120 protein-coding genes and 1 pseudogene (1 of these 121 cut by a window edge) are annotated in these 109,069 nt (G+C 71.5%); 59 read left to right on the top strand and 62 right to left on the bottom strand.

The features are described 5' to 3' along the window. Together AB0M59_RS26300 and AB0M59_RS26295 are read left to right on the top strand one after the other, a co-directional pair. Positions 1 to 248, top strand: partial view of an FAD-dependent oxidoreductase gene (locus tag AB0M59_RS26300; RefSeq protein WP_364619678.1) — the 3' portion only. It extends 922 nt beyond the left edge of the window; the window shows 248 of its 1,170 coding nt (coding positions 923–1,170); its start codon lies beyond the left edge, outside the window; its stop codon occupies positions 246 to 248. A 75-nt stretch (positions 249 to 323) separates the two neighbouring features. After that, on the top strand, positions 324 to 1,733 hold the full coding sequence (locus AB0M59_RS26295) for a BNR repeat-containing protein (protein WP_364619675.1): 1,410 nt from the start codon (positions 324 to 326) through the stop codon (positions 1,731 to 1,733). 3 nt (positions 1,734 to 1,736) lie between these two features. Here AB0M59_RS26295 and glmS read toward each other — a convergent pair whose 3' ends face one another. Then, positions 1,737 to 3,560, bottom strand: a complete 1,824-nt coding sequence (gene glmS / locus AB0M59_RS26290; RefSeq protein ID WP_364619672.1) for a glutamine--fructose-6-phosphate transaminase (isomerizing) — start codon at positions 3,558 to 3,560, stop codon at positions 1,737 to 1,739. A 39-nt stretch (positions 3,561 to 3,599) separates the two neighbouring features. Continuing rightward, the gene (locus AB0M59_RS26285) at positions 3,600 to 3,872 is read right to left on the bottom strand and encodes a hypothetical protein (RefSeq protein WP_364619670.1); all 273 of its coding nucleotides are present in this window, start codon (positions 3,870 to 3,872) and stop codon (positions 3,600 to 3,602) included. A 157-nt stretch (positions 3,873 to 4,029) separates the two neighbouring features. Here AB0M59_RS26285 and AB0M59_RS26280 point away from each other — a divergent pair, with 157 nt between their 5' ends. Next, positions 4,030 to 4,698, top strand: coding sequence for a class I SAM-dependent methyltransferase (locus AB0M59_RS26280; protein ID WP_364619854.1), 669 nt, complete (start codon positions 4,030 to 4,032; stop codon positions 4,696 to 4,698). On the opposite strand, the gene dapA is transcribed toward AB0M59_RS26280, so the two are convergent. After that, complete coding sequence (gene dapA, locus AB0M59_RS26275) at positions 4,646 to 5,521, bottom strand: 4-hydroxy-tetrahydrodipicolinate synthase (protein ID WP_364619668.1); 876 nt, start codon at positions 5,519 to 5,521, stop codon at positions 4,646 to 4,648. The genes AB0M59_RS26280 and dapA overlap by 53 nt on opposite strands. A gap of 73 nt (positions 5,522 to 5,594) precedes the next feature. On the opposite strand from dapA, the gene AB0M59_RS26270 reads away from it, so the two are divergent. After that, positions 5,595 to 6,482 carry a LysR family transcriptional regulator gene (locus AB0M59_RS26270; protein ID WP_364619666.1) on the top strand — a complete coding sequence of 296 codons (888 nt, stop codon included), beginning with the start codon at positions 5,595 to 5,597 and terminating at the stop codon, positions 6,480 to 6,482. A 77-nt stretch (positions 6,483 to 6,559) separates the two neighbouring features. Further along, entirely contained in the window at positions 6,560 to 6,919 is a 360-nt protein-coding gene (locus AB0M59_RS26265) for a VOC family protein (protein ID WP_364619664.1), read from the top strand. Here the strand turns inward: AB0M59_RS26265 and AB0M59_RS26260 are convergent. The 4 genes from AB0M59_RS26260 to AB0M59_RS26245 all read right to left on the bottom strand — a co-directional run bounded on the left by AB0M59_RS26260 (position 6,885) and on the right by AB0M59_RS26245 (position 11,147). Then, positions 6,885 to 7,478, bottom strand: a complete 594-nt coding sequence (locus AB0M59_RS26260; RefSeq protein WP_364619661.1) for a UbiX family flavin prenyltransferase — start codon at positions 7,476 to 7,478, stop codon at positions 6,885 to 6,887. The genes AB0M59_RS26265 and AB0M59_RS26260 overlap by 35 nt on opposite strands. Further along, positions 7,475 to 8,785 carry an MFS transporter gene (locus AB0M59_RS26255; RefSeq protein ID WP_364619658.1) on the bottom strand — a complete coding sequence of 437 codons (1,311 nt, stop codon included), beginning with the start codon at positions 8,783 to 8,785 and terminating at the stop codon, positions 7,475 to 7,477. Before AB0M59_RS26255 ends, AB0M59_RS26260 begins: the two co-directional genes overlap by 4 nt. A gap of 21 nt (positions 8,786 to 8,806) precedes the next feature. Then, a complete protein-coding gene (locus tag AB0M59_RS26250; RefSeq protein ID WP_364619655.1) occupies positions 8,807 to 10,132 on the bottom strand; it encodes an MFS transporter in 1,326 nt (441 codons plus the stop codon). A gap of 250 nt (positions 10,133 to 10,382) precedes the next feature. After that, complete coding sequence (locus tag AB0M59_RS26245) at positions 10,383 to 11,147, bottom strand: IclR family transcriptional regulator (protein WP_364619652.1); 765 nt, start codon at positions 11,145 to 11,147, stop codon at positions 10,383 to 10,385. A 127-nt stretch (positions 11,148 to 11,274) separates the two neighbouring features. Between AB0M59_RS26245 and AB0M59_RS26240 the strand changes: the two genes are divergently transcribed. The 6 genes from AB0M59_RS26240 to AB0M59_RS26215 are packed head-to-tail and all read left to right on the top strand — an operon-like array spanning position 11,275 to position 17,703. Continuing rightward, positions 11,275 to 11,856: an SRPBCC domain-containing protein gene (locus AB0M59_RS26240; protein ID WP_364619649.1), complete on the top strand. Its 582-nt coding sequence runs from the start codon at positions 11,275 to 11,277 to the stop codon at positions 11,854 to 11,856. Beyond that, positions 11,856 to 12,740, top strand: coding sequence for an FAD binding domain-containing protein (locus AB0M59_RS26235; RefSeq protein ID WP_364619647.1), 885 nt, complete (start codon positions 11,856 to 11,858; stop codon positions 12,738 to 12,740). The genes AB0M59_RS26240 and AB0M59_RS26235 overlap by 1 nt, the downstream gene beginning before the upstream one ends. Further along, the gene (locus AB0M59_RS26230) at positions 12,697 to 15,021 is read left to right on the top strand and encodes a xanthine dehydrogenase family protein molybdopterin-binding subunit (protein ID WP_364619644.1); all 2,325 of its coding nucleotides are present in this window, start codon (positions 12,697 to 12,699) and stop codon (positions 15,019 to 15,021) included. Before AB0M59_RS26235 ends, AB0M59_RS26230 begins: the two co-directional genes overlap by 44 nt. Next, positions 15,018 to 15,497, top strand: a complete 480-nt coding sequence (locus tag AB0M59_RS26225; RefSeq protein WP_364619641.1) for a (2Fe-2S)-binding protein — start codon at positions 15,018 to 15,020, stop codon at positions 15,495 to 15,497. The genes AB0M59_RS26230 and AB0M59_RS26225 overlap by 4 nt, the downstream gene beginning before the upstream one ends. Beyond that, complete coding sequence (locus AB0M59_RS26220) at positions 15,494 to 16,264, top strand: alpha/beta hydrolase (protein ID WP_364619638.1); 771 nt, start codon at positions 15,494 to 15,496, stop codon at positions 16,262 to 16,264. The genes AB0M59_RS26225 and AB0M59_RS26220 overlap by 4 nt, the downstream gene beginning before the upstream one ends. Then, a complete protein-coding gene (locus AB0M59_RS26215) occupies positions 16,261 to 17,703 on the top strand; it encodes a UbiD family decarboxylase (RefSeq protein ID WP_364619635.1) in 1,443 nt (480 codons plus the stop codon). Before AB0M59_RS26220 ends, AB0M59_RS26215 begins: the two co-directional genes overlap by 4 nt. Positions 17,704 to 17,762: 59 nt before the next feature. On the opposite strand, the gene infA is transcribed toward AB0M59_RS26215, so the two are convergent. From infA to AB0M59_RS26180, 7 genes are all read right to left on the bottom strand, one after another. Beyond that, positions 17,763 to 17,984 (bottom strand): translation initiation factor IF-1, encoded by a 222-nt coding sequence (gene infA / locus AB0M59_RS26210; RefSeq protein ID WP_284743821.1) that lies wholly within the window; start codon positions 17,982 to 17,984, stop codon positions 17,763 to 17,765. Continuing rightward, on the bottom strand, positions 17,977 to 18,750 hold the full coding sequence (locus AB0M59_RS26205) for a GNAT family N-acetyltransferase (protein ID WP_364619632.1): 774 nt from the start codon (positions 18,748 to 18,750) through the stop codon (positions 17,977 to 17,979). The genes infA and AB0M59_RS26205 overlap by 8 nt, the downstream gene beginning before the upstream one ends. A gap of 170 nt (positions 18,751 to 18,920) precedes the next feature. Continuing rightward, positions 18,921 to 19,523: a TMEM175 family protein gene (locus AB0M59_RS26200; RefSeq protein ID WP_364619630.1), complete on the bottom strand. Its 603-nt coding sequence runs from the start codon at positions 19,521 to 19,523 to the stop codon at positions 18,921 to 18,923. A gap of 24 nt (positions 19,524 to 19,547) precedes the next feature. Continuing rightward, positions 19,548 to 21,050, bottom strand: coding sequence for a phosphodiester glycosidase family protein (locus tag AB0M59_RS26195; protein ID WP_364619627.1), 1,503 nt, complete (start codon positions 21,048 to 21,050; stop codon positions 19,548 to 19,550). Between the two features lie 98 nt (positions 21,051 to 21,148). Beyond that, positions 21,149 to 21,790: a DUF3618 domain-containing protein gene (locus AB0M59_RS26190; RefSeq protein WP_364619625.1), complete on the bottom strand. Its 642-nt coding sequence runs from the start codon at positions 21,788 to 21,790 to the stop codon at positions 21,149 to 21,151. Further along, complete coding sequence (locus AB0M59_RS26185; protein ID WP_364619622.1) at positions 21,787 to 22,263, bottom strand: phage holin family protein; 477 nt, start codon at positions 22,261 to 22,263, stop codon at positions 21,787 to 21,789. The genes AB0M59_RS26190 and AB0M59_RS26185 overlap by 4 nt, the downstream gene beginning before the upstream one ends. Continuing rightward, positions 22,263 to 23,042: a hypothetical protein gene (locus tag AB0M59_RS26180; protein ID WP_364619620.1), complete on the bottom strand. Its 780-nt coding sequence runs from the start codon at positions 23,040 to 23,042 to the stop codon at positions 22,263 to 22,265. The genes AB0M59_RS26185 and AB0M59_RS26180 overlap by 1 nt, the downstream gene beginning before the upstream one ends. Before the next feature lie 136 nt (positions 23,043 to 23,178). On the opposite strand from AB0M59_RS26180, the gene AB0M59_RS26175 reads away from it, so the two are divergent. Next, positions 23,179 to 23,625, top strand: coding sequence for a DUF2243 domain-containing protein (locus AB0M59_RS26175; protein WP_364619617.1), 447 nt, complete (start codon positions 23,179 to 23,181; stop codon positions 23,623 to 23,625). After that, positions 23,622 to 24,455 (top strand): cytochrome c oxidase assembly protein, encoded by an 834-nt coding sequence (locus AB0M59_RS26170; protein WP_364619615.1) that lies wholly within the window; start codon positions 23,622 to 23,624, stop codon positions 24,453 to 24,455. Before AB0M59_RS26175 ends, AB0M59_RS26170 begins: the two co-directional genes overlap by 4 nt. Here AB0M59_RS26170 and AB0M59_RS26165 read toward each other — a convergent pair. The 3 genes from AB0M59_RS26165 to AB0M59_RS26155 all read right to left on the bottom strand — a co-directional run bounded on the left by AB0M59_RS26165 (position 24,350) and on the right by AB0M59_RS26155 (position 27,755). Further along, entirely contained in the window at positions 24,350 to 26,332 is a 1,983-nt protein-coding gene (locus AB0M59_RS26165; RefSeq protein WP_364619612.1) for an amino acid transporter, read from the bottom strand. The genes AB0M59_RS26170 and AB0M59_RS26165 overlap by 106 nt on opposite strands. A 115-nt stretch (positions 26,333 to 26,447) precedes the next feature. Beyond that, entirely contained in the window at positions 26,448 to 27,257 is an 810-nt protein-coding gene (locus AB0M59_RS26160) for a MerR family transcriptional regulator (RefSeq protein ID WP_364619609.1), read from the bottom strand. A gap of 33 nt (positions 27,258 to 27,290) precedes the next feature. Continuing rightward, positions 27,291 to 27,755, bottom strand: a complete 465-nt coding sequence (locus AB0M59_RS26155; protein ID WP_364619607.1) for an SRPBCC family protein — start codon at positions 27,753 to 27,755, stop codon at positions 27,291 to 27,293. A 104-nt stretch (positions 27,756 to 27,859) separates the two neighbouring features. Between AB0M59_RS26155 and AB0M59_RS26150 the strand changes: the two genes are divergently transcribed. After that, complete coding sequence (locus AB0M59_RS26150) at positions 27,860 to 28,228, top strand: STAS domain-containing protein (protein ID WP_364619604.1); 369 nt, start codon at positions 27,860 to 27,862, stop codon at positions 28,226 to 28,228. Between the two features lie 42 nt (positions 28,229 to 28,270). Here the strand turns inward: AB0M59_RS26150 and AB0M59_RS26145 are convergent, their stop codons facing one another. From AB0M59_RS26145 to AB0M59_RS26130, 4 genes are all read right to left on the bottom strand, one after another. After that, positions 28,271 to 28,555 carry a hypothetical protein gene (locus AB0M59_RS26145; RefSeq protein ID WP_364619601.1) on the bottom strand — a complete coding sequence of 95 codons (285 nt, stop codon included), beginning with the start codon at positions 28,553 to 28,555 and terminating at the stop codon, positions 28,271 to 28,273. A gap of 69 nt (positions 28,556 to 28,624) precedes the next feature. Further along, on the bottom strand, positions 28,625 to 29,062 hold the full coding sequence (locus tag AB0M59_RS26140) for an Hsp20/alpha crystallin family protein (RefSeq protein ID WP_364619598.1): 438 nt from the start codon (positions 29,060 to 29,062) through the stop codon (positions 28,625 to 28,627). A 102-nt stretch (positions 29,063 to 29,164) separates the two neighbouring features. Further along, positions 29,165 to 29,956, bottom strand: a complete 792-nt coding sequence (locus AB0M59_RS26135) for a GAF and ANTAR domain-containing protein (protein WP_364619595.1) — start codon at positions 29,954 to 29,956, stop codon at positions 29,165 to 29,167. Beyond that, positions 29,946 to 30,356: an STAS domain-containing protein gene (locus AB0M59_RS26130; protein WP_364619592.1), complete on the bottom strand. Its 411-nt coding sequence runs from the start codon at positions 30,354 to 30,356 to the stop codon at positions 29,946 to 29,948. The genes AB0M59_RS26135 and AB0M59_RS26130 overlap by 11 nt, the downstream gene beginning before the upstream one ends. A 171-nt stretch (positions 30,357 to 30,527) precedes the next feature. On the opposite strand from AB0M59_RS26130, the gene AB0M59_RS26125 reads away from it, so the two are divergent. Continuing rightward, positions 30,528 to 31,298, top strand: a complete 771-nt coding sequence (locus AB0M59_RS26125) for a methyltransferase (RefSeq protein WP_364619589.1) — start codon at positions 30,528 to 30,530, stop codon at positions 31,296 to 31,298. Here the strand turns inward: AB0M59_RS26125 and AB0M59_RS26120 are convergent. Continuing rightward, the gene (locus AB0M59_RS26120) at positions 31,274 to 31,861 is read right to left on the bottom strand and encodes a TetR/AcrR family transcriptional regulator (RefSeq protein ID WP_364619586.1); all 588 of its coding nucleotides are present in this window, start codon (positions 31,859 to 31,861) and stop codon (positions 31,274 to 31,276) included. The two genes, AB0M59_RS26125 and AB0M59_RS26120, sit on opposite strands and share 25 nt — an antisense overlap. 107 nt (positions 31,862 to 31,968) lie before the next feature. Here AB0M59_RS26120 and AB0M59_RS26115 point away from each other — a divergent pair, with 107 nt between their 5' ends. Further along, positions 31,969 to 32,865, top strand: a complete 897-nt coding sequence (locus tag AB0M59_RS26115) for an SDR family oxidoreductase (protein WP_364619584.1) — start codon at positions 31,969 to 31,971, stop codon at positions 32,863 to 32,865. Positions 32,866 to 32,921: 56 nt separating this feature from the next. Here AB0M59_RS26115 and AB0M59_RS26110 read toward each other — a convergent pair whose 3' ends face one another. The 3 genes from AB0M59_RS26110 to AB0M59_RS26100 form a co-directional block, all read right to left on the bottom strand. Beyond that, entirely contained in the window at positions 32,922 to 34,592 is a 1,671-nt protein-coding gene (locus AB0M59_RS26110) for an alpha/beta fold hydrolase (RefSeq protein ID WP_364619581.1), read from the bottom strand. Positions 34,593 to 34,703: 111 nt separating this feature from the next. Continuing rightward, positions 34,704 to 34,862 carry a hypothetical protein gene (locus AB0M59_RS26105; RefSeq protein ID WP_364619578.1) on the bottom strand — a complete coding sequence of 53 codons (159 nt, stop codon included), beginning with the start codon at positions 34,860 to 34,862 and terminating at the stop codon, positions 34,704 to 34,706. Between the two features lie 55 nt (positions 34,863 to 34,917). Continuing rightward, entirely contained in the window at positions 34,918 to 36,042 is a 1,125-nt protein-coding gene (locus AB0M59_RS26100) for a serine hydrolase domain-containing protein (protein WP_364619576.1), read from the bottom strand. 139 nt (positions 36,043 to 36,181) lie between these two features. On the opposite strand from AB0M59_RS26100, the gene AB0M59_RS26095 reads away from it, so the two are divergent. Together AB0M59_RS26095 and AB0M59_RS26090 are read left to right on the top strand one after the other, a co-directional pair. Beyond that, positions 36,182 to 36,799, top strand: coding sequence for a ScbR family autoregulator-binding transcription factor (locus AB0M59_RS26095; protein ID WP_364619575.1), 618 nt, complete (start codon positions 36,182 to 36,184; stop codon positions 36,797 to 36,799). Between the two features lie 52 nt (positions 36,800 to 36,851). Beyond that, the gene (locus AB0M59_RS26090; RefSeq protein ID WP_364619572.1) at positions 36,852 to 37,808 is read left to right on the top strand and encodes a zinc-binding dehydrogenase; all 957 of its coding nucleotides are present in this window, start codon (positions 36,852 to 36,854) and stop codon (positions 37,806 to 37,808) included. Between the two features lie 3 nt (positions 37,809 to 37,811). Here AB0M59_RS26090 and AB0M59_RS26085 read toward each other — a convergent pair whose 3' ends face one another. Together AB0M59_RS26085 and AB0M59_RS26080 are read right to left on the bottom strand one after the other, a co-directional pair. Beyond that, positions 37,812 to 38,756: a pentapeptide repeat-containing protein gene (locus AB0M59_RS26085; RefSeq protein WP_364619851.1), complete on the bottom strand. Its 945-nt coding sequence runs from the start codon at positions 38,754 to 38,756 to the stop codon at positions 37,812 to 37,814. 134 nt (positions 38,757 to 38,890) lie between these two features. Continuing rightward, positions 38,891 to 39,319: a cupin domain-containing protein gene (locus AB0M59_RS26080; RefSeq protein WP_364619569.1), complete on the bottom strand. Its 429-nt coding sequence runs from the start codon at positions 39,317 to 39,319 to the stop codon at positions 38,891 to 38,893. 70 nt (positions 39,320 to 39,389) lie between these two features. On the opposite strand from AB0M59_RS26080, the gene AB0M59_RS26075 reads away from it, so the two are divergent. From AB0M59_RS26075 to AB0M59_RS26065, 3 genes are all read left to right on the top strand, one after another. Then, positions 39,390 to 40,142 (top strand): IclR family transcriptional regulator, encoded by a 753-nt coding sequence (locus AB0M59_RS26075; protein ID WP_364619566.1) that lies wholly within the window; start codon positions 39,390 to 39,392, stop codon positions 40,140 to 40,142. A gap of 67 nt (positions 40,143 to 40,209) precedes the next feature. Next, entirely contained in the window at positions 40,210 to 41,142 is a 933-nt protein-coding gene (locus AB0M59_RS26070) for a PDR/VanB family oxidoreductase (protein ID WP_364619564.1), read from the top strand. A 15-nt stretch (positions 41,143 to 41,157) separates the two neighbouring features. Then, complete coding sequence (locus AB0M59_RS26065) at positions 41,158 to 42,363, top strand: cytochrome P450 (RefSeq protein WP_364619561.1); 1,206 nt, start codon at positions 41,158 to 41,160, stop codon at positions 42,361 to 42,363. Here the strand turns inward: AB0M59_RS26065 and AB0M59_RS26060 are convergent, their stop codons facing one another. The 5 genes from AB0M59_RS26060 to AB0M59_RS26040 form a co-directional block, all read right to left on the bottom strand. Then, the gene (locus AB0M59_RS26060; RefSeq protein ID WP_364619559.1) at positions 42,364 to 43,293 is read right to left on the bottom strand and encodes a PDR/VanB family oxidoreductase; all 930 of its coding nucleotides are present in this window, start codon (positions 43,291 to 43,293) and stop codon (positions 42,364 to 42,366) included. Continuing rightward, positions 43,290 to 43,454, bottom strand: coding sequence for a hypothetical protein (locus AB0M59_RS26055; RefSeq protein ID WP_364619556.1), 165 nt, complete (start codon positions 43,452 to 43,454; stop codon positions 43,290 to 43,292). Before AB0M59_RS26055 ends, AB0M59_RS26060 begins: the two co-directional genes overlap by 4 nt. Beyond that, positions 43,451 to 44,482 (bottom strand): aromatic ring-hydroxylating dioxygenase subunit alpha, encoded by a 1,032-nt coding sequence (locus tag AB0M59_RS26050; RefSeq protein ID WP_364619549.1) that lies wholly within the window; start codon positions 44,480 to 44,482, stop codon positions 43,451 to 43,453. Before AB0M59_RS26050 ends, AB0M59_RS26055 begins: the two co-directional genes overlap by 4 nt. Before the next feature lie 84 nt (positions 44,483 to 44,566). Beyond that, positions 44,567 to 45,325, bottom strand: a complete 759-nt coding sequence (locus AB0M59_RS26045) for an IclR family transcriptional regulator (protein ID WP_364619546.1) — start codon at positions 45,323 to 45,325, stop codon at positions 44,567 to 44,569. 96 nt (positions 45,326 to 45,421) lie between these two features. Next, positions 45,422 to 46,087: a DUF4097 family beta strand repeat-containing protein gene (locus tag AB0M59_RS26040; RefSeq protein ID WP_364619543.1), complete on the bottom strand. Its 666-nt coding sequence runs from the start codon at positions 46,085 to 46,087 to the stop codon at positions 45,422 to 45,424. A 450-nt stretch (positions 46,088 to 46,537) separates the two neighbouring features. Between AB0M59_RS26040 and AB0M59_RS26035 the strand changes: the two genes are divergently transcribed. After that, positions 46,538 to 47,098, top strand: coding sequence for a hypothetical protein (locus tag AB0M59_RS26035; protein WP_364619540.1), 561 nt, complete (start codon positions 46,538 to 46,540; stop codon positions 47,096 to 47,098). A gap of 723 nt (positions 47,099 to 47,821) precedes the next feature. On the opposite strand, the gene AB0M59_RS26030 is transcribed toward AB0M59_RS26035, so the two are convergent. Further along, on the bottom strand, positions 47,822 to 49,051 hold the full coding sequence (locus tag AB0M59_RS26030; RefSeq protein ID WP_364619538.1) for a DUF222 domain-containing protein: 1,230 nt from the start codon (positions 49,049 to 49,051) through the stop codon (positions 47,822 to 47,824). A 323-nt stretch (positions 49,052 to 49,374) separates the two neighbouring features. On the opposite strand from AB0M59_RS26030, the gene AB0M59_RS26025 reads away from it, so the two are divergent. Next, positions 49,375 to 50,421 (top strand): DUF2235 domain-containing protein, encoded by a 1,047-nt coding sequence (locus AB0M59_RS26025; protein WP_364619537.1) that lies wholly within the window; start codon positions 49,375 to 49,377, stop codon positions 50,419 to 50,421. A gap of 4 nt (positions 50,422 to 50,425) precedes the next feature. Here the strand turns inward: AB0M59_RS26025 and AB0M59_RS26020 are convergent, their stop codons facing one another. The 3 genes from AB0M59_RS26020 to AB0M59_RS26010 are packed head-to-tail and all read right to left on the bottom strand — an operon-like array spanning position 50,426 to position 52,336. After that, positions 50,426 to 51,040, bottom strand: coding sequence for a spore photoproduct lyase family protein (locus tag AB0M59_RS26020; RefSeq protein WP_364619849.1), 615 nt, complete (start codon positions 51,038 to 51,040; stop codon positions 50,426 to 50,428). Beyond that, complete coding sequence (locus AB0M59_RS26015) at positions 50,980 to 51,453, bottom strand: spore photoproduct lyase family protein (protein ID WP_364619535.1); 474 nt, start codon at positions 51,451 to 51,453, stop codon at positions 50,980 to 50,982. The genes AB0M59_RS26020 and AB0M59_RS26015 overlap by 61 nt, the downstream gene beginning before the upstream one ends. A 1-nt stretch (position 51,454) precedes the next feature. Further along, complete coding sequence (locus AB0M59_RS26010; protein ID WP_364619533.1) at positions 51,455 to 52,336, bottom strand: LysR family transcriptional regulator; 882 nt, start codon at positions 52,334 to 52,336, stop codon at positions 51,455 to 51,457. A gap of 96 nt (positions 52,337 to 52,432) precedes the next feature. Between AB0M59_RS26010 and AB0M59_RS26005 the strand changes: the two genes are divergently transcribed. Then, positions 52,433 to 53,065 (top strand): dihydrofolate reductase family protein, encoded by a 633-nt coding sequence (locus tag AB0M59_RS26005; protein ID WP_364619531.1) that lies wholly within the window; start codon positions 52,433 to 52,435, stop codon positions 53,063 to 53,065. Here AB0M59_RS26005 and AB0M59_RS26000 read toward each other — a convergent pair. Further along, positions 53,046 to 53,897 carry an alpha/beta fold hydrolase gene (locus AB0M59_RS26000; protein WP_364619529.1) on the bottom strand — a complete coding sequence of 284 codons (852 nt, stop codon included), beginning with the start codon at positions 53,895 to 53,897 and terminating at the stop codon, positions 53,046 to 53,048. The two genes, AB0M59_RS26005 and AB0M59_RS26000, sit on opposite strands and share 20 nt — an antisense overlap. A gap of 98 nt (positions 53,898 to 53,995) precedes the next feature. Here AB0M59_RS26000 and AB0M59_RS25995 point away from each other — a divergent pair, with 98 nt between their 5' ends. After that, positions 53,996 to 54,373, top strand: a complete 378-nt coding sequence (locus AB0M59_RS25995; RefSeq protein WP_364619527.1) for a helix-turn-helix domain-containing protein — start codon at positions 53,996 to 53,998, stop codon at positions 54,371 to 54,373. A gap of 75 nt (positions 54,374 to 54,448) precedes the next feature. After that, positions 54,449 to 54,748, top strand: a complete 300-nt coding sequence (locus tag AB0M59_RS25990) for an EthD family reductase (RefSeq protein WP_364619524.1) — start codon at positions 54,449 to 54,451, stop codon at positions 54,746 to 54,748. Between the two features lie 180 nt (positions 54,749 to 54,928). On the opposite strand, the gene AB0M59_RS25985 is transcribed toward AB0M59_RS25990, so the two are convergent. Continuing rightward, positions 54,929 to 55,609, bottom strand: coding sequence for a TetR/AcrR family transcriptional regulator C-terminal domain-containing protein (locus AB0M59_RS25985; protein WP_364619522.1), 681 nt, complete (start codon positions 55,607 to 55,609; stop codon positions 54,929 to 54,931). Between the two features lie 67 nt (positions 55,610 to 55,676). Here AB0M59_RS25985 and AB0M59_RS25980 point away from each other — a divergent pair, with 67 nt between their 5' ends. The 4 genes from AB0M59_RS25980 to AB0M59_RS25965 all read left to right on the top strand — a co-directional run bounded on the left by AB0M59_RS25980 (position 55,677) and on the right by AB0M59_RS25965 (position 60,094). Further along, positions 55,677 to 56,786, top strand: a complete 1,110-nt coding sequence (locus AB0M59_RS25980) for an FAD-dependent monooxygenase (RefSeq protein WP_364619520.1) — start codon at positions 55,677 to 55,679, stop codon at positions 56,784 to 56,786. Positions 56,787 to 56,921: 135 nt separating this feature from the next. Beyond that, positions 56,922 to 58,163 carry a cytochrome P450 gene (locus tag AB0M59_RS25975; RefSeq protein ID WP_364619518.1) on the top strand — a complete coding sequence of 414 codons (1,242 nt, stop codon included), beginning with the start codon at positions 56,922 to 56,924 and terminating at the stop codon, positions 58,161 to 58,163. 147 nt (positions 58,164 to 58,310) lie between these two features. After that, a complete protein-coding gene (locus AB0M59_RS25970) occupies positions 58,311 to 58,664 on the top strand; it encodes an STAS domain-containing protein (protein WP_364619516.1) in 354 nt (117 codons plus the stop codon). A gap of 65 nt (positions 58,665 to 58,729) precedes the next feature. Next, on the top strand, positions 58,730 to 60,094 hold the full coding sequence (locus tag AB0M59_RS25965) for an NAD-dependent succinate-semialdehyde dehydrogenase (protein WP_364619514.1): 1,365 nt from the start codon (positions 58,730 to 58,732) through the stop codon (positions 60,092 to 60,094). A gap of 12 nt (positions 60,095 to 60,106) precedes the next feature. On the opposite strand, the gene AB0M59_RS25960 is transcribed toward AB0M59_RS25965, so the two are convergent. Genes AB0M59_RS25960 through AB0M59_RS25935 form a run of 6 tightly spaced genes read right to left on the bottom strand, consistent with a single transcriptional unit; the run spans position 60,107 to position 66,043 of the window. Then, a complete protein-coding gene (locus AB0M59_RS25960; protein ID WP_364619511.1) occupies positions 60,107 to 61,657 on the bottom strand; it encodes a fused response regulator/phosphatase in 1,551 nt (516 codons plus the stop codon). Between the two features lies 1 nt (position 61,658). Then, positions 61,659 to 63,404, bottom strand: coding sequence for an ATP-binding protein (locus AB0M59_RS25955; RefSeq protein WP_364619508.1), 1,746 nt, complete (start codon positions 63,402 to 63,404; stop codon positions 61,659 to 61,661). Next, positions 63,401 to 64,435 (bottom strand): ATP-binding SpoIIE family protein phosphatase, encoded by a 1,035-nt coding sequence (locus tag AB0M59_RS25950; protein ID WP_364619505.1) that lies wholly within the window; start codon positions 64,433 to 64,435, stop codon positions 63,401 to 63,403. Before AB0M59_RS25950 ends, AB0M59_RS25955 begins: the two co-directional genes overlap by 4 nt. Continuing rightward, positions 64,423 to 64,833: an ATP-binding protein gene (locus AB0M59_RS25945; protein ID WP_364619504.1), complete on the bottom strand. Its 411-nt coding sequence runs from the start codon at positions 64,831 to 64,833 to the stop codon at positions 64,423 to 64,425. Before AB0M59_RS25945 ends, AB0M59_RS25950 begins: the two co-directional genes overlap by 13 nt. Next, the gene (locus AB0M59_RS25940; protein ID WP_364619501.1) at positions 64,830 to 65,195 is read right to left on the bottom strand and encodes an STAS domain-containing protein; all 366 of its coding nucleotides are present in this window, start codon (positions 65,193 to 65,195) and stop codon (positions 64,830 to 64,832) included. Before AB0M59_RS25940 ends, AB0M59_RS25945 begins: the two co-directional genes overlap by 4 nt. Further along, positions 65,195 to 66,043, bottom strand: a complete 849-nt coding sequence (locus AB0M59_RS25935; RefSeq protein WP_364619499.1) for an STAS domain-containing protein — start codon at positions 66,041 to 66,043, stop codon at positions 65,195 to 65,197. The genes AB0M59_RS25940 and AB0M59_RS25935 overlap by 1 nt, the downstream gene beginning before the upstream one ends. Positions 66,044 to 66,205: 162 nt before the next feature. Here AB0M59_RS25935 and AB0M59_RS25930 point away from each other — a divergent pair, with 162 nt between their 5' ends. Together AB0M59_RS25930 and AB0M59_RS25925 are read left to right on the top strand one after the other, a co-directional pair. Next, positions 66,206 to 66,568: an STAS domain-containing protein gene (locus AB0M59_RS25930; protein ID WP_364619496.1), complete on the top strand. Its 363-nt coding sequence runs from the start codon at positions 66,206 to 66,208 to the stop codon at positions 66,566 to 66,568. Beyond that, complete coding sequence (locus AB0M59_RS25925; protein WP_364619493.1) at positions 66,565 to 66,987, top strand: ATP-binding protein; 423 nt, start codon at positions 66,565 to 66,567, stop codon at positions 66,985 to 66,987. Before AB0M59_RS25930 ends, AB0M59_RS25925 begins: the two co-directional genes overlap by 4 nt. Before the next feature lie 103 nt (positions 66,988 to 67,090). Here AB0M59_RS25925 and AB0M59_RS25920 read toward each other — a convergent pair whose 3' ends face one another. From AB0M59_RS25920 to AB0M59_RS25910, 3 genes are read right to left on the bottom strand one after another with little or no spacing between them, the layout of a single operon-like run. Next, complete coding sequence (locus AB0M59_RS25920) at positions 67,091 to 67,438, bottom strand: putative quinol monooxygenase (RefSeq protein ID WP_364619490.1); 348 nt, start codon at positions 67,436 to 67,438, stop codon at positions 67,091 to 67,093. After that, positions 67,435 to 68,190, bottom strand: coding sequence for an MBL fold metallo-hydrolase (locus AB0M59_RS25915; protein ID WP_364619488.1), 756 nt, complete (start codon positions 68,188 to 68,190; stop codon positions 67,435 to 67,437). The genes AB0M59_RS25920 and AB0M59_RS25915 overlap by 4 nt, the downstream gene beginning before the upstream one ends. 16 nt (positions 68,191 to 68,206) lie before the next feature. After that, positions 68,207 to 68,995 carry an alpha/beta hydrolase gene (locus AB0M59_RS25910; RefSeq protein WP_364619485.1) on the bottom strand — a complete coding sequence of 263 codons (789 nt, stop codon included), beginning with the start codon at positions 68,993 to 68,995 and terminating at the stop codon, positions 68,207 to 68,209. A 92-nt stretch (positions 68,996 to 69,087) separates the two neighbouring features. Between AB0M59_RS25910 and AB0M59_RS25905 the strand changes: the two genes are divergently transcribed. After that, entirely contained in the window at positions 69,088 to 69,510 is a 423-nt protein-coding gene (locus tag AB0M59_RS25905) for a MarR family transcriptional regulator (RefSeq protein ID WP_364619482.1), read from the top strand. Positions 69,511 to 69,575: 65 nt separating this feature from the next. Here the strand turns inward: AB0M59_RS25905 and AB0M59_RS25900 are convergent, their stop codons facing one another. Both AB0M59_RS25900 and AB0M59_RS25895 read right to left on the bottom strand, forming a co-directional pair. Further along, positions 69,576 to 70,895 (bottom strand): glycoside hydrolase family 6 protein, encoded by a 1,320-nt coding sequence (locus tag AB0M59_RS25900; RefSeq protein ID WP_364619846.1) that lies wholly within the window; start codon positions 70,893 to 70,895, stop codon positions 69,576 to 69,578. 234 nt (positions 70,896 to 71,129) lie between these two features. Then, positions 71,130 to 71,654, bottom strand: a complete 525-nt coding sequence (locus tag AB0M59_RS25895; RefSeq protein WP_364619479.1) for a helix-turn-helix domain-containing protein — start codon at positions 71,652 to 71,654, stop codon at positions 71,130 to 71,132. Positions 71,655 to 71,713: 59 nt separating this feature from the next. Here AB0M59_RS25895 and AB0M59_RS25890 point away from each other — a divergent pair, with 59 nt between their 5' ends. From AB0M59_RS25890 to AB0M59_RS25860, 7 genes are all read left to right on the top strand, one after another. Next, positions 71,714 to 72,649, top strand: coding sequence for an alpha/beta fold hydrolase (locus tag AB0M59_RS25890; protein WP_364619843.1), 936 nt, complete (start codon positions 71,714 to 71,716; stop codon positions 72,647 to 72,649). Between the two features lie 242 nt (positions 72,650 to 72,891). Further along, on the top strand, positions 72,892 to 73,263 hold the full coding sequence (locus AB0M59_RS25885; RefSeq protein WP_364619477.1) for a hypothetical protein: 372 nt from the start codon (positions 72,892 to 72,894) through the stop codon (positions 73,261 to 73,263). Next, complete coding sequence (locus tag AB0M59_RS25880; RefSeq protein ID WP_364619474.1) at positions 73,263 to 74,204, top strand: LLM class flavin-dependent oxidoreductase; 942 nt, start codon at positions 73,263 to 73,265, stop codon at positions 74,202 to 74,204. The genes AB0M59_RS25885 and AB0M59_RS25880 overlap by 1 nt, the downstream gene beginning before the upstream one ends. A gap of 5 nt (positions 74,205 to 74,209) precedes the next feature. Next, positions 74,210 to 74,704, top strand: coding sequence for a SigE family RNA polymerase sigma factor (locus tag AB0M59_RS25875; protein WP_364619471.1), 495 nt, complete (start codon positions 74,210 to 74,212; stop codon positions 74,702 to 74,704). Further along, positions 74,704 to 75,591 carry a hypothetical protein gene (locus AB0M59_RS25870; protein ID WP_364619469.1) on the top strand — a complete coding sequence of 296 codons (888 nt, stop codon included), beginning with the start codon at positions 74,704 to 74,706 and terminating at the stop codon, positions 75,589 to 75,591. The genes AB0M59_RS25875 and AB0M59_RS25870 overlap by 1 nt, the downstream gene beginning before the upstream one ends. A 144-nt stretch (positions 75,592 to 75,735) precedes the next feature. Continuing rightward, positions 75,736 to 76,599, top strand: coding sequence for a serine hydrolase (locus tag AB0M59_RS25865; protein WP_364619467.1), 864 nt, complete (start codon positions 75,736 to 75,738; stop codon positions 76,597 to 76,599). 73 nt (positions 76,600 to 76,672) lie between these two features. After that, positions 76,673 to 77,137 carry a hypothetical protein gene (locus AB0M59_RS25860; protein WP_364619464.1) on the top strand — a complete coding sequence of 155 codons (465 nt, stop codon included), beginning with the start codon at positions 76,673 to 76,675 and terminating at the stop codon, positions 77,135 to 77,137. Between the two features lie 33 nt (positions 77,138 to 77,170). Here AB0M59_RS25860 and AB0M59_RS25855 read toward each other — a convergent pair whose 3' ends face one another. Next, entirely contained in the window at positions 77,171 to 78,430 is a 1,260-nt protein-coding gene (locus AB0M59_RS25855; protein WP_364619461.1) for a PP2C family protein-serine/threonine phosphatase, read from the bottom strand. A 237-nt stretch (positions 78,431 to 78,667) separates the two neighbouring features. Between AB0M59_RS25855 and AB0M59_RS25850 the strand changes: the two genes are divergently transcribed. Continuing rightward, on the top strand, positions 78,668 to 79,108 hold the full coding sequence (locus tag AB0M59_RS25850) for a hypothetical protein (RefSeq protein ID WP_364619458.1): 441 nt from the start codon (positions 78,668 to 78,670) through the stop codon (positions 79,106 to 79,108). Positions 79,109 to 79,676: 568 nt separating this feature from the next. On the opposite strand, the gene AB0M59_RS25845 is transcribed toward AB0M59_RS25850, so the two are convergent. Continuing rightward, on the bottom strand, positions 79,677 to 79,889 hold the full coding sequence (locus AB0M59_RS25845; protein WP_364619857.1) for a hypothetical protein: 213 nt from the start codon (positions 79,887 to 79,889) through the stop codon (positions 79,677 to 79,679). Between the two features lie 147 nt (positions 79,890 to 80,036). On the opposite strand from AB0M59_RS25845, the gene AB0M59_RS25840 reads away from it, so the two are divergent. Then, positions 80,037 to 80,405 (top strand): hypothetical protein, encoded by a 369-nt coding sequence (locus AB0M59_RS25840; RefSeq protein WP_364619455.1) that lies wholly within the window; start codon positions 80,037 to 80,039, stop codon positions 80,403 to 80,405. 284 nt (positions 80,406 to 80,689) lie between these two features. Here AB0M59_RS25840 and AB0M59_RS25835 read toward each other — a convergent pair whose 3' ends face one another. The 3 genes from AB0M59_RS25835 to AB0M59_RS25825 all read right to left on the bottom strand — a co-directional run bounded on the left by AB0M59_RS25835 (position 80,690) and on the right by AB0M59_RS25825 (position 83,093). Next, positions 80,690 to 81,469, bottom strand: a complete 780-nt coding sequence (locus AB0M59_RS25835) for an ANTAR domain-containing protein (RefSeq protein ID WP_364619452.1) — start codon at positions 81,467 to 81,469, stop codon at positions 80,690 to 80,692. A 153-nt stretch (positions 81,470 to 81,622) separates the two neighbouring features. Continuing rightward, complete coding sequence (locus AB0M59_RS25830) at positions 81,623 to 81,904, bottom strand: DUF6480 family protein (RefSeq protein WP_364619450.1); 282 nt, start codon at positions 81,902 to 81,904, stop codon at positions 81,623 to 81,625. After that, complete coding sequence (locus AB0M59_RS25825; RefSeq protein WP_364619447.1) at positions 81,894 to 83,093, bottom strand: zinc-dependent alcohol dehydrogenase; 1,200 nt, start codon at positions 83,091 to 83,093, stop codon at positions 81,894 to 81,896. Before AB0M59_RS25825 ends, AB0M59_RS25830 begins: the two co-directional genes overlap by 11 nt. A gap of 188 nt (positions 83,094 to 83,281) precedes the next feature. Between AB0M59_RS25825 and AB0M59_RS25820 the strand changes: the two genes are divergently transcribed. The 3 genes from AB0M59_RS25820 to AB0M59_RS25810 all read left to right on the top strand — a co-directional run bounded on the left by AB0M59_RS25820 (position 83,282) and on the right by AB0M59_RS25810 (position 85,831). Beyond that, positions 83,282 to 84,076 (top strand): GAF and ANTAR domain-containing protein, encoded by a 795-nt coding sequence (locus AB0M59_RS25820; RefSeq protein WP_364619444.1) that lies wholly within the window; start codon positions 83,282 to 83,284, stop codon positions 84,074 to 84,076. Between the two features lie 253 nt (positions 84,077 to 84,329). Beyond that, on the top strand, positions 84,330 to 84,998 hold the full coding sequence (locus tag AB0M59_RS25815) for an ANTAR domain-containing protein (protein WP_364619441.1): 669 nt from the start codon (positions 84,330 to 84,332) through the stop codon (positions 84,996 to 84,998). Positions 84,999 to 85,051: 53 nt separating this feature from the next. Continuing rightward, complete coding sequence (locus tag AB0M59_RS25810) at positions 85,052 to 85,831, top strand: GAF and ANTAR domain-containing protein (RefSeq protein ID WP_364619438.1); 780 nt, start codon at positions 85,052 to 85,054, stop codon at positions 85,829 to 85,831. A gap of 258 nt (positions 85,832 to 86,089) precedes the next feature. Here AB0M59_RS25810 and AB0M59_RS25805 read toward each other — a convergent pair whose 3' ends face one another. The 3 genes from AB0M59_RS25805 to AB0M59_RS25795 all read right to left on the bottom strand — a co-directional run bounded on the left by AB0M59_RS25805 (position 86,090) and on the right by AB0M59_RS25795 (position 87,412). Then, positions 86,090 to 86,317, bottom strand: a complete 228-nt coding sequence (locus AB0M59_RS25805; protein ID WP_364619435.1) for a hypothetical protein — start codon at positions 86,315 to 86,317, stop codon at positions 86,090 to 86,092. 331 nt (positions 86,318 to 86,648) lie between these two features. Continuing rightward, the gene (locus AB0M59_RS25800) at positions 86,649 to 87,227 is read right to left on the bottom strand and encodes a GAF and ANTAR domain-containing protein (RefSeq protein WP_364619432.1); all 579 of its coding nucleotides are present in this window, start codon (positions 87,225 to 87,227) and stop codon (positions 86,649 to 86,651) included. Continuing rightward, on the bottom strand, positions 87,224 to 87,412 hold the full coding sequence (locus tag AB0M59_RS25795) for a hypothetical protein (protein WP_364619430.1): 189 nt from the start codon (positions 87,410 to 87,412) through the stop codon (positions 87,224 to 87,226). The genes AB0M59_RS25800 and AB0M59_RS25795 overlap by 4 nt, the downstream gene beginning before the upstream one ends. Positions 87,413 to 87,569: 157 nt before the next feature. Here AB0M59_RS25795 and AB0M59_RS25790 point away from each other — a divergent pair, with 157 nt between their 5' ends. Further along, positions 87,570 to 87,986 carry a CBS domain-containing protein gene (locus tag AB0M59_RS25790; protein WP_364619427.1) on the top strand — a complete coding sequence of 139 codons (417 nt, stop codon included), beginning with the start codon at positions 87,570 to 87,572 and terminating at the stop codon, positions 87,984 to 87,986. A 95-nt stretch (positions 87,987 to 88,081) separates the two neighbouring features. Here AB0M59_RS25790 and AB0M59_RS25785 read toward each other — a convergent pair whose 3' ends face one another. The 3 genes from AB0M59_RS25785 to AB0M59_RS25775 form a co-directional block, all read right to left on the bottom strand. Beyond that, positions 88,082 to 90,028: an aconitate hydratase gene (locus tag AB0M59_RS25785; RefSeq protein WP_364619424.1), complete on the bottom strand. Its 1,947-nt coding sequence runs from the start codon at positions 90,026 to 90,028 to the stop codon at positions 88,082 to 88,084. A gap of 183 nt (positions 90,029 to 90,211) precedes the next feature. Then, positions 90,212 to 94,126 (bottom strand): glycoside hydrolase family 2 TIM barrel-domain containing protein, encoded by a 3,915-nt coding sequence (locus AB0M59_RS25780; protein ID WP_364619421.1) that lies wholly within the window; start codon positions 94,124 to 94,126, stop codon positions 90,212 to 90,214. Between the two features lie 255 nt (positions 94,127 to 94,381). Then, a complete protein-coding gene (locus AB0M59_RS25775) occupies positions 94,382 to 96,157 on the bottom strand; it encodes a DUF1996 domain-containing protein (protein WP_364619418.1) in 1,776 nt (591 codons plus the stop codon). Positions 96,158 to 96,619: 462 nt separating this feature from the next. Between AB0M59_RS25775 and AB0M59_RS25770 the strand changes: the two genes are divergently transcribed. Both AB0M59_RS25770 and AB0M59_RS25765 read left to right on the top strand, forming a co-directional pair. Next, entirely contained in the window at positions 96,620 to 97,096 is a 477-nt protein-coding gene (locus AB0M59_RS25770) for an SRPBCC family protein (protein ID WP_364619415.1), read from the top strand. Positions 97,097 to 97,372: 276 nt separating this feature from the next. After that, positions 97,373 to 97,633 carry a DUF3040 domain-containing protein gene (locus AB0M59_RS25765; protein WP_364619412.1) on the top strand — a complete coding sequence of 87 codons (261 nt, stop codon included), beginning with the start codon at positions 97,373 to 97,375 and terminating at the stop codon, positions 97,631 to 97,633. 3 nt (positions 97,634 to 97,636) lie between these two features. Here the strand turns inward: AB0M59_RS25765 and AB0M59_RS25760 are convergent. Continuing rightward, positions 97,637 to 98,584, bottom strand: a pseudogene (locus AB0M59_RS25760) (MFS transporter). Positions 98,585 to 99,117: 533 nt separating this feature from the next. Between AB0M59_RS25760 and ehuB the strand changes: the two are divergent. The 8 genes from ehuB (at position 99,118) to AB0M59_RS25720 (ending at position 104,201) form a co-directional block, all read left to right on the top strand. After that, positions 99,118 to 100,020: an ectoine/hydroxyectoine ABC transporter substrate-binding protein EhuB gene (gene ehuB, locus AB0M59_RS25755; RefSeq protein ID WP_364619408.1), complete on the top strand. Its 903-nt coding sequence runs from the start codon at positions 99,118 to 99,120 to the stop codon at positions 100,018 to 100,020. A gap of 12 nt (positions 100,021 to 100,032) precedes the next feature. Continuing rightward, positions 100,033 to 100,707: an ectoine/hydroxyectoine ABC transporter permease subunit EhuC gene (gene ehuC / locus AB0M59_RS25750; protein WP_364619405.1), complete on the top strand. Its 675-nt coding sequence runs from the start codon at positions 100,033 to 100,035 to the stop codon at positions 100,705 to 100,707. 1 nt (position 100,708) lies between these two features. Next, the gene (ehuD, locus tag AB0M59_RS25745) at positions 100,709 to 101,365 is read left to right on the top strand and encodes an ectoine/hydroxyectoine ABC transporter permease subunit EhuD (RefSeq protein ID WP_364619402.1); all 657 of its coding nucleotides are present in this window, start codon (positions 100,709 to 100,711) and stop codon (positions 101,363 to 101,365) included. A 1-nt stretch (position 101,366) separates the two neighbouring features. Further along, positions 101,367 to 102,131 (top strand): ectoine/hydroxyectoine ABC transporter ATP-binding protein EhuA, encoded by a 765-nt coding sequence (ehuA, locus tag AB0M59_RS25740; protein WP_364619840.1) that lies wholly within the window; start codon positions 101,367 to 101,369, stop codon positions 102,129 to 102,131. Between the two features lie 87 nt (positions 102,132 to 102,218). Then, positions 102,219 to 102,644 carry a hypothetical protein gene (locus AB0M59_RS25735; protein WP_364619399.1) on the top strand — a complete coding sequence of 142 codons (426 nt, stop codon included), beginning with the start codon at positions 102,219 to 102,221 and terminating at the stop codon, positions 102,642 to 102,644. Then, complete coding sequence (locus AB0M59_RS25730; protein ID WP_364619396.1) at positions 102,641 to 103,504, top strand: universal stress protein; 864 nt, start codon at positions 102,641 to 102,643, stop codon at positions 103,502 to 103,504. Before AB0M59_RS25735 ends, AB0M59_RS25730 begins: the two co-directional genes overlap by 4 nt. Positions 103,505 to 103,506: 2 nt before the next feature. Then, positions 103,507 to 103,932 carry a hypothetical protein gene (locus AB0M59_RS25725; protein ID WP_364619394.1) on the top strand — a complete coding sequence of 142 codons (426 nt, stop codon included), beginning with the start codon at positions 103,507 to 103,509 and terminating at the stop codon, positions 103,930 to 103,932. Further along, complete coding sequence (locus tag AB0M59_RS25720) at positions 103,929 to 104,201, top strand: hypothetical protein (protein ID WP_364619391.1); 273 nt, start codon at positions 103,929 to 103,931, stop codon at positions 104,199 to 104,201. The genes AB0M59_RS25725 and AB0M59_RS25720 overlap by 4 nt, the downstream gene beginning before the upstream one ends. A 56-nt stretch (positions 104,202 to 104,257) precedes the next feature. On the opposite strand, the gene AB0M59_RS25715 is transcribed toward AB0M59_RS25720, so the two are convergent. Beyond that, positions 104,258 to 105,628 carry an amino acid permease gene (locus AB0M59_RS25715; RefSeq protein ID WP_364619388.1) on the bottom strand — a complete coding sequence of 457 codons (1,371 nt, stop codon included), beginning with the start codon at positions 105,626 to 105,628 and terminating at the stop codon, positions 104,258 to 104,260. 203 nt (positions 105,629 to 105,831) lie between these two features. On the opposite strand from AB0M59_RS25715, the gene AB0M59_RS25710 reads away from it, so the two are divergent. From AB0M59_RS25710 to AB0M59_RS25700, 3 genes are read left to right on the top strand one after another with little or no spacing between them, the layout of a single operon-like run. Then, complete coding sequence (locus AB0M59_RS25710) at positions 105,832 to 107,037, top strand: cation:proton antiporter (RefSeq protein ID WP_364619385.1); 1,206 nt, start codon at positions 105,832 to 105,834, stop codon at positions 107,035 to 107,037. Positions 107,038 to 107,076: 39 nt separating this feature from the next. Next, on the top strand, positions 107,077 to 107,523 hold the full coding sequence (locus AB0M59_RS25705) for a CBS domain-containing protein (RefSeq protein WP_364619382.1): 447 nt from the start codon (positions 107,077 to 107,079) through the stop codon (positions 107,521 to 107,523). Between the two features lie 16 nt (positions 107,524 to 107,539). Then, entirely contained in the window at positions 107,540 to 108,832 is a 1,293-nt protein-coding gene (locus AB0M59_RS25700; protein ID WP_364619379.1) for an ArsB/NhaD family transporter, read from the top strand. Positions 108,833 to 109,069: the final 237 nt, after the last annotated feature.

Here is a 109,069-nt window from a genome sequence, read left to right as displayed (position 1 = left end):
AGGACCGGCCGTACACGCCGGTGCCGTACTTCTGGACCAACCAGTTCGACGCGCGGATCCACGTGCACGGGACGCTCTTCGCGGACGCCGAAGTGTCCATTGTGGAAGGCGACGTGCGCGCGGGCCGGTTCGTCGCGCAGTACCGCCGGGGCGGCGAGGTCACCGGCGTGCTCGGCTGGAACATGCCCAAGCAGGCCCGGCTGCGCCGGCCGGAGATCACCGGCACGGTCCTCGCCGGAAAACCCTGAAACCCCCATTCGTCGGTTGACGGAGGTCGGTCCGAGGGTGACTCTGTTCACGTTAACATCGTGGAAAGGGTGGTCATGGCGACGAAGAGAACGCTTTCCCGGATCCTCGGCGTGCTGGCGGTCGCCGCCCTCTCGCTGCTGCCCGCCGCACCGGCGGAAGCCACCGTCTCCGTGACGAAGATCGGGGACACGCAGCTGGACCCGGCCGCGCTGTACTTCGTGTCCTACGACGGGCTGGTGAACAACGACTCCTTCCAGCAGAGCGGCATCTTCAGCTACGCCGGCTACCAGTACGCGGCCTGGTACACCGCGGACCGCAGCGCGGTGCTCGCCCGGCGCGCCGGGACGGGCGCGTGGCAGACCCTCGTGCTGCCGCACAAGCTGACCGTCGACGATTCGCACAACGTGATCTCGATGGGCGTCTCCGCCGACGACGGCCGGCTGCACGTGGCCATGGACACCCACGGCAACCAGGTCTTCTACACCGAATCGGTTGCGGGCCTGCTGTCCGCGCCCGCGTCGCACGCCTGGACGCCGGCTGCCTTCGGCCCGGTGCAGCGTACGCTGAACGGTGTCGACCTCGGCGCGATCACCTATCCCCAGTTCGTGGTCACGCCGGAGCGGCGGCTGCAGCTGAGCTACCGGACCGGCGCCTCCGGCAACGGCGTCAACGAACTCGCCGAGTACAGCGCCGGGAGCTGGCACAAGCTCGGGAAGTGGACGTCGGCAACCGGCTCGTGGACGGCCGGGAACGGCGTGACCAGCACGACGCGCAACATGTACCTGCACGGCATCACCTACGGCCCCGGCGGCCGGCTGCACGCCGCGTTCACCTGGCGCGAGGGCAACACCGGCGTGCTGTGCGACGCCGGCGGGCTCGCCAACCACGACACCGGCTACGTCTACAGCGACGACCGCGGCCGCACCTGGCGGACCAACGCGGGCACGGTCGTCGCGACGACGGGTGGCACACCGGTCGCCGTGGGCTCGCCGGGCACGGTCGTCGACCCGCTCGGCGTCGACCACGGCCTCATGAACCAGGAGAGCCAGGCCGTCGACTCGGGCGGCAACCCGCACGTTGTGATCAGCTACGTGCCCGGCCGGTTCACCCAGTGCGTCACGAACTACTCCGCGCAGCGCAAGCAGTACGGCCGGACATTCTTCCTCAGCCGGGCCGCCGACGGCAGCTGGACCAAGCGCGAAGTGCCGGTGTCACCCGAGTCCACCCAGCGCACCAAGCTGGTGTTCGACCGCGGCGACAACGCCTACCTCGTGATGCCGTACGGGCGGATCGTGGCGGCGTCCAAGGCGAGCGGGTGGACCGACTGGAAGACGGTGTACAGCCCGGGCCTGCAAGCCTTCGGCGAGGTCGACGTCGACGACTCACGCCTCGCCAGCACGGGCGTGATTTCCGTTATGTACCAGCAGGTCTCCACCGGAACGACGCCGTCGCCGATCCGGGTGGCCGACTTCCGCCTCGGCTGAGGCTCACTCGACCGTGACGGACTTGGCGAGGTTGCGCGGCTTGTCGATGTCGTAGCCCAGGGTGAGCGCGGCGTGGTAGGCGAGCAGCTGCAGCGGGATGGTCAGGAGGATCGGGTCGAGCTCCGGCTCGGTTCGCGGCACCACGATCTTCGGGACGTCCAGCTCGCCGAAGTCGACGTCGTCGTGGGTGATCGCGAGGACCGCCCCGCCGCGGGCCCGGATCTGCTGCATCGCGGCCAGGTTGCGGTCGGCCAGCTCGTCGGCGGGCACGATCGCGACCGTCGGGAGCGACTCGTCGATCAGCGCGAGCGGGCCGTGCTTCAGCTCGGAGGTCTGGTACGCCTCGGCGTGGCGGTAGGAGATCTCCTTGAACTTCTGCGCGCCCTCGCGGGCCACCGGGAACCCGCGGACGCGCCCGATGAAGAACAGGCTGTTCGCGGCCGCCGCGGTCTTGGCGTGCTCGGCGATCTCCGCTTCCGCGGCCAGGACCGCCCGGATCTGGTCCGGCAGCGCGCGGATGGCCTCGATGATCCGCTGTCCGTCCGCATTGGACAGATCGCGCACGCGGCCGAGCGACAGCGCGATCAGCGCGAACCCGACGGCCATGTTCGTCAGCGCCTTCGTCGAGGCGACCGCGATCTCCGGGCCGGCGTGCAGGTAGACGCCGCCGTCGCAAGCACGGGCGATGGTCGAGCCGACGACGTTGACGAGACCGACGACCCGGCCGCCCTTGCGCTTGATCTCCTCGACGGCGAACGCGGTGTCGATCGTCTCCCCGGACTGGCTGACCGCGATGTAGAGCGTGTCGGCTTCGATGATCGGGTTGCGGTAGCGGAACTCCGACGCGGCTTCGGCGTCGGCCGGGATCCGCGCCAGCTCCTCGATCATCGTCGCGCCGATCTGCCCGACGTAGTACGCGGAGCCGCAGCCGAGGATCTTCACGCGACTGAACCCGCGCAGCTCCCGGGGCGTCAGGTTGAGCCCGTCGAGGCGGGCGACGCCGAAGCGGTGGTCCAGGCGGCCGCGGATCATCCGCTCGACGGACTCGGGCTGCTCCTGGATCTCCTTGGCCATGTAGTGCGGGAACCCGCCGAGGTCGAGGTCTTCGGCGGCGATGTCGATCTCGGTGGCGGGCTTGGTGGTGTCGCTCTCGTCGACGGTGAAGGTCCGGTAGCCGGTCGCGAAGACCGTCGCGAACTCGCCGTCGTCGAGGTGCGCGACCTGCGAGGTGTGCCGGACCAGCGCGGCGAGGTCGCTCGCGATGAACATCTCGCGCTCGCCGACGCCGATGATCAGCGGCGAGCCGTTGCGCGCGATCACCAGGCGGTCCGGGTGCGCGGAGTCGGTGACGGCGATCGCGTACGTGCCGGTGATCCGCGAGACCGCCTCGACGACGGCGTCCTCGAGCGTGTCCGCGGTGGAGCGCGCGATCAGGTGGGCGAGGACTTCGGTGTCGGTCTCGGAGGTGAGCTTGACGCCGGCGTCGGCGAGCTGGGCGCGCAGCGCGTCGGCGTTGTCGATGATGCCGTTGTGGACGACGGAGATCCGGCCGTCTTCCGAGGTGTGCGGGTGCGCGTTCTCCTCCGACGCGGGGCCGTGCGTGGCCCACCGCGTGTGGCCGATGCCGACTTTCCCGGCGAGGCGCTTGGGCAGCGCGGCGGCGAGGTTGCGGACCCGGCCGACGACGCGGTGGACCTGCACGGTGTCCTTGGGGCCGAGGACGGCGATGCCCGCGGAGTCGTACCCGCGGTACTCGAGCCGGGTGAGGCCCTCGAGGAGGATGGGGGCGGCGTTCTGGCCGCCGATGTAGCCGACGATCCCGCACATGGCGAACCTCTTCTTCTAGGGGGCTGAGTCGTGGCTCTCTCAGCCGTAGACGATGCGGCGCAGCTGGCGCTCGGACAGGTCGGGGGCGGCCACGAGCCGGCCCCGGAGCTCGGCGGCGATCAGCGGGAAGATCTCGGGGTTCTTCCGGCCTTCGGCCTGCAGCTCGGCGTGCCTGCGGCGCACGTACTGCTCGGTGGGTGTCCGGTAGAAGGCCAGGACGTCGTCGACGACGCGGGCGGCGACGCCCGGCGGCAAGCCGGTCGACGCGGCGACGCGCTCGACGATGTCCGTGTCCTCCACGCCGGACAGCATGCCTCATCGATCGGGTGAAGCTCAAATTCTTGCCCGAAATCGGGCAAGTTCTAAATCATTGGACAGCTTTAGGGGTTGGGTCGAGGGTGGGAGTGTGCTTCAGAAAGACATTTGGGACGTCGAGGCGGCTTCGGCCTACGACACGCCGGGCCGCGGCATGTTCGCGCCCGAGGTCGTGGAGCCGGCCGTGGACCGCCTCGCCGCGCTGGCCGGGGGAGGGCGCGTCCTGGAGTTCGCCATCGGGACCGGCCGGGTGGCCGTCCCCCTGGCCGCGCGGGGCGTGTCCGTCACCGGCATCGAACTGTCTCAGCCGATGCTCGACCGGCTGCGGACGAAGGCGGAGATCCCGGTGGTCGTCGGGGACATGGCGACGGCGACGGCTCCGGGGCGGTATTCGCTGGTCTACCTGGTCTTCAACACCATCGGGAACCTGCTGACCCAGGACGAGCAGGTCGAGTGCTTCCGCAACGCGGCCCGCCACCTGGACCCCGGCGGCCGGTTCGTGATCGAGCTGGGCGTCCCGGAGCTGCGCCGGCTCCCGCCGGGGCAGGACGCGCTGGTTTTCACGGCCGAGCAGGGGTACGTCGGGGTGGACACGTACGACACGGTCCGCCAGCACCTGGTGTCGCACCACTTCAAGTTCGGCGAGGGCCGCGACGCGCGGCTCGGCCGGTGCCCGCAGCGCTACATCTGGCCGGCCGAGCTGGACCTGATGGGCCGGCTGGCGGGGTTCGAGCTGGAGTCCCGGCACGCGGACTGGACCGGCGGGCAGTTCACGACGCGATCGCCGTCGCACGTATCGGTCTACCGGCTGCCTCCGAGTTGACCTCGACCAGCGGCAGCCGCACCGTCGCGTGCGGGATGACTCCCAGCTCGGCCAGCGCCGCCTTGGCCGTCACCGCCCCGGGGCCCGAGCGCATGATCGCGTCCGTCAGCGGAAGCAGTGACGCCTGGATCTGTTGCGCGGACTCCAGATCGCCGCGGCGGACGGCGTCGATGAGGCCCGCGGTGCGGTCGGCCGCCACGTTGGCCACGACGCTCACCACCCCCGCCGCGCCGCACGCCAGGTACGGCAGGTTCAGCTCGTCGATGCCGCAGTAGTACGCCAGCGACGTGCGGGTCATGACCGTCATCGCCTCGAACAGGTCGCCCTTCGCGTCCTTGACCGCCCGGATCCGGGGGTGGGCGGCCAGCTCGACCAGGGTCTGCGGCGTCATCGCGATGCCGGCCCGCGCCGGGACGTCGTAGAGCATCACCGGCAGCTCGGTCGCGTCGGCGACCGCGAGGCAGTGGGCGATCACCCCGGCCTGCGTCGGGCGCGAGTAGTAGGGGCAGACGAGCAGCAGCCCGTCCGCGCCGGCTGTCTCGGCGTCACGGGCCCGGCGGACGCTCGCGGCCGTGTCGTAGGTGCCGACGCCGGCGATCACCCGGGCCCGGCCGCCGACCTGGGCCACCACGCTCCGGACGAGTCCGGCCGCTTCGGGTTCGGTCAGGGTGGGGGACTCGCCGGTGGTCCCGCCGACGACGAGACTGTCGCAGCCGGTGGCCAGCAGGTGGTCGACGAGGCTCGTGAGGCCGGGTTCGCTTAGTGTCCCGCCGGGCTGCATGGGGGTCACCATCGCGACGAGGTTGGCGCCGAAGTCGGTCATGGGTCCGACCTTGCCCGGCGTGACTGGTGCGGTCCAGCGATGCTTTTTTGCCGATACTGCGTAACCTGGCTTCATGATCGAGGTCGGTGCACTGCGGGCGTTGCGGTCGGTGGCGGCGCTCGGGACGCTCGCGCGCGCGGCCGAAGAGCTGGGATTCACGGCGTCCGCGGTGTCGCAGCAGCTCAAGCGGCTGGAGCGCCAGGTCGGGGTGCCGGTGCTCGCGCCGGCGGGCCGCGGGGTCGTGCTGACGCCGGCCGGTCAGGCGATCGCCGACTCGGCGCCGGAGGTGTTCCAGGCGCTGGAACGGTGCGTCGAGGCGGCCCGGTCGGTCTCGGAGGGCGCACCACGCGGCACGCTCCGGGTGGTGGCGTTCTCGACCGCGATCCGCGGCCTGCTGGCGCCAATGCTGGGGGGATTGTCGGTGCGCTGTCCCGAATTGCGCGTCGACATCACCGAGCAGGATCCCGACGAGGCGCTGCGCAGCGTCGACGCCGGAACGGCCGACCTCGCCCTCGTCCACGACGCCGATGGGCTGCCCGCCGCGCAGCCGCCGTCATTGACGCAGCGGCTGGTGCACACCGACGTCGGCGACGTGGTGATGAGCCGGTCGCACCCGCTCGCGTCGGCCACCGAACCGCTCGGCCGCCTCGATCTCGCGGGCCACGCGTGGGTGACCAGCCCGCCGGGAACCGTGTGCCACCAATGGTTCCGGCGCCTGTTCGCGGACGCGCCGGAGGAGCCGGACGTCCGCCACCTGGTCGACGACTTCGCGACGCAGCTGTCCCTGGTCGCTTCGGGCGAGGTGCTCGCGCTGATCCCGCGCCTGGCCCGGCCGCCGCTGGGCGACGACCTGCTCGCGCGCCCGCTGCGGCGCCAGCCGAAGCGAGAGGTCCACGCGGCGTGGCGGCGGAGCGCCGACACCAGCCCGGCGATCCGGGCCGTGCTGGCGGAACTCGGCTAAGCTGGCCGGCGAGCGGGTGCAGCGTCGGAACGCCCGCCCGGCTTTCCCTTTGGCGCACTGAGCCGAAGGAGTGCGCCTTGATCACGTTCGCCGGGATGAGCCTGCCCGTCACCAGCCTTGCGCTTTCGATCCCGTTCTACGAGTCGCTCGGGTTCACGACCGAGGTCCGCAACGGCCGGTTCGCGTTGCTGCGCCTGGACTCCGGCACGCTCGGGCTGCTGGAACTGGGCGCCGTCGTCTCGCAGCAGTCCGACCGGCTGCGCCAATTCGTCCAGGTCGAGCTGCTGGCCGACGACCTCGACGAGCTGTACGCGGACTTCGTCGCCCGTGGGGTGCCGGTCCAGGGGCCGCCGCGCGACCGTGGGTTCGAGCGGCAGCTTCAGCTGCGCGACCCGGACGGCTTCACGGTCGAGTTCGCCGATCAGAGCCCCCGTTGAGATCTCCTTGCCACGCTGGAGGAGCCAGCTCGCTCAACCCGACGCGTGCCAGCGCGCGCCGGGCCGTGTGGTCCACGATGTCGTCCACCGTCGCCGGGTGCGGGTAGAACGCCGGGACCGGTGGGGCGATGATCGCGCCCGCTTCGGCGGCCGCGGTCATCGCCCGGAGGTGGCCCAGGTGCAACGGCGTCTCGCGCACCATCAGCAGCAGCGGGCGGCCCTCCTTGAGGCACACGTCCGCCGCGCGGCTGACCAGGTCGTCGGTGTAGCTCCACGCGATCGCCGACAGCGTCTTGATCGAGCACGGCGCCACCAGCATCGCGTCCACCGGGAACGAGCCCGACGCGATCGACGCGCCGATCTCGCCCGGACGGTGGTGCACCGTCACGAGCTTGCCCAGGTCCGACGGGGAAAGCCCGCATTCGTGCCGCACGGTCACCGCGCCCGCCTTCGACAGCACCAGGTGCACCTCGACGTCCGGCCGGTACGCCAGCAGCTCCAGGATGCGGACACCGTACGAAGCGCCGCTGGCCCCGGTGATCGCGACGACCACCTTCATTCGATCGCCTCGATGCGCCGGCCGGTCTTGTCCGGCGCCACGACCGCGAGGACCGCTGCGGCGATGGGGCCGACGATGCCGAGCGCCAGCGCGAGCGGCACCGTGCCCGCGAGCGACAGCGCCACCAGCGGGAACAGGCCGGCGCCGAACCCGCGTCCGGCGTAGTAGCTGAGGTTCGAGCCGCTCGAGCGCACGCGCGTCGGGAAGAACTCGGCCATCCAGATGCCGAGCACGCCGAACCCGCCGCTGCCGCCGGCGCACATCATCAGCGCCCAGAACGTCGGGTACGTCCAGAAGTCCGTGCCGATCTTCGCCGAGCCGCTCAGGACGAGACCGAGGAACCAGCCGAACCCGAGCACGCCGAACAGCGCCGACGCGAACATCGACCACTTGCGCTTCAGTACGTCCGAGAGGATTCCCGCCAGAGGATAGGTGATCCCGGTGACGACCAGTCCCAAGAGGACGATCAGGCTCGCGGTGCCCAGCGGCACCTTCTCGACCTTGATCAGGAACGTCGACAGGTACGAGATGAGCGAGTTCGTGGTGAGGAACAACGCCGTCGCCAGCGCCATGAACAGGATCGTGCCGGCCGCGTACCCGCCGCGGAACACGTCCAGCAGCGGGACCTTCGTGCGGCGCAGCTTTTCCGGCACCCGGCCCGCCTTCAGCTCACGCTGGTACTCCAGCCACTGCTCGGACTCCGGCAGCAGCACGGCCGCGGCGATGCCGATCACCAGCGTCGTGACGCCGATCAGGACGTACCCCGTGCGCCAGCCGCGGTCTTCGCCGAACTCGACGAGGCAGACGTACACCACGCCCTCGGTCAGGATCTGGCCGACGAAGTACATCGCCTGGATCGAGCCGCCCATCATGCCGCGCTTGCGCGTCTTCCAGCACTCGGCGAACATCGAGAACGACAGCCCGAACAGCCCGCCCATCCCGACGCCGGCCAGCAGCCGGGTCAGCAGGAACAGGAAGTAGGTCGGCGCGAGCCCGCCGAGCAGGGCGGCGACGCCGAACGCCAGCACGGACCCGGTGTAGGTCCACCGCCTGCCGTAGAGGTCGCCGAGCCAGCCGCACAGGATCCCGCCCGCGATCGAGGCGAACCCCTGCAGCGTGGCGACCTGGATGATCTGGATGGTGCTGACGTGGAAGCTCTCCGCGAGGTAGGACAGCGGGTAGCCGACGAGGTTGAGTTCCGCGCCGTCGAAGAGCGTGCCGAGGAACGCGAAGAACAGGATACGGGCTGTTTGTGAGCGCACCGGGGTGAGCCCACCGGTGCCGGTGGGCGTCTGCAGGGTCGACAAGGAGGTTCCCTTTCGCGGGGATCAGTCAGGCAGTTTTTGGCCCCGGGTCTCGGGGCAGAACGGGGCGACGACCAGGCCCAGCACGTAGATCGACCCGACGGCGGTCGCGGCGACGCCGTACCCGCCGAGCTTCGAGATGATCGCGCCGGCGGTGAGCGGGCCGAGGAAGGCGATGAACCGCGCGGCGTTGAACACGAACGCCGCGCCGGTGGCGCGCAGGTGGGTGGGGTAGAACTCGGGCAGCCACACCGGCATCCACGTGTACTGGCCGAGCGTGAAGAACCCGTTGACGACGAGCACGACCACGATCAGGCCGAGGCTGTGCGTCCACAGGAACAGCACCGGCGTGAGGATCAGCGAGGCCGCGAAGTACAGCAGCACCGCGGGTTTCCGGCCGACGCGGTCGGCGATGAAGCCGAAGGCGATGTACCCGGCGATCGCGCCGGCGTTGTAGATCATCCCGGCGCCGCTCGCCCACGCCGTCGCCGAATGCCCGGCGCCGGCGGCGCGCGAGGCGACGTAGGCCGGGACCCACGTCGAGATGCCCCACCAGCCGAGGGTGGTGACCAGGGACATCAGCGAACCGAGGATGGTCAGCCTGCGCAGCTTGGGGTCGACCATGATCTGGCGCAGGGTCAGCCGGGTGAACGACTTTTCGTGGGCGGTCAGCTCGGTGTCTTTGCGGTTCTTCAGTTCGCGCCGACGCCGGTGCGCGCTGGTCCACTGGTCGGACTCGGGCACCTTGCGGCGCAACCACAACGCGAACAGCGCCGGCAGCACGCCGATGAGGAACATGTACCGCCACGAGTCCGGCCCCAGCGGCGCGATGAAGTACCAGCAGGCCGAGGCGAGGAAGAACCCCAGGCCGAGCCCGCACTGCATGAGGCCGGCGGCCTTGGCGCGCGCGTGGGCGGGCCAGGTTTCGGCGACGAGTGACGTGCCGGTGCCCCACTCCGAACCGAGCGCGAAGCCGGTGATGAACCGCAGGACCAGGAACGACGCCCACGACCAGGAAACCGCGGTGAGGCCGGTGAACGCCGCGTACAGCACCATCGACGTCAGGAGTGCTTTGCGCCGGCCGAAGTAGTCGGCGAACACGCCGCCGATGATCCCGCCGAAGCCCCAGCCGAGCAGCGTGACGGCGATCGTGGCGCCGGTCAGGAACGCCACCTGCGTCGCCGGCGCGGTGGGCTCGAGTGTCCTCAGGACGAGACTCGCGGTCAGGATGAGCGCGTAGGTCTCGAAGCCGTCGAAGAGCCAGCCGAGGTTCGCGGCGAGCAGGGACCGCCACTGCGTGCGGTTCAGTGTCTTGGCCCAGGGCTTCCGGGCGAGCGCGACCTCGGACACGGGATCTCCTTTCCGGGCCGCCGTGGGCCGGAAGTCTTGTCCTCTATCTAGGACATCGAGTCCTGCATGCGGAACCGTAGGTGAGGTGTCGGCGCAGGTCAAGCAACGATCCGGGTCCTCGGTACGACGCTATTCCGCAGATGCGGAGATATTCGCTGTTTCAATCCGCAATCGAGGGCACAGGGGCGCTGTCGGGCCGAGTTCGCGGGCCGGTCGAAGGTGATCCACAGTGGACTCGTGGCGGTGGGCCTCAGTCCGCGGCCTTCGTCGCGCCGCCGGTGCGTTCGGTGATCCGCAGCGCGCATGCGCGGACCAGGGCGCCGTAGTGATCCACAGTGGACTCGTTGAGCTCCGAGGCGAACGCCAGCGAGCACACGACCAGGCAGACGCGGCCTTGTGCGTCGAACACCGGCGCCGCCACGCCGGACTGGCCGAGGTCGTACTCCCGGATGCTCTCGGCGTACCCGCGCTCGCGGGTGTCGTCCAGGACCTCGCGCAGCTCGTCGGGGGTCGTGACCGTCTCGGGGGTGAACTCCTCGACCCCGAACTGCCCCATCAGCCGGGTCACCTCGGTCGGCGTGGACCAGGCGTGGAACGCGCGCATGATGGCCGGCGCCGAGAACGGGAACGTGTCGCCGACCCCGACGGTGATCCGCACGCCCTTGCCGCGGTCGCCCTTGGCCAGCACCGCGTACTCGCCCTTCCCGTGCTGCTGCACGGCGAAGGCGACGAAGTTGATCCGCTGGTTCAGTTCGTCCAGTTCCTGCTGGACGATCTCCGTCATCCAGTCCTCGGAGAGGCGGGCCATCGCGAGCAGCCGCGGGCCGAGCGACCAGCCGTCGCGGCTGGTGGTCCAGCCGGCGCGCTGCAGGGTGCCGAGGATGTTGTAGCAGGTGCTGCGGTTGAGTCCCAGCTCCTCGATCAGCACCCCGGAAGCCACCGGTTCCGGCCAGTCCCGGGCGATCCGCTCCAGGAGCCGCACGGCGCTCAGCACCGCTGGTACGTCGCTCGTCATCCTCGCCCCTCGTCGTTCTTCCTTCGCGCACGGTAGCCGAGCGGGTTTGCGTGTCGCCAGGACCGTGTTAGTGTCCTCCATATCAGACACCTAGTCCTCTCTGGCGGTCTTCCAATTTGGTGGTCACATGAAGCTCGGATCCTCCTTCCTCGTTCCCGCCGGGCACGAGCGCGTGTTCGCGCACTTCCTCGATCCCGACTCGATGCGGGTCAGCGTGCCCGGCTGCACCGAGCTGGACCGGGCCGACGCCGCGCACTACCGCGGCCGCCTGGTGAACGAGATCGCCCACGTCCGGTTCAGCGCCGGGTTCTCCGCGGAGATCACCGAACTGAACGAGCCGGAACTCGTGCGGGCGCTGCTCAAGGGCGAGGACCACAAGCTCGGCAGCTCCATCAAGATCGACGCTCGGCTCGCCGTCCAGCCCGACGGCCCGGACTCGTCCAAAGTGGACTACAGCCTGGACGTCGCGATCTGGGGCCGGATCGGCCGGCTTGGTGAGTCGCTCGTGCGGCGCCGCTCGCAGGAGGTCGAGAAGGAGTTCGTCGCGGCCTTCTCCGAGATCTGCGCCGCCGGCCCGCCGGGGCCGGACAACCCGGGGCTGCGCAGTGTCCTGGAACGGAGGAACGGTCCTTCGGCACCAGCGGAGGCACCCGAGCGTGTCTCCTGGTGGCGCCGACTGCTCGCCCGCCTGTTCGGGAAGAAGAGCTGATGCCGGTCTACCACTACCCGGACACGCTCGGCGAAGCCTGCTCGATCCTGGCGGCCGGCGAGGACGCGATGGTCTACGGCGGCGGCACCGCCGTCCAGATCCTGCTCAAGCAGGGCGTGCTCTTCGCGTCCGACCTGGTCGACATCGCCGCCGTCCCGGGCCTCGGCGAGATCACCCGCACCAAGGACGGCCTGCGCGTGGGCCCCTTGGTGACGTTGCGCCAGATGGAAACCAGCCCGCTCGTGCGGGAGCTCGCGCCGCTGGCCGCCGACGTCTACGGCCGGGTCGCCAACCCCCGCGTCCGCAACACCGCGAGCGTCGGCGGCAACCTCGCGCACGGTGACTACCGGCTCGACCCCCCGACCGCCCTGATGGTGCTCGACGCACGTGTCGAGCTGACCTCGTCGCGGGGGAAGCGGACCGTGCCCGCCCGCGAGTTCTTCGTCGACTTCCAGCAGACGGCACTGGAACCCGGCGAGATCATCACGGCCGTCGAGATCCCGCGGCAACCCGAAGACGCGGGCGCGCACTTCGCCAAGCTGTCGAGCCTGGCGGTCAACGACTGGCCGGCCGCGTCCGCCGCCGTGCTGGTGGTGCCCGCCTCGCGCGGCCGCCGCCAGGCCCGGCTCGGGCTCGGCGCGCTGGCCCACGTGCCGGTGTTCACCCAGTTCGAGCTGGCCGGCGACACCCCGGCCGACGAAGTCGTGGCCACGGCGAAGGAAGTCGCCCGGCCGCTGATCGACCCCCTCCCGGACGTGCGCGGGGGAAGCGCTTACAAGACCCGGCTCGGCCTGGTGGCCGTCGAAGAAGCCGTGCGAGCCTCCTGGAAGGAGCGAGACGATGAGCGACGGATCCCGTTCCTCGGCCGGCGCCGCCGTCGGTGAGCGGTGGGCCCGCACCGACGGGCGCGCCAAGGTCCGCGGTGAGTTCCGGTACGCCGCCGAGGAACCCGTCCGGCCGTGCCTCGACGTCGCCGTCCACCGCAGCACCCGGCCGCACGCGAAGATCGTCTCGATCGACACGTCCCGGGCGCTCGCGGCCGAGGGCGTCGTCGCGGTCGTCACCGGCGCGGACCTGTTCGCCCTGCTCGGTGAGCGGATGATGACCGGCCCCGCGTTCTCCGACCAGCCGTGCCTGGCCGTGGGCAAGGTGCGGTACGTCGGCGAGCCCGTCGCGGCGGTCCTCGCGCACAGTGTCGCGCAGGCCCGGCACGCGGCCGAGGAAATCCAGGTCGAGTACGACGAGCTGGACCCGGTGCACGACGTCGACGACGCCATCACCGGTAGCTCCTTCGTGCACGAAGAACTCCGGCCGTCGGCGGTGTTCGGCGACCTCAAGCACCTGCGCGGCAAGCGAGACACCAACGTCAACTACGAGTTCAACCTCCGCCGCGGCGACCCGGACGCGGCCGACGGGACGACGGTGACCGCCGAGTTCTGGGCGCCGCCGACCCACCACGTGCCGATCGAGCTGCCGTACGCCGCCGCGTGGCCCGAGGGTGACCGGGTCGAGCTGATCGCGACGACGCAGACGCCGTCCTACGTCCGGCAGAGCCTCGCCGACCTGCTCGCCCTGCCGCTCAACCGCGTCCGGGTGCGGACCGCCCCGCTCGGCGGCAGCTTCGGCGCCAAGATGTACGACCGCCTCGAACCGCTGGTCGCGGCGCTGGCGTGGACGCAGCGCAAGCCCGTGCGCATCACCGCCACCCGCGAGGAGGCGTTCCTGCTCACCACGCGCCACGGCGCCGCCGTCTCCGGCAGCATGACCGCCGACGAGGACGGCCGGATCGTCGCCGCGACCGCCGACGTCCGCTACGACACCGGCGCCTACGCCGACGTCGGGCCGCGCATCACGGCCAAGTCCGGCATGGTCGCCACCGGACCGTACAAAGTGGACAACGTCCGCGTGCGCTCCCGGTGCGTCTACACGAACAAACCGTCCGCCGGACCGTTCCGCGGCTTCGGTGTGCCGCAGGTGACTTGGTCTCACGAGTCCCTTGTGGACGAACTCGCGCGCGAACGCGGCGAAGACCCGGCCGAGTTCCGGCGGCGCAACCTGCTGCGGGAAGGCGATATCGCGCCCGTCGGCACGGCGATGCACAGCGCGGACTTCGTCGGCTGCCTCGACGCCGTCACCGAAGCCGTCGGCTGGTCCGATCCGCTGCCGCCCGCGGAGGGCCGGTTCGTGCGCGGGCGCGGGGTGGCGGTCGGGATCAAGGCCGTGCTGACCCCGACGATCTCCAACGCCACCGTGCAGCTCAACCAGGACGGCTCGGCGACCGTGCTGATCAGCACCGTCGACATGGGACAGGGCAGCGATACGATCATGGCGCAGATCGCCGCCGAAGTGCTGTGCCTCGGCGAGGGGCGGGTGCGCGTCATCGGCGCGGACACCGACGTCACGCCGTACGATACGATCACCGCGGGCTCGCGCTCGACCTACCACACCGGCAACGCCGTCCGGCTCGCCGCGGAGTCCATGCGGGACAAGCTGACCGCGCTCGCGGCTAAGCACTTCGACGTCGAGGCGACCGATATCAAGATCACCGGTGACGGGCTGGTCAGCGCCCAGAGCCAGGCCACCGTCAGCATCCCGGACCTGCTGCTCGCCCATTTCGGCGCGCGGGGCACCACGCTCACCGCCGAGGCGAACTTCAGCACGTCGTGGCAGCCTTATGACCACGAGACCGGGCAGTCCCCGCAGGTCACCGAGCACTGGTTCGCCGGCGCGGCGGCCGTCCAGCTGACCGTGGACACCGCGACCGGGCGCGTGCACATCGAGCACCTCGCGGTCGCCGGTGACGTCGGCCGCGCGATCAACCCGGCCATGGTCGAGCAGCAGCTCTCCGGCGCCGCGATCATGGGTGTCGGGCACGCGCTGTTCGACCAGCTCGTGTTCGACGAGGGCCAGATCGTCAACGGCACCCTGCTGGACTACCAGCTGCCGTCCATCAAGGACATGCCGGACCAGCTGACGCCGATCGTCATCGAGAGTCCACATCGGACCGGACCGTTCGGCGCCAAGGGGGTCGGCGAGACCGCGATCATCCCCCTCGCCCCGGCGATCGCCAACGCCGTGCGCGACGCGACCGGCGTCCGGCTGACCGAGCTGCCGCTCACCCCGGAACGGATCCTCACCGCGATCACCGAGCAGGAGCAGTCATGAGGGAGATCCAGCTGACCGTCAACGGCCGGCGCCGCCGCCTCGCCGTCGCCGACGACGAGCTGCTGCTCGACGTGCTGCGCCGCGAGTTCGGCGTGACGAGCGCACGCGAAGGCTGTGGCGTCGGCGCGTGCGGGGCCTGCACGGTCCTGGTGGCCGGACGCAGTGTCTCGAGCTGCCTGACCCGCGCCGCGCGGTACGACGACACCGAGATCACCACGGCCGACGGGCTGCCCGAAGACGACGAGGTCGTCGAGGAGTTCGTCGCGGCCCGCGCGATGCAGTGCGGCTACTGCATCCCCGGGTTCGTGCTGATGGCGCACGAGCTCCTCGACGAGAACCCGCGGCCGACCGACGACGACGTCACCGAGCACCTGGAGGGCAACATCTGCCGCTGCGGCACCTACGGCGAGATCCGCACCGCGATCAAGGCCGCGGCCGCCCGCCGGGAAGCCCGTGAGGGAAGGAAGAGCGCGTGAGCGAACTGAACATCCACCGCACCGGGACGCACGGCCGTCCCGTCCTCCTGCTGCACCCCCTCGCGCTCAGCGGGTCGGTCTGGGGCCCGGTCGCCGAGTACCTCGGTACGCGGCACCAGGTGCTGGCGCTCGACGCGCGCGGCCACGGCGAGTCCTCCTGGGACGAGTCGGAGTTCACGGTGGCGGACATGGCCGCCGACGCGGCCGCCGTCATCGAGGACTTCGGCGCCGGTCCGGCGGACGTCATCGGACTGTCGATGGGCGGCAGCACCGCACTGGTGCTCGCGGCGACGCGGCCGGACCTCGTGCACCGGCTCGTGCTCGCCGACGCGACCGCGTGGTACGGCCCCGACAGTGTCGACGAATGGGCGCAGCGGGCCGAGCGCGCGCTCGGGCTGGACCGCCGCGCCCAGCTGGAATTCCAGCGTGACCGGTGGTTCGCCGACGCGTTCCGCGCTTCGCACCCGGACGAGGTCGAGCGGGTGTGCGAGATCTTCGTCGCGACCGACTCGAAGGCCCACGCGGCCGCGTGCCGGGCCCTGGGCACGTTGGACGCGCGGGACCGGCTCGGCGACGTCCAGGCCGAGACGCTGGTCCTGGTCGGCGCCGAGGACTACGCGACGCCGCCGTCGATGTCCCAGGAGCTGGCCGCCGGCATCGAGGGCGCGCGACTCCAGGTGCTCGACCGCGCGCGGCACCTGAGCCTGCTGGAGCGGCCCGACCTGTGGCCGGTCGTCGCCGCGCACTTCGCCGGGGACGCGTCGTGACGGAACCGCTGCTGAGCCTGCGTGCGCACCTCGACGCCGTCGCCGGGTTCGGGGAGCTGCGCACCGTGCGGGGCGCGCACTGGGACCTCGAGCTGGGCGGGATCGCCGAGCTGAGCTACCGGCTGCCCGGGTCGCCGGCCGTCCTGTTCGACGACATCACCGGCTACCCGGCCGGGATGCGGGTGTTCACCGGCAGCACGGGGTCGCCGCGGCGGTTCGGGCGGACCCTGCGCCTGGGCGACGACCTCGACGACGTCGGCGTGGTCGAGGCCTTGCGCGGGAAGCCGTCGCGCTGGGCGGCGTCGGCCCGGGAGTTCCCGGTGCGGCCGGTCGAGGACGCGCCCCTGCTGGCCAACGAGCTCCCCGGCGACAAGGTGGACCTGCTGACGTTCCCGGTGCCGCGCTGGCACGCCCACGACGGCGGGCGGTTCATCGGCACCGGTTGTTTCGTCGTCACCAGCGACCCGGACACCGGTGTCCACAATGGAGGTTGCTACCGGATGGAGGTGGCCGACGAGGGGCGCAGCGTCACCCTCGCGGTGGTGCCTGGCAAGCACGGCGACCAGAACATCCGGCGCTGGTTCGAACGCGAAGGCCGCGCCCCGGTGACCGTCTCCTTCGGACACGACCCGCTGCTGCTCGTGCTGGGCGGCACGGAGGTCCCGCACGGGATCTCGGAGCTGGAGTACGCCGGGGCGGTGCTGGGCGAGCGCGTCCCGGCCGTCACCGGGCCGGACACCGGGCTGCCGATCCCGGCGGGCAGCGAGCTGGCGATCGAGGGCTGGCTGCGGCCGGACCACCTGCGCGAGGAGGGGCCGTTCGGCGAGTGGACCGGGTACTACTCGGGCCGCCGCCGGCCGAACCTCGCCGTCGAGATCACGCGGCTGTACCACCGCGACGACCCGATCCTGCTCGGCGCCCCGCCGGGCAAGCCGCCGCACGACTATTCGTACATGCGCACGGTGATGAAGTCGGCGATGATCCAGGACGAGCTGGCCGCTTCGGGCGTCCCGGGCGTCGTCAAGGCGTGGGCCCACGAATCCGGCGGCGGGCGGCTGTTCATCGCGGTGTCGCTGAAGCAGCGCTACGCCGGGCACGCGCGCCAGGTGGCGTACCTGACCGCCCAGTGCCCGGCGGCGGCGTACATGAACCGCTACGTCGTGGTGGTGGACGACGACATCGACCCGGCGGACCTCGACCAGGTGATCTGGGCGATGTCGACGCGCAGCGACCCCGACGTGGACATCGAGGTGATGAAGCGGACGTGGGGCAGCAAGCTGGACCCGCTGTCGGTGGAGGGGGCGCCGCCGTTCAACAGCCGCGCGATCATCGACGCTTGCCGTCCTTATGAGCGGCTGGAGTCCTTTCCGCGGGTGGCGGAGAGCGATCCGGAGTTCCTGCGCGACATCGAACGGAAGTGGCGGGCGGAGCTGGCTTGAGCGGTCGTGAGTGAGAAACAGTGTTCTAACCCTGTTTCTCACTCACGACCTTTTGGCGGCTAGTTCCGGTAGCGGAACAGGATCCGGCCCCGGCTCAGGTCGTACGGGCTCAGCTCCACCAGCACTCGGTCGTAGGGCAGGATCTTGATGTAGTTCTTCCGGATCTTCCCGCTGATGTGCGCGAGGACCTGGTGCCCGTTCGGCAGCTCCACCTTGAACGTGGCGTTGCGCAGGCACTCGAGCACGGTGCCCTCGACTTCGATGCCGCCCTTGTCAGCCATGGCGCACCAGCTCCAGGTTGCTGCTCGCCCGCCGGGCGCCGACGCTCTCGAACAGCGCCGTCGCCGCCGGGTTGGCCTCGTTGACTTCCGCTGACGCCGTGGGGATGCCCGCCGCGTGCAACGAGCCCAGTACCTCGGCCAGCAGCGCCCGGGCGATGCCGCGGCGCCGGCGGTCCGCGCGGACCGCGATCAGGCCGATCCGGGGCAGCCGGGTCACCTGGACCACGCGGACGAGGCCGACGTAGGAATCCCCTTCGGCGGCGGCCGCGTGCAGCGCCGAGTCCACGACGGTGTCCCCAGGCGGGTGCGGCAGTACCTCGGCCGGCATCTCCTGCCAGCCGACCGCCGCCTCGACCTCGGCGCGGATCACGCGGTCGAGCTCGCGCAGCGGGCCTTCCGAAGCCGAGCCGCGGGGCACGATCGTCGCGCCCGGCGGCGGGAGCACCGTGCCGGTGTCAGTGGGAACGAAGTACTCCCACTCGCGACGCCGGGTCGTGAAGCCGGCTCGTTCCCAGCCGGCCACCAGTTCGGCGTCGGCCTCGTCGACGATCGTGTGGAGGGGCCCGGTGAGATCCGCCAGCATCGCGTCGGCGAGCTGGTCGAAGACCGAGCGGTGCCAGGCGTCGATGCTGAGGAAGACGCGCCCGTCGGGCCGCGTCGACGCTTCGGCGCGGCCGGCCACCCGGTCGTCTTCCAGCGCGTGCCAGTGGCGCTGCGCGACCCGCGTGATCACCACCGCGGGCTCGCCTGAGGTGAAAGTTTCCATGGGTTCGTACCTTTCGGGAGTGCCTGAAGCGCTCCCGGCGACCCCTACGTCAGTCGCCCGACCGTGACGACGAGGGGAGCACCCACATCGAAACAGCGTTCATGGGGCTCACCTCCCGGCGTCGAGTCACGGTCACCGGCACGATAGCGGGCCGCCGTCGCCGTGCCCACTCATTTACCGCGCCCCAGCACCCGGCGGACGATCGTCGACGGCAACGCCAGCAGCAACAGGACGTAGTAGCCGAAACCGGGCTTGATGAGCCCCACCACCACCGCGAGCGCGAACACGGCCGTGCTCACGGCGAACGACCAGAACGACTCGTCCGACATCGGCTCGGCGTCCCCGCGGACCTGCGGGTCGCGGCGGACGATCAGCACCAGCGCCGTGTGGCACAGGCTGCTGGCCAGCAGCGTCCCCAGGTAGAACACCACGGTGAAGCGTTCGGTCTGGTACGCGCCGATCAGCTCGGTGGGGAACGGCAGTACGGCGATCGTCAGCAGCCAGCAGAAGTTCGTGCGCAGGAGCGCGGTGCTGTACGAGCGCACGTGCTCGAAAATGGTGTGGTGGACGGACCAGAACCGGCCGATGACGACGAAGCTCAGCACGAAGCTGAAGATCTTCGACCAGTTGCCGGTCACCACTTCCAGCGCGGGCTTGTGTTCCGCGACGAGCTCCGGCACCAGCTCCGTGAGCGGCAGGACCAGCAACGTCAGCGCGATCGCGACCACGGCGTCGGTGAAGAACACCAGCCGCTCGGATGATTTCTGCTCCACGCGGCCATCCAACCACCCGGTGGATCACCGCCGCGGCAGCACCAGCAGCGCGTCACCGACCGGGCGTTCGCCCGTCGCGTCCGAGGGGGAGCTGACGAGCTTGCCGTCGATGGCCATCGCCGTCGAGCCGCCGCCGTCGAGGTTGATCGCGGTCACCGCGCCCAGCCGCGCCATCAGCTGCGCGCCCTCGATCAGGGAGAGTCCCTCCGCGAAGCCCGGCTGACGGCCATCGGCGGTGACGATCAGCAGCCGTCCCTGGCGGTCGAGGCCGACCATCGTGCGCGGGTTGCGCTTGACGCCCCAGCCGTACACGAACGACGGGTCGCCCGGGTGCACGATGCCGTCCGCCGCCGCGTTCACCGTGATCCGGCCGCCGCGGACCAGCCACGGGCCGCCGTTGACGACGCCGGTGGGGTGGATCGGCCGGCCGGCTTCGAAGATCCGCGTGCCGACCGGGAGCTTCGTGCCCGGCCGTGCGTGGCCGGTCAGCCAGGTCGCCGCCGCGCCGATGCCCTGGACGGTGTGCCCGCCCGCGGGCACGTCGCCGCCGGCCGGACGCACCGCCGTGACGACGTCGCGGGTGTCCAGCACGGCTTCGACGCCGTCGCCGGCCGGGGTCGGCGTGCCCAGCTGCGGGGTGAACAGCACCAGCTCGTCGGGGTGGGTGCAGGTGGTGTCGTGCAGCGGCCGGTCCGTCGGGACGTCGCCGGGCTCGCCGCAGTTGCGGATCAAGCCGGGCTTGCGGTTGACGCCGTTGACCTCGTGGCCGCCGACGGTGAGCGTGGTCCGCGGAACGCCGATCGACGGACGGTCCCCGAGCAGCAGCGCGGGCCGTCCGGTGGTGGCTTCGCTCTGCAGGATGCCCTGGTAGACGCCGATGCCGGCCGGTTCGCCGGGGATGCCATCGCGCGGGTCGATGACGAAGAAGCCGCCGTTGGTGCCGACGAGCGCCCCCGCGGCGGCCGACAGCGCCGACGTCGTGCGCCGCCCGGCCACCGACTCGCCGTGTGAGGCGACGACGTCGCCGCGGAACCGGTGCGGATCGACCGTGGCGACGCGAACACGCTGCGGGCCCTGCGCTTCGGGGCCGTCCTGGCCGGTCCATTCGACGGCGTTGGTGAAGCCGTTCGCGGTCATGGCGCTCGCGGTGGCGGTGGCCTGCGCGCGGTCGGCGAACGAGCCGACCCGGACCCGCCAGCCGAGGGCGCCCCGCGGCGTGTCGGTGAACGCGGGCCAGTCGACCCGCTCGGCGCGTGCGGCAAAACCCTTGCCCCGCAAGGTGGTCACCAGTGTGTCGGCGTGCTCACGGCTTCCGAGGGCGGTCGGCGGCGCGTCCGGATCGGCGCTGGACCCGCCGGGCACGAGCGCGGTGACGGTCCAGGTGTTGTGCCCGGTGCCTTCCCCGGTGACCGTGGTGGAGACGGTCAGTCCCGGCGCGAGCAGGTCACCGGCGGCGGAGGCGGGTGGGCTGAGCGCCACGGTGAGCGCGGCGGACAGGGCCAGGGCGAGCGGCGCCGGAGTCTTCACGCGAAGCAAGCTACCTCGCCGGGGTGGCCCGCGTGGGGGTTCCGGTTGAACTTCCGGGGCACGGCGCGATCCCGCGGTGCGCGCCGTGCCCCGGGGTCTCACGACGAACGGACGTTCTGCTGGGCCTCCTGCGCCCGGTCGGTGACGTCGCCGGTCGCGGACTGCGCCTCGTCCTTGACGTTCGACGCGCTGTCCGCCGCTTCGGAACGCACCGACTCGACGGCCTGCTGCGCCGGCTCGCGCAGGTTGTCCTTGAGCTCTTCGGCCGCGTGCTTGGCCACCGGGGCCAGCTGCTCGCGCGCCAGGTCCGTCGCCTGGCCCGCCAGCTTGCGTTCCGGCTCGCTCGCCGGCAGCAGGGACGACACGAGCCAGCCGGCGCCGAACGCGATCAGGCCGGCGGCCAAGGGGTTCCCCTGGGTGCCGCGGCGGATCTGCTCCGGGGCCTCGGACACGGCGTCGGCCGCGGAGCTCACCTTGTCCTGCGCGGTGGACGCGACCGAGCCGGCCTTGTCCTGCGCGGTGGAGGCGACGGAACCCACCTTGTCGCCGGCAGTCGACGCGTGGTCGGACGCCGTGCCCATGACGCGGTCCCTCGCGCTGCCGAACGCCGTGCGCAGCCGGCCGACCCGGCGCTCGACGATGCGGCCGGGACTCACCTTTTCGGTCAGCGCGTTGACGTCGGTGCTGAGGTTCCGTTGCGTGCCTTCGATCTCACGGCGGATCCGGTCGGGTTCGGTCATGATCGTTCGCCTTTCAGTGCGTCCGGAACCCGTTGCAGGGTCTCGACGGTGCGTTCGGGTTTGGGGTTGACCCGGCGGAATTCACTGCGCCCGGTGGCGTAGAGGACCGCGCCGATGATCGCCCACAGGGCCGCGACGATGAGCGAGGCCCAGCCGCCGTCCATCACGTTCTCCAAGCCCTGCCAGAGCGCGATGGACAGGAACAGCAGGACCATGTAGCCGGCGAACCCGGCGCCGCCGAACATGCCCGCGCCCTTGGCCGCCTTGGTGGCTTCGGTCTTCACCTCGGCCTTGGCCAGCTCCACCTCCTGCCGCAACAGGGTGGAGACGTCCTTCATGACGTTGGAAAGCAGTTCGCCGACGGAGGAGTCGGCGACGTCGACCGGAGGGGTCGCGGGGGGTGGTGGGGCTGCCTGCGGGGGGACCGCCGGCGGCGGGACCGCTTGCGGCGGCAGGCCGGGGGGCTGCGTCATCACGGCACCTGCCCGGGTGTGGAGTAGCGGGTGGGCTGCGGAAGGGGGTCCGGCGCGATGGGGCCACCCGGCTGCGGTGCGGTGAAGCCACCGGGCGCGGGCTGCGGCGTGACACCGCCGGGGCCGGGCTGCGGTGCGTTGTACCCGCCCGGGGCGACCGGAGGCGGATACCCCGTCCCGCCCGGCCCGGGAGCCGGCGGCACCGCTGGGATCCCGGCCGGTCCGGTGTGCTGCGGCGGGACGGCCGCGGCCGCACGCCCGTCCGGCGAGCTCCCGGAGTTCTCGTGCTGTTGCTGCGCGACGACCCCCCGCGTGAGCCGCCCGACGACGGCGCCCGCCACGGCCGCGCCCACCAGGAACGCGCCCGGACGGCGGCGGGCGAAGCGCCGCACCTCGTCGAGCAGGTCGCCCGGTTCGCGGTGCTCCAGCCACTCCGCGACCGACCGGGTCCGGTCGGACACCTGCCGGGCGACGTCGCCCGCGACGCCGGGGGAGTCGGTCTGCTCGGCCATCCGGTCCAGCTGGCCGGCCAGCTGATGGAGGCTCTCGGCTGCCTTTCGCTGCCCGTCCCGGGCCTGGGACTCCAGCTGCTCCCGGCCTTCGCGGAGCAGGTCACGCGCTTCCCGCTGGGCGTGCTCTGCGACGTGTTTCACTTCCTGCGCGGCGGTCTGCGCCACCTCACTCCCGCGATCGGCGGCCGTCGTGGCCACCTCGCGGGCTTCGTCCTTCGCGGTCTCCGTCGTCGACGGCGGCGACTGACCGCCGGATCCCTGTGTCATCTCGACCTCCTTGCGGGCTAGGCACTTCCGGTGCCCTCGGTTGCTCAGGGCGGCGGACTACCCGGGCACTCCGGCGATAAACCGGCACGAGTGTCCGGCGCGAACGTGGGTAGCCCTGGTGCCGGAGGTGGTGCGGATGCCGGAGCGCGGCGACGTCAGGAGGGCCCGTTCGGCGTGGGCGGGCGTGCTCGCCGGAGTCGGTGTCGCGGCCTTCGTCGACGAGACGGTGTTCCACCAGTTGCTGCACTGGCACCACTTCTACGACCGCTCGACAACGGACGCCGGGCTGGTCTCCGACGGGTTGTTCCACGCGTTCGGCTGGTTCGCGCTCGTGTTCGGCCTGGTGCTCGTCGCCGACCTGAGGCGGGGCGACCGGCTGTCCGGCCGGGCCCTCGCGGGCGGCGTGCTGACCGGCGCCGGCGGCTTCCAGCTCTACGACGGCACGATCCAGCACAAGCTGCTGGGCCTGCACCAGATCCGCTACGACGTGGACCTCACGCCGTACGACTGGACGTGGAACGTCGTGGCGGTGCTGCTGCTGGCCGCCGGAGTGCTGTTCCTGCGGCGCGCGAAGGTGACGTGATCGTGCACGACGGGCACGTCCTGGTTTTCCTGGCCCTGGCGGCACTCGCCGCCTACGAGCTGGGCGCGTGGCGCCTCCGGAACCGTGGCGACCGGTGGCCGCCGGCGCGGGACGCCGTGTTCGCCCTCGGCGTCGCCGCGGCGATCTTCCCGGGCGCACCCGGGTTCACCGGGCACGTGGTGCAGCACGTCCTGACCGGCATGCTCGCCCCGCTCCTGCTGGTGCTCGCCCGCCCGATGACGCTGCTGCTGCGTGCGTCACCCGGGGCGCGCCGCCGGCTCAAGCCGGTGCTGGGGTCCCGTCCGGTCGCGGTGCTGATGTACCCGCCGGTCGCGGCCGTCCTCGAAGCCGGTGGCCTCTGGCTGCTCTACCGGACCGGCCTCTACGCCGCGGCCGGGGGAGAGCCCGTGCTGCACGTCCTGGTCCACGCGCACGTCTTCCTCACCGGCCTGCTCTTCACGGCTTCGGTGTGCCGGCTCGACCCGGTGCGCCACCGGGTCGGGCTCGGCCCGCGCGCGGCCGCTCTGGTCGGGGCCGCGGCCGCGCACGCCGTGCTGGCCAAGACGCTGTACCTCACGCCACCGCCGGGCACGGTGCTCGCGGCCGCCGACCGGCAGGCCGGCGCCGAGCTCATGTACTACGGCGGTGACGTGGTCGAGCTGGGCCTCGCCCTGGTCGTCGCGCTGACCTGGTACGCGGCCCGGGGCCGGGCCGCGCGCCGCGGTCAGCCGCCGACGTGGATGCCCGGACGGCGGGCGGGATCCTTCTCCGCGCTGCGGATGATCTCCCGGACCACCGGGGCCGTGTCGCCGCGGCCCAGGATCAGGTAGCGGAACAGGTGCCCGAGCGGGTTCCCCTCCGCCCACTCGAAGTGGCACTGCGGCCGGACGCCGGTGACGTCGCGCAACGCCAGCAGGATCGCGGCGATGGCGTTCGGCGCCGCGGGGCTGTCCGCCCGCAGGATCCGGTACCCGTCGATGTCCACGCCGCGCACCTCGAGCACGTTGCTGAACTCCGACGGGTCCACGACGTCGATCTCGAGGAAGAGGACGTCGGCGGCGCCGGGGACCGGGTTCATCGAGCGCTGCTCGGCTTCCTTGGCCGAATACTCGGCTTCGTCGCCGCCCTGCCGCCGGTTGGCGATGATGTGCAGGTTGCCGTCGTGGGCCAGCGAATCGGTGATGAACCGGCGCGCTTCTTCGTCGAACTCGATGCGCTCGGCCCGCAGCTCGGTCGTCCGCGAAACCCGGGAAACCAGCGAGACGATGATGATCCCGAGGATGAACAGGGCCGAGATGGCGATGCCGTCCGGCTTTTCGATGACGTTCTCGACCAGCGCGTACAGCAGCACCAGCGTCAGGACGCCGAACCCGATCGCCGCGCCGCGCTGATGCCGCCGGATCGCCGAGATGCTCACCGCGACGGCGCCCGACACCATCATCGCGAGGATGCCGGTCGCGTAGGCGCCGGCCTGCGCGTTGACGTCGGCGCCGAACGCGACGGTGATCAGGATGCTGATCACCGTGTAGACGATCACCACCGGCCGCACGGCGCGGCCCCACTCCGGCGCCATGCCGTAGGAGGGCAGGTACCGCGGGACGATGTTGATCAGGCCGGCCATCGCCGACGCCCCGGCGAACCACAGGATCAGGACGCTGCTGATGTCGTAGGCGGTGCCGAAGATCTCGCCCAGCTCGTGGTGAGCGAGGTAGGCCATGGCCCGGCCGTTGGCCTCGCCGCCGTCCTTGAAGGCGTCCGCCGGGATCAGCACGGTCGTGATGAAGCTCGTCGCGATCAGGAACACCGACATGATCAGCGCGGCGACGGTCAGCAGCTTGCGCGTGTTGCGGACCCGCGACTCCATCCGCTCTTCGGCGGTCTTCCCCTTCGCGGCGACCAGCGGCATCATGCTGACCCCGGTTTCGAAGCCCGAGAGGCCCAGCACCAGCAGCGGGAACGCGACCACGGCCGGCCCGATGACGCCGGTGAACCCGCCGCCGCCCGCGGTCAGCGCGTCGGTCCAGCGGGAGAGGTCCGCGGAGTCGCCGAGCAGGTCGACCACGCTGACGACCGTGACCACGGCGTTGAGCAGCAGGAAGACCGCGACGAGCGGGATGGCGACACCGACCGCCTCGCTGAAGCCCAGCAGGAACACCCCGCCGAGGATCAGCAGCAGCACGACGGTGATGAGCACGGCGTGGCCGTGCAGGAAGCCCGGCAGGTACGGGTTTTCCAGCATGTGCACGGTGGCGTCCGCCGAGGACAGCGTGATCGTGATGATCCACGACGTGGCGACGAACCCCAGCAGGGTGAGGACGAAGAGCTTCCCGCGCCAGAACGGCAGCAGGTCCTCCAGCATCGCCACCGAGCCCTGCCCGTGCGGGCTTTCGCGGGCGACGCGGCGGTACATCGGCAGCATGCCGAGCAGCGTCAGCGCGACGATCAGCAGCGTCGCCAGCGGCGAGAGCGCCCCGGCGGCCAGCGCGGCGATCCCGGGCAGGTAGGAGAGGGTGGAGAAGTAGTCGACGCCCGTCAGGCACATGACCTTCCACCAGGCCTGCGGCGTGCCGTGGTCCTCGCCGCCCTGCCGGCCGACCGGGGCCACCCGGTGCTCCAGCAGCCACTGGGCCGCCTTGGAAGCCGGCGGCTGCGGCGGCACCGGACTGTCGACGCTCGCCGGCACGGTCACCTCGGGTGAAGCACCCATCGTCGTCCCCTCATCCCTGGACACAGCGGGGGTCAGAATGCCCGACGCGCGGACGCCCGGCTCGGCAGGCTCGCCACTGGCCGTTTTGGGCGTTTTCCGGGGCGGGTGGCGGGGGTCACCGGGTCATGGCGGTCAGCAGCGCGACGGCCTCACCGAGCGACGCCGGACGCGCGGCGCGTCCGGACCGGCGGGGCCAGCCGGGCCCGGCGAGGACGAGCAGGGGCGCGGGGATCCGGCGTGGGGGAGCCGCCGGGCGGTTGCTCCACAGGACGACCGCCGCCGGGTGCGTGCGGGCGATAGCGTCGCGCAGGGCGGTGTCCGGAATGGACCCGCCGAGGAACAGGGCCGCGCGGCTGTGTTCGGCCAGTGCCGCGCGCAGTGCTTCCAGGGGCAGGGTGTGCCGATCTCCGTCGGCGCACGCCAGCAGCACCGGCGGGGCGTCGCTGCGAGGGGTCGGGATGCGGTGCAGCGCCGCGGCGACGGCCCATGAGAGCCCGTGCACGAGGTCGACGCAGCGGTCGGCGTCCGGGCCGCACAACGCGTCGAGCGCGGGCCGGCACAGGTGTTCCCAGGTGTCGACGACGTCGTGGTCGACCAGGTACGCGTCCAGCAGCGCCGTCGCGGTGTCGATCTTGAGGTCCCGGACCGCGGTCAGCAGCGTCGCGACGTCGGTGTCACCGCCGGCGTGGAACGCCCGGCCGGCCGCGGTCTCCGTACTGAGCCCCTGTTCGATCAGGTGCTTCATGTGGAGCAGCGCGTCGACGTCGGAGCGGCCGTAGCGGCGGTGGCTGCCGGTCTGCGGGGTCGACAGCGGGAGGCCGTAGCGCCGGTGCCACGCGCGGAGCGTGGACGGCGGGAGGCCGAGCATGCGGGCGACCGCCCCCGCCGTCCAGGTGGCGGCGGGGGCGGTGACCGGCTGGTTCATCTCTCCATGATGGACCCGGCGGGGGCGCGCCGCTCAGCTCCCGGGCCGCGCGACATCGCCCCGCCACTCGCCGGTTTCGCGGCCGCCGCGCTCCTCGATGAAGGTCTTGAACCGGCCCAGGTCGCCCTTGACCCGGCGGTCGAGGATGCCGAGCTTGTCGGCGACGTTCTCGACGAAGCCCTCCGGGTCGATGTCCAGCTGCGCGGTGACCCGCGTGTGCCGGTCGTCGAGGCGGTGGAACGTCACGACGCCGGCGTGGTTCGGGCCGGAGTCCGACTTCCAGGCCACGCGTTCGTCGGGGTGCTGCTCGGTGATCGTGGCGTCGAACTCGCGGGTCTGCCCGCCGACGCTGATCTTCCAGCGCGTGTGGGTGTCGTCGAGCTGCCGGATCTCGTCGACGCCCTCCATGAAGTGCGGGAAGGACTCGAACTGGGTCCACTGGTTGTACGCGGTGCGGACATCGGTCTCGACGTCCACGGTCTCGGTTACGGTGCTCATCGTGCGCGTCTCCTTCCTGGTGCGGTCCGGTCCCGGTTACCCGGTGAATCGATGACAAAACGATGCGGGCCGCTTAAGGTCGGCACCGGCGGAAGGGCGGGACGATGACCGGCGAGCGGACACTGACGGTGCGGGTGCGCACCGTGCCCGAGGCCGTCGTCGTCGCGGCCGCCGGTGACCTGGACCTCGGGTCGGCGCCGGTACTGCGGGAACGGGCCCGGGCCGTGCTGAAAGACCGGCCGGGAGCGCTCATCGTCGACCTGGACGACATCGGGTTCTGTGGTTCGGCGGGCCTGCAGGTGCTGGCCGAACTCGTCGCGGCGACCCAGGACGGCGGCGTGCCGCTGGCGGTGGTCGCCGGCCACTACCCGGTGGTGCGCGCGGTGCGGCTCAGCCGGCTGGACGAGGTGTTCACCCTGCACGCGACGGTCGACGACGCCTGCGACTGGATCCGGCGGCAGCCCGAGCGGTGACGAATTCCTCCACTGTGGACGGTCCCGGCGGAGTTTTCCGTTTCAGGCCGCTGATTCGGCGGCGCTTTCCGCGTGCGAGTGGCGGCCGGTGACGGCGGCGACCACGGCGTCCGCGTCGAGCGCCGGGTCCCACAGCGCGCAGCCGACGACGTGGGCGAGCCTGCGCCGGGGATGCGGCCCGGAGTCGGTGAGCGCGACGTCGGTCGGGCGGCCGTTCTTGACCGCGTGGACCGCGCGGGTGACCAGGATCGCTTCCTGGCGGGTGGTGCCGAGTTCGGCGGCCGCGGCGAAGATCTTCTCCGCCGCGGCCTGGGCCGGGTCGTTCATCGCTTGCGCTCCTCGGAGGCGGCCCGCGGCGGGCCGGCCGGGGGTGCCGGCCCGCCGCGGACGGCCGCGTCAGGCCTTGATCTGCTTCCGGTCGGAGTCCTCGCCGGAGATCTCGATGCGGCGCGGCTTGGCCTTCTCGGCGACCGGGATGCGCAGGGTCAGCACGCCGGCCTCGTAGTCGGCCGCGATGCGGTCGGCGTCGAGGGTGTCGCCGAGGAACAGCTGGCGGGAGAAGACGCCGAGGGGGCGTTCGGAGACCTGCATCTGCACGTCGTCACCGCCGGGGAGGGGCCGTCGTTCGGCCTTGACGGTCAGGACGTTGCGCTCGATGTCGAGCTCGATGGCGTCCTTGGTGACGCCGGGCAGGTCGAAGCAGACGACGAACTCGTCGCCGGCGCGGTAGGCGTCCATCGGCATCGCGGCCGGCTTGGACCAGGTGCCGGGGGCGCCGAAGACCTGCTGGGCGAAGCGGTCGAGCTCGCGGAACGGGTCGGTGCGCATCAACATCGTTCTCCTCCTGTTCGATGTTCGGGGCGTCAACACGCACTACATTTCTAACATGTCGTCCGAACGATGACAAGAGGGAAGTCGTCGATCTGATGACGTTGGCTAGCCGGCGGGCAGGTCGATTTCGGCGTGCCGCTGGGTGAGGGTCCGGGCCAGCTCGGCCAGCTTGACGTTCAGGTCCTGGGAGGTGCGCCGCAGAAGGTCGAACGCCTCGTCCGCGGAGACGCCCCGGCGGGCCATGATGATGCCCTTGGCCTGGCCGATCACGTCCCGGCTGCCGATCGCCTTGCGCAGGTGCGTCGCCTGCAGCTCGCTGCGCGTCACGGCGTCGGTGGTCGCGATGGCCAGCGACGCGTGGGTGGCCAGCAGCAGCAGGACGTCGCGGTCGGCTTCGTCCAGCCCGCCGGCGGAGCGGGAATAGACGTTGAGCGCGCCGACGGACCGGCCGGTCGGCGGGCCGGGGATGAGCGCCGTGGAGAGGACGGCACCCACGCCGAGCCCGACGGCGGCCGGCGCCCACTGCGGCCAGCGGGACTCGGCGGCGAGGTCCGGCGCGATCGCCACGGCCGGGCCGGCCGGCACGGCGGCCTCGACGCACGGCCCTTCCCGGAACCGATACTGCAGCAGGTCCAGCTCGATGGCGACCTCGTCGGTCTCCGCGGGCGTGTGGAACTGCCCGTCGGCGCCGATCAGCGTGAAGCTGGCCAGATCGGCCGAGGGCACCATGAGCGTGGTGGCATCGAGGACGCGCTCCAGGACGTCTTCGACGCTGGGGGCGGTGAGCAGCCGGTTCGTCAGCCGGGCGAACTCCCCGGCCAGCGGGCCGGCGCCGGGCCGATCCTCGCCGGCGACGAACGTCTCCTTGGCGCGCTGCCACTCCTGCTCACCGCACATGGTGCTCCTCCCCGGCCTCGAGCCGGTCTTCCGCGTCGGCGAGCGTGCGGTACAGCGGCAGCACGTCGTCGAGCTCTAGGGCCTCGACCGGACGCAGCACCGCCCGCCCGTCGGCGACGACGGCTACCGCGATCCCCGTGGCGCGGGCCGCGGCCACCGCGTCCAGCACCACCCTCAACCCCCGCGCCGAGCAGAACGCGAGGCGCGTCAGGTCGATGACCAGCGCTCGCGGCGCGAGGTCCAGCTCTTCGCCGAGCCGGGCGGCGAGGCGGTCGGTCACCGGCAGGTCGAGTTCGCCGGTGACGGCCACGACCGTGCGTTCGGCCGTCGTCGTGATCGCGATCCAGGGCGGCGCTTCCAGCAGGAAGGCAACACCTGGACGGGTGATGGTGTCGTGCATGGCGTCCTCACCTCGGCGAGGCGGGTCGAGCCCGCCGTCCCGGCCCGGCGCGCGAAGTCGCGCGGGCGATGGGGTTCCAGGGGGCGGCTGCTGTGCTCAACCGCAGCGAGGCAGACAGTACCCCGCGCGCCACCCCGGAGTCACCACGTCCGCGCCGGTACCTTGGCCCGCGTGGGTGACGACACATGGGCCGCGCTGGCCGGCCAGTTCGCCGATGACGCCTACGCGTCGGTCAAGGGGCGCGTGCGCACCTACGTCCTGCACCGGCAGCTGCTGGAGCATCTCCCGCCGCCCCCGGCCACCGTGCTCGACGTCGGCGGCGGGGCGGGCCACCAGTCCTTTCCGCTGGCCCGGGCCGGGTACGACGTCACCTTGCTGGACTCGTCCCCGGCGATGCTCGGCAAGGCGCGAGAGCGGTTGTCGCCCGAGATCCGGGACCGGGTGACGCTCGTCGAAGGCGACGGCGAGCACGCCGAGGAGGCGGTCGGCGCGCAGCGCTTCGACGCCGTCCTCTGCCACGGCGTCCTCGGCTACCTCGAGCGGCCGGAGCCGGTCGTCGACCAGCTGTGCCGGTGCGCCGCCGCCGGGGGCGTGGTCTCGATCATGACGGGCAACGCTCACGCGATGGCGGTGCGCCCGGCCCTGGAACAGCGGTGGGAGGACGCCCTGGCGGCGTTCGGCACCCGGAGCGAGATCGGCGTGCTGGGCGTCCCGACCCGAGCGGACACGGTGGAGGAGCTCGGCGAGATCCTTCGCGGCCGGGGCGTGGAACCCGTGCGGTGGTACGGGGTCTGGCTGTTCGTCGACTGGCTCGGGTTCGGCGGCGCCGAAGTGGCCCCGGCCGACGCGGAACGCGTGGCGGCCGTCGAGTTCGAAGCCGGTCGGCGAGACCCCTACCGCGGGCTCAGCCGCGTCTTTCACCTCGTGGGACGCAAGGCCTGACCGGCCGTTTCGGCCAGCGTCAGCAGTTCGTCCAGCACCTCCGCCGCGAGGTCGGCCAGTGACCGCTCTTCGCGCAGCCACCGGGTGAACGCGATCCCGAACACGGTGGCCCCCGACTCCGCCGCGAGGGTGGCCGCGGGCTCGCCGACACCGCGGGCCCGCAGGGCTTCGGCGACCGTCGTGGCCAGGGTCGTCAGCTTGTGGTGCTCCCGCTCCTGCAACGCGGGGTTGCGGTCGATCACGGACTGCCGGGTGCGGGAGTGCGGGCGGCGCTCGTCCGGGAAGAAGGACGCCGCCGAGCGCAGCGCCGAGGCGACGACCTCGAGCGGCGACGCTTCCGGCGGGGCGGCGGCGATGCCGTCGAGGAAGGCCTGGACCAGCAGTTCCTGCCCCTGGAAGAGCACTTCACGCTTGTCGCTGAAGTGCCGGAAGAAGGTGCGTTCGGTCAGGCCGACCTCCTGCGCGATCTCGGCGGCGGTCGTCTGCTCGTACCCGTGGGTGGCGAACAGTTCGAGCGCGGCCTTCTGCAGCCGCTCCGCGGTCCCCGGTTCCCAACGCACCATGGGACCGAGTCTAGTGATGGCAGCGCCTGACATGAAGGCGTATGGTGCGTATGTCAGCGACTGACGTCGGTCACTGACATCATGCCTCTCTCGAAGGAGTTCACGCCATGCGCGTTTTCGTCACCGGAGCCTCCGGCTGGATCGGCACCGCCGTCGTCGGCGAGCTGCTCGCCGCGGGCCACGAGGTCACCGGCCTGGCCAGGTCGGCCGCGTCCGCCGCGAAGCTCGAAGCGAAGGGCGTCCAGGTCCGGCGGGGCGACCTCGACGACCTCGACGGCATCCGCGCCGGCGCCGAGGCGGCCGAAGCCGTCATCCACCTGGCGAACAAGCACGACTTCGCCGACCAGGCCGCGTCGAACGCGGCCGAGCGGGCCGCCGTCCAGACCATCGGCGACGCGCTCGCGGGCAGCGGCCGCCCGTTCCTGCTGGCCTCGGGAGTCGCGGGCCTGGTGCAGGGCAAGCCGGTCACCGAGGCCGACGCGTCCCCGTTCCACGGCCCGGACTCCCCGCGCGGCGGCGCCGAGAACCTCGCGCTCGGGTTCGCCGGCCGCGGCGTGCACCCGGTGAGCCTCCGGTTCTCGCCGACCGTGCACGGCACCGGCGACCACGGGTTCATCGCACACCTGTCCGCGATCGCCCGGGAGAAGGGTGTGGCCGGCTACCCCGGCGACGGCACGAACCGCTGGGCCGCGGTGCACGTGACGGATGCGGCGCGCATGGTCGTCCTCGGCCTGGAGAAGGCGCCCGCGGGCAGCCGCCTGCACGCGGTCGCCGAGGAAGGCGTGCCGACGAAGGAGATCGCGGAGGCGATCGGCCGGGCGTTCGACCTGCCGGTGGCGTCGATTCCGGCGGATGACGTCCCGGCCCACTTCGGGTGGATCGGCGGGTTCTTCGCGATGGACCTCGCGGCGACGAGCGCCAGTACGCAGGAGCTGCTCGGGTGGACGCCGACCGGGAAGACGCTGATCGAGGACCTCGACACGGGTGCGTACTCGGGCCAGTAGCCGGCCGGGGCGGCTGAAGGGTTCCTTCACCGCATCCGATGAGACGAAGGTGCCCTTCAGCCCGGCTGGTAGTCCTGGTTGACCGCGCTGATCCGGTCCTGGAGCCGTTGCCGCACGGACGAAAGCCCGTCCCGCGGTGCCGGCTCCGGCGCCTCGGTCGCGTCGCCCGCCGGGCCCGGCACCGGGAAGACCTGCTTCTCCCCGGGCAGCGGGACTCCCGGGCAGATGGTGGCCGCCGGGCGGGGGGCGCCGAGGAAGTAGCCGCTCACCAGACCGTCCACACAGGAATTGCCGCTGACCGCGTACTGGCCGTGGAACGGCGAATCCGCCACCGACACCATCGGGATCCCGGCCGCCCGCGCCGCCGCCTCGGCCTGTTCGTAGCCGGTCTGCGGGTCGAACTCGCCCTGGACGACGAGGACGTTTTTCGCCGCTTCCGGCGACAGCCTGGGCAGGGAGTGCCGGGGGAGGTCGGACCAGTAGCCGCACGGCTCGCTGAGCCCGTACGCCCAGCCGAACAGCGGGTACTGCGGGCCCTGCAGGTCGCTGAGCAGCTTGTACCAGGTCGACGCGCGCGCCGGCTGGTCGCCGCACGCCACCGCCAGCCGGGTTCCGCCCACGTCCGCGTAGTCGGGCTCCGGCGGCGCCACGTCCGCGGCCGTCAGCCGGTCCGCCGGACGCCCGAACGCCGTGCGCGCGACCCGGTCGAGGTCGGCGGACGCGGGCGGGGCCTTGCCGTCGAGAGCGGCCAGGCCCTTGGTGAGGATCAGCGCGCCGACCTGCCACTGCTTCGGGCTGCCGTTGCCGACGAAGACGTGGTCGAAGACGTCCGGCGACACGCCCTCGGTGCGGAAGTAGGCCCGGACCCGTTCCCAGTTCTTCTTGACCTCCACGGCGGTCTTGCCCACCTGGTCCGGGAACCGCCGGGCCAGCCACGGCGCGTAGACGCGGTCGAACTGCCGCTGGTCGATCTTCGGGAAGGCCTCGAAAGCGGCCTGGAGCCGGCCCTCGAAGTTGACGCTGGAGTCGAGCACTACCCGCCCGGCGTGCTCGGGGAAGAGCGACGCGTACTTCGCGCCGAGCCAGGTGCCGTAGGAGTACCCGAGGTAGTTCAGCTTTTCGTCGCCCAGCAGCGCGCGGATCAGGTCCATGTCGTGCGTGGTCTGCCAGGTGGTGACGAACGGCGCGAGCGCGTTGCTCTCGCAGGCTTCGGCCACCGCCCGCGGTATCCGCTGGTGCAGCGCGATGCTGGTGGCCGACCGGTCACGCGCGTCGAGGTCGTCCTCGTCCGGCAGCCGCCCGATCGGCACCTGGCAGACGAACCCCGCGTCGTCACCGCCCTCCTGGCCGGTGCCGCGCGGGTCCATGCCGATGAAGTCGAAGTGCTCGTTCACCGCCGGTTCCAGGCCGGCCAGCGCGCCGGCGAGCGAGGTGCCCTGGCCGCCGGGCCCGCCGGGGTTCACCAGGATCGCGCCGCGCCGCTCGCCGGTCGCGGCGGCGCGGCTGATCGAGACCTGGATGTCCTTCCCGGCGGCCGGCGCGGACCAGTCCCGCGGGACGGTGATCCGCGCGCATTGGGCCTTGTTCCCCTTGAAGGGGCAGCTGCCCCAGGCGACCTTTTGGGTCAGGTAGGGCGCCAGTGGATCGGGCGTGGTCGCGGCGGCCGGCGCCGTGGCCATCACCAGGACCGAAACGGCCACCGCCAACCCCGCACGCGACGTCCGCACCGCAGCTTCCTCCCTCGTCCCCGGCCAACCCGGGAACACCCAAGCACGGCAGGGCGGGGGTGGGCAGCACGGAGACCACCGTTCGCGCCGCGAATTCCCTCGATCCGGTGATCAGCTGGGCGGTTCCGCCTCGCCGGCGCCCTCCTCGACGTCCTGGTGCTCGGGCTCCTCGCGGTCGACCTCGGGGATGTCGACGTCGAGGTCGAGCTCCGGGGTACCGGGCGGGCGGGGTGCGTCGGGGGTGATGGGTCCTCGTTCGGCTTCGGTCATGAGCGGGGGTTACCCGGGAGCGGGCGTCTCAAGCGCCCCGGGCAACCGGCGCCGGTCACCTGCAGAAGGCCGTGTCCACAGTGGACAAGACCGCGACCGCCGCCTTCTCCCCGTCGCCGAAGGTGCCCGGCAGCGCGGTCACCGCCAGGCCGACCGAACGGCCGTCTTCCGTGGCGCCACCGCGCGTTTCGTAGCCGTCGATGTCACCACCGTGTCCCCAGTAGACGCCGCCGCAGCTCAGCGGGACGCGGAACAGGCCGAGCCCGTACTGCCACCCCGGGAACAGCGGCGCGTCGACGGTCTTGCGCATCTCGGCCAGCTGGGCGGGCGGCAGCAGCTTGCCGCCGAGCAGCGCGCGGTCGAGCTGGGCGAGGTCGCTCGGCGTCGAAATCAGCTGTCCGGCCGCCCCGCCCCACGACGGATCCATCTCGGTCGCGTCGACGACCTTCGTGCCCGTGCTGTTCGCGAGCGCGTAGCCGTGCGGGTGCGGCCCCTGGATGGTCTCGTCGCCCGGCTGCGGCCAGTACGTGTCGCGCAGTCCGGCCTTGGCGATCACCCGCTTCGTGATCTGCTCCTGCACCGGGCGTCCGGTGACGTGCTCGATCAGCAGTCCGGCCAGCAGGTAGTTGGTGTTGCTGTACTCCCACTTCGTGCCGGGCGCGAACTTCGCCGGGTGCGCCAGCGCCGCGGCGAGCAGGTCGTGCGGCTGGAAGAACTTGTGCCGGACGTCCTCGAAGTTCTCCACGCCGAGGTATTCGGTGTAGTTCGGCAGCCCGCTGGTGTGCTGCAGCAGCTGCCGGACGGTGATGGCGTTGCCGTCGATGCCCTCCCCGCGCACCAGCCCGGGCAGGTACCGCTCGATCGGCGCGTCCAGCTCGACCTTGCCCTCGGTCACGAGCTGCAGGACGACGACCGCGGTGAACGTCTTCGTGTTGCTGCCCGCGCGCACCCGGCCGTCACGCGGGACCGGGACGCGGCGGTCGAGCCGCGCGGACCCGGCGACCAGCGAGGTCGAGGCGCCGTTCTTGCCCACCCAGGCGAGGGCGGCCGGGAACTTCTCCTGGCTCACCAGCGCGTCCACGCTTTCCTGCACGGGCGACTTCGGGCTCGTGGCCGCCGCCGTCGTGGTCAGGCCGCCCAGCAGCCCCGCCACCGTCAAGATCACTGCACCCTTGCGCATCGGTTCTCCTCCATGTCCGGTTCGATACCGGAAATGCTTCTCGAATCCGGCGCGAAGATCAGTAGCGCGGGCTACCGGATCCCGGGTAGCGCTGGCGCTACCGTGCAAGCTCCAGCCCGCGCAGGAACGGACCGTGCTCGTGAGTGATGCTTCCCGCCGCCCGCCTCGCCGCGCACCGAGACAGGCGCGGTCCGCGCACACCCGGGCCCAGGTGCTCGCGGCGGCGGCCGGGCTGTTCGCCGAGCGGGGGTTCCCGCACACGTCCATCGCCGACGTCGCCGAGCGGGTCGGCATGACGAAGGGCGCGGTCTACTTCCACTTCCGCGACAAGCACGACATGGCCGCCGAGGTCGTGCACGAGCTGTACGACCGCTGGCGGGCGCTGGTGGACCGGGCGCGCGCGGTGGGCCTGCCGCCCCTGGACACCGTCCGGACCCTGCTGGACAACGCGTCGCACAGCTTCTTCGACGACGACGTCGTCAAGGCCGGGGCGCGGCTGCAGGCCGAGCGGTCGCTGGCCGACCCGGACCTGCCAGCGCCGTACGTCGAGTGGATCGCCACGCTGGCCGCGCTGCTGACCGAGGCCAGGGACGCCGGCGAGCTCCGCGAGGGCCTCGACCCGGAGTCGCTCGCGCAGACGCTGGTGTCCACGTTCTTCGGGGTGCAGCACGTGTCCGACGTCCTCGAGCGGCGCGCCGACCTGCCGCGGCGCTGGGCCGAGGTCAGCGAGCTGCTCTTTTCTTCCGTCGCGCGCTGAGGCCGCGGAAAAATACGTTGCCGAAGGTATTTTTCCGTGCCACGGTGGCGCCGTGAGCACGACAATGCGCGCGGCGGTCTGTGTCGGAGCGGGTGGCCCTGAGGTCCTGGAGGTCCGTGACCTGCCGGTACCGGCGGTCCGGGCGGGCTGGAGCGTGGTCCGGGTGCAGGGGGCCGGCCTGAACCGGTCGGAGCTGCGGACCCGGCAGGGCCATTCGCCGGACGTGCGGTTCCCGCGGGTGCTCGGGATCGAATGCGTGGGTGTCGTGGCCGCGTCGACGGATCCCGCGCTGCCGGCGGGGACGACCGTCGCGGCGGTGATGGGCGAGATGGGGCGCGAGTTCGACGGCGGCTACGCGGAGTACGCGCTGCTGCCGGACGCGCTGCTGATGCCGATCACCACCACGTTGTCCTGGGACGTCCTGGCGGCGCTGCCCGAGACGTACCTGACGGCCCAGGGCGCGTTGGACGCGCTGGGCATCGAGGCGGGGACGCGGCTGCTGATCCGCGGCGGGACGTCGTCGGTCGGCCTGGCGGCGGCGTCGATCGCGGGCGGCCACGGCGTCGAGATCGCGTCGACGACCCGGCGCCCGGACAAGGCCGGCGCGCTGACCGCGGCGGGCGTCTCGCACGTCCTCATCGACGACGGACCGCTGGAGCTGCCCTGGGTCCCCGACTACGTCCTGGACCTCGTCGGCGCGCGCACGGCGGTGGACTCGCTGAGCCTGGTCCGCCGCGGCGGCACGGTCTGCGTGGCGGGTTCGCTGAGCGGCTGGTCGATCGCGGACTTCCAGCCGGTGGCGATGATCCCGTCCGGCACCCGGCTGACGGCCTTCCACAGCAAGGACATGAAGGGCCGCACGGACGTGCTGCAGCGGATCGTCGGCGAGGTCGAGGCGGGGGTCTACCGGCCGAACGTCGACCGGGTCTTCGGGCTGGACGAGGTCGTGGAGGCCCACCGGTACATGGAGGAGGACCGGGCCAGCGGGAAGCTCGTCGTGGTGCCCTGAGGGTCACGGGCCGGACCGGGTCGCCCAGCCGCTGTCGTCGTCGACCTTGAGCTCGACGTCCCCGATGAGGGTCAAAGCGCCGAGCTGCTCCTCGGGAACGGCGGTGCGCAGGTCGGCGAACAGCCGCACCTGGGCGCCGGATATCCGCCAGGCGCCCTTGATCTCCGCCTTCAGCACCGACAACCCGCCGTCGAACCGGGCGCCGGACAGCTCGGTCCGGCCGTGGAAGGTGGCCCCGGAGAACAGCGCCGGCCCCTGGATCCGCACTCCGCCGAACCGGTTGACGCCGTGCAGCCGGGCCCGGCGGGCGGTGAGCCGCCCGAGCCGGCAGCCGGTCAGGTCGAGGTATTCGAGGTGCGCCGCGGTCAGGTCGAGGTCGTAGCGGGGCGCCTGCTCGTCGGCGGAGCCGGGCAGCAACGTGGCGATCAGCCGCTGAGCGGTGAGGCGGACCTGCTGTTCGCGATCGGCTTCGGCGATCCGCTCGGCCGGCCAGGCGGTATCGGGCTCCGGCTCGGCCTCGTCGGGGTTGTCCGGCCGCAGGTCGTAGCCGGGATGGGTGAACGGGCGGCGAAGGTACGCGCACAGCACGTCGAGCACCGTCTGGGTGTAGGCGGGGCGGGTGCGGGCCAAGCCGGCCAGCGCGTGCAGCGCACCGACCCGGACCTGGTCCGCGCCGTGCCCGAGCAGCTCGACGGCCTTGGCGAACTGCTCGTTCTCCGTGCGCTCGCGATCCTGCTGGGCGCGGGTCCGCTCGACTTCGTGCCGGGCTTCCTCCGTGCGCCGCCGGCGGTCGTTGATCCACAGGGCGTAGACGGCCAGGACCGCGCCCCCGGCCAGTCCGCCGGTCTTGAGCGCGTCACCCCTCGGCGTGCCGGGATCGCCCAGCAACCAGCCGGTGACCAGCAGGAGCGCGCCGCCGGCGCCCAGCACGCTCCCGATCAGGAACAGGCGGTACCGCACGACCGCGATCCGCGAGCTGAAGAACGCGATCGCCGCGAACACGACGGCGGCCACGCCGAGCACCGCACCGGGGACCAGCAGCCAGACGAAACCCACAAGACGCAGATTGTGGCACGCGACGGTCAGTCCGCGGGCACCTCGACCGGGGCCCACAGACTGGGCAGGTTGACCACGATCCCCTCCTGGCTGCTGCGCGCGATGATCACCACGGCTTCCTCGTCCGTCGGGTTCTCCTCGCGGTGCGGCACGTACGGCGGCACGAAGATGTAGTCCCCGGGCCCCGCCTCGATGCGCACCTCCTCGTCGCCGTCGGCGAAGACGAACACCGGGTGGCCCGACTTCACGTATATCGCCGTCTCCGCCTCGCCGTGGTGGTGGTCGCCCGAGTTGGTCACCGGGGCGACGTGCGTCTCGCCCATCCACACCTTCGACGAGCCCACCGTCTTGCCGGAGATCGCCTCCAGCCGCCGCATCCCGCTCGTCTGGTTCGTGTCGCCGGTGAGGTCCGCGCCGCGGATGTGCCGCAGGGGCTGGTGCCAGAGGTCGGTCATCGGAGTCGTCCCTTCGTCGCACCTGCCATCTTCCCCGGCGCCGGTCCGGCGCGCCTGTCACCCTGGGGGCATGCCGCGTGTCGCCACCGGGGAATCCGTGCTCGCCCGCGCCGTGCGGATCTTCGAGGTCTTCAGCGCGGCCCGGCCCGCGCCGACGGTCACCGAGATCTCCCGGGCGAGCGGGCTCCCGATCTCCACCGCCTCCCGGCTCGTCGCCGAGCTCGTCGGCCACGGGCTGCTGAGGCGCACCGGCGACGGCCGCGTGACGGTCGGGATCCGGATGTGGGAGCTGGCGCAACGCGCGTCGCCGGCGCTGCCGCTGCGCGAAGCGGCGATGCCCTTCCTCGAAGACCTGCACGCCGTCGTCGGCCACCACGTCCAGCTCGGCGTGCTCGACGGCCGGGACGTGCTGTTCCTCGAGCGGCTCTCGGCGCCGCGCGCGGTCATCAACATCACCCGGATCGCCGGCCGGCTGCCGCTGCACGCCTCCTCCGCGGGGCTCGTGCTCCTCGCGTTCGCGCCGGCCGCCCTGCAGGACGAAGTGCTGGCGGCGCCCCTGGCCGCCTTCACGCCGGACACCGTCACCGACCCGGTGAAGCTGCGCACCGTGCTGGCCGGCGTCCGCCGCGACGGCCACGTCGTCACGAACGGCCACATCGACGTCCGCGCAACCGGCACCGCCGTCCCGATCTTCCGGGACGGCGCGGTCGTCGCCGCGGTGTCCGCCGTCGTCCCCAACGACGGGCAGGCCTTCACGGTGATCCCGGTGCTCAAGGCCGCCGCGCGCGGGATCGCCCGGAGCATCGGCAGTCCCATTCATTGAAAGTCCTCTTCTGGCCGCCCGGGTGTGCTCCGCATATTCGAAAGCACCCCACCGCCCGGAGGACACCGTGCTCACCACCGTCCGCGTCGCCGCCAAGCGCACCGAGGCCGACGGCGTCGTCACCCTGACGCTCGTCGCACCCGACGGCGGGCGGCTGCCCGACTGGACGCCCGGCGCGCACGTCGATGTCGTCCTCCCGAACGGTCTGACCAGGCAGTACTCGCTGTGCGGGGACCGCTGGGACGCCCATACCTACCGCGTCGGCGTCCTCCGCGAGCCGGCCGGGCGAGGCGGCTCCGCCTACGTCCACGACCGGCTCGAACCCGGTGACGTCGTCGGTCTCGGCGGCCCGCGGAACAACTTCCCGCTCGTGCCGTCGCCCGCGTACCTGTTCGTCGCCGGCGGGATCGGGATCACGCCGCTCGTCCCGATGATCCGGCAGGCCGAGCTGCTGGGTGCCGACTGGCGGTTGCTCTACGGCGGCCGGACCCGGGCATCGATGGCGTTCCTCGGCGAACTGGACGACGACCGCGTCGAGATCGTGCCCCAGGACGAACGCGGTCTGCTCGACCTCGCCGGGTTCCTCGGCGAGCCCCGCGCCGGCGTCCGCGTGTACTGCTGCGGCCCGGCGCCGCTGCTGGACGCGCTGGCCGCCGTCACCGCGAACTGGCCGCCCCACAGCGTGCGCACCGAACGGTTCGTCGCCCAGGAGGCCGGACCGCCCGCCCGGGCCGACGCGTTCACCGTCGTGCTGGCCGGGAGCGGGAGCACGGTCACCGTCAGTCCACAAGAGACAGTCCTCGACGCCGTCCGGCGCGCCGGGGCCGAGGTGCTCTCGTCCTGCCGGCAGGGCACCTGCGGCACCTGCGAAACCGGCGTGCTCGAAGGGCTTCCCGACCACCGCGACTCGATCCTCGACGACGCCGAGCGCGCCGCGGGCGACTGCCTGTTCCCGTGCGTGTCGCGCTCCCGCTCCGACCGCCTCGTGCTCGACATCTGACCCGGAGGTACCGCCGTGACGCTCGCCGTCTCCCTCCCGACCAGCGACGCCGACCCCTTCGGGCACGCCGTGCTGGAGGACCCGATCCCGTTCCACGCCGCACTGCGGGCGGCGGGGCCGGTGGTCCACCTGACCCGCTACGACGTCCACGCTTTCGCGCGCTACGAACAGGTCCACGCGGCGCTGCGGGACTGGCAGGGCTTCCAGTCCGCGGCCGGCGTCGGGCTGGCGAACTTCCGCGTCGAGAAGCCGTGGCGGCCACCGAGCCTGCTGCTGGAGGCCGACCCGCCGCACCACGACGCACCCCGCCGCGTCCTGCAGAAGATCCTCGGGCCCCGCGCGCTGCGCAAACTCCGTGAAGGCTGGACCGCCGACGCCGAGGCGCTCGTCGAGGAGGTCCTGACCGAGCACGGCCCCGAGTTCGACGCCGTCACGCGGCTCGCCGAGGTGTTCCCGCTGCGGGTCTTCCCCGACGCCGTCGGCATCCCCGCGGCGGGCCGCGAAAACCTGCTGCCGTACGGCGATCACCTGTTCAACGCGTTCGGGCCGCCCAACGACCTCGTCGAGAAGGGCGCGTCGCGCATCGGCGAACTGTCCGCCTGGACGAACGCGCAGTGCGCGCGGGACGTCCTGGCCCCCGCGGGCTTCGGCGCGGACATCTGGGCCGCTGCCGACCGCGGGGAAATCACCCGCGAGCAGGCACCGCTCGTCGTCCGGTCATTGCTGTCGGCCGGCGTGGACACGACGGTGCACGGGTTGTCGGCCGTCCTGTACGCCTTCGCGTCGAACCCGGACCAGTGGGTGCGGTTGCGCGCCGAACCAGGGGCGGCGCGGGTCGCGTTCGACGAGGCGGTGCGCTGGGAGTCCCCGGTGCAGACCTTCTTCCGGACCACCACGCGCGACATCGAGGTCGGCGGCCACGTCATCCCGGACGGCCACAAGGTCCTGCTGTTCCTCGGCGCGGCCAACCGCGATCCTGAGCGGTGGGGTTCGCGGGCCGACGAGTTCGACCTGGGCCGCGACCCGTCCGGGCACGTCGGCTTCGGCATGGGCCTCCACCAGTGCGTCGGCCAGCACGTCGCCCGCTTGGAAGCGGAGTCGCTGCTGACGGCCCTGGCCCGTCGGGTCGCCGCGATCGACCTCGCGGGACCGGCGGTCCGGCACCACAACAACACGCTGCGCGCGTGGGAGTCGATGCCCGTGCGGGTCACCCCGGCCTGATCAGAGGTCGAGCACCAGCCGCGGCGAGCACGAGCGGGACACGCAGATCATCATCACGTCGCCCTCCCGCCGTTCCGCCGCGCTCAACACGGAGTCGCGGTGGTCGGGCGTGCCGCCGAGCACGCCGGTTTCGCACGTGCCGCAAGTACCTTCCTGGCACGAAGACAGGACGGGGAGCCCCGATTCCTCGACCACTTCGAGGATCGACCGGTCCGCCGGAACCGTCAGGACGCGGCCCGAGCCGGCCAGCTCCACCTCGAACGCGGTCCGCGCGCCGTCGTCCGCCACCGGGGCGAACCGCTCGACGCGCAGGGCGTCCTCGGGCCAGCCGGCGCAGTGCTGTTCGACCGCCGCCAGCAGCGGTTCCGGGCCGCAGCAGTACACCGCGGTGTCGGGCTGCGGCTCGGCCAGCAGCGCGGGCAGGTCGAGCAGCCCGTGTTCGTCCTGCGGCCGGATCGTCACGCGGGCCTCGTGGCGTCGCAGGTCGTCGGTGAAGGCCATCGACGAACGCGTCCGGCCGCCGTAGACGAGCTGCCACTCGCGGCCCTGCTCGGCGACCCGGTCGATCATCGGCAGGATCGGCGTGATGCCGATGCCGCCGGCGACGAACAGGTAGCGCTTCGCGTCGACGAGCGCGAAGTGGTTGCGCGGCCCGTCCACCTGGATCGGTTGTCCGGCACCGAGTTCGTCGTGCACGTACGCCGACCCGCCGCGGCCGTCGGGCTCGCGCAGAACCGCGACCTGGTACGCCGAGGTGTCGCCGGGCGGGCCGCACAGCGAGTACTGCCGGACCACGCCGGGCAGCAGCAGATCGACGTGCGCCCCCGGTTCCCAGCCCGGGAGCGGCTGCCCGGCCGGCGCCCGGAGCGTCAGCCGGACGACGCCGTCGGCGATCTCTTCCTTGTCCGCCACCACCAGGTCGAGCGTCATGAGTCGTGCCCTTCCGGGTGGGCGAGCAGCCATTCCCACAGCGCCACCGGGTCGTCGAACTCGCGCTCGGCCGAGCAGTGACAGACCGCGCGCAGCCGGTCGGTGCCCAGCACCCAGTGGATCCGGTAGACGCGGTCGCCGGTGAGCATCGGCCGCGTCACGACGTGACCAGCCGCTGCAGCAGCCGGCGCGCCGCGAGGCCGCCGGTGTCGATGTTGACCGAGAGCTCCTGGTAGCCGTCCGGTTCGGCGGCGATCACCTGCTCGAGGACGTCGAGCGCTTCGACGTCCTGCAGGACGACCGTGCGGTTGTTCTCCGCCAGGAAGGCCGACACGCCGTCGTCGTCGAGGGCGAAGTCCCGCGCCACCGCCCAGAAGTCGTGCGTCGAGTGCTCCGTCTCCGGGGTGATGGCGTAGACGACCTCGACGTGGAAGGCGTCCGGGTCGCTCCCGTCCGGGTTCGGCACCGAGCCGACCGGCGCGATGCGGCTGTGCAGCTTGTAGAGGCACGGCGGCGTGTACTCGATGTCCTGCCAGCGCGTGATGCGGCCCTGCAGGCCGGTGGACTTGGCGTAGAAGGGCGGGCACGCGGCGTCGGCCATGTGCCGGGACACGTAGACGATCCCGGCCTCGTCGTCGACCTCGGTCGTGATCGGCGTTTCCGCGACCTCCGGCGTCCCGATGTAGCCACCGTGCAGGTACGTCTCGTGCGAGAGGTCCAGCAGGTTGTCGACCAGCAGCGAGTACCGCGCCTTCAACGGTTCCATGCCGGCGACCGTCGTGTACCCGGGCGAGTCGAGGTAGGGCGCCCGCGGGATCTTCGTGACGTCCGCCTTGTCCGGGTCGCCGATGAACACCCAGACGAAGGAGTCCTGTTCCACCAACGGATAGCTCCGCAGGCGCGCGGTCCGCGGCACCCGGGTCTGGCCCGGGACGGACACGCACTTGCCGTCGACGCCGTAGGTGAAGCCGTGGTAGCCGCAGACGACCTGGTCGTCGACGAGCCGGGACGGCGCCTGCGACAGCGGGAACCGGCGGTGCACGCAGCGGTCGGCCATCGCGGTGACGCCGCCGTCGCGGGTCCGCCAGAACAGGATCGGCTCGCCGCAAATGGTGCGGCTGAACAGGTCCTGGCCGATTTCGGAGCCGTACGCGGCGACGTACCACTGGTCGCGGGGGATGGCGCTCATCGGGTTTCGTCCTCTCGTGGCGGGGCTCACAGCGTGCGGGACCGCCCCGGCGCCCACGTAGGGCATTTTCATAAGATGGAAAGATCAGGCGAGCGCCCGTGAGATCGCGCGGCCGCTGGTCATGACCAGCGGAGCCAGCGCGTGCGGCGTCGCGCTGCCGTAGCGCACGACGAGCGACACTGCGGCGACGACCTGGCCCCGCGCGTCGTGGATCGGCGCGCCGACCGAAAGGCTGTCGAGGGTCACCTGGCGCTCGCTGGTGGAGAAGCCGTGGGTGCGCACGTCGGCGAGCATGTGCCGCAGGCGGTCCGGGTCGGTGACGGTCTCGGGGGTGTACCGCTCGATCGGGTTGCGCAGGACGTCTTCCTGCACGTCGGCGGGCGCGTGGGCGAGCAGGACGAGCCCCACCCCGGTCGCGGTGAGCGCGAACCGCCCGCCGACGCGGGTGAGCACCGGAACGGCCCCGGTCCCGGCGATCCGCTCGATGTAGACGACTTCGGTGCCTTCGCGGACGGCGAGCTGGACGTTCTCCCGGGTGATCTGGGAGAGGTCCTCGAGGAACGGCAGGGCGCGTTCCCGCAGCCCCAGCCCCCGCGGCGCGAGCGACCCGAGCTCCCACAGCCGCAGTCCGACGCGGTAGACGCCGGATTCGTCCCGTTCGAGGGCGCCCCACTCGCAGAACTCCCGCAGCACGCGGTGCGCGGTGGCGGCGGGCATCCCGGCCCGGCGTGCGATCTCGGTGAGCCGCAGGGCGGGCCGGTCGGGGGTGAAGGCCCCGAGCACCCGCAACGCCCGTCCGAGCACGGGCCCGGTGGCCCCGGGGGCACGACCTCGACGCGGCACGGCCACCGAGCATAGTGGACGGAGCCGGTCGCGCCCGGACGAGCTGAAGGCACCTTCGTCGCATCGGATGGAACCTTCAGCCCGGCGCCACCCCCTTCAGAGGCTGTGGGCGACGATGTCGCCCTGGCTGGTGGTGGCGTGGATGGCGAGTTCGGCCGTGCCGTTGTTCTTGAGGGTGTTGTCGATGCGGCCGAAGGACGTGCCGGCGTCCAGGGACGCCGAGACGCCGGGGGCGGCGCCGACCGTGATGGAACCGGCCTGGGTCGTCAGCGTGACCATGCCGCCGGCGGCTTCGCCGATGCGGATGTCGCCGCGGGCGGTGCTGATCTCGGCCGGGCCGGCCAGGCGGCCGATCTCGACGTCGCCGTCGGTGGCGGTGAGGTGGACACTCGCGGCTTCGGCGAGCTTGATGTGGCGGTACGCGCCGGTGAAGGTGACCTCGCCCAGGCGGCCGGTGCCGTCGAGTTCGGTGCCGGTGGTGGTCGCTTCGACGCGGGAGCCGGTGGGCAGCCCGACGGTGACCTCGACGCATCCCGAGGGGCCGAAGTACTGGTTCTTGCCCTGCGGGGTGCGGACGCGCAGGACACCGTCGGCGTAGGTGACGGTGGTCTGCTCGGCGGCCTTGACGTCGCGGTTCTTGCCCGGGTCGGCGGGACGGACCTCGACGGTGGTGTCGGCGCGGTCGGCGGCGGCGAGCCGGATGCGACCGGCGGCCAGGTCGAAAGCGGCGGTGATGGGGGCGGCGGTGGCGAAGGTCTGCATCGTGGTCTCCTGTGGTCGGTGGCCCCCGGTGCTGGGGACGAGAACCACCGTCGCGGACGTTGCTGACACCGGGCGGCCACGGCGCTGACACGGGCCTCCCCTGACGCGGGAATCACGGGTGATCACGTGCCGACATTCGGAGGCAACACCGGTCGTGCATTCGGTTGAACCGGCGCGTGGGAACATTTCTTGTGGTCTGTCACCGTAGTTCTGAATGGACAGTTCTGTTTCGACGGTCCGGACGTCGTCAAGCTCGACAAACGTGCTACCGTAAGGAAAATCCGTGCTCGCGCGCCGTGGCGCAAACGAGCCGGCGCCGGATCGGTTACGGCGATTCGTGATGTCGATCAGTTGAGTTTGCTCACCATGGGTTTTTCGGTTCATCGTGTTTCTCGGCGCCGTTTTGGTGGATCCCTGGAGCGTCCCATTCCTCCTCGGAAGGAGCACACCATGAGAGTCCGGAAGACCGGCATCGCGACGATCATCGCGATCCTCGTGACCGCGATGGTCGCCCTCTTCACCGGCGCGGGCCCGGCATCCGCCGCCCCGGCCCCGGCAGCCCCGGCGATCCCGGCGCTGTCCACACCGATCACCGGCGCGTTCACCGACGCATCGGGCGGCACCGGCACCGCGGCCGGCACGTTCACCCCGACGGACTTCGTCGCGGACGGCACCACCCTGCTGGCCAACGGCGTCGCCGACGTGACCCTGACTGATTCGGCGGGTCAGCAGGTCGGCACCGAGTCCCGCGCGGTGACCGTGCCGGTCACCGTCGCGGCGGCGTCCTGCCAGATCCTCGACCTGGTGCTCGGGCCGCTCGACCTCGACCTGCTCGGCCTGGTCGTCCACCTCGACCGCGTCCACCTGAACATCACGGCCGAGTCCGGCCCCGGCAACCTGCTCGGCAACCTGCTGTGCGCGATCGCCGGCCTGCTCGACCCGGGCCCGCTGACCGACCTGCAGGGGCTCGTGAACCTGCTGAACCAGATCCTCGCCCTGCTTCGCGGCTGACCGTAGCCCTCGCGATTGACGGATCGGCTCACCGCTGGGTGGGCCGATCCGTCGCGGTGTCTGGCTGACCACAAAGGACGATGCGGGTTTGGCTGGCCGGCCCGCGGCAGCCTGCGCTGCCGTGCCGACAGGTCGCTCTGCGCTTCGCAGCGGAAAGCACCGGCTCACCCGGCTCCGGCAGTGGTTGGTCGGACCTGGTATCACCGGATGGCTGGAACCCTGCCGAGAAGGTCAGCGCCGAGGTTCATGCGGCGATGGGTGTGCCGCCGGCTTGTCTGGACAGTCGGGGCTTTGCTGCGAAGATCGGCGCCGTGAGTGCTGAGACTCATGCGGCTTTGGCTGATTCGCTGGCTTGTCTGGACGGCCGGGGCTTGGCTGCGGAGGTCGGCACCGTGAGCGCCGAGGCTCATGCGACATTGGGTGGCTCGCCGGCCTGTCTGGACAGCCGGGCCCGTCGACGCACCGAAGGTGGTGGCGCGCCTACCCAGGCACCTGTCAGCGGGCGGGCGGGATGAAAGTGTGCCCGGCTACGCCCGGCACGCTGGATCTTCCGATGCACATCTTTCGGCCACGACCGGAGCCGGAGACCGGCTCATTCGGCCGATCATCGCCGAGCGGGCTGGTGGTTGACAGGCGGATCGGCTGTTGCCGTTTCGGCGGTTGCCCGAGAGCGCGGGTGTAGGCCCGCAGCCGGTGGCTGCGGGCCTTCCCGTGTTCGGTTGTTCACGCCGCGAACGGCAGTGGTTGGTGGAGGTTGTTGCGCCTGGGTTTTCGGCGTTTGTCCAGGAACACCGGTGGCAGGAACTCGGGCAACCCGTCGGCCGCTATGCGGACTTGCCAGCCCGAGCGATGCAAGAGCCGATGATGGTGCGCGCACATCAGGACCAGGTTGCCCAGCTCGGTGGGGCCGCCGTCGGCCCAATGCCGGATGTGGTGTCCCTGACAGTGCCGGGGTGGGCGGTGGCAGCCGGGGAAGGCGCAGCCGCGGTCGCGTAGGTACAGCGCGTGGCGCAGTGGGGTGGAGATCAAGCGTCGCTGGTGACCCAGGTCGAGAGGTTCGCTCTTAGTGCCCAGTACTGCGGGGATGAGCTTGCAGTCGCAGGCGTAAATCCGGGCTTCGGCCGCGGACATTGTCCCGAGGTCGCCGAGGATGGCCCGGCCGACACCAGACTTCAGGTCTTGCAGCGAGACCGCGACCATCACGTGGGCTCGTTCACCGGCCTGCATCGGCAACTCTGGCGAGTTCAACGCGAGGTCGATCGCGTCGGAGAAGGCATCACCGTAGCGTTCCTGCGGGGAGCGGAGGTCGGGGCCTTCGTCGGTGGTGCGGCGTTGCGCCAACGAGTCGAGCAGGGCGCTTGCCCGCGTGCCGGTCTCATCGTCGAACCGGCCCTGAAGTTCCCAGACTCCGGTTCTTTTGCGCCGCAACGACAGTTCACGACTCGGGGTGGCCGGTTCAGTCTCCTCGGGTGCGGCGCCGTCGGGGTCGAGGTGGGCCAGGATGCGTGTCCCGAGGGCGGCGACCTGCTTGTGTCCGGCCTCGGAGGCGAAGGTCAGCAGGTGCTGCTCGGCCTCGTCGCGGTGTTCGGGCGGGACTTGGGTCATGACGCCGACGATGGTGTCGATCATCGGAGTGCTCAACCGTCCGTCCAGCGCGGCGGCGCCGGCGGCGGGAGCGACGGCGGGGATCGGGGTGCCGTCGAGGGTGTGGCTGGATGTGAGGGCTCGGGCTCGTTTGACGACGGTCTCGGCGGCAGCTTTGGGGACATCGGCAAGGTGCTCGAAAAGCCGTGCGACAGAGCGGTATCCGAAGAGTTCCATGACACCGCGCGACTCGATTTCCGCCAGCAGTGAACCGATCTCAGCCTCGGCAGACCGAGCGACAGCGAGCAGGGTGGAGATGCGGTCGGCCAACGCCACCGCATCTGCTTTCCACACCGTTTCGCTGTCCACACACCAAGATTACCGGCACCCGAACGCACGTTCATCACACGAACAGGTGATCATTCAGGACGTCGGCAGGAGGCAACCACGCAGCGACGGACGATGACGTGTAGCCAAACCGCGCAGCCAGGCGGCATTCCAGCCATCACCATCGTCAGGCGCACCTCACGCGGGCGGACCTGCCGGGAAGAGCGGCCAGCGCGAACCCAAGCCAAGTCCGAGTGGCCGGCCGGACAATCACCAAAAACCCGCCGACCCGGAAACCTCGTCCCCGGCGTAACGGGCGACCGTCCGGTTGCGACTCACGCGTGTCCGGCGCGCGGGGAGGCTCTGTGAAGAAACGACTGGTGATCTGCTGCGACGGGACGTGGAACTCCCTGAAGCAGCCGGCTCGGACGAACGTCTCGAAGGTGTGGGACGCCGTGCCCGGCGAGGCCGCGGACGGCGTGCGCCAGCTGACCTGCTACCTCAAGGGGGTCGGCGCCGGACTGCCGTTGGTGGGGCACCTCGCCGGTGGGGCGTTCGGCTGGGGGCTGTCGGCCAACGTGCGCGATGCCTACAAGTTCGTCGTCGAGAACTACGCGCCCGGCGATGAGCTGTTCTTCTTCGGGTTCAGCCGCGGCGCCTACACCGCGCGCAGCACGGTCGGCCTCATCCGCAACTGCGGCATCCTGCGCGCCGAGCACGCCGGCCTGGTCGGCGAGGCGTACCGGCTCTACCGGAACCGGGACTCGGCGACCGGGCCGGACATGCCCGCGGCCGTCCGGTTCCGCGCGGAGCACGCCCACGCGGACGTGACGCCCGTCCGGTTCATCGGCGTCTGGGACACGGTCGGTGCGCTGGGCATCCCGCTGAGCGGCGGCCGGCTGCTCCACCTGGTCAACCGGCGCTGGCAGTTCCACGACATGACGCTCAGTTCGACCGTGCAGTCGGCCTTCCAGGCGCTGGCGGTGGACGAGCACCGCAAGTCCTACGTGCCGGCCGTCTGGCAGCCCTCGCCCAAACGCGCGGAGCGGAACCAGGAGCGGGAGCAGGTCTGGTTCTCCGGCGCGCATTCCGACGTCGGGGGCGGGTACCAGGAGCACGACTTGTCGGACATCGCCCTGCGGTGGCTGGCGAACCGGGCCGAGCGGTGCGGTCTCCACTTCGACCCGGGCGCCTTCGGCGACCTGGCCGACGCGAACGCGGAGGGGGAGTTGCACAAGTCCCTCAACGGGTTCTTCCGGCTCTTCGGCTCGGCCGACCGCCCGATCGGCACGGCGGACGGGCCGTCGGAGTCCCTGGCGTCCAGCGCGCGCGACCGGCACCAGGCCATGGCGTACTCGCCCGCGAACCTCGCGGCCTACCTCGAAGGCAGCCCGAAGATCACGACGGTGTGAGCCGTCAGAAGGCGTAGCGCACGCGCAGGTACGGCGCGTGGACGGCGATGAGGTCGAGGAGCTCGTCGAGCAACGCGCGCTTGTGCCCGGCCCGGTAGCGGACGTTGATGCCGCCGCCCTCGCTGCGTTTGGTCTCCTGGAGGTCGGGGCGCCACAGCACCTGCTCGGCCTTCGGGTGCCAGCCGAGGTTGACCTCGTGCAGCGCGCGGTTGTGCGTCAGCATGATGACCTCGGCGGCCAGCTGGGACTTCGTGGCCTCGCCGGTGGCGTCCCCGAGGTCCTTCAGCAGCTGGGTCCAGTCCTCCAGCCAGCCCGGGTAGACGACGACGGGGCTGAGGTTGACGTGCACCTCGTACCCCGCTTCGACGAAGTCGTCCAGGGCCCGGAGCCGGTCGGGGATCGGGCTGGTGCGCAGGTCCAGCAGCTTGGCCGCCCGCGCGGGCATCAGCGAGAACCGGACCCGCGTGCGGCCGCGCGGGGACAGGTCGAGCAGGCCGCGGTTCACGTACTTGGTCGCGAACGAGGCTTTCGCCGTGGGTTGCCCGGCGAACAGGTCGATCAGGTCCGCGACGTTGTCGCTGACGAGGGCGTCGACGGAGCAGTCCGAGTTCTCGCCGATGTCGTAGACCCACGCCTCGGGATCACACTGGTTGGGCTCCGGCTTGACGCCCTGCCGGCCGATGTGGCGGGACAGGTAGCCGATGATCCGCTCGATGTTCGCGCCATCGCGCAGCCGTTCGACGTGGACGGTGCGATGAAGTCGGCCGAACGTCCGTTGGGGCGCGCGGTCAGCGACTTCTTGACCCCCAGGACGAGAGCTTCGCGTTTGATGCGGACCCAGCGCCGGACGTTGGTCTCGTCGCCGTGCAGCTCGGGGATCTGCCAGTGGCTGTCGATCTCGACCCGGGTCGCGTCGGGGAAACGGGCCAGCACCTGACGGCCTCGCGGCAGCTCGGCGGCGGCGGGTTCGACGTAGATGCGTGAGGGCGCGAGCAGCCTTTCCCGCTCGGCTTCCACGCTCACGCCGTCCACTTCAAGATTCTACCCGCACGGACGCCGCGGCTCCGGCCAGCGCGGCGAGGAGGGCGGTGGTGGCTGGCGGGTCGGGTGGTTCGCCGTAGGTCGCCGCGTAGATGTGCTGGCGCGATCCGGGCAGCTCGGTCGCCTCGATGCCCTCGGCGCGGTGGGCGCGCAGGGCCAGCCCGGGGCTGGTCGTCACGCCCAGCCCGGCGACGACCAGCGCCTGCATGACGACCATGTCGTCGGAGGTGTAGCCGATCCGGGGCTCGAACCCCGCCGCGGCGCACAGCGACAGCAGGTGGACGCGGCAGCGGTCGCAGCCGGCGATCCAGGTGGCGTCGCGCAGGCTGGACAGCGTCTGCCCGGGGCTGGTGGACAGCAGGTACAGCGGATCGTCGAGCAGGGGGTGCAGGCGGACGTCCGGCGGTTCGGGCTCGGTGTCGTCGTAGCGGAAGATGATCGCGACGTCGATCTTGCCGGTGCGCAGCAGTTCCAGCGCTTCGGGTGGTTCCGTGTCGGTGAGGCCGATCCGCAGCCCGGGGTGCTCCGCCGTCAGCGTGGCCACCGCCCGCGGGATGAGCGAGCCGATCACCGACGAGAAGCTGGCCACGCGCACCCGGCCGGCGCTCAGCCCGACGTGGGCGGACAGCTCGGCGTCGGCGGCGTCGATCCGCCCCAGGATTTCGGCGGCACGGGAGGCCAGCAGCTGCCCGGCCGGCGTGAGCCGGACCCCGCGCCCGGCCCGCTGCAGCAGCTGCGCGCCGGTCTCGGCCTCGAGCCGGGCGAGGTGGTGGCTGACCGTGGGCTGCGTGTAGTGCAGTTCCTTCGCCGCCGCGGTGACCGAGCCGGACCGCGCGAGCGCGTCGATGACGCGGAGTCTGGTGACGTCCAGCATGCATCGACTCTATCTATGAAACGGCATGAACATTGACATTGGACGGATGAGTCGATCCATTGCAGGCTCAGTGGCACCGAACAAGGAGCGGAAACCATGACACTCGTCCGAGTCCACAGCTTCGCCATTTCCCTCGACGGTTACGGCACCGGCGAGGGGCAGTCCGCCGACGCCCACTTCGGGCACGCCGGGGACCGGCTGCACGAATGGATGTTCACCACCCGGTGGTGGCAGACCGGCGGCAGCGGCGGCGTCGACGACGCCTTCATCCGGCAGCACGACCCGGGGATCGGCGCCGAGATCATGGGCGCCGGCAAGTTCGGCCACCCCGGGTGGCACGAGGACCCGGAGTGGAAAGGCGCGTGGGGCGCCAATCCGCCGTTCCACACGCCGGTCTTCGTCCTCACCCACCACACGCGGCCGCCGATCGAAATGGAGGGGGGCACGACGTTCCACTTCCTCGACGCGTCCCCCGCCGAGGCACTCGACGTGGCCCGCGAAGCCGCGCAGGGCAAGGACATCCGTCTCGGCGGCGGTCCCACGACGATCCGCGAGTTCCTCGCCGCCGGGCTGGTCGACCACCTGCACGTCGTGGTCGTGCCGATCCTGCTCGGCCGGGGCGTGCGGCTGTGGGACGGGCTGGAGGGGCTCGAGAAGGACTTCCAGGTCGAGGCGACGTCGTCCCCGAGCGGCGTCACGCACGTGACCTTCACCCGCACCGCCGCCTGAGCCGGGATCGGCTCAGCGGGCGGAGGCCAGCAGCGGCACGAGGGCGTCGGGGCGGTCCACCGGGATGATGTGGCCACAGTCGTCGAGCACGTGGGACTCGAGCACGTCGGCCACCGGGCGCAGCTGGCGCGCGAGGGTGTCGCCCAACGGGGTGGGCGCCGATCGCCACCGTGGGCACGGTGAGCCGGCCGGTCGCGACGGCCTCCGCGATCTGCCGTGCGCTCTCGGGCATGGCCCGGTAGTGGGCGAACGCGCACCGCAGCGCGTCGCGGCCGGTGTAGGCGGCGACGAAGTGGTCCCGGAGCTCGGGCGGCATGCCTCCTCGGGTGGCGGCGTCGAGGAACCAGCCGATGTACTCGGCCTCGTGCCCGGTCAGGACCGTCTCGGCGAGGCCCGGGACGGCGTGGAACCCGAACCACCACGGCGGCCCGCCGGCGAGGAAGTCCTCCGCGCCGGGGAGGCGGCCGAGCAGGGACTCCATGAGGACGAGCCGGTGGACCCGCTCGGGCCGGCGCCGGGCGAGGAGGAACGCGGGCGGGGTGCCCGCGTCGATGCCGGCGACCGTCGCCGCCGGTTCGCCGAGGGCGTCGAGGAGGGCTTCGGCGTCGGCGGCGAGGGTGCCGGCGTCGTACCCGCCGTCGGCGCGGGTGGTCCCGCCGAGGCCACGCAGGTCAGGGGCGATGACGCGGTGGTGCGGGGTCAGGTGCGGGAGGACCGCGCTCCAGACGCGCCAGGTGTGCGGGAACCCGTGCAGGAGCAGGAGCGCGGGTCCTTCGCCGCCGATGGCGACGTTGACGTCGATGCCGTTCGCGGTGATCCGGTGTTCGCGCACACTGCCTCCTGGACGGTTACCATTGGTTAGTGGCTAACGGTAGGTAACGACCGTGGCCCGGCCAAGACGGCACTTTCCCGACAGGTGGTGAGCTCCAGGTGACCCCCTCGCCGAAGGGCGCGCGCGGCGACCTCTTCGACCCCGCGTGCCCGACCCGCCGGCTGCTCGATCGGATCGGCACGAAGTGGACGTCGATGGCGGTGAAGGTGCTGGCCGACGCCGGGCCGGCCGAGGTGCGGTTCGCGGAGCTGCAACGGCGGATGCCGGGGGTGTCGCAGAAGATGTTGTCCGTGACGCTGCAGAGCCTCACGCGCGACGGCCTGGTGGCGCGCCGGGTCGAGCCGACGGTGCCGCCGAAGGTCCACTACCGCCTCACCGACCTGGGGCGTTCGCTCGAGGTGCCGCTCGCTGCCCTGCGCACCTGGGCCGAGGAGCACATGCCGGCGATCGACCGGGCCCACGCCGCCCGGGAGTGAAACCCGGGGGGCATCGATCATGCCGGCGAGCAGTGGTGTGCCAGGCTGGGGGAGACCGCCGCCGAAGGGAACCCCATGCACCGGCTCACCGTCCTCTACCCGCCGCCCGCCGACGAGGCCCACTTCCGGGACTACTACGTCAGCACCCACCTCCCACTGGCGGCGAAGCTGCCCGGGCTGGTGCGGTCGCAGTACTCGTTCGACGTGGCCTCGCTCGCGGGGAAGCAGAAGTACTTCGCCGTCTTCCACGCGGACTTCGAGTCGGCGGAGGCGATGGCGTCGGCGCTGGGCTCCGAGGCGGGCAAGGCCGTGGCCGCGGACGTGCCGAACTACGCCAGTGGCGGCGTGGAGATGATCCACTACCCGCTCAGCTGAGTCCGGCGGGATGACCGCCGGCGTCGCCAACCGCTGATCAACGGCTGGCGGAGTCCACTGTGGACGCCGTAGCGCCGGCGGCTTCGGGCCTGCGGGCCGGGGATGCGGCCACAGCCGCGGAGGCGACGGCCGACGGCGAGGTCGGCGAGCTGCCGAGCCTCGACGCCTTCGCCCGCCGAGTCAGCTCCGGATGCCGGCGCCGATGCCGTCGAGGAGGAAGCCGAGGCCGGTCCGGAAGGTCTGGTCGGCGTCCAGGTGGGCGGCGTCGCGGATGACCGTCTCCAGCGCGGGGAACCGGCCGGTCTCGAACATCCGCACCAGGTAGGGTCCGTAGGCCTCCTGCCACTGCCGCTGGTCCATTCCGGAGGCTCGCTCGGCGCGCCGCTCGGCGATCTCGCGGCGCACCGTGCCGATCACGTACGCGTCGACCGCGCTGACCACCGGCATGACCAGGTCCAGATCCACGCCACCCAGTGCCGCCAGCACGGCCTCGCCCCTGGCCAGCGCGTTCGGTCCGAGCTGGGGCCGCCCGCCGATGAGGTCGGCGAGCCACTCGTGCCGGTGCGCGGCGCGCCGGGTCAGTTCGGCGACGGAGGTCAGGGCCTCCCGCCAGTCGTCGCCGGCCGGCCGGATCTCGGCGTAGACCGCGTCGACCATCAGGTCGAGCAGCTCGTCCTTGGTGGCGATGTAGCCGTACAGCCGCATCGGCCCGACGTCCAAGGCCGCGGCGACCTTGCGCAGCGACACCGCTTCCAGGCCGCTCGCGTCGGCCAGCCCGATCGCCGTCCGGACGATCCGCTCCCTGCTCAGCGGGGCCGGCACCGGTCGATCCGGCGGCTCCGGCCGTTCCCACACCACCATGCCGGTGACAATACATCGCATCTTTCGATACAGTGTATTTGCCAATACAGTGTATCGAAGGGTCGCCATGAAGATCGCCATCATCGGAGCCGGGCCGGGCGGCCTGGCTCTCGCCCGGGTGCTGCACGTGAAGGGCATCGACGCCGTCGTGTACGAGCGGGAGTCCGCACCTGACGCGCGCGGCCAGGGCGGCATGCTCGACATCCACTCGGGGCAGCGGGCGCTGCGCGAGGCCGGCCTGCTCGAGGGATTCCACGCGATCGCCCGCGGGGAAGGCCAGGACATGCGCCTGCTCGAGCCGGACGGCACCCTGCTGCTGCAGGAGGACACGCCCGACGACGCCCCGCTCGACCGGCCCGAGGTCGACCGCGCCGATCTGCGCGACCTGCTGCTGGACTCCCTCCCCGAAGACGTGGTGCGCTGGGGGCACGCGTTCGAATCCGCAGGCGACGGCCAGGTGCACTTCGCCGATGGCAGCAGCGCGGAGTACGACCTGCTGGTCGGCGCGGACGGCGCGCAGTCCCGGGTCCGCGCGCTGGTCACCGACGCCCGCCCGGTGCACATCGGCCAGAACGCCGTCGAGGTCGGCATTCCCGACATCGACCGCACGCACCCCGATCTCGCGGCGATGGTCGGGCGCGGCAACTACTGGGTGCTCGGCGACGGGAAGTCCCTTGCGGCGCAGCGCAACGGCGACGGCCGCGTCCGCATCGGTCTCAGCTTCTACCACACCGGCGAGGACTGGATCGCCACCAGCGGGATCCCGTTCGACGACCCGGCCGCCGCCCGGGCGCGGCTGATCGAGCTGCTCCCCGGCTGGCACCCGCGGATCACCGCGCTGATCGCGGCCTGCGACGACACGGTCGTGGCGCGGCCGTTCTTCACCCTTCCGGTCGGGCTGACCTGGCCGTCGAGGCCGGACGTCACGGTGCTCGGCGACGCCGCGCACCTGATGCCGGCGGTGGGCGAGGGCGCCAACATGGCCCTGCTCGACGGCGCCCTGCTCGGTCTCGCGCTGGCCGCGCACCCGGACGACTTCCCCGCCGCCGTCGCGGAGTACGAAAGCGAAATGTTCGAACGCACCGCCGCGGTCGCCCGGAAGTCCGCGGACATGAAGGAACTGCTGATGTCGCCGGACGCCGCCCGGAGGCTGCTCGCGTTCTTCCAGCCGGGCTGAGCTGCCGGCAGGGGGCACCCCTATTCGCGGTCCTCATTCTTACGTCGCCGTGACGGATTCGGCTGTGCTGCTGGTAAAACCGGAAGGACGGCCTACGGTTCGGGTGGGCCGGCCCGGCTGTGGAAGGAAAGTCAGATGACCAGCGGCAACGTCTTGCGGCTCGACGTGAACGGCCAGGACGTGCACGGAGAAGGCCGGCTCCTGCGTGCCGAGGGCTCGGCCGGACTCGTGGAGCTTCCCGGCGGTGTCCCGGCGTGGGCGGTCGCGGACGCGGCCACCCTGCGCAAGCTCCTCACCGACCCCCGCGTGTCGAAGGATCCCCGGGCGCACTGGACCGCCTGGCGCGAAGGGCGGATCGGCGAAGACTGGCCCCTGCTGATCTGGGTGTCGGTCCGCAACATGTTCACCACCTACGGCGCGGACCACCGGAGGCTGCGGGCGTTGGTGTCCAAGGCTTTCACCGTGCGCCAGGTGGAGGCCATGCGGCCGGACATCGACCAGATCACCGCCGAGCTGCTCGACCGGCTCGAGCGCTCGGGCGCGGACGGAAAGCCGGTCGACCTGCGCGAGGAGTTCGCCTACCTGCTGCCGGTCGAAGTGATCTGCCGGCTCTTCGGCGTGCCTGCCGACCGCCGGTCCGCGATGCGCTCGGTCGTGGACACCATCTTCGACACCACCGTCACCGCCGAACAGGCGCAGGCGAACGCGCTCGAGCTGTACGAGCTCATGCGCGGCCTGGTCGCCGACAAGACCGCGAACCCCGGCGACGACCTCACGAGCGCCCTGATCACCGCGCGGGCCGAAGACGCCACCCGGCTCGACGCGGACGAGCTGGTCGACACCCTTATCCTCATGCTCACCGCGGGCCACGAAACCACCGTCAACCTGCTCGACCACGCGATCACCGCGCTGCTGACCCATCCCGCGCAGCTCGCCGGCGTCCTGCGCGGGGACCACACGTGGGCCGCGGTCATCGAGGAAACGCTGCGCTGGCAGGCACCTGTCCCGTACTTGCCGTTGCGGTACGCGGTCGAGGACATCGCCCTGGACGACGGCACGATCATCGGCAAGGGGGAAGCGATCCTCGCGGCCTACGCGGGGGCAGGCCGCGACCCGGCCGAGCACGGCGCCACGGCCGACGAGTTCGACCTGTCCCGCGAAGACAAGCAGCACCTGGCTTTCGGGCACGGCGTGCACTTCTGCATGGGCGCACCGCTGGCCCGGCTCGAAGCCGCCATCGCGCTGCCCGCGCTCTTCGCCCGGTTCCCCGAGCTCCGGCTGGCCGTGGACCCGGCGGAGCTGACGACCGTCCCGTCCTTCCTGTCCAACGGCCACACCGCCATCCCGGCCCTGCTCGGCGTGGGGAAGAGCCGGTGACCTGACGACCCCGCCCGCGCCGATCATGCGCCGCGGGTCGTCCGTGTACGGTGGGCGAGCGGCGGTTCGGCCGCCCGGTTTTCCGTGGAGGAGGCGCCACCCGTGGTTCCGCCACCGCGACCTCCCACGGCTTCCGGCTCCTTTGAAGTGATCACGACCACCGAAGCGACGATCGTCGCGGCAGCGGGTGAGCTCGATGTTTCCGTCCTCGACGACCTCGTGGCGCTGCTGGACCGTGAAGTCCGGCGGCGACCGCCCGCGCTGGTGGTCGACGCCTCGGCCGTGACGTTCTGCGCGGCGCGGGTGCTGACGGTCCTGGTGGACACCACGGCCGACGCCGTCCTGCACCGGGTGCCGTTCGCGGTCGCCGGTCGCAACCGGGCCCTGCTGCGGCCGATCGGCCTGCTCGGGCTGGACCTGGTCCTCCCGGTGCACCGGGACGCCGGCGAGGCGCTGGCCTGGCTGGCGGCGGTCCCCCTTCTCACCGACCACCAGGCCTGAGTTTCCCGATCTCCCAGCCGGGTACGCCGATGCGGAAGCGCTTTCGACGACGGATGGAGTGTCCGGTGGCCATCGCGACGGTGAACCCGGCGACGGGAGAGCGGGTCCGGGAGTTCGACCCGCTCACCCCCGACCGGATCGAGGAGAAGGTCAGGCTGGCGGCGGAAGCGTTCGCCGGCTACCGGAAGACGTCGTTCGCCGAACGAGCCGGGCTGCTGCGCCGGGCCGCGGACATCCTCGAGGACGAAGCCGGCGAGCTGGGCCGCCTCGCGACGCTCGAGATGGGGAAGACCCACGCCTCGGCGATCGCCGAAGTCAAGAAGTCCGCCGCCGGGTGCCGGTGGTACGCCGACCGCGGGGCGGACATGCTCGCCGACGAGCCGTGGCCGGTCCGGGGCGCGCGCGTCTTCACCCGCTACGAGCCGCTCGGACCGGTTCTGGCCGTCATGCCGTGGAACTTCCCGTACTGGCAGGTCTTCCGGTTCGCCGCGCCGGCGCTGATGGCCGGCAACACCGGCCTGCTCAAGCACGCGTCCAACGTCCCGCAGGTGGCCTTGGCGATCGAGGACGTCCTGCGCCGCGCCGGCTTCCCCGAAGGTGTGTTCCAGACCCTGCTCGTGCCGTCGTCGGCGATCGAAGACCTGATCGGCGACGAACGGATCCGCGCGGTGACGCTGACCGGCAGCGAACCCGCCGGCCGCGAGGTCGGCGCGGCCGCCGGACGGAACGTCAAGACGAGCGTGCTGGAGCTCGGCGGCAGCGACGCGTTCATCGTCATGCCCTCGGCCGATCTCGGCAAGGCGGTCGACGCCGGCGTGAGCTCCCGGACGCTCAACAACGGCCAGTCCTGCATCAACGCCAAGCGGTTCATCGTCCACGCCGACGTCGCCGAGGAGTTCACGCGCCGGCTCACCGAGCGGATGGCGGCGCTGACCGTCGGCGACCCGATGCAGGACGACACCGACCTCGGCCCGCTGTCCTCACCCGACGCCGTCGAGACGCTCCACAAGCAGGTGAGCGACACCGTCGAGGCCGGTGCCCGGCTGCTGACCGGCGGCAAGCCCCTCGACGGTCCCGGCAGCTATTACCCGCCGACCGTGCTGACCGACATCCCCGACGGGTCGCCCGGCCAGCACGAAGAGTTCTTCGGGCCGGTGGCGCTGGTCTGGCGCGCCGCGGACCTCGACGACGCGATCCGCCTCGCCAACGACTCCCCGTTCGGGCTCGGCGGCAGCGCGTGGACCACCGACCCGGCCGAGCAGGAACGGTTCGTGACCGAGGTCGAGACCGGGATGATGTACATCAACGAGTTCACCCAGTCCACGCCCGAGGTGCCCTTCGGGGGCACGAAGAACTCCGGCTACGGCCGCGAGCTAGCGACGTTCGGCCAGCGCAGCTTCGTCAACGCCAAGACGGTCTGGATCTCCTGAGCGGGCGCCCTTTCAGGCCTCGCGCCGGAAGGCCAGGAGGGCGATGTCGTCCTGGGCGTCGCGGCCGAACTCGTCGAGGAGCTTGTCGCACAGCGCTTCGAGATCGGCGTCGTGCGCGACGGCCGCGGCGAGGGCGGCCATCCCGGCGTCGAGGTCCGTGTCGGAGCGCTCGATGAGCCCGTCGGTGATCAGGAGCGCGAGGGTGCCGACCGGCAGGTCGATCTTCGTCGACGCGGGGCGGGGCAGCCCGACGCCCAGCAGTGGTCCGCGGATTTCCAGGTAGCGCGTTCCGGTGGCGTCGGCCAGCAGCGGCGGGATGTGGCCGGCGCAGGCCACCTCCGTCGACCCGGTCGCGGGGTCCAGGAGCATGAGGCACGCGGTCGTGAGGCCGTCGGGGTGGAACCGGCTCACCACGGCGTCGAGGCGGTCGAGGATCTCCACCAGGCCATGCCCTTCGACGGCGTAGGCGCGCAGCGCGTGCCGCACCTCGCCCATCACCAGGGCGGCCTGGAGCGAGTGGCCCGAGACGTCGCCCACCGCGATGAGCAGGCGCCCGTCGAGCTCGGTCACCTCGTAGAAGTCGCCGCCGATCTCGGTGTGGCTGGACGCCGGGAGGTAGCGGGCCGCCATCGGCAGCTCCCGGCTGCTCGGGAGCCGGCGCGGCAGGAGGCTCCGCTGCAGCGCGACGGCCAGGTCGCGCTCCCGCGACAGGGTGCGCAGGGCATCGGCGGCCAAAGCGCTCACCTGACCGAGCTGGATCAGGACGTCCCGGTCCTGGTCGGTGGCCGCCACCGCGTCGTCGACCGCGACGCACACGACGTCGGCGCCGGGGCGCGCCCGGGCCAGCAGGATCGTGGAACTGCGCCCGGGGCGCCACGCGAGTTCGTGCCCGGCGCTGACGGCGGTGCGCAGGTGGGGTTGCAGCAGCGACGCGGTCAGGTTGTCGAGCACGGCCGGCTCGGTGCCGGTGGACTCCCGGTGGTCGTCGGCGGCGCTGGCGGTGCGCACCGAGCCCTGCTGCGTCGTCGCCAGCGCGGTCGCCGGGGCCGCGAAGATCGCCGCCGCGCCCGCGGCGACCGCGGCGAGGAAGCCGTCGAACGTCGTCGCGGAGTTGATGGCGAGCGTCGCTTCGGTCAGCTTCGTGAGCCGGCGGGCCAGCAGTTCGGCCAAGGCGCGGGCGCGGTGGTAGCGCAGCGCGGATTCGACCACCGCGACCAGCTCGGCCGGGTCCACCGGTTCGACGAGGTAGCCGTCGGCGCCGCGGTTGAGCCCGTGGGTCCGGTCGTCGAGCTCGATGGCGGTGGCGGACATGTGGATCACCGGGATGGCCGAGGTCGCCGGGTCCGCCTTGATCCGCTCGCAGACCTCGATCCCGCTGATGTCGGGCAGGTTGACGTCGAGCAGGACGAGGTCCGGCCGGTGCTCGGCGACCGCTTCGAGGCCGGCACCGCCGGTGGCGGCCTCGACGACGCGGTAGCCGTGGCGGCGCAGCCGGCTGCCGGCCAGGTAGCGGCTGGCTTCCATGTCGTCGACGATCAGGATGGTCGCGGCCGGGTCCGGCATTTCACGTCCTCCGCACTACTGCGAACGCTTCTCCGACCGCGAGCCTGACGGTTTCGGCGGAGATCTGCGACTTGAGGAGCAGGGCCGCGCGCAGCCCGGCCGCGGTGAGGTCGAGCCCGCCGGGGACGGCCGAGGTGACCACGACGACGGGCAGGTCGCACAGCTCCGGTTTCGCGCGGAGCACGCCGAGGACCTCCCGGCCGTTCATGCCGGCCATGGCCAGGTCGAGGAAGACCACGTCCGGGCGGAACCCGGACAGCGTTTCCAGCGCTTCCCGGCCGTCGCCGGCCACCCGGACCTCGGGGGAGAGCTCGGCGATCCGGCGGGTGAACTCGTCGCGGAACACCGGGTCGTCGTCGACGACGAGCACGCTGCCGAGCGCGGTGATGTCGCCGCCGTGCGGCCGGGCGGGCAGCCGCAGCTCCGCGGTGGTGCCCCGGCCGACCTCGCTGGTCAGGTCCAGTTCGCCGCCGAGGATCTCGGCCAGCTTCCGGGCGTAGGACAGGCCCAGCCCGGTGCCGGAGGTCTTCGTCTGCAGCTTGTTCCGGACCTGGTGGAACTCTTCGAAGACGCGGTCGAGCTGTTCGGCCGGGATGCCGATGCCGGTGTCGGCGACGGTGAAGCGGATGTGCTCGTCGTCCGCGGTCACGGCCACTCGCACCGAGCCGCGTTCGGTGAACTTGATGGCGTTGGAGAGCAGGTTGCGGAGAATGCGCACGAGCATGGTCTCGTCGGTGACGAGCGTGCCGGCGTCGGTGTCGTCGATGTGGAGGTCGACGCCGGCCGGCAAGGTCGACCGCAGGACGCCCTGCAGGTGCAGGAGCACGGCGCGGACGTCGATCGGGGCCGGCTGGGGGACCAGCCGGCCGGATTCGGCCTTGGCGGTGTCGAGCAGCTCGTTGACGAGCGCGAGCAGGGTTTCCCCGGAGTCGTTGATCAGCCGGACCTGGCGTTGCTGGTCGTCGGAGAGCGGGGAAGATCCCCCGGCGCCGAGCATGCGGGCGAGGCCGACGATCGAGTTCACCGGCGAGCGGAGCTCGTGGCTGATGTTCGACCAGAAGCGCGTCTTGGCTTCGTCGACCGCCGCCAGCTGTGTCGTCTTCTCGTTGATCTCGGCGTAGAGCGCCACCACACCGCGGTTGGTCTCTTCGAGCTCTTCGGAGAGTTCCTTGTACAGCGCGACGACGCCCTGGTTGGTCTCTTCGAGCTCCTCGTTGAGCCGCAGCAGCTCCTGCCGCTTGCTTTCGAGGTCGTCGAGCGCGGTGAGCAGCTCCTGGTTCTGGGCGCGCAGCTCGTCGAGCGGGCCGGCGGCTCTGCCTCGGGCGAGCCGTTCACGCAGGGTTTCGAGAGAAATTATCACGGGCGCTGAACCTGCCGTCGTGCCCTTCGTCATGGTCATGGTGCCGCGACCGGCCTCGTGGGTGGTGGTGACCTCGTCCATCAGCCGGACCACAGTGTCGCGGCTGACGTCGAGGATGTCGCCGGCGGGCGGCCCCTGCCAGGTGATCTCGATCGCCAGCCGGCGGGCCGACGTCGAGGTCAGCGCGAAGCTGACCGTCGCCTCGGTGCCGCTGCGCACGAGGTCGCGGCCGACGTCGCTGAGCGCGGTGGCCACGCGGACCTGGTCCTGCGGGTCGAGGCCGATCGCCTGGGCCGCTTCCCGGCCGTACTGCCGCATCGCGAAGACGCCGGATTCGGCGGACAGGGTCATCCGCAGGAGCTCGTTCGCGCGGCGCCCGGTCGTCATGGCCGCGGCTTGCCGACGAGGACGCTCGCGTCGTCGTTGCGGACGCCGGCGTCGCGCAGCAGGGCGGCGGCGATCACGAGCGGGGTGCTGCGGAACAGGGCGTTCCCCTGCGCGGGGCGCCACTTCTCGGTGAGCCCGTCACTGTGCAGCACGACGGCGGCGCCGGCGGGCAGCTCGTGGTCGAAGGCGCGGATCGTCCGGGCCTGGTAGCCCGCGATCCCGGGCACCGAGATCATGCCCTGCTTCCGGTCGTCCAAGACGACGGAGGCAGCGATGTTGCCCAGGCCGGCGAAGCGGACCCGCCCTTCGGCCGGTGCCAGGTCGGCGACGGCGACGGCACCGCCCCGGCTGCTTCGCAGCGCGGTGTGGATCGCGGCGATCACCTGTTCCGGCGGTTCTCCGGCCGGTCGCTCGCAGAAAACCCGGACGGCTTCCCGCGCCGCGCTGACCGCCAGCGGGCCGTGCCCGGAGCCGTCGCACATCATCAGCCGCAGGCGTCCGTCCACGCGCATCACGGCGTAGGCGTCACCGCAGACCTCTTCGCCGGTGATCGGCCGGGTCATCCCGGCGGCGTCGGCGTCGGGCAGGTTCGCGTCCGCCGGCTGGAACCGGGCGGTGACGACCGTGCCGCGGCCCGGCTCGGAGAACACCGTCACCGCGTCGGAGAGCCGGTGCACCGCGCCGAGCCCGACCCCGAGGGTGCCCGTGGTGGAGTGGCCGTCCTCGATCGCCGCGGCCGGATCGCCGATGCCGGGGCCGCGGTCAGTGGCGACGACCTCCACCGCGGCGTGGGTGGTCGCGCGGATCGAGCGGACCAGGAGCGTGCCCTGCCGCGCGTGGCGGTCCAGGTTGGTGGCCAGCTCCGTGACGACGATGCCGAGCTCGGCGGTCCGCTTCTCCGTGAACCCCAGCCGGTCGGCCAGGCCGGTGGCGATCCGGCGCGCCCGGCCGGCGGCCGTGGGATCGTCGACGGCCACCCAGGCGACGTCCTCGGTCACCGGCAGGCAGTCCGCGACGGTCACCGCGACCACTTGACCACGGTCACTTCGGTGCCCCGGCCCACCTCGGTGTCCAGGGCGAACTCGTCCACGAGCCGGCGGGCCCCGCTCAGGCCGAGGCCGAGGCCCTTGCCGCTGCTCCAGCCGTCGGCCAGCGCGAGGTCGGTGTCGGGGATGCCGGGACCGTCGTCGTGGAAGACGGCCTTGACGCCGGTGCGGCGGCCGTCGCCGACGACCTCGATGCGGGCGAGGCCGCCGAGGCCGTAGACGAGGGTGTTGCGGGCGAGCTCGCTGGTCGCAGTGACGAGCTTGGTCTGGTCGACGAGCGAGAGCTTGATCTGCAGGGCGAGGGACCGGACGGCCTGGCGGACGCGGACGACGTCGGAGTCCGTGACGATGGGGATCTCCGCCACCACGCCGGCAGAGGTCATCTCCGGGCCGCCCGGAGACCGCTCAGGATCTCCATGCCCTTGTCCAGGTTCAGCGCCGTCCGGACGCCGCCGAGCGTCAGGCCGAGCTCGACGAGCGTGATCGCGACGGCCGGCCGCATGCCGACCACCACGGTGTCGGCGTCGAACAGCCGCGACAGCGACGCGATCGTCGCGAACATCCGGCCGATGAAGGAGTCGACGATCTCCACCGCGGAGATGTCGATCACCACCCCGGACGCGCCGGTCGAGCTGATCTGCTCCGCGAGGTCTTCCTGCAGCGTGAGGACGCTCTGGTCTTCCAGGTCGATCTGGATCGAGACCAGCAGGACGTCGCCGATCTTGAGAATCGGGATCCGCTCCATCAGGCGGGCCTCCGCTCGCCTCGCACGACTTCCACGCCTTCGAAGCGGAGGGCGTGGCGCAGGGCGTCGGCGAGCGTCGCCTTGGTCGTGATGTCGCCGAACTCGATCCCGAGCGCGACGATCGTCTGGGCGATCTGGGGGCGGATGCCCGAGATGGTGCATTCGGCGCCCATCAGCCGCGCCGCGACGACGGTCTTGAGCAGGTGCTGCGCGACCTGCGTGTCGACGGCGAGGACGCCGGTGATGTCGATGATCGCGTGCTGGGAGCTCGTCTCGACCAGGCTCTCGAGCAGCTTCTCCATCACGACCTGGGTGCGCGCGGAGTCCAGGGTGCCGACCAGGGGCACGGCGATGACGCCTTCCCACAGCTTGACGACCGGCGTGGTCAGCTCGAGCAGCTGCTCGGACTGCTCCCGGATGATCTCTTCACGCGCGGCCGCGTACGTCTCGAAGGTCCAAAGCCCCAGCCCGTCGAGCAGTCCGGAGAAGGTCATGAGCCGGCGGAACACCGCCGGGTCTTCGTTGCCTTCGGTGAGTTCGAAGACGGCCTGCTTCAGCGCGAAGACGCTGGACGCGGTTTCGGCGGGGCTGAAGCCCTGCCGCGCCCGGTTGCGGGAGAGGTCGGCCAGGAACGCCCGGAGCTCGCGGTGCTGGTCACCGTCGAGACCGGCGGCGGACCCGTCCGCGACCGGGAGCAGGGTGCTGAACAGCTCGCCCAGGTCGCGCTGCAGCTCCGTGGTCGTGATGCGCCCGCGGAGGCCGTCGCCGGCCAGGTCGGCCCAGCGTGCGATCAGGCCGTCGCGGTGTTCGCGCAGCAAATCCGACAGCTGCCCCTGACCTGAAGTCATCCAGAGCCCTCCTCGTCTTCGCGGTACGTTCGCGAACTTTAGCCTGGCGGCCCGCCGGCCCCGGGTTCCCGGTCCGCGCGGGCCGATCCCCTGCGCGGCGGAGTGACCCGGCCCGTACGCTGGGCGATGTCGGCGCGTGTGCAGCGGAAAGGGGCCGAAGCAGTGGACGAGGGCGACCCGGTCGTCCTGCGCATCTCCCACCGGCGGGCCGGCGCGGCCCACGTGGTCGAGGTCGCCGGGGAGATCGATGCGGGCACGGCTCCCGAGCTCCGCCGTGAGCTCGCCCAGGAAAGCGTGGACACCACGGCGGCCGAGCTCGTCGTGGTCGACCTGAGCGCGGTCCGGTTCATCGACTCCGCGGGGTTGACCATCCTCGCCGGGCTCCACCGCCGCAGCCGCGAACGCGGCGTGAGCGTCAAGGTCGTCACCGACCAGTACGCCGTCAAGCGCGCGCTGAACATCACCGGGCTCGACGAGCTCATCCCCGTGGTCGCCGACCTGGCCGACGCTTTGCCGGCCGAATGACCGCCCCCTCCGGCGACTCGGCGCTGTTCGACCTCCACGGCACGGGCTCGGCCGACCTCGCCGCCGTCCGCCGTTGGGCGGCCCGGCACCTGAGCGACCTGGGCGAGCCGCACCGCGAAGACGTGCTGCTGGTGCTGAACGAGATGGTCCAGAACGCGTACGAGCACGCGGGCGGCGCGCGCCGGCTCCGGCTGACGCGCCACGAGGACCCGTGCGAGGTGACGATCGGGGTGGAGGACGACTCCCTGACCCCACCCCGCCTCCGAGCATCCGCGGGGACCGGCTTCGGCGGGCGTGGCCTGTACCTGGTCGACCGGCTGGCGACGGCTTGGGGCTCCCGTGACGACCTTCCGGTGGCCGGCAAGACGGTGTGGGCCAAGGTTTCCTGCACCCTGGCCCACCAGGAACCGTGCCGCTGACGGCACGGCCGCTGAGTGGATCCTTTGTGGACAGTCTGTTTCGGACCGCCCGATCAGCTTCTCGTCGCGGGCCCGAAAGCCGTGCCGCACAACAAGCTCGACATCAGACGGTGGCCAGTTCCACGAGCTGGGTCAGCGCGCCGGCGTCGGCCGTGCTGTGCTGGGCCAGCTCGGTGAAGAAGTGCGCCACGTGGGCGGTCGCGAGGTGCGCCCGGAACGCGTCGGTGTCGGCGTAGATCTCGTAGAGGTGGAAGGTGCCCGGGTGGGCGACGTCGCGGAACGACCGGAACTCCCGGCAGCCGGGCTCGCGCCGCACCGCGGTGGTGAGCTCCGCGATGGCGGCGGCGAGCCGGTCTTCGTGGCCGGGAACCGCCCGGACGACCGCCACCATCGGGCGCTCGCCGGGCGGGAGGTCGTCGCCGATCTCGGGCATGAACCGCCGGTCGCTCACGGTACGACCACCGTCGTCCCGGGCAGGGCGAGGCGGACGTCGATCTCCGGGGCGAGCCGCGCGACCGCGTCGGCGTAGTGCCGCGGGTCCCGGTCGCCCTTGGTGATCATCCGGTCGCCCAGACGGCCGCTGTGGAACGCGTAGTGGTGCGGCACGGCCATCGCCGGCTTCAGCGCGGCCGTCAGCCCCGCCGCGTCCTCGGCGTCCATGACCACCTGCGCGAGGTTCATCGGCCGGATGCACAAGCCGTTCGTCGGCAGGATGGCCAGGTCGACGGGGCCGAACCGGTCCGGGATGGTGTCCAGCTCCGGGACCCGCAGCGAGTCGCCGCCGAAGAAGACGGTGCGTCCGCCGGCCTGGATGACGAAGGTGACTTCGTGGACGCCGTGCTTGCCCGGCGTCGCCGTCACCGTGAGGTCGCCGACCGTCGTGGCTTCCCACGCCTCGACGACGCGGACGTCGCGGAATCCCTTGTCCCGCGCGATAGCCGCGACCGTGCCCGGTCCGATCAACGGGATGCCGAGGTCGAAGCCGCCGGTGACGAGGGCGTCGAGGTCGCAGTGGTCGTAGTGCTCGTGGGTGACCACGACCGCGTCGACGCGGCCCAGGGCGTCGACCGTCGAGGCGACCGGTTCACCCTGGTAGTAGGTGGCGGTCTGGGTGAACCACGGGTCGGTCAGGACGCGGATCCCGCCGATCTCGATCAGCTGGCAGGCGTGCCCGATCCGGGTCACGGTCAACGAGGTGCTCATGCCGGTTCTCCTGAGGTCAGTTGCCGAGGTCGAGCAGCGCGCCCAGCAGCTCTTCGGGCGTCTCGACCTGCGGGAGGTGGCCGGTGCGGGGGAGCAGGGTGAACGTCGAGAGCGGGATCGCGGCGGCGTAGGCCTTCCCGTACTCCGGGTCGACGATGCCGTCGCTTTCGCCCCAGACGACGTGCACGGGGAGGTCGAGACCGCCGAGCCGGCCGGCGAGCGTCGGGTCGGTCATCGCCGGGCCGGTGTAGCCGATCAGGGCCCGGACGTCGGGGCTCGGCCCGGTGCCGCCGTCGCCCGGCGGAACGGGCGCCTTGCCCGGGTCGTGGAACGAGTGCGCCCGCAGCTCGGCCGGGGACAGTCCGCTGACGTCGGTCAGCGGGTGGCCGTCGACCTCGATGCCGACTCCGTCGATGATCACCGCGCCGCTGACCCGGGGGCTCTTCAGCAGGGCGATCTCGGCGGCCAGCCAGCCCCCGAACGAGTTGCCGATCACGGTGACGTCGGTGAGGTCGAGCTCCTCCAGCAGCGCGACGTACATCCGCGCCAGTTCGGTGACGCCGGTCAGGCTCTCGTCCTTCGGGGTGCCGCCGAAGCCGGGGTGGGTGGGCAGCAGCACCCGGGAGTGCGTGCGCTCGGCGAGCAGGTCGGCGAAGCCGGCCATCGTGGCGACCCCGCCACCGCCGTGCAGGAGGAGGTACGGGCGGGTGCGGTCGCGGTCCTGGAGGGTCACCCGAGCCGGGCCGAGGGTGTGGATTTCGGTGCGGGTGGGCCGGAGCGAGCCGGCCGTGGGGAGCGTCGTCATGGGTCCTTCTCGGTTGCGGTCTCGGTACCTAAGGAACCGTATATAAGGTTCCTTAGATAAGCAACCTGTCTTCGATCGGTTAGGGTGGACGCATGAAGTACCGCCCCGGCGAGGTCTCGCTGGCCGTCAAGCGCCTGCAGTACCGCCACCACCGCGCGCTGAGCCGTGCCCTGGCACCGCTGGGGCTTTCCCTCGTGCAGTGGGACACGCTGCGCCACCTGCACCGCGAGCCGGACGCCTCGCTCCACGACCTCGCGGTGCTGACCTTCCAGACCGACCAGTCCTTCGGCTCGCTGGCGACCCGGATGGCCGACCGCGGCCTGATCGAACGGGTTCCCGGGCCGGGCCGGGCCGTGCGGCACCGGCTCACCGAAGAAGGCGCGCGCCTGCGCGCCGAGGGGCAGCACCTCGTGGACGCCATCGCCGAGTCTTCGTTCCGGGACCTGTCGGCGGCCCAGCTCGACCAGCTGGGCGAGCTGCTGGATCGCGCGCTCGGTCCCGATCCGACCGCTTAGGCGTGGGGTGACTCCCGACTGCGAGGTCGCGAGTCACCCCACGCTTTCGCGGCGGACGGTGGTGATCAGGCGCAGGAGGCCCCGTTCAGCGTCGCGGACTGGAACGGCGGTGCGCTGCCGTTGTAGTTCGCGTTGTAGCCGATCGTGGCGGTCGCGCCCGTGCCGAGGGTGCCGTTCCACGACGCGCTGTCGACCTTGACGACGTCGCCGGTGTCGGTCCAGCTTCCGTTCCAGCCCTGGCTGACGGTGACCCCGGGGGCGGAGAAGGTGAGCGTCCAGTGGTCGACCGGCGTTCCGCGATTCTCGATGACGATTTCGCCGGTGTACCCGGTGGACCAGGTGCTGACCACCCGGTGCGTGACCTTGCAGCCGCCGGCCGGCTGCGGGGTCGTGGTGGTCGTGGGAGTGCCGCTGGTCGGCGTCGTGGGAGTGGTGGTGGGGACCGGACCGGCCGCGACGGCGAGGTCGTAGGCCCGCTGCGGCACGAATTGGCCCGCCGTGGCGATGCAGCCGTCCGCCTCACCCGGCGGTTTGACCCAGAGGAAGGCGTCGATCCGGCTGTCACCGGTCTGGTCGGTGCTCGGCGTGCCGATCGCGCGCCCGGCGGGGTCGCACCACTCGCTGCCCTGCGGCCCGTTGCCGTTGCGGCTCGTGTCGACCACGGCCTTCAGCCGCGAGTCACCGAGCTGGCCGAGGATCGCCTTGTCGTAGGCGACTTCGTCGCCGGTCGCGCGGTAGTTGGACACGTTGGTGGAGATGCCGTCGGCGCTGTTGGAGACGTCGGCGGCCCGCAGCCGCGTCGCGGCGTCGCCGGGCGAAAGCCACGCGGAATGCCCGATGTCGAAGTACACCTTCGCCTGGGACGAGCCGGCCTTGAGCCGCTTGCCCGCGTACGCGATCGACGCGGTGGTCTGGCTCTGCTGGTCGCCGCTCTGGCAGTTCGTCATGAGCGCGAGCACGTCGGGCTCGAGCACGATGGCCGCGGGACGTCCCGCCAAACCTGCTGCCACCTGGTCGATCCAGGCCCGGTAGGCGTCGTGTGACGGCGCGCCGCCGCCGCTCGCGCCGCCGCAGTCGCGGTTGGGGATGTCGTAGACGACCATGATCGGGATCTTCCCCGCGGCGGCCGCGGCTGCGGTGTAGGCGTCCACCTCGCCGCGCACCGTGGAGGTGTTCGTGGTGGTGAACCACCTCGCCTGCGGTACCGCGGCGACGCGGTCGCGGATGACCGCGGCGCGCGAGTCGCCGGGGTTCGCCGCGACCCACTTGGCCGCATTGGTGCCGGGGTCGGTGTAGTACGCCGATCCGGCGGCCTGCGCGCCTGCCCACGTGGTCGTCGCGACGACGGCGGTCGTGGCCAGCGCGGCGAGCGCGCCGGCGGCCAATGTCCTGCTTCGCATGCACCTTCTCCTTTGCGCCGGTGCGAAAACGGCTGCCCCGGCGCACGAAGGCGTCCGGGAACAGCAGCGTCCTCGTCCCGGACATCGCCGAACCGAAAGTGCTGGGAGCGCTCCCAATGCCCTCGGGACTGTAGCCGGAGAGGGCCGGATCGGGAAAGGGGCCGCCGGAATTCCCCGCGCTGCCGATGGTCGTCCACCTCCGATGGTGAAGGTGCGGAGTCACTCGGCCGGCATGGTCACCAGGCTGATCATGCGTCGGGTGCGGCCCTGGCCGGGCTCCTGGCCCAGCCGGGCGGTGACGGCCGCGCGGATCGTGGTCAGCAGTTCGGCCATCTCGTCGTCGGTCAGCCACAGCGCGGCCTGCTGGTAGGTCACGCCGTCGGCGGTCGCGTCGGCCGGTTCGCGGTCCAGGTACCGGTCGAAGTCGGCCAGGAGGCCGCCGACGAACGCGGTGAAGGTCCGGCGGTGGTCGTCGGTGGTCATGGCGGCTCGGTCGGCCGGACCGATTTCGGCGTGGTGCCAAGACATCCGGTAGGTGCGCTCGACGGTGCCCCGGACGCGTTTCTCGTCGAGCACCTCGAGCACGCCCGCGGCGGCGAGGGCCGCGACGTGCCGGTACATGGTCGCGTGCGGGATGTCCGGCAGCCGCTCGCGCAACTGCGCCGTCGTGGCCGGGTGGCCGTCCAGGAACGTCCGCAGGATGCGCAGCCGGACGGGGTGCAGCAGCAGGTCGAGGGAAGCCATGGACACATCTTCTCATCTCTGATACTTATATCAAAATTGATATTAATGGAGGCGACGTGATGAACCCCGGTACGAGCACCGGAACCAACGACGTGCGGGAACTCCGGTTGACGGTCCCGGCCGCCGACGGCCTCGCCCTCGCGGGCACGCTCACCCTGCCCGCCGGCCACGGCCCGCACCCGGCCGTGCTCTGCCTGCCCGGCTCCGGGAAGGTCGACCGCGACTCCAACGCCGGCCGGGTGCGCATGGACCTCGGCCAACCGCTGGCCACCGCCCTGGCCCGGCAAGGCGTCGCCTCGCTGCGCTACGACCGGCGCGGGGTCGGCGCCACCCCCGGCGACTGGCACACCGTGGGGTTCTTGGACAACCGGGCCGACGCGGCCGCCGCGCTGAACGCTCTGCGTGGCCACCCGGAGATCCGCCCGCGCGCCGTCGGCGTGCTCGGGCACAGCGAAGGCGCCGTGCACGCGATGTGGCTGGCCGCGCACGCCGAAGCCGCCGCCGCGGTCCTCCTCGCCGGCTACGCCCGCCCGGGCGAACAGGCCCTGCGCTGGCAAGGCGGCCGGATCGCGAGCACGCTGCCGCGGCCCGTCCGCCCCCTGCTGCCCGTCCTGCGCCGCGCCGCCACCCGGCAGCTGACCCGGCTGGCCGCCACCACCACCGACACCGCCCGCATCGGTGGCATGCGGATCAACGCCCGGTGGTGGCGCGAGCAGCTGGCCTACGACCCCCGCCCGGACCTGGCCCGCATCGCCGTGCCGGTCCTGGCTGTCACCGGCGAGAAGGACACCCAAGTCGACCCGGACGACCTGGACGTGATCGCGCACCTGGTGCCGGGCGGGGCCGAAACCCACCGGATTCCCGGCCTGACCCACATCCTCCGCCGCACCGACGGCCCGGGATCCGTGCTCGCCTACCGCCGGCTGCTCCGCGACCCGGTGGACGGCGAACTGCTCACCACCGTCGCCGGCTGGCTGGCCACCCGGCTTCGCTGACCCGCCGGTGCGCCCGATCCACGTACGATCAAGATCGGCCTTCAGCAAGCCCGTTTCGGAGGATCGGGATGCTCGTCGACTCCTTGACGATCGAGTCGGTACCGCAGGACGAGGTCACGGTGTCGACGTACCGGTCCGCCGATCTCGGGCCGGTTCGAGTCGCGCCACCGCGGCGTGGACATGCTCGTCAGCCGCACGGCTTTGCCGGTGTACCAGCCGGGTGGCGGGTCGTTCTCCGGCCGTTGGCCGGCGGGCTACCGGGCGCAGCGCTCGCCGAAGCCGTGTCCCGCCTGCACTGGCTGCTCGTCGAGCACCTCGCCACGGAGGAGGACCTCGCGCTTCCCCTGATCGAGAAGCACATCACCGCGGCCGAGTGGGGCGGGATGATCGCCGACAGCGCCGGCGACATCACTCCCGAGCAGATGCCGCTGATCTTCGGGATGATGGTCTACGAGGCCGATCCCGAAACCGTGCGGGACATCATCGCCCAGATGCCGCCCGAGGTCAGCGGCGTGCTCGGGGGCCTGGCCCCGCAGTCGTACGCGGCCCACGCGGAGCGGGTGTACGGCACGGCCACCCCGGCGCGGATCGGCACTCGCGACGGGGCCGCGTGATGGCCGAGGTGAAGTTCGGCGCGCTGCTGGAGCCGAGCGCGGATCGTCCGCAGGACGTCGTCGGCTGGGCCGAGCTCATGGAGCGGCTCGGCTACGACCTCGTCACGTTGTCCGACCACCCGTACTGGCCCGAGCGGCTCGACACCATCGCGCTGCTGTCCGCCATCGTGGCCAGGACGCGGCGGATCACGGTGCTGCCCAACCTGCTCAACCTCCCGCTGCGGCCGCCGGCCGTGATCGCCCGCACCGCGTCCACCCTGGACATCCTCAGCGGCGGCCGGTTCGAGCTCGGGCTCGGCACCGGGGCGCAGCAGATGTGGGAATCCATCGTCGCGGAGGGCGGCCCCGCGCGGACCGCCGGTCAGTCGATCGAGGCGCGGGAGGAGGCCACGCACCTCATCCGCGCGCTGTGGTCGTCCACAGAGGACGTCGACTTCCGGGGCGCGCACTACCGGCTCGACGGCGTCCGCCCGGTCCCCGGCCCCTGCATGAGATCGGCATCTGGTTCGGTGCCTACCAGGCCCGGATGCTTCGTGTCGTCGGCGCCCTCGGCGACGGCTGGATCCCCAGCTCCCCGTTCTTCCCGCCGGAGGCGCTGCCCGCGGCCAACCGGCTCATCGACGAGGCCGCGCGGGCCGCCGGCCGGTCGCCGCGGAGCATCCGCCGCGGCTACAACATCGAAGGTCAGTTCGGCGCCGGTGCCGGCTTCCTGTACCGGGCCGGGTCGCCCGACTTCCTCACGCGCTTCGCCGAGGACGTCGCGCCGGCTGTCCGCGAGTTCGTCGCGTGACCACGACGCACGACTCGCCGACCTGCTGCTGGCGGGCTCCTACCCGGCGCGATTCGCTCGTCTCGACAGCGCGCTGAAACTGCTGGCCGTGGCGGCGGACGAACAAACTCGAACGCAAGTGCAACAGATCGCCGGGGCAGCGGCATCTTGAGAGGTGTGCAGTTCGAAGAGTTCTCACGTGAGCAACTGCCCAGCTTGGTGCGCTTCGCCGCGGTGCTGACCGGTGACCGTGAACTGGCCCAGGACGTGGTGCAGGACGCGCTCGTGCGCGCGCACCAGGGCTGGCGGCGGGTGGCGGCGGCGGATCGACCGGACCTGTACATGCGGAAGATGGTCGTCAACGGCTACGTCGGCTGGCGCCGCCGCTGGTACCAGCGATCCGTGCGGCCCACCGCGGACGTCACCCGGTTCCGCGAGCCGACCGCGCCCGATCCGGCGCACCGGATCGCCGACGCCGACCAGCTCACGGGCCTGCTCGAGGGGCTGAGCCGCGCCCAAAAGGCGTCGATCGTGCTGCGGTTCTACGAGGACCGCGACGACGACGAGATCGCCGCGGTGCTCGGTTGCGCGCCCGGGACGGTGCGCAGCCACATTTCGCGCGGCCTGAGCTCGCTGCGCGTCCAGCTCAAAGAAGGCAAGGAGTGTGTGTGATGACCGACCTCGACGAGTTGCGCCGCGTGCTGCGCGCACAGGAGTCCTCGGCCCCTGATCCGGACGACGTGCTCGCCGTCGCCACCCGCCGGATCCGGCTGCGCCGGACGACCAGCGTCGCCGCGGTGACGCTCACGGTGGCCGCCCTCGGTGCGGGTGCCGTCGGGTTGCTGGATCGGGGTACCGCGGCGGTGCCGCCGGCCGCGCTCGGGAGTTCGCCGTCCGCCGCGGCGTCCGGGTCGCCGGCCACCGGGAAGGTGCCCCCGGCCGCGCCGGCGCTGAGCTTCGAGGACAGTTCCTGGCACTTGCTGGTCTGGGCCGTCCAGCCGCACTTCGCCAGCCTGCACTACGGGCAAGACCACCGGTACGCGTTCGAGATCGACGTCCGTGACGGCAAGGCGCCCGAGAGTGCGCTGGCCACGAAACCCTCGACCGCCGGCCAAATCCCGCATCCGAAGTCGGTCATGTGGCAGGACGGACCGGACCGATGGATCTGGGTCAGGACGACGAAGCCGGTGACGGCCGCGGAAATGCTTGCCCTGCTGGGAAAGATCGGCACCACGCCGCCGGTGGTCGATTCGCCGCTGAAGTCGGTGCAGGTCCCCGACGGGCAGCAGGTCACCACGTTCACCAGCGAGCCCGAGACCAACACCCTGGTGCTCTGCCCCGACCCCGAAGCGAAGAGGGCTCCGCTCGACAGCCGGTGTTTCTCCTTGACCGTGTCGCTGACCAGCACGACCGGCAACGCGGACAGCACTTTCCCGCAGGACCCGCTGCCCGCGCACCAATTCAAGAAGCTCGGGGCCTACACCCTCGAAATCAACAGCTCGCACGCGAACGAGCAGGCCGCGCTGGCCTTGCTGAACTCCGTCCAGCTCAACCGATGAGCACGGAGCTTCCCCGCGAGTGACCTGAGTCAATCCCGGCTCAGCCCGGGGTCGTTGCTTCTCTTCTTTCTCGAAAAGGGACGGTTTCTTCGTCGAGCCTTCACCACCCCGGCATCGATCCATCGCCCGGCCGAAGGAGTTTCGATGCGTATTTCCGTGCTCGTCATCCTGGTGGTGGTGGTCGTCATCTTCGGCGCACTCACCGCGGTGGTCTGCCTCCGGCCGGCGAACGGGCCCGCCGCGGCGGCGGAAAGGCCCGTCTCGTACGTGCCATCGGAGCCGGATACGCGTCCGGCCATGCCGCGTCCGGAGGAAGCCAAGGTGGCGGTCGATGTCAGGGGCGAGTGGTCCTGGGCGTTGCGAGAACTCGACACCGGTGTGGTGGTCGGCGACGGAACCTTGCGCAACACGACCGAATCCATGATCAAGATCTGGCTGGCCGTGGACTTCCTCGCCGCGCGAAACTCACGGATCCCGGCCGACGACGAGGCCCGGGTGACCCGGATGATCCGGGCCAGTGACGACCACGCCGCCCAGACGCTGTACCTCCGCCTCGGCGGGGACGAGTCGATCAATCGGATGATCCGGACCTGCGGATTGCACGACACGGCGATCGAGCCGGGCTGGTGGTCCAAGACCACGATGCCCGCGACCGACGCGACGCTGCTCGGCCAGTGCGTGGCCCGCGGTCCGGGTGTGAGCCCGCAGTGGCGGACCAAGCTGCTCGACCTCATGCGGTCGGTCGATCCCGCCGACGCGTTCGGCATCCCGGAGGCACCAGCCCTCTCGGACCGGCGCCTGGCGATCAAGAACGGCTGGACCCGCCACGGAACCTGGTGGGCGGTGAACTGCCTGGCGATGTGGGACCACTGGGTGCTCGCGGTCATGGTCCACTACCCGGAGCAGGGTGACGGGCACCGGTACGGGGCCGAAGTGTGCAAGTCCGTCGCCCAGCAACTGTTCGGCCGCACGGACATCAGTTTCGCGCCAGGGTCGGGAGGTAAGTGAAGTTCCGGAGATCTTGCCCCCGCCGCTGCCCCCGGGTCTGCGCTCCCGGGCGGCCACAAAGGACAGAGAGGAAGTGGAAGCAATGATTCCAGATACCACAAAACCCCAGGTTGAAGAGATCTTCAACCTGGAGAGTGGGGGGGTGCGCCATCAGGGACTCGAACCCCGAACCCGCTGGTTAAGAGATCGCTTTTTTATGTGTCGGGTGGTGTCGAGTGATGCCGGACAAGACCTTTTCGGCTGGTCATCGGCCATCGCCTGTGTCGGGCTATACCGCGTTCTGTCGTCGTGTGCGCGACCTCTCGGGCTCTTCTCGGGCTCGCACGTGCCGGATTCTGCCGAGCTGTCGGTGCAGGTCGATCGCGCCGCGTGTGGTTGCGGGTGCGGACTGCCGGGGAGGGCGGTTGACCGCGTCGAGCAGGCCGTCCACTTCGAACACGCGGCGGCCGATGCCCGTGCCGCAGCCGGCGTCGAGGATCCGCGGGCGCGCGGGCAGGCCGAACCGTTTCGCGAAAGATCCGCCAGTAGCCTGGGTTGATCCCGGCGAGCCGGTTGTAGGCGGCGGTGCCGGTCATCGTCTCGCGTCGGCGGCGGGTCGGCGGATGGCCAGCAACACGGTGTCGTCCGCGTACAGCACCACATCGTGCATGCGTTCGACGACTTCGCTCGGCAGTACCGTCGCGGGCCGGTCGGCGTGCGCGCCTGCCAGTTCCAGCAAGCGGGCCTGACCCTCGTCGACGTCTTTGCGGGTCTCGACCAGTCCGTCGGTGTAGAGCAGCAAAGTCGCGCCCGGCGCCAGCTCGACGTCGAGCAGGCGCGGGCTGCCGGGGCGCGGGAAACCGACTCCGCGGCCCGTGGCCGGAGGGCGCAGGAGCCGTGCGGAGCCGGCAGGGTCGACCAGGACGGGTTCCGGGTGGCCGCCGTTGGCGAGATGGGTCGCGCCGGTCGCGGGGTCGATCCGGGCCAGCAGCACCGTCGCCATGAGGTGGGGCGCGATCGGCGCGAGGGTGCGCGAAGCGTGGGCGATCAGGTCGGAAAAGGGGTGCCTTTCCAGCGCGAGGGTGCGGATCGTGTGGGTGACAGTGAGGGCGTCCCTGGTCGAGGCGACGCCGTGGCCGACGGCGTCGACCAGCGTCACGTGCAGGTGGCCATCGGGCAGGACGAACCAGTCGTAGAGGTCACCGCCAGTGGGGGAGTCCGCTTCGGTCGGGGAGTAGCAGACGCCGAGCTCCAGTCCCGGAACGGACGGCGGCGGGGGCCGCAGCGCATCCTCCAGCTCGTGGAAGATCCGCGCGTGCGCGTGGCGGAGCTGCTCGTCGCGTTGTTCGAGTTCGATGTACATGGCCAGCACGCCACTGTTGGTCTCGGCCAGCTCTTGTTTGAGTTCTTGTAGTCCACGGGCGTGCGCGTCGGCGCGGGTGGTGAGCGCGAGCATCTCTTCCCGGGTCGCCCGCCCATCATCGGCCGGCACGGGAATCGGCAGGTCACCGGTGATGAAGCGCCAGGTGGCGCGGCCGTCGTCCGTCGCGGCGGCCGGCCGCGGCAGGTTGTCGAGATCTGACTGGGTGATCGGTTCCGACGACCGGACGCTGATGGTGAGCACGCCGTCGGTCACGGTGGTTTCCAGGTCGACCATTCCGCCGGCGTCGAGGATCGCCTCGGCGAGGAGGGTGACCGCCAGCACCAGCCGGGCTCGGTCCTCGCTGGGGACCCCGCCTTCGCCGCACGCGGTACGAACTCGACGGCGCAGCGAGGTAACGATCTCGTTCTGTTTGACGCCGAGTACGTCGGCCGCCTCGCCCGAAGCCGGCTCCGCGCGAGACAGGTCCACGACGTCCACTCTGGCATCTCGCTGCCGAACCAGCAGAACGACCGATCCTTGGGCTCGCCATTTTGTGCCACGCGAGGAAGGCCGGCGCAAGACCGTGCCGGGCGTGACCAACGACCGGTACTATGGCCCGCCCGGTCGTCGACCGGGTCACGGGGAGCTGGCCGGGAGTCCTCGGCCGGTCGGCGGTCGCTCTCCGCACTCGCGCGGTGGTACTCGGCCCGTCGGAGGTGCTCCGCCGTGTCCGCGGTCTGTCACGTCATCGAGGGGGCGCGACGGCCGACAGGGACGGCCTCACCGCAACTGTCACGGCACTTTGCCATTGCGGGTGCCATCATCCATCGACCGAGTTTCGAGATCGCGGTTGTCGTCGATGCGGTGACGCTGGTCGGCGGTGCGGTCACGTTTGTCGCCAGTGCGGTCACGCTGGTCGGCGGTGCGGTCACGTTTGTCTGCGGTGCGGTCGCGCTGGTCTGCGGTGCGGTCGCGCTGGTCGGCGGTGCGGTCACGTTGGTCGGCGGTGCGGTCGCGCTGGTCTGCGATGCGGTCACGTTGGTCTGCGATGCGGTCACGTTGGTCGGCGACCCGGTCGCGCGAGCTGGGCTGCGTTTCGGCTGCGGTCCCAGCCGTGTCGTCGTCACCCTGCGCTTGCTGTGTGTCTCGATCGCTGCCTGGGGGTGACGTGTCCACTCGTCTACCATGCACCACCCCGGAGCCGATCACCAGCGCGCCCAGCGGCTCGCTGGCCTGACCTGTGGTTTGTGATGTCCCCGTTGTTCCGCATCTGTTCAACGGAACGGCCAAGGGAGCACCCCTCGGTGTGCCTGCCCCCTTGGCCGCCAGGACAACTCGGCGGTCGGGGGCAGGGAACCGGCTTGGGCCGCCGAGCCGAGGTTCCGCCCCGCCCACCGCACGCGTGCTCCAGCCGCTCCGGAGCCCGACCTGACTCGGCCGCACGAGCTGATTCACTGATACCGCAACAGCAGTCGGATGGGTGGGTAGCCACGTCGTTCGTAGGTCGGCGGCGGTGCGTGAAGCGGCGGCGGAGCAGGCGGGTCGCCACGTGTTCGGTGGTGAGGATCGAGACGTCCCGCTTTCACCGGAGGCCGGACTCGGGTGTCGGCCGAGGCGGCCTCGGCCGGGTTGAGGCACTGCTTCGCGCACGGCCAAGCGTCGTCGCCGTTTCCCGGTGAAGTCCGGATTCGTTCGCACGAGGGATCCCAGGCAGGCGCCGGTGGTGCCGGACCTGTCATCGGGACCGCTCGATCCCGCGCAGCCGACGGCGTCCCCGGGCCGTGAGCCGGACGGACTCGGGGAAGGTGGTCATGTCGTCACCGCCCCGCGGATCCTGGCTCTCGCCCTGCAAGCCGGCGTCGCCGAGCCAGTGCCGGACGAAGAACGTGGTGTAGAAGCCGAGGAACGTGGTCCAGAAGTGCCACTTCGCGAGGCTCTCGTCGAGCATCCGGCGAAGCCGGGATCCGCCCGCGGCTGCCCGCGCAGCAGCATGCCGAGCACGCAGTCCGACACGGCGGACCCGCGCCGGTCGTTTCGACGACGACGGCAGGGGTACTCCGGCGCCGTGAATCACGTTCGAGGGAAGAGCCGCACGATGGCCGCGGACGCCGACATCGTCCTCAACACCGCTGCCGACCTCACCCGCGTGCGGACGTGGCTGCCGGCGCCGGTGCAGGTGATCGGCACGGGGACCGCGACGGTCGACGTGCAGTGGCGGCCGGATGACGTGCACCGCTACGAGATCGACCTCAAGGCGTCCGAGCACCGGATGGAGTGGCACCCGGTCGGCCGTGGCGGCTGGGCCGGCCACCTGCGCGTCACCGACCACGGCGCCGGGTCCAGCGAGGCGGAACTGCTGGTGGAGGTAACCGAAGACGTCGACGCCGACCAGGTGCGCGAGGTCTTGGACCAGGCGTTGCGGGCCCTGGCCACCGAAGTCGACCAGAACTTCACCGCGAGCTGAGCGACCCGGCGGCTACGAACTGCTCTCCACCGCGAGGTCCGCCCAGACGGTTTTGCCACCGGAACGGTGCTGCCCGCCCAGAGAACGCCGCACTGCTCGACGAGCGCCGACCCCGCCCGCGAGGATCGTCGGACGGCGGGGAGCAGGAGCTGCCGAACACCCCACCGGCCGCCAAGCACCCGGGTACCGCGGGCCGGCGGTCTACGCGGCCCGCGCCTGTGTGCGAGACCTCCTCGTCGCGATCGGCGACGACCGCGGCTGCGTGACTGCTCCGTCCACCCGGGCTAGGGACCCGGGCAGTTCATCGTGAACGCCCTCCACATCCGGCGGGCGGCCTCGCGGGCCGACGCGTCCGGGCGGATCGGGGGCGCGCCGGCCGGCCGGCGCACCTCGGGGTCGCCCAGCAGCTCGACCAGGGCGGCCGCCAGGTCGCGGACCTTCACGTTGAACTCCTGGCTGCACCGGCGCAGCGTGCGCCACGCCTCCTCCACGTCGCAGCCCCGGAGCGCCATGATGGCGCCCTTGGCCTGCTCGATGGTGGCGCGGGAAGCCAGCATCGCCTGCACCTGGTCCGGCGCGCCGGTCGCCGCGGCCCCGGCGACCCGGACCAGGAGGTCCGCGGTCAGCTTTTCGTAGCGCCGCAGCACCGCCCGCGCTTCGGGAGACGCCGGGCCGTCGAGCGTGGCCGACACCACGAGGGTGTCGTCGCCCGAGAGACCGCCCACCGCGACGGCGCCGCGGACCCGGCGCCACCGATCGGCGGGATCGGGGTGCTTCCCGACGAGGGCGTCGTCCGACAGCCCGGGCCAGCGTTCGTCGGCGAAGAGATCGTCCGTGCTCACCGACTGGCCGCTTCCGGCGGCGTCGGCAATAGGCCCGCCGCGCCTCAGCTGGATCGGGGCCAGCCGATCACCGACCCCGCACGTGGCCAGGACCGAAGGCGGCCCGCCGTCGCGGCGGACGGTGAGCGCGGTCCCGAGGCAGCCGCGGATTTCGGCGGCCACCCGGTCCAGCAGCTCGGTCAGCAAGTGGTCGAGTGGTTCCCACCGATCGAATGCGTTCACCGGCGTTCGCGTCACGGACTCCCACCTCCGGGCTCGGGCCGCGGTGGCCGAGCACGCGAAGGGCGGTCGGCGCACCGAAGACTGAACCCGTCCGATTCTGCCCGATTCCGGCCCGCGATTCATCCCGTGACCGGGTGACGAACCGGCAGCCGGTCACCACATCCGGAGCCAGCCGGCCGCCAGTGACGCCACGAAGGCGGCCGCCATCAGCGTCAGCACGCCGATCGCGATGAGCCAGGCCACCGGCATGGCCTTGGACGGCATCGGCTGCGGGTGCGACAGCCCCGACGTCTGCGCCGAGTCCGGCGGCGTGCTGCCGAGCGGGACCCCGCCACCCGGTTCCAGGTCCGGGGTGTCGGCCGGATCGGGGTCCGGGGGTGCCGCGGTCCCGCCGGTCGCCGAGGTCTCTTCCCGGTCCGCGCGGTCAGGAGACATCGAGCACCGTCTTCAGCCAACCCGCCTCGCGGCGGTCGAAGGTCTGGTACGCGTCGATCGCGGACGCCGGGTCTTCGTGCTGCGTGATGAAGGCCGTCGGGTCGACCGCGCCGGACGCGACGAGCTGCACGAGGTGCGGCACGTACCGGCGGTGGTTGCAGTTGCCCAGGTGCACGGTGAGGTTCTTGTTCATCGCCGTGCCGAGCGGGAAGCGGTCGAACCCCGGCGGGTAGACGCCGATGATGCCGATCGTGCCGGCCTTCGCCACGGCGTCGACCGCCCAGCGGGCCGCCAGGCTCGGGGCGTTGCCGGGCACCCACTGGTCACCGTCGGGGGCGGCGTCGGGCGCGGCGACCGCCCGTTCCGCTTCGAGGTCGGCACCTTGCCCGGCCGCCGGGCCGCGGGCCGGGCGCTGCGCGTCCACGCCGACGGCGTCGATCACGCGGTCCACGCCGATACCCCCGGTCAGTTCCCGCACGAGGGCCACCGGATCCTCGGTGTTGAAGTCGATGGTTTCGGCGTTCTGCCCGCGGGCGAGATCGAGGCGGGAGGCGATGCCGTCGACGACGAACACGCGGCCCGCGCCCTGGCGCTTCGCGGAGGCGATCGCCAGCTGGCCGACGGCGCCGGCGCCGAGCACCAGGACGCTGTCGCCCTCGCCGACCTCGGCCAGCCGCGCGCCGAACCAGGCCGTCGGGAAGATGTCGGACACCAGGATCGCCTGGTCGTCGCTCACCGGGTCCGGGATGCGCACGAGCGTCGTCATGGCGAACGGGATGCGCGCGTACTCCGCCTGCAGGCCGTCGACCGGCCCCGTCGATTCGGGGCCGCCGAAGAAGCAGGTCCCGGCGCCCGGGCCGTTCGGGTTGGCCGTGTCGCACTGGGCGTAGTACCCCGCGCGGCAGTACGAGCACGTCCCGCAGCCGATCGTCGAGGTCACCACCACCCGGTCGCCCGGGGTGAACCCGCGGACCGCCGGGCCGACCTCTTCGACCACGCCGACGGCCTCGTGCCCGAGTACGGTGCCGGGCACCATTCCCGGCATGGTCCCGCGCACCAGGTGCAGGTCGGTGCCGCAGATCGCGCTGCGCGTGACCCGGATGACGGCGTCGCTGGGCTCCAGGATCTTGGGGTCGGGGACCTCCTCGGCGCGGATGTCCCCGACGCCGTGCCACACCACTGCCTTCACGGTTCCTCCTCCTCGGTTCCTGCTCGTCCGGGCCGGTTGCCCGGTCGGAGGGCTCCGAAACGCGCCCACCGCGGGCGAAGTGCCGGCCGGTTGGCGACGCGGGAGATCGGGTATGCCGCTCAGACGGGCGGCGGGAGCACGCCGTCCGGCTCGCGCCAGGCGAAGACGACAACGACGAGGTGGCACGCATGACGGACGCAGCGGACCGCGGCGAGCAGGACTGGGCGGCTGAGCGCGCCGAGTTCGCGGCGGGCGGCGACCGAGGCGGGCCCTTGGCCGAGCAGTTCGCCGCGTTGACCGCGCGGCTGCTGGACGCGACGACCGTCGCCGACGTCCTCGAGCAGGTCGTGGTGGCCGCACGGCGGGTGGTGCCCGGCGCCGATCTCGTGTCGGTGACCCTGCGGTCGCCCGAAGGGCGGTTCTTCACGCCGGTGGAGACGGATCCGGTGGCCGCCGAACTGGACCAGGTGCAGTACGACACCGGGGAAGGCCCGTGCGTCGACGCCTCTCGCGAGAACGGTCCCGGCCACGTCGGCAGCGACGACCTGGCGGCGGAACCGGCGTGGCCCCGCTTCGGCCCCCGTGCCGCCGAACACGGGTTCGCCGCGGTGCTCTCGACCGCGCTGCAGCCCTTCGACCGGCCCGCGCGCCAAGGTGGGGCGCTCAACGTCTACGCCCGCCGGAGCGCCGTGCTGGACGAGCAGGCGCGGGACACCGGCCTGCTGCTGGCCACGCACGCTTCGCTGGCGCTGGCGGGCGTGTCGGCGGTGACGCAGGCGGAATTGCAGGCCGAGCACCTGCGCCGCGCGATCGACAGCCGTGACGTCATCGGGCAGGCCAAGGGTATTTTGATGCAACGGCGGGGGATCGGGGCGGACGAGGCGTTCGACCTGCTGCGGCGGACTTCCCAGCAGCTCAACGTCAAGCTCGCGGAACTGGCCCACACGCTCGCCGGCCGTCACACCGAACTGGACCGGTCGTGACGTGGTGCTGATCAGCCGCGCTGAACCGGCACCGCGCGGCTACCCCACTCCGATCGTCCGCCGCGGCCGGCGGCCCTGGGCTGCGGGCGCGGCACCGGATTCGTAGTCTGGTACCCGCACGACGCCGGAGCGGATCAGGCGGAGCCGGCCGTGCCGTGACGTCGCCATCCGGGCGCCGCCCCACGTGAACGTGAAGACGCCGCGAACGAAGGGGCCGGTGGACGGTAGCCGACGTGAACGGCTTTGGCAGGAGGTGACCCGGCGAGCGGCCCGGGACGGCGCCGGGTTGCCCGCCGCGGTGTGCGCCACCGGCGCCGACGAGCTCGCCGACGGCGCCGCGATCACCCTCCGGACCGAAGGTCGCGCGCAGGAACTGCTCGCGACGAGCGGGCTCTGGGCGGCGAAGCTGGAGGAAGCGCAGTACGCGTTGGGTGAAGGGCCGGGGGTCGTGGCCTACACCAGTGGCGGGCCGGTGCTCGTCGGCGACGTCACGGCGCCGGAAGGCCGGTGGCCGATGTTCACCGACGCGGCCCGCGCGGCCGGGGTGGCCGCGGTGTTCGCCTTCCCGCTGCAGACGGGCGCGATCCGGCTGGGCACCCTGGACCTCTACCGGCGCACGACCGGCTGGCTCGCCGGGGACGCGCTGGCGGACGCGCTTCTGCTGGCCGACCTGACCACGATGCTGATCCTGCGGCAGGTCCTGGACGACGAATCGGCCGGCCGCGAGCCGGCCGACCAGTTCGGCGGGGTGTACGAGGACGTGCACATCGCGACCGGCATGATCGCGGTCCAGCTGCGCATCGATCTGCCGGAAGCCTTCGCGCGCCTGCGTGCTCACGCTTTCGGTGAGGGACGTTCACTCCTCGAGGTCTCCCGGGACGTGGTCGCCCGGCGCATCGAACTCGATCGCGGGGCGGAGTGACCGGCGCCGCCGACCACGCCGCGAGCCACGCGGCCGGGTCGTATGCTCGCGGGGTGCCAGAGACGCGCGAACAGCTAGCCGACGCGCTGGTGGAACTCACCACGCAGCTCGTCGCCGACGGGACCGACGTCGCTGCCCTCCTCCGGGTGGTGACGCGGTCGTGCGGCGAGCTGACCGGCGCGGCGGCGGCCGGCCTGCTGATGACCGACGCCCGAGGCGGTCTCGAAGTGGTCGCGGCGTCCGACGACACGACGGAGTTCCTGGAAGTGCTGCAGGTTCTGACCGGTGACGGCCCGTGCGTCGAGTGCCTCCGGACCGCCGAGATCGTCGGCGCGGCGGACCTCGGTGCCGAAGACCCGCGCTGGCCTGCCTTCGCCGAAGGCGCCGTGGCCAGCGGGTTCCGCGCGGTGCACGCGTTCCCGCTCCGGCTGCGGGGCCGGGCGGTCGGTGGCTTGAACCTCTTCCACGCGCAGGCGGGCGAGCTCACGCGCGAACAGCTGCAGGCGTGCCAGGCCTTGGCGGACCTGGCGGTCCTCGGCTTGACGGCGGAGCCCGGCGACCGCCGCGACGCCCGCTTGGTGGAGACGACACTCGTGGTGCTCAACGAGCGGGTCCGGCTCGCCCAAGCGGTGGGCATGGTGGCCGCGGCCCGCGGCTTGGACCCGGGTGCGGCCCGGGTGTTGCTGCACGCCCACGCCGATCGCAGGCGCACCACGGTCACGGCGGTCGCGGAAGCGCTCACGACGGGCAAGCTCGCACCGGGCGCACTGGCGGCCGACGCCCCGCCCCGACCTTCGACGTCACCGGCCGCCCACCGGGCGCAGAGCGGCTGAGGAGCTCGGATCCGGTCGCGGCTGGTTGCCGGTCCGTGCTGGTCGCGGGTGCGCGTCGGTTGCGGCCCGGCCGACCGCGGGTGCGGCCGTCCGCTCGGAGCGATGCCTCGATTCGCCCGATCCCGTGGTGGTCCGCTCGTTCGGGTGCGTCCCCGTCACGTACAGCTGCGGCCGACGGTGCGCAACGGCTGCTGCAGGCGGTAGTGCTCCGACCGGCTTCCCGAGCCGCGCGGCCGAGGCTCACCTCGTCGTACCTGGTCAGAGCCAGTCCGGGTCGGCACGGCACTCGGCCGCCGCGTTCGTGGCCGCGACCACGCGAGCCGCCTCGGCGTCCTCCCCGGCCCGGCCGTGGGGTGCGCGCAGGGTCTCGCGGCCCTCGTTGTCGCCCTGCGCGGCCAGGATGCCCGTGGCTTCGGCGATCGCTGCCCGGTTGCGGGCTGCCGCGAGTGTCGCTCGCGCCACGCGCTGGTAATCCGATCGGGTCATGCCGGACCTCCGTCCGTCAGGCACCACGCTAGCCCCCGCTCCGGTTACCGGGCGAGCCGCCCGCCGCGCGGGCGCCGGACCCGGCCGTCACTGTCCACACCGGACACCCAGCGCAGGGCCGGACGGGACCCGCGCCGCGTGGATCCGGTGCGAACTCGGATGAACCCGGATGCGTGGCAGACTGGCCAGCCCGTGCAGGTAGGCGTCCAGTTCCAGCGGGTTCTGTCCGCCGCCGAGCGCGAAGTAGCGCGTCCACAGCTCTTCCAGAGTCAGCTCGCAGCGTGCGAAGCAAGCGCTGAGCTGTCGTTGCTGCTGTTCCTCGGGCAGGGGGTCACGCCGGGGGCGCTCCTTCTCCGGAGGCAAGGATGCCGACGGCGGTCTGGACGGGGCTGCGGCCCTGCGCGCGGGCGAGCGACAGCAGCAGCCACTCGGACGCGGTCGGCTGGTCGATCCCTTCGCGCGCCATCAGGAATCCCCGCGCCATGGTGATGGTGTCCCGGTCCCGCAGTGTCCGGCGGAACCGCTCGCTCAAGACACTCGCCCGTTCGTGTTCGCGGGCCTGCGCCACGAGGACCGTGGCACGGGTGGCGAATTCGGCCATGGCGTGCTCGTCGGCCGGCCCGAACGCCCGCGGCGTCGTCGCGTAGATCTTGATCGCGCCGAGGCAGCCGTCGGCCGCCAGGAGCGGTGTGGTGAGCACCGAGCGTAGGCCGGAGCCGCTGACCGCGGCGCACCAGCGGGGCCACCGCCGTTCCGTGGTGACGTCGTCGACGCGCACCGGTGAACCCTTCGCCAGCACAGTCAGGCACGGCCCTTCCCGGAGGGAGTATTGGAGCGCGTCCGCCTCTCTCACCGCTGCGCTCGACGCGGCCGTCGTCGCGGGGTCGCCGTTGTGCCCGGCCAAGGTCACCCCGGCCCCGCCGCTCCCGGGATCGTCGCGTCCGCCGGCGCGACGATCAGTTCGAGCACGGCGTCGACACTCTCGCGGGAGAGCAGCAGCCCCGACATCCGCGCGGCGATCGCCGCGACCTCGCCGTCCAGCGGCAGCCCGGCCGACGCGCACCATTCCCGACGACATGCGGCCCGAGTACCCATCCGCCCGCGTTGGTGAACGCACCGACGCGGCATCCCGGCCGGCACGCGCGCGGAGCCGGCATCGCCGCTCCTTCGGCTGGGGTTGTGGTTACCCGGCCGCGGCCGGGGTAGCCGGAGATCTCGGAAGAACTCAGCGCATCGACGGAAGGAGTACCGGATGACCACGGCTCGCGACATCATGACCGCCGACGCCACCTGCGCCCGCGCGTCGGACACCGTGCAGGAGGCGGTGACCACCATGGCCAGGATGGGAGTGGGCGCACTGCCGATCTGCGGTGAGGACAACCGGCTCAAGGGCATGCTCACCGACCGTGACATCGTCGTCAAGGTACTGGCCGAGGGCAAGGACGTCCGCGCGGTGCACGTGGGGGAGCTGGCCCAGGGCGAGGCCGTGACCATCGGCGCCGACGACGACGTCGAGGAGGTCCTCCGGACGATGTCGGAACACCGCGTCCGCCGGTTGCCGGTGATCGACGGCCACGACCTCGTGGGTGTGGTCGCGCAGGCCGACGTGGCGCGGGCGTTACCCCACCCCGATGCCGGAGCGCTGGTCGAGGCGCTGTCCTTCGACTGATCGTCGCTTGACTGATCCGGCCCGCCAGGGGCGCCCGCCTGTCGTCGGGCGCCCCAGGCGGGGCCCGGGAACCCGGTGCGCCGGTCCGGATCCTCTCACGTCTTGGCGAGCAGCGGGATCCGGCCGCCGGCCAGGACCGCGTCGAGCTGGCGACGAGACAGCCGGTGGACGAGCGGATAGTCCTCGTCCCGGGTCTTGTCGTGCACGGACAGCTCGCCCGCGGCAAGTGCGTCGTGCAGGTCGTCGACGACCAGGACGTCACCGGCGGAGATCCGGTCGTAGTCGGCCGGCTCGGCGAACTCCAGGGGCAGGACGCCGAAGTTGGCCAGGTTCTGCCAGTGGATCCGGGCGAAGGAGCGCGCCAGCACCGCGCGGAGCCCGAGGTAGCGGACGGTGATGGCAGCGTGCTCGCGGGAGGAACCCTGCCCGTAGTTCGAGCCGGCGACGATGAAGTGCTCGCCGGTTTCGGCGGCGCGGCGCGGGTAGTCCTCGTCGATGCGGGTGAGGGTGAACTCGGCAAGCTTCGGGATGTTCGAGCGGTACGGCAGGGCACGGGCCCCGGCGGGGGAGATCTCGTCGGTGGAGACGTCGTCGCCGGCCTTCACCAGCACGGGTCCTTCGAGCCGATCGGGCAGCGCGTCGAAGTCGGGGAGGCCGGAGATGTTGGGCCCCTTGACCAGTTCCTCCCGCGCCGCCTCGGTTTCGGGCAGCGGCTCGAGCAGCATGCGCGTGTTCACCGCCGAGCGCTTCGGCGGCGCGAGGTCGGGATGCCGCAGGTCGTGCTCGGCGGCGAAGTCACGCGGGTCGGTCAGCACGCCGGTCAGTGCGGAGGCGGCGGCGGTTTCGGGGGAGCAGAGCCACACGGCGTCGTCGGGCGTGCCCGAGCGGCCCGGGAAGTTGCGGGGGAAGGTGCGCAGCGAGTTCTGCCCGGTCGCCGGTGCTTGTCCCATCCCGATGCAGCCGAGGCAGCCGGCCTGGTGGATCCGGGCACCCGCGGCGAGCAGCTCCGTGACGTGGCCCGCTTTGGTCAGGTCGACGAGGATCTGCCGGGAGGTGGGGTTGACGTCGAAGCTCACCGAGTCGGCCGTCTGCCGTCCCTTGACCAGCTCCGCGGCGACGGCGAAGTCGCGGAAGCCCGGGTTCGCCGAGGACCCGATGACGACCTGGCCGATCGGCGTTCCAGCGACCTCGCGCACCGGGACGACGTTGCCCGGCGAGGACGGCTTCGCGACGAGTGGCTCCAGCGCGGCGAGATCGATCTCGTCTTCGATGTCGTAAGTGGCACCTTCGTCGGCGCGCAACTCGGTGAAGTCGTCTTCACGGCCTTCCGCGCGCAGGAACACGCGAACGGCGTCATCGGCCGGGAAGACGGTCGCGGTGGCGCCGAGTTCGGCACCCATGTTGGCGATGACGTGCCGGTCCATCGCGGTGAGCCCGTCGAGGCCGGGTCCGTGGTACTCGATGACGCGGTGGACTCCGCCGCTCACCCCGTGCCGGCGCAGCATCTCCAGCACCACGTCCTTGGCGGACACCCAGTCGGGCAGCGCGCCGGTGAGCCGCACCCCCCAGATCTCGGGCATCCGCAGGCGAAGCGGTTCACCGGCGATGGCGAGCGCGACCTCCAGGCCACCGACCCCGATCGCCAGCATGCCGAGCGACCCGGCGGCGCAGGTGTGCGAGTCCGACCCGGCCAGCGTTTTGCCCGGGACGCCGAACCGCTGCATGTGGGTCGGGTGCGAGACGCCGTTGCCGGCCTTGGAGAACCAGATGCCGTAGCAGCGGCAGGCCGAGCGCAGGAACGCGTGGTCCTCGGCGTTCTTCTCGTCGGCCTGAAGGAGGTTGTGGTCGACGTACTGGACGCTCACCTCGGTCCGCGCCCGGTCGAGCCCCAGCGCCTCGAGTTCCTGCATGACCAGCGTGCCGGTGGCGTCCTGGGTCAGCGTCTGGTCGACGCGCAGGCCGATCTCCTCGCCGGCGACCGGGTCACCGTCCACGAGGTGCTCGTCGATCAGCTTGCGTGCCAGAGCGCGTGGGGCGGCCATACCGGTGGACTACCCGGCTCGTCCGGGCGGCAATCCTGCGCGGCGCTGCCGGTGGCACCCGGTGCGGACCGTCGCCCGCCAGGGTCGGCAGTCACAAGCCGGTCAGCCGGTCGTGGTCAACCAGGACCTCCCTGGATGACCATCGTAGGCGTCGGCCCGGGCGTGCCCGGGCCGACGCGGATCTCACGAAGTCGCGGTCGGTTTGCGGGACAACGCCATCGCCTGGTCCCGCCTCGGGAGCGGGCGCAGCCGATAGGTGTAGCTGTAGTCGCGATCGGCGAACAGCTTGTACGCGTCGTGCGTCTGCGCGCCCCAGCTGTCGTCGCCGCCGACGCCCATCTGCTTGTGGTTCACGCGAAGCACCACGTCCTCGCGCGGGGTGAGCTGGTAGTCGTGCAGCGCGCCGGCCGACAGGTCCTCCGGGGTGAAGTGCGACGCGTTGATCTCGAGCAGCGGCTCACCGCTCACCAGGAGCCCGGTCCCGCGCTTGGTGGTCAGCGCGACCCACCGCACGTCGGTCTTGTTGCCGTTCTCCTGCGGGCGGATGTAGCCGGTCCACTGCCCGGCCACGGTCGAGGAGTACCGGCCGACGTCGGAACCGGTGTTGCGGTCCCAGTGGTTCTCGGTGGGTCCGCGGCCGTAGTAGTCCAGGGTGTCGAACTCGCCCGGCACCACCAGGATCGTCCCGATCTCGGGGATGTAGGGCAGGGACGGCGAACCGGGGTGCAGGGTGTGGTCCACCTTGATCTCGGCGTTGCCGAAGACCGTGTACGTCGTCGTGTACGTGGAGGCGACCGAGGTCGGCAGGGTGCCGCTGACCGTCACGACCGCGGCCTTGCCGGCGAGGGTCCGCACGGTGACACCGGTGACGTGGCGCCCGGTGCCCGCGTGGCGCCAGGTCGCGTTGCGGCTCGGCTGTCCGTTGCCGACGTCGTTGTCGGTGGGAGCGCGCCAGTAGTTCGGGGCCGGCCCCGACGTCACGAGCGTGGTGCCGTGGGCTTCGTACGATGTGATGAGCCCGGTGTCCTTGGCGATGGACACGGTGAAGTCCTTGCCGGTGACCACGACGGCCTCGTCGGTGTCGTGCACGGCGACGGCGGGCACCTGGGCCAGCGGCACCGGCCGGACCGCGGGGCTGCCGAAGTCGACCGGCAGCTGCTGGCTCGCCACCTCGAAGCCGCGCTCGGCCCAGGGCATCGGTGTCCGGGTGGTGAACGCCAGGCGCAGGAAGTACTCGGTGCCCGGCGCCGGGCTGCCGGGCCGGCGGACGGGCAGGGTGATCGTCCGGCTCGACCGGGGTGGCACGGCCAGCTGCGCGGGGGTGAGCCGGCCGCGTTGCACCACTTCGCCGTCGGCCACGAGTTCCCAAGCGCCGTCGTACGCGCTGACGTCGGTGAAGAGGTTCTCGTTGGTGATCGTCACCCGGCCCGCGGTGATGTCCGCGCCCGCGCTGACGATGATCGGCTGGTAGACGTGCTTGACCTCGGCGGCCTTCCCCGCGAGCCGCCGGTCGGCGGTGATGATGCCGTTGGCGCAGAAGTTGCCGTCGTTGGGGTTGTCGCCCCAATCGCCGCCGTAGGCCAGGAAGGTCTTCGCCGCGGGCTGCTGCTCGGTGTAGCCCGCGGTGGCCGCGTCGAACCAGAACCGGACGGCGGGGTCGCGGGCGTCGCGGCTGTCCGCCGCCAGTTCCGCGGCGCTCAGCGCCCGCGCGTACACGCGGCCGATGCGGATGGTCCCGCCGAACACGCGCTCGGTGTTCTCGGCGTCGGTGCCGAGGGCGAGCTGGACGGCGGTGCTGTCGGGCACGTGGTCGGTGGTCGCCGAGGCGACGGCTTCGCCGTCCAGGTAGAGGGTCAGCGTGTTCGCCGCGTCGTCGAACACGCCCGCCACGTGGTGTTCCTTCCCCGTCCAGTCGGCGGGCAGCGGAGCGGTCGCGGCGATCCAGCTTCCCGCGTAGACGAAGAACTCGAGGGTGGCTTCGCTCAGCTTGAGGGAGTACTGGTGGTCGCCCTTGGCGATGATCGGCTGGTGCCCGCCGACCGCGGCGGGCGTGACCCGGGCTTCCAGGGTCAGCGAGCCGGTCAGGTCCAGACCTTCCGCCGGGGCGACGAGCGCACTGCCCGTCAGGCCGTGCGAGCGATCGAACTTCGCGGCGGGTGCCAGTTCCGCGGTGAGGGCGTCCGGGCCGGTTTCCGTGAGCAGCTTGCGCGGCGGGGTCGGCCAGTGCAGCCCCTGGTCCACGAAGTCCCAGATGAACCCGCCCTGAAGGACCGGGTGGGCGCGGATGACGTCCCAGTACTCCTTGAGGTTCCCGTTGGAGTTGCCCATCGCGTGGGCGTATTCGATCAGGATGTACGGCCGGGTGTCGGCGGTGTCGAGCGCGCGCTTCTCGATCGTGGCCGGTGTCGCGTACATCTCGGAGCGGACGTCGCTGACCTCGGGCCGGTCGTCGCCTTCGTACTGGACCACCCGCGTCGTGTCGTACGACCGGATCCAGTCCCGCATCGCGACGAAGTTGCTGCCCCCACCGGCCTCGTTGCCGAGCGACCAGATGACCACGCACGCGTGGTTCTTGTCGCGGTGCACCATCCGCTGCGCGCGGGAGACCACCGCGGCCGTCCAGTCCGGGTTCGAGCCGGGGTAGCGGTCGCGGACGCCGTGCGTCTCCAGGTTCGTCTCGTCCAGGACGTACAGGCCGTATTCGTCGGCCAGCTCGTACCAGCTGGGGTTGTTGGGGTAGTGGGAGGTTCGGGTGGCGTTGATGTTGAGCCGCTTCATCAGCTTCATGTCCTCGGCCAGGTCCGCGCGGGTGAGCGCGGCGCCGTGGTCGGGGTGCATCTCGTGGCGGTTCGTGCCGCGCAGCGTCACCGGCTGCCCGTTGATCCGCATCAGCCCGTCGGTGAGCGCGAACTCGCGGAAGCCGACGCGGGCCGACAGTGTCTCGATGGCCTTTCCTGCCGGATCGCGCAGGACGAGCACCGCGGTGTAGAGGTCGGGGTGCTCCGCGGACCAGAGCTTCGGCGCGCGCACGCCCTTCGCCGCGGTCACCGTGACGTCCTGCCCGGGTGCGGCCGAGCCGAGGTCGACGGTCTGGCTCAGCGGCCTCGGCCACACCGGCCGGCTCGCGGTGTCGTAGAGCTGGGTCTCGACGGTGTAGGTCCGGCCGTCCGCACCGCCGTAGTTGCGGACGTGCGCGGTGACCGCGAGGTCGGCGTTCGTGTAGCCGTCGCGCAGCCGCGTGTCGAGGCGGAAGTCGCGCAGGTGCACCGACGGCGTCGAGAACAGGTACACGGACCGGAAGATGCCGGCGAGCCGGATCATGTCCTGGTCTTCCATCCAGTCGCCGTCGGAGAAGCGGTAGACCTCGACGGCGACCTGGTTGGTTCCCGGGCGCAGGTGTTCGGTGATGTCGAATTCGCTGGGAGTGTAGGAGTCTTCGCGGTAGCCGATCAGCTGTCCGTTGACCCACACGTAGAACGCCGACTTGACGCCTTCGAAGTGCAGGAACGTCCGCCGCCCCGACCAGCCCGGTGGGACGCGGAAGGACCGCCGGTACTGGCCGACGGGGTTGAACCGCGTCGGCGCGAACGGGGGCTGGGCGTTTTCGTTCTGCCCGTTGGCGCCCCACCACGGGTAGGTGATGTTGACGTAGATCGGGAAGTCGTAGCCGTGCAGCTGCCAGTTGGCCGGGACCGGGATCGTCGGCCACCCGCGGTCGTCGACGTCTTCGCGGTGGAAGTCGGGGTCGCGAGCGTCCGGCCGGTCGGCGTGCTGGAACTTCCAGTCGCCGTCGAGGTCGAGGCGGTAGGGCGAGCGGGTGCGGTCGCAGGCCAGCGCCTCGCGGACGTCGGCGTGCGGCATCAGCGTGGCGTGCGGCGGCTCGGCGCCGACCTCGAAGATCCCGATGTTGTTGTTCCACTCGGGGAAGCCGTTGGCCGGCGCGGCCAAGCCGTTCTGCGCGGCCGCCGCCGGTGCGGCCAGTGCCGACAGGCCGGCCGGCAGGGCGAGTGCGCCGAAGACCGCGGCACCGCCCTCCAGAAACCTCCGGCGGCTGACCGCTCCCCGCTGCGCCGACCCGTCCGGCACGAACTGCGACATCGTGAACCACCCCGTTCCTCGACGGTTTACAGCGTCGCGGGTCGAGCAGGAGAGGTCAACACCAATGCCCAAAAACCAACGAAAGTCGTGTTGAGTCCTGTTTGAAAGCGGGGGATACGGATTTGCCGTCGTCGACGTCCTTGTCCACGGCGTCAAGGAGGCAGCTCACCTCATGACGCCGGCCACCCGGGTACGACGGGCACCGGGAGGGCCACCCGCGGATGGGGTAGCCCTCCCGGTGCCTGTTCAGTCCGGTCAGGCGGAGCAGGTCTTGTTGCGGTTGACGCAGTTGACGACCTGGTTCATGAGCCGCTGCGACATGACGTTGGCGAAGTCGTCGTGATCGGACAGCGGGTTGTGGTTCTCGTCCGGGAACGAGTCCACTTTGTACTGTTTCTTGACCTGGCTGTCGTGCGGGATGTCGTAGACGAGCGTGATCCGCAGTTGCGGCACCGCCTTGAAGCCCGCCGCGCACCGGCCGTTCGAGTCCGGGAACACGATGTGGGTGCGGTGGTTCGCGCTGTCGGTGTTCTTGCCGTCCCAGCAGCTGGGGAAGGTGTGGATCCGTTCGACGCTGCTGCCTTCGGGGCAGATCGGGTACTTGTCGGTCAGCCGGTTTTCGAAGCCGGTGCACGTCCACGCGGGCCGGGTGTTCTTCGTCCCGTTGACCGAGGGCTTCGCGTCGCCGGTGAGCGCCCGGAGGAACTTCGGCATCGCGGTGACCTGGCCGGCCGGGCTGCCGCGGAAGGTGATGCCGACCTTCGCCGGACGCTGGATCTCACCGTCGTTGTCAGGGAGTTCGTTGTTCTCGTCCGCTCCGGGCAGCGGCTTGACGGTCCCGCTGTCGTCCGTGCCGGTACCACCGTTGCCGACCTGCTGACCCAGGGTGCAGGGGGCGAGGGCGCCGAGGCCCTGTGGTTTGGCGGCGTTGCGGCCGATGGCGATGGCCATGCGGTCGATGGTGGCGGCGCGTTTGTCTTCGAGCGGGCCGAGGATGGCGTTCCGGACGAAGTCGGGGCCGCCCTGGCCTTGGCTGGTCGCGAGCCGGTTGTTCGCTTCCTGGAGCTGGGTGTTCAGCAGCTGGAGGTTGCGGTCGACCTCGGCCTTGGCCGAGGCCGGGACGGTGGGGAGCTTGCCGGCGACGTCCGGGCAGCTGATCTGCTGGGGTGCACCGGCCGGGGCGCCGCCGCCGTTGCTCGCGCTGTTCCCGCCCGTGCCGGCCTGTTCCTCGAGCGTGCAGGGGGCGAGGGCGCCGAGGCCCTGTGGTTTCGCGGCGCTGCGGCTGATGGCGATGGCCATGCGGTCGATGGTGGCGGCGCGTTTGTCTTCGAGCGGGCCGAGGATGGCGTTCCGGACGAAGTCCGGGCCGCCTTGGCCCTGGCTGGTGGCCAGGCGCTTGTTCGCCTCGTCGAGCTGGGTGTCGAGCAGCTCCAGGTTGCGGCCGACCTCGGCCATCGCCTGGTCGGGGACAGCGGGCAGTTTGCTCGCGATGTCCGGGCAGGTGATCAGCGGGGTTGCGGCGGCCTGGGCCGCTTGGTCGCGGTCGCCTTCGGGCGACTCGGCCGGTGGGTTCTTTTCCTCGTCTCCGGTGTCGATGCGCAACACCGGCCAGAAGTAGGCGGACTTGTCGCCGTTCTTGCACGTGGTGCCGGCGGCGTCGAGGCTCTTGTTGTTCGAGTCCGCGTTGGAGGAGAGGTTGCCGACGTAGTCGTGCAGGTGCTGCGCGCCGTTGCGGATGCCGGGCTGAGCGACGAAGTTGTCGGGATTGAAGTGCCCGTTCTCGTTGCGTCCGCAGTCCACGGTGAAGGTGCCGGTGGACGCGCCGCGGGAGTTCGCGGGTTCGGCGTTGTTCGGGGCCACCTTGAGGATGTCGATGTAGAGCGCCGGGTCGGCTTCGTCGGCGCTGGCCTTGCCGGGATCGCCGAACGTGGTCGAAACCGCCAGCGCGCCGGTGGCCAAAGCGAGCGCGATGGCGCCGGTGGCTATTTTGGTTCGGCGGGAAATGCGATGCTTTCCCGTGGTTTCGGGCATGACGTCACTCCGTTGTTCAAGGCATCGGAAGGGCCGGTGTCCACTGACCCGACTTCAGTGGATCGGGGCGGCGAGGCCGGTCGCGAACGGGGTCGATTCGGGACCGGCGCTCACCGGGGCGAAGCCCAGACCATTGTGGTCGGTGCGGTGGCGCGGATCGGCCGGCCATGGGTGGATCCGCTTCCGCCGTGGGCGAATCGAAAAACTTTCGATAGGCCTCCTTTCGAACGACCCCGTTCTTTGCTGATGAAACTGTGCCCGGTGGCGGATCTATTTTCATTCTTGGGGGCCGATCAACGATGGATGGGCACGGCGTAGATCGTGACCTGAGCGTGTCCCGATGTCCAGGGGGCGAGAGGGCGGCGAAATAGTTCGGAAATGTGTTGAACCACGGTGAACCGAGGTACGTGTAGCCGGGTGAAGCGTGGACTCTGACCGCGGGGTCAGTCCTCGGCGAAGTCGGTGGACAGCGCGCCGATCGCCCGCCGGGATGCTGTGCCGCTCCAGCCCGGGGCGCCCCGGGTCTCCGTCGAACCCGCTCCGGACGTCGTCGTCCCCTACCTGGCCGACTTCGGTCACGCCAACCAGTGGGACCCCGGCACGGAACGCCGTACCCGGGAGGATCCGGGGCCGATCCGGGTCGGTTCGTCGTGGCGAAACACCTCGAAGATCGCGGGGATCAGCACCGAGCTGACCTACACCTTGGAGCAGCTCGCCGGCGACCGCGTCGTGCTGGTGGGGCGCAACGACACCGCCACGTCGACCGAGACCATCGAGATCACCCCCAGCGGGTCCGGATCGAGCATCACCTACACCAACGAGCTGGAGTTCGAGGATGTCGCGAAGCTCGCGGCTCCGCTGGGCAAGGTGGTGTTCGAGAAGCTCGGCAACGACACCGAGCGGCAGCTGACCGAGGTACTCAACGGCCTGGAGCGCTAGGTGGTCCGGCGACGGCGGACGGTGGACACCGCGGACCGGCGCCGGGTGGCCGGTTTGCCGGCTGCACTTGCGGGGCCGGCTGTGATGGTCGGGGGCGCGGTGATCGAGGCGCTCGGTGTCGAGCACGTCCGGTCGCTGATCCCGGTCCAGCTTGGCGTAGCGAGCCTTAGTCCGGCTGAGTGACACGTTCGGGTGACGTCCACGTCGGTTCGGTGGCAAAGCCGGCGCGGGCGGGCACCCCTTTTCCTGCGGGTTCGCGCAGCGAAGGAGGTTCCCATGTCGTCCGAGGAGGAACGGCGGGCGCTCGAGCGGATCGAGGCCGACCTCGTCGCCACGGATCCCACGCTCGCCGACCGCTTCCGCCGGCCGTTCGCCACCTGGCGGTTGTTCTTCGTCCTGCTCGCGGTGACCGGGGTGTGCGCCCTGGCCGCCGGAATCCTGGCCGGCAGCGCGATCCTCACGATGGCCGGGATCGCGACGGTCGGCGTTCTCGTCGTGGAACACCTTGGGCGACGGGCCCGCACCACCCGCGGATGACCCTCAGTCCCGGGAATCCGGCAGGGGCCGCCGGGCGGACTCGCGCATGAAGAAGACGCACACGGTGCCGACCGCGCCGGCGATCATCAGGTAGCGGGCCGGCCAGTTCAGGTCGCCGGTGCCCGCCACCAGGGCGCTCATGACGGTCGCGGTGGTGCCGCCGAACAGCGACACCGAGATGGTGAACGCGATCGACAGGCCGCCGGCGCGCACGTGGGTGGGGAACAGCGCCGGCAGGGTCGAGGGCAGCACGGCCGAGAACAGCACCAGCATCAACCCCAGCACCAGCAGGCCGAAGAACGTGGCGGTGTTCCCGCCGGCGCGGATCAGCAGGATCGCGGGCAGCGAGAGCACGACGAGCCCGATGCAGCCGGTCAGCACGATCGGCTTGCGGCCGATCCGGTCCGACAGCCGGCCGATGAAGGTGATCACCAGCATCAGCACGACCAGGACGACGATCTGCAGGATCTCGGAGGCGGTCTTGCCGACGCCGGTCCGGTGCGCGGGCAGCGTCTCGGTCAGGTACGTCGGCAGGTAGCTGGTCAGCATGTAGTTCGCGATGTTCCAGGTCAGCACGAGCCCGGCGCACAGCAGCATCGCCGGCCAGTAGGTGGTGAACACCGACTTCAGCTAGGCTCCCATCGACGCGGTGCCGTGCTGCTTTTCGTCGCTTTGCAGTTCGGTGAAGGCGGGGGACTCGTCCAGCTTCTGCCGCCGGTAGAGCCCGACCGCGCCGAGCGGCAGGGCGACCAGGAACGGGATCCGCCACCCCCCGCTCACCAGGGCGTCGTCCGGCAGGGTCGCGCTGAGCATGGTGGCGATGGTGGCGCCGAACGCGTAGCCGATCAGCGTGCCGAACTCCAGCCGGCTGCCGAAGAACCCACGGCGGCGGTCGGGGGCGTACTCGGCGATGAACGTGGGTCTCGACCACGCCCGGCACCGCGCCCGCACGCTGTCGCTGGGCGACAAGCAGCGCCTCGGCCTCGCGAAGGCCCTCGTGCACCGGTGTTTCGACGAGGTGGCCGACCCGGGACCAGACGGCGTGCGCGCCGGGGCGGACGGGCGTGCTCAGCAGGGGCGCGTGGTGGTCGTCTTGCCCTCGCCGTTGAGGCCGAGCAGGGCGTGGATTTCGCCGGCCTCGATTCGCGTTCGAGCACGACGCCGATCAGGCTTCCCGGCACTCCGTCGCTCAGCTTCCCCCTAAGGAGCGCCTTGAGCGCTTCGCCGGGGCCGCGGAGTGTGTGCTGCCGCGGTCGTGGATCGTAAGGTGATCGTCAGGTCCGAAATCCCGACATTCTGAAATAATAAGGGGTTTCCCTGAAATTGTGGACCTCCTGTCGTCGGGTATTCGGCTGCTGACGGTGATCAGGTGTGTCGAATATGGATTCGCTCGTCACGTTCGAGTAACAGCATCAGCTGATTCCTTTGTGGTGCCGGAAATTCGCCCCTACGTTCGTGGCCACTCGGATCGTGAAGGGGTGCGAATGACGCACGAGGGATGGACTCGCCGCGACGTGCTGCGGCGGACGGCGCTCACCACGGCGGCCGTGCTGGGCGGTGGCGTGCTGATGTCGGCTTGTGAGAGCACGGGTGGTTCTGGCGGCCAGGATGCGTTGCAGGCGGCCAAGGACGCCAAGACGATCAGGATCGGCATCGCGAACGAGGCGCCCTACGGATTCGCCGACAGCTCGGGGAAGACGACCGGTGAGGCGCCGGAAGTGGCCCGTGCGGTGTTCAAGGCACTGGGCATCGACGGCGTCCAGGCCGGCGTGGTCCCGTTCGACCAGCTGATTCCCGCTCTCGCCGCGAAGCAGTTCGACGTGGTGGCCGCGGGCATGAACATCACCGGTAAGCGGTGCCAGGCCGCGGACTTCTCGGCGCCGGACTATTCGGCGCTCACGGCTTTGCTCGTGCCCAAGGGAAACCCGCAGGGTGTGCTGAAGCTCGAAGACGTGGCGGCGAAGAAGGTCAAGGTGGCGGTGCTCTCGGCCGCGGTCGAGAAGGGCTATCTGACCGGTGCCGGTGTGGCCGAGGACCAGATCCAGACCCTGGACACGCAGGACAACATGCTGCGCGCGGTCGCCGACGGCCGGGTGTACGCCGCCGCCCTCACCGACATCTCGCTCAAGTGGCTGGTCAAGCAGAACCCCACCGCCGCGGTCGAGGTGACGCCCGGGTTCGTGCCCTCGGACGGCGGGAAACCGGTGGTGTCGGCCGGTGGCTTCGTCTTCCGCAAGGAGGACGACACCCTGCGCACGGCGTTCGACGCCGAGCTGAAGAAGCTGCACGACAGTGGCGCGTGGGTGAAGATCGCGTCGCCGTTCGGGTTCGACGAGAGCAACCTGCCGAAGCCGGACGTGACCACCGAAAAGCTGTGCACCGCGTGATGCGAGATCGCCTTGCCTGACTCCTTCGGCACGATCCTGCCGTCGATCCTGCAGGGCCTGACGACGACGGTGTCCGCCGCGGCCGGCGGGATCGCCCTCACGATCGTGCTGGCCTTCGCCGCGGGATTGGCGGCGGTCTCCCGCACGCGGGTGCTCCGGGCGATCAGCCGGGTGTACGTCGAGGTCTTCCGGGGCACGTCCGAAGTGGTCCAGTTGTTCTGGCTCTACTTCGTGCTGCCCGCCCTGGTCGGCTTCAAGCTCGTGCCGCTGTTCGCCGGCATCCTCGTGCTGGGCCTGAACCACGGCGCCTACGGCGCGGAAATCGTCCGCGGCGCCGTGAACTCCGTCCCCCGGGCCCAGTACGAGGGCGCCGTCGCGCTGAACCTTTCGCCGGCCCAGCGGATGTGGCGGGTGTTGCTGCCCCAAGCGGTCGTCGAGATGCTGCCGCCGTTCACGAACCTGTTCATCCAGCTGCTGAAGAGCACCGCGCTGCTGTCGTTCATCTCGGCCGGCGACATCACCGAGCGCGGCGAGCTGCTCCGGCCGGTCTTCGGGCAGGACATCGTGTGGATCTACGGCACGGAGCTGGTGCTCTACCTGGTACTGGCGCTGCTGATCAAGTACGGCATGCGGGTACTCGAACACGCCGGAGCCCGCCGGCTCGGCCGCCGGATCGCGGGGGTGTGACGTGGATTGGGACTGGGACAGCGCGGCCGCGTCGGTGCCGCTGCTGCTGGACGGGCTGCTCGTCACCGTCGAACTCACCCTGCTCGGTTCGGTGCTCGCCTACGCGCTGGGCATCGTGTTCGCCCTGGTGCGCCGCGCCCGCGTCCCGGTGCTGAGCCCGGTCGTGGCCGGCGTGGTCGAGTTCATCCGGAGCACGCCGCTGCTCATCCAGGTCTTCACCCTGTACTACCTGGTCGAGCCGGCGATCGGGTTGAAACTCTCCGGGTTCGTGACCGGCGTCATCGCGCTCGGCGTGCACTACGCCTGCTACACCGCCGATGTCTACCGCGCGGGGATCGAAGCGGTCCCGGCGGGGCAGTGGGAGGCGGCGGTGGCGCTGAACCTGCCTCGGCGGCGGGTGTGGACGGGCGTGGTGCTGCCGCAGGCGATCCCGCGGGTCCTGCCCGCGCTGGGGAACTACACGATCTCGATGTTCAAGGAGGTGCCGCTGTTGCTCGCCATCGGCGTGCTCGACGTGCTCAACCGCGCCAAGGAGGTCGGGGCCGAAACCTTCCGCGTGATCGAGCCCTACACCCTCGCGGGTTTGTTGTTCCTCCTGGTGAGCCTGCCCGCATCGATCCTCGTCCGGAAGGTGGAGCGGCGTGTCGGACAGCTCTGAGATGATCCGGTTCGACGAGGTGGTCAAGCGGTTCGGTGACCACGTCGTGCTCGACGAGCTGAGCTTCCGCGTCGGGCGGGGCGAGTTCGTCTCGCTGATCGGGCCGAGCGGCTCGGGCAAGACCACGATCCTGCGGCTGCTGATGACCTTGGAGCGGGTCGACGGCGGCACGGTCCACGTCGGCGGGCAGTGCCTCAGCCACCGGGTGAAGAACGGGGGCCTCGTCCCGGCCGACGAGCGTCACTTCCGGTCGGCGCGCAAGCGCATCGGCATGGTCTTCCAGCACTTCAACCTGTTCCCGAACATGAACGTCCGGCAGAACATCGTCGAGGCGCCGATCCGGGTACTCGGACTGTCCGAAGAGGAGGCCGACGCCCGGGCGGCGCAGCTGCTGCAGCTGGTCGGGCTCGCCGACAAGATGAACGCCCACCCGGCGCGGCTCTCGGGCGGTCAGCAGCAGCGAGTGGCGATCGCCCGTGCGCTCGCGATGCGGCCGCAGGTGCTGTTGCTCGACGAGGTCACCTCGGCGCTGGACCCCGAGCTGGTCGCCGAGGTCCTGGCGGTGCTCAAGGAGATCGCCGCGAGCACCGACATCACGATCCTCTGTGTCACGCACGAGATGGAGTTCGCCCGGCACGTTTCCGACCGGGTGCTGATGTTCGACCACGGCCGGATCGTCGAGGACGCCCCGCCGGAAGAGCTGTTCACGGCACCTGCTCAGGAGCGCACGAGGACGTTCCTGAAGGCGGTGCTCGAACGCGGCTGAGGCGGATCGCAAGCTGATCGTCAGGTGCAGCGGCGCCCGTCCGCGAGAGGCTGAGGCCGCACGCGCGACGAAAGGAGCCGAGTACCGATGAGGACCCGGACCTTGCCCCGGACGAGCCACGGTGTGGCCGCGCCCAGCCTGGCGCTGGCCGTGGTGCACGCCTTGACCTTCCTGACCGGCCTGTGGCTGGCGCTTTCCCCGTCGCAGCTCGACCAAGAGCTCAGCGGCGCCGGTTTCAACGGCTACTGGAACGACGTGCTGGTCGGTACGGTCGTGCTGGTGTGCGGGGCCGCGCAGCTCGTGGCGCCGGCGACCGCGCCCGGGTGGCGTCCGGTGCTGCCGCTGGCCGGGGCGTGGCTGGTGGTGTCACCGGTCGCCCTCGGCTACAACCACGGGACCCCGGCGCCGGCCACCACCGCCGGCGATGTCGCGGCCGGCGTCGTCGTGCTGGTGCTCTGGGGGATCGGCATCGTCGTGCTGGCCCGGTCGTTGCGCGATCGGGGAGAGCGGTGACCACGACGGAGCCGGCGGTCATCGTCTCCGGGTACGACGGCAGTCGGGAGTCGCTGCGAGCCGTGTTCTGGGCAGCGGAGGAGGCCGATCGCCGGCAGGGTGCTCTCCTCGTCGCACGCGCCCTGGACTGGAGCCGGCTGGGCGGGAGTTATCCGGAGGTGACGCTCGCGCCGCTGAGCGGGGGAGCCGAACGGCTGCGCGAGGACGCTGAGGCGCAGACACGCGAGGCGGTGCGGGAGATCGGCCATGCGCACCCCGACCTCGAGGTGCGGACGGTCCTGCTCGACGACGTGCCCGGCTCGGCTTTGGCTCGCGTCGCCGCCCGGAGCGAAGCGGTGATGGTGGTGGTGGGCCCGCCGGGGACGGGCCCGCTGGGCAGGGCGGTTTTCGGGTCCACGACCGCCGGTCTCGCGAAGTCTTCCGGGCGGCCGCTCGTCGTCGTCCGAGGTGCCGAGCCGGCCGAAGGGACCGGGCGGTACCCCGTGGTCGTCGGTCTCGACCCGGCAGCCGACAATTCCGCCGCGCTGGCGTTCGCGCTGGACTTCGCCCGGCGGCACGCCGTTCCGGTGCACCTCGTCCACGCGCTGCCCGGCCGGTCCCACAAGCACGCCGGCCCGTCGGAGGCGATGGTGGCCGAGCTGGCGGAGTGGCTTTCCGCTTACCCCGAAGTGCCCTTCGAGCACGAGCTGGTCCGGGACTTCCCCGAGCGGGCGTTGCTGGACCGCGCGAGGCACGCCGCGCTGCTCGTGGTCGGCGACAGTCGCCGGAATCCGCTCAGGCGCGTGTTGTGCGGCTCGGTGAGCAGGTCCGTCCTGCACCACGCGCCGTGCCCGGTGAGCGTCGTCCGGGCCGGGGGGTAGCCGTGTTCGATTACGTAGAGGCGATCGTGATCGCCGCCCCGGTACCGGCGGTCCGGGAAACGCTGCGCAGCATCGAGGGCGAATGGCTCGGCGCCGGCGCCGAGGGCGGCGCGAACCGCCGGGCCGAGACCTCCTGCCTGCGGCCGGCGCCGGTCCTGAACCGCAGTTCGTTCGCGCGTTACCGCTGGTTGAGGCAGCCGGTGGACGTCGCCGAGAGCGTCACCTGGAGCGTGGAGCGCTACGGGTACGACAGCACGGTGGTCCGTGCCCACGTCTGGGCGGAGTTCCGTGCGGGGCTTCACGCGCGACTCATGGAGCTGGCCTTCGCCCGGCTGTTCGGCGGCGTCGCTCGCGATCGCGAGCACACCCGCTCGGCGCTGCGCTACCTGAAGCGGATGAGCGAGGGGCTGCTACGTGGATCGCGTTGACCCCCGTGGCGGAGGAGCCGCGGCTGCGGGAGGCCGCCGAACTGATGTGTCGCACGGCGGCCGTGCACCGCGTCCGGGCGGCCGGGCTGACGGTGCCCGCCGACCCGGGCGGCGAATTCCAGGTACGTCTCGAACGCGGGCCGGCGAAGGTCGCGGCCGAGCACGCGATGGCCTACCGGGAGCAACGAGGCACTGGCCGTCGCGGCCCGGGTGGGACGGCGAACTGCCGGTCGGCTCGGTGCTGTACTACGTCGGCCGACGCCGGCTGACCGACACGGAGATCGAGGCCGTCCTCCGTGCGCCGGGTCGCTGAAATCCGGCGGTCTCACTCGGCTTCGGCGGCGACGTTGCGGATGCCGCGTGGCCGGCCGGACCGGGCCCACAGCCAGTACAGCGCGGCGGCGATGAGCAGCGCCGCGGCGATCGAAACGACCGGGTCGCCGCGGGTGAGGTTCACCGCCAGGGTGAACGCCACCGCGACGGCCCCGGTGAGGTTGATCGCCAGGAACCCGAACCGGCGCTCCCGCCAGGAGAACCGCGCCATCGCGGCCAGGCCGGCGAAGAAGCTGACGAACACCGATGCGGCGTAGAAGAGCACCAGTTCCTGGTCGCGGCCACCGGCGGCCGCGGTGACCGACGCGGCTGCGGCCATGAAGACGACGACGCCCCAGTAGGGCGTGTGGTGGTTGTTCGTGCGGCCCAGCCACGACGGCAGGATGCCGGTGCTGGTGCCGTCGGCGTGGTGGTGCCGGGCCAGCGCCTTGAACAGGCCGGGCCCGGCCTGGAACGACGAGCTCGCCGCGGAGAGCAGCAGCAGCGCGGTGGTGAGCTGGAAGGCCGCGAAGACCGGGGTCGACGTCGCCGCCCGCGCCAGCTCGGCGATCTGCGTGGTGTTCTCGTGCGGGACCCCGATGCCGAGGCGGACGGCCTGCGCGGTCAGCCCGAGGGTGCTCGTGCCGACCACGCCGAGGGTCAGCCAGAGCGTCACCCGGCCGAAGCGGCGGCGACCCGGGTCGTCGAGCTGCCCGAGCTGGGCGATCGCCGAGGACGGCGCCTCGATCCCGGTGGCCAGTGCCATCGCCACCGGGAAGGCGAGCGCGACCGCGACGAGCGGGGAGTGACCGGGGTCGGGGGAGGGTGCGGCCGGCGCCGCGGCGGGCACGAAGAACGCCGACACCAGCACCGCGACGGTGAGCACGATGAACGCCACCGTCATCACGGCGAACACAGTGCGCCCCAAGTGCCCGAACCACGTGCCGCCCGCCACGCCGACGACCAGGAGCACCGCGATCAGGACCCGCCACGGGGCGAGGACCGGGAAGAACGCGATCACGGCGGAGGCACCGGCTGCCGAGCTGATCGCGATCGTCAGCACGAAGTCGACGATCAGCGCGCCGATCGGGACGAAAGCCGTCCCCTCACCGAATGCTTCCCCGGTCGCGGCGGCCGCGCCACCGCCCTGGGGGTAGCGGGCGACGAGCTGGTGGTAGTTGACGATGACGAGCACGACGATCGCGACGACGAGCGCCATCGTGGGAAGCAGGAGGGCGAGGTCGCCGCGCAACGCCCGCAACGCGGCTTCGATGGCGTAGGCGACCGAAGACACCGGGTCGGCCATCACCGCGAAGGCGAACGCGAAGAGCAAGACGGCGCGGCTGTGCGTGGCCGGCGTGCGCCGGCCCTTCAGCTGTGTCAACCGGGGTTCCTCCGTGTCAAGCCAGGCGGCTGGATCCTTGCGAAAACCCAGCGGTGTGGGCATGCCCACCCTGGGGGCCCGGCATGCGCCCCCGGTTTGCCCCGCGCGGATCTTTGCGGCATCTTTACGTGTGGAGTGCCGGGAAGTCTGGTCGGCCCTTCGCTCGGCGCGGGCGGAGGACGTGACTCGAGGACGGATTTTCGATGGCGCTCGTACTGGCGTTCGGTGTCGTCCTGCTCATCAGCGTCTCCCTCTCCGGTGTTGCCGCGCGGACGGTGCTCTCGACGGCGCTGCTGTTCCTGCTCGCCGGCGCCCTGATCGGCCAGGGCGGCTTCGGCCTGGTGACCATCGCTCCGCACGACCCGCTGGTCACGGCGCTCGCCGACATCGCGCTGTTCACGGTGCTGTTCACCGACGGGCAACGCGCGAACGTCCGTGCGTTGCGGGAGGGCTGGCGTCTGTCGGGCCGGGCATTGGGCCTGGGTATGCCGCTGACGATGATCGGGATCGCGGTCCCGGCGCACTTCCTGGTCGGGCTGGACTGGCCGACGGCCCTGCTGCTGGGCGCGATCCTCTCGCCGACCGACCCGGTGTTCGCGGCCGCGATCGTCGGCCGCGACGACGTGCCGCTGCGGCTGCGGCGGCTGCTCAACGTCGAGTCCGGGCTCAACGACGGCCTGGCGCTGCCGTTCGTGCTGATCTTTCTGGCCACCGCCGCGCACGCCGACTCCGACCTGGGGAAAGTCGGCATCGAGCTGGTGCTGGGCCTGGTACTGGGGATCGCGATCCCCGCGGTGGTCACGCTGGCGTGGCGGCTGAAGGTGCTGACCGCCGAGCCGCGGTTGCAGGCCCTCGGGCCGCTGGCCATCGCGGTGATGCTCTATGCGGCGTGCCACCTGACCCACGCGAACCCGTACCTGGCCGCCTTCGCGGCGGGGTCGACGCTGGCCACGATGGACAAGATGGCCGCCGAGCACTTCGAACCGCTCGGTGACCTGCTCTCGGAGATCACGAAGTTCGCGGCCTTGCTGGTGTTCGGCGCGCTGGTCACGCCCGAGCGGCTCGGCCACTTGAGTGTGGGCGGCTGGGTGCTCGCCGTGCTCGCGATCGTGCTGGTCCGGCCGGCTGCGATGGCGTTGTCGCTGCTGCGGACGAAGATGTCCGGCCGCGAACGCGCCGCGGCCGCGTGGTTCGGGCCCAAGGGGTTCGCCTCGGTCGTCTACGGCCTGCTCGCCCTGCAGTCGGGCATCCCCGACGCCGAGCTGGTGTTCGACCTGGTCACCGTGACGATCGCGTTGTCGATCGTGCTGCACTCCTCGACCGACGTCCCGGTGGCGAAAGCGCTGAGCTTCGAACCACCGGACAACTTGCCGACCGGCCGTCAAGGAACCGACAGGAGCACCACGTAGTGCCGCACGAAACCGGACTGCTCGCCGTAGGCTGGGCGGATGCACGCTGTGGAGATGGCCGAGGAGTACCCGGTCGTGGACCTGGACTCGGATGCGCTGGCGGCGGCGAAGCTGCTGGCCGAGCGACGGCTGCCGGGCATCGTGGTCACGGACGCCACCGGGTGCCCGCAGTCGATCCTGCCCGCGTCGGAGGTCGTGCAGTTCCTGGTGCCGCGGTACGTGCAGGACGACCCGTCGCTGGCCGGGGTGCTGGACGAGTCGATGGCCGACCGGGTCGCGGACAAGCTGAGTGGCAAGACGGTCCGGTCGCTGTTGCCGGAGAAAGCGTCGGAGCTGCCGCGGGTGCAGGGCGACGACACGATCGTGGAGGTCGCGGCGATCATGGCCCGCCTGCGGTGCCCGCTGGTCGCGGTGATGGAGGAGAAGCGGCTGCTCGGCGTGATCTCGGCGTCGCGGCTGCTGGAGCTGGCGCTGACGCACAGCTGAGGCCGGGGGCGGGGCGATGAGCACCGTCATCGCCGTGGTGGTGTTCGTCGTCGCGTACGTCTTCATCGCCACCGAGAAGATCCCGAAGATGGTCGCCGCGCTGGCCGGCGCCGGGGTGGTGCTGGCGCTCGGGGTGACCGGCGCGGAGGACGCCTTCTATTCCCACGACACGGGAATCGACTGGGACGTCGTCTTCCTGCTGCTCGGGATGATGATCATCGTCGGAGTGCTGCGTCGCACCGGCGTGTTCGAGTACATCGCCATCTGGGCGGCCAAGCGCGCCAAAGGCTCACCTCTGCGCGTGATGCTCCTGCTGTCCCTGATCACCGCGATCGCGTCGGCGTTCCTGGACAACGTCACGACGGTGCTGCTGATCGCGCCGGTCACGCTGCTGGTGTGCGACCGGCTCGACATCAAACCGACGCCGTTCCTGATCGCGGAGGTGCTGGCGTCGAACATCGGTGGCGCGGCAACGCTGATCGGTGACCCGCCGAACATCATCATCGGCAGCCGCGCGGGCCTGTCGTTCAACGACTTCCTGGTCAACATGGCGCCGATCGTCGCGATCGAACTGGTCGCGTTCACGCTCGCGCTGCGCTGGGTGTTCCGCGGGTCCTTCGCGGTGGATCCGGCGCGGGTCGCCGACGTGATGCGTCTCAACGAGCGCGAAGCGATCCGCGACCGCCGGCTGCTGATCAAGTGCGGTGCGGTGCTGCTCGGAGTGTTCGTCGGCTTCGTCGGGCACTCGGTGTTCCACATCGAGCCGTCCGTGGTGGCCCTGCTCGGTGCGGGGATCCTCGTCCTGATTTCGCGGGCCGAACCGAAGGACTACCTGGCCGGGGTCGAGTGGGAGACGCTGCTGTTCTTCGCCGGGCTGTTCATCATGATCGGCGCGCTGGTCAAGACCGGCGTGATCGGCAACCTGGCGAAGCTGGCCGCCGACGCCACCGGCGGCAACGCCTTGTTCGCGGTGATGCTGATCCTCGTGGTGTCCACGCTGCTGTCGGGAGTGATCGACAACATCCCGTACGTGGCCACCATGAGCCCGCTCGTCCTCGCGTTGACGCAGGACATCCCGGACCCGGCGCACTCGGAGGCGCTCTGGTGGTCGCTGGCCCTCGGCGCCGACTTCGGCGGCAACATGACCGCCATCGGCGCCAGCGCCAACGTCGTGATGCTCGGCATCGCGGCCCGCTCCGGCAGCCCGATCTCGTTCTGGGAGTTCACCCGCAAGGGCGCCCAGGTCACGCTGCTGACCGTGCTGATCGCCGCGCCCTACCTCTGGCTGCGCTACTTCGTGCTCGGCTGAGCGGGATCGCAAGGCAATCGTCAGGTTCGGCGGGCGGCGTGTGCGGGACAGTGGAGTCCGGCGCCGGCAGGCCGGAGTGGCCGTCGTGAGCGAGGAACGTGTCATGGGTTCGGGGGCGCGGACCCCGCGGTGCTGAAAGGCTTCAGCCTGGGCGGAAGCGGCGTCGTGACGCGGCGGGGGGGGGCCAACCGGGGGCGCGGCCCCCCGCCCCATGATAGGTGGTTGTGCACAACAACC

This window comes from Amycolatopsis sp. NPDC051371, assembly GCF_040682155.1.
Lineage (GTDB): Bacteria > Actinomycetota > Actinomycetes > Mycobacteriales > Pseudonocardiaceae > Amycolatopsis.
This window is presented reverse-complemented; position numbering and strand designations above follow the sequence as displayed.

Coding starts and splice junctions, on each gene's coding strand:
- AB0M59_RS26295 (WP_364619675.1), top strand. CDS start 324: ATGGCGACGAAGAGAACGCTTTCCCGGATCCTCGGCGTGCTGGCGGTC.
- glmS (WP_364619672.1), bottom strand. CDS start 3,560: ATGTGCGGGATCGTCGGCTACATCGGCGGCCAGAACGCCGCCCCCATC.
- AB0M59_RS26285 (WP_364619670.1), bottom strand. CDS start 3,872: ATGCTGTCCGGCGTGGAGGACACGGACATCGTCGAGCGCGTCGCCGCG.
- AB0M59_RS26280 (WP_364619854.1), top strand. CDS start 4,030: ATGTTCGCGCCCGAGGTCGTGGAGCCGGCCGTGGACCGCCTCGCCGCG.
- dapA (WP_364619668.1), bottom strand. CDS start 5,521: ATGACCGACTTCGGCGCCAACCTCGTCGCGATGGTGACCCCCATGCAG.
- AB0M59_RS26270 (WP_364619666.1), top strand. CDS start 5,595: ATGATCGAGGTCGGTGCACTGCGGGCGTTGCGGTCGGTGGCGGCGCTC.
- AB0M59_RS26260 (WP_364619661.1), bottom strand. CDS start 7,478: ATGAAGGTGGTCGTCGCGATCACCGGGGCCAGCGGCGCTTCGTACGGT.
- AB0M59_RS26245 (WP_364619652.1), bottom strand. CDS start 11,147: ATGACGAGCGACGTACCAGCGGTGCTGAGCGCCGTGCGGCTCCTGGAG.
- AB0M59_RS26240 (WP_364619649.1), top strand. CDS start 11,275: ATGAAGCTCGGATCCTCCTTCCTCGTTCCCGCCGGGCACGAGCGCGTG.
- AB0M59_RS26235 (WP_364619647.1), top strand. CDS start 11,856: ATGCCGGTCTACCACTACCCGGACACGCTCGGCGAAGCCTGCTCGATC.
- AB0M59_RS26230 (WP_364619644.1), top strand. CDS start 12,697: ATGAGCGACGGATCCCGTTCCTCGGCCGGCGCCGCCGTCGGTGAGCGG.
- AB0M59_RS26225 (WP_364619641.1), top strand. CDS start 15,018: ATGAGGGAGATCCAGCTGACCGTCAACGGCCGGCGCCGCCGCCTCGCC.
- infA (WP_284743821.1), bottom strand. CDS start 17,984: ATGGCTGACAAGGGCGGCATCGAAGTCGAGGGCACCGTGCTCGAGTGC.
- AB0M59_RS26205 (WP_364619632.1), bottom strand. CDS start 18,750: ATGGAAACTTTCACCTCAGGCGAGCCCGCGGTGGTGATCACGCGGGTC.
- AB0M59_RS26190 (WP_364619625.1), bottom strand. CDS start 21,790: ATGACCGAACCCGACCGGATCCGCCGTGAGATCGAAGGCACGCAACGG.
- AB0M59_RS26185 (WP_364619622.1), bottom strand. CDS start 22,263: ATGACGCAGCCCCCCGGCCTGCCGCCGCAAGCGGTCCCGCCGCCGGCG.
- AB0M59_RS26180 (WP_364619620.1), bottom strand. CDS start 23,042: ATGACACAGGGATCCGGCGGTCAGTCGCCGCCGTCGACGACGGAGACC.
- AB0M59_RS26175 (WP_364619617.1), top strand. CDS start 23,179: ATGCCGGAGCGCGGCGACGTCAGGAGGGCCCGTTCGGCGTGGGCGGGC.
- AB0M59_RS26165 (WP_364619612.1), bottom strand. CDS start 26,332: ATGGGTGCTTCACCCGAGGTGACCGTGCCGGCGAGCGTCGACAGTCCG.
- AB0M59_RS26160 (WP_364619609.1), bottom strand. CDS start 27,257: ATGAACCAGCCGGTCACCGCCCCCGCCGCCACCTGGACGGCGGGGGCG.
- AB0M59_RS26155 (WP_364619607.1), bottom strand. CDS start 27,755: ATGAGCACCGTAACCGAGACCGTGGACGTCGAGACCGATGTCCGCACC.
- AB0M59_RS26150 (WP_364619604.1), top strand. CDS start 27,860: ATGACCGGCGAGCGGACACTGACGGTGCGGGTGCGCACCGTGCCCGAG.
- AB0M59_RS26145 (WP_364619601.1), bottom strand. CDS start 28,555: ATGAACGACCCGGCCCAGGCCGCGGCGGAGAAGATCTTCGCCGCGGCC.
- AB0M59_RS26140 (WP_364619598.1), bottom strand. CDS start 29,062: ATGTTGATGCGCACCGACCCGTTCCGCGAGCTCGACCGCTTCGCCCAG.
- AB0M59_RS26135 (WP_364619595.1), bottom strand. CDS start 29,956: ATGTGCGGTGAGCAGGAGTGGCAGCGCGCCAAGGAGACGTTCGTCGCC.
- AB0M59_RS26130 (WP_364619592.1), bottom strand. CDS start 30,356: ATGCACGACACCATCACCCGTCCAGGTGTTGCCTTCCTGCTGGAAGCG.
- AB0M59_RS26120 (WP_364619586.1), bottom strand. CDS start 31,861: ATGGTGCGTTGGGAACCGGGGACCGCGGAGCGGCTGCAGAAGGCCGCG.
- AB0M59_RS26115 (WP_364619584.1), top strand. CDS start 31,969: ATGCGCGTTTTCGTCACCGGAGCCTCCGGCTGGATCGGCACCGCCGTC.
- AB0M59_RS26105 (WP_364619578.1), bottom strand. CDS start 34,862: ATGACCGAAGCCGAACGAGGACCCATCACCCCCGACGCACCCCGCCCG.
- AB0M59_RS26100 (WP_364619576.1), bottom strand. CDS start 36,042: ATGCGCAAGGGTGCAGTGATCTTGACGGTGGCGGGGCTGCTGGGCGGC.
- AB0M59_RS26080 (WP_364619569.1), bottom strand. CDS start 39,319: ATGACCGACCTCTGGCACCAGCCCCTGCGGCACATCCGCGGCGCGGAC.
- AB0M59_RS26075 (WP_364619566.1), top strand. CDS start 39,390: ATGCCGCGTGTCGCCACCGGGGAATCCGTGCTCGCCCGCGCCGTGCGG.
- AB0M59_RS26060 (WP_364619559.1), bottom strand. CDS start 43,293: ATGACGCTCGACCTGGTGGTGGCGGACAAGGAAGAGATCGCCGACGGC.
- AB0M59_RS26050 (WP_364619549.1), bottom strand. CDS start 44,482: ATGAGCGCCATCCCCCGCGACCAGTGGTACGTCGCCGCGTACGGCTCC.
- AB0M59_RS26040 (WP_364619543.1), bottom strand. CDS start 46,087: ATGCAGACCTTCGCCACCGCCGCCCCCATCACCGCCGCTTTCGACCTG.
- AB0M59_RS26035 (WP_364619540.1), top strand. CDS start 46,538: ATGAGAGTCCGGAAGACCGGCATCGCGACGATCATCGCGATCCTCGTG.
- AB0M59_RS26010 (WP_364619533.1), bottom strand. CDS start 52,336: ATGCTGGACGTCACCAGACTCCGCGTCATCGACGCGCTCGCGCGGTCC.
- AB0M59_RS26005 (WP_364619531.1), top strand. CDS start 52,433: ATGACACTCGTCCGAGTCCACAGCTTCGCCATTTCCCTCGACGGTTAC.
- AB0M59_RS25990 (WP_364619524.1), top strand. CDS start 54,449: ATGCACCGGCTCACCGTCCTCTACCCGCCGCCCGCCGACGAGGCCCAC.
- AB0M59_RS25985 (WP_364619522.1), bottom strand. CDS start 55,609: ATGGTGGTGTGGGAACGGCCGGAGCCGCCGGATCGACCGGTGCCGGCC.
- AB0M59_RS25980 (WP_364619520.1), top strand. CDS start 55,677: ATGAAGATCGCCATCATCGGAGCCGGGCCGGGCGGCCTGGCTCTCGCC.
- AB0M59_RS25975 (WP_364619518.1), top strand. CDS start 56,922: ATGACCAGCGGCAACGTCTTGCGGCTCGACGTGAACGGCCAGGACGTG.
- AB0M59_RS25960 (WP_364619511.1), bottom strand. CDS start 61,657: ATGCCGGACCCGGCCGCGACCATCCTGATCGTCGACGACATGGAAGCC.
- AB0M59_RS25955 (WP_364619508.1), bottom strand. CDS start 63,404: ATGACGACCGGGCGCCGCGCGAACGAGCTCCTGCGGATGACCCTGTCC.
- AB0M59_RS25945 (WP_364619504.1), bottom strand. CDS start 64,833: ATGACCTCTGCCGGCGTGGTGGCGGAGATCCCCATCGTCACGGACTCC.
- AB0M59_RS25940 (WP_364619501.1), bottom strand. CDS start 65,195: ATGGAGCGGATCCCGATTCTCAAGATCGGCGACGTCCTGCTGGTCTCG.
- AB0M59_RS25935 (WP_364619499.1), bottom strand. CDS start 66,043: ATGACTTCAGGTCAGGGGCAGCTGTCGGATTTGCTGCGCGAACACCGC.
- AB0M59_RS25925 (WP_364619493.1), top strand. CDS start 66,565: ATGACCGCCCCCTCCGGCGACTCGGCGCTGTTCGACCTCCACGGCACG.
- AB0M59_RS25915 (WP_364619488.1), bottom strand. CDS start 68,190: ATGAGCACCTCGTTGACCGTGACCCGGATCGGGCACGCCTGCCAGCTG.
- AB0M59_RS25910 (WP_364619485.1), bottom strand. CDS start 68,995: ATGACGACGCTCCCCACGGCCGGCTCGCTCCGGCCCACCCGCACCGAA.
- AB0M59_RS25905 (WP_364619482.1), top strand. CDS start 69,088: ATGAAGTACCGCCCCGGCGAGGTCTCGCTGGCCGTCAAGCGCCTGCAG.
- AB0M59_RS25895 (WP_364619479.1), bottom strand. CDS start 71,654: ATGGCTTCCCTCGACCTGCTGCTGCACCCCGTCCGGCTGCGCATCCTG.
- AB0M59_RS25890 (WP_364619843.1), top strand. CDS start 71,714: ATGAACCCCGGTACGAGCACCGGAACCAACGACGTGCGGGAACTCCGG.
- AB0M59_RS25880 (WP_364619474.1), top strand. CDS start 73,263: ATGGCCGAGGTGAAGTTCGGCGCGCTGCTGGAGCCGAGCGCGGATCGT.
- AB0M59_RS25870 (WP_364619469.1), top strand. CDS start 74,704: ATGACCGACCTCGACGAGTTGCGCCGCGTGCTGCGCGCACAGGAGTCC.
- AB0M59_RS25865 (WP_364619467.1), top strand. CDS start 75,736: ATGCGTATTTCCGTGCTCGTCATCCTGGTGGTGGTGGTCGTCATCTTC.
- AB0M59_RS25845 (WP_364619857.1), bottom strand. CDS start 79,889: ATGCTCGACGAGAGCCTCGCGAAGTGGCACTTCTGGACCACGTTCCTC.
- AB0M59_RS25840 (WP_364619455.1), top strand. CDS start 80,037: ATGGCCGCGGACGCCGACATCGTCCTCAACACCGCTGCCGACCTCACC.
- AB0M59_RS25830 (WP_364619450.1), bottom strand. CDS start 81,904: ATGTCTCCTGACCGCGCGGACCGGGAAGAGACCTCGGCGACCGGCGGG.
- AB0M59_RS25820 (WP_364619444.1), top strand. CDS start 83,282: ATGACGGACGCAGCGGACCGCGGCGAGCAGGACTGGGCGGCTGAGCGC.
- AB0M59_RS25805 (WP_364619435.1), bottom strand. CDS start 86,317: ATGACCCGATCGGATTACCAGCGCGTGGCGCGAGCGACACTCGCGGCA.
- AB0M59_RS25795 (WP_364619430.1), bottom strand. CDS start 87,412: ATGGGTACTCGGGCCGCATGTCGTCGGGAATGGTGCGCGTCGGCCGGG.
- AB0M59_RS25790 (WP_364619427.1), top strand. CDS start 87,570: ATGACCACGGCTCGCGACATCATGACCGCCGACGCCACCTGCGCCCGC.
- AB0M59_RS25785 (WP_364619424.1), bottom strand. CDS start 90,028: ATGGCCGCCCCACGCGCTCTGGCACGCAAGCTGATCGACGAGCACCTC.
- AB0M59_RS25780 (WP_364619421.1), bottom strand. CDS start 94,126: ATGTCGCAGTTCGTGCCGGACGGGTCGGCGCAGCGGGGAGCGGTCAGC.
- AB0M59_RS25775 (WP_364619418.1), bottom strand. CDS start 96,157: ATGCCCGAAACCACGGGAAAGCATCGCATTTCCCGCCGAACCAAAATA.
- AB0M59_RS25765 (WP_364619412.1), top strand. CDS start 97,373: ATGTCGTCCGAGGAGGAACGGCGGGCGCTCGAGCGGATCGAGGCCGAC.
- ehuB (WP_364619408.1), top strand. CDS start 99,118: ATGACGCACGAGGGATGGACTCGCCGCGACGTGCTGCGGCGGACGGCG.
- ehuA (WP_364619840.1), top strand. CDS start 101,367: ATGATCCGGTTCGACGAGGTGGTCAAGCGGTTCGGTGACCACGTCGTG.
- AB0M59_RS25735 (WP_364619399.1), top strand. CDS start 102,219: ATGAGGACCCGGACCTTGCCCCGGACGAGCCACGGTGTGGCCGCGCCC.
- AB0M59_RS25710 (WP_364619385.1), top strand. CDS start 105,832: ATGGCGCTCGTACTGGCGTTCGGTGTCGTCCTGCTCATCAGCGTCTCC.
- AB0M59_RS25705 (WP_364619382.1), top strand. CDS start 107,077: ATGCACGCTGTGGAGATGGCCGAGGAGTACCCGGTCGTGGACCTGGAC.
- AB0M59_RS25700 (WP_364619379.1), top strand. CDS start 107,540: ATGAGCACCGTCATCGCCGTGGTGGTGTTCGTCGTCGCGTACGTCTTC.